General features: G+C 71.6%; 102 protein-coding genes, 1 pseudogene and 1 riboswitch (2 of these 104 only partly in view). Of the genes and pseudogenes, 47 read left to right on the top strand and 56 right to left on the bottom strand.

Annotated elements, in window-relative coordinates:
- Window positions 1-1,077 carry the 5' portion of an MFS transporter gene (locus F9C11_RS26245; RefSeq protein WP_409180015.1) on the bottom strand. The gene continues 261 nt to the left of window position 1, outside the view, so the window shows 1,077 of its 1,338 coding nt (coding positions 1-1,077); it begins with the start codon at window positions 1,075-1,077; its stop codon lies off the left edge, out of view.
- A gap of 138 nt (window positions 1,078-1,215) precedes the next feature.
- Here F9C11_RS26245 and F9C11_RS26240 point away from each other — a divergent pair, with 138 nt between their 5' ends.
- Window positions 1,216-2,241, top strand: a complete 1,026-nt coding sequence (locus F9C11_RS26240; protein WP_409180014.1) for a LacI family DNA-binding transcriptional regulator — start codon at window positions 1,216-1,218, stop codon at window positions 2,239-2,241.
- Window positions 2,242-2,388: 147 nt separating this feature from the next.
- Here the strand turns inward: F9C11_RS26240 and F9C11_RS26235 are convergent, their stop codons facing one another.
- The 3 genes from F9C11_RS26235 to F9C11_RS26225 all read right to left on the bottom strand — a co-directional run bounded on the left by F9C11_RS26235 (window position 2,389) and on the right by F9C11_RS26225 (window position 4,924).
- Complete coding sequence (locus F9C11_RS26235; RefSeq protein WP_409180013.1) at window positions 2,389-2,715, bottom strand: putative quinol monooxygenase; 327 nt, start codon at window positions 2,713-2,715, stop codon at window positions 2,389-2,391.
- A 42-nt stretch (window positions 2,716-2,757) separates the two neighbouring features.
- Entirely contained in the window at window positions 2,758-4,083 is a 1,326-nt protein-coding gene (locus F9C11_RS26230; RefSeq protein ID WP_409180012.1) for an FtsX-like permease family protein, read from the bottom strand.
- A 79-nt stretch (window positions 4,084-4,162) separates the two neighbouring features.
- Complete coding sequence (locus F9C11_RS26225) at window positions 4,163-4,924, bottom strand: ABC transporter ATP-binding protein (protein WP_409180011.1); 762 nt, start codon at window positions 4,922-4,924, stop codon at window positions 4,163-4,165.
- 65 nt (window positions 4,925-4,989) lie between these two features.
- On the opposite strand from F9C11_RS26225, the gene F9C11_RS26220 reads away from it, so the two are divergent.
- The 11 genes from F9C11_RS26220 to F9C11_RS26170 all read left to right on the top strand — a co-directional run bounded on the left by F9C11_RS26220 (window position 4,990) and on the right by F9C11_RS26170 (window position 17,285).
- Entirely contained in the window at window positions 4,990-5,541 is a 552-nt protein-coding gene (locus tag F9C11_RS26220; protein WP_409180010.1) for a TetR/AcrR family transcriptional regulator, read from the top strand.
- A 189-nt stretch (window positions 5,542-5,730) separates the two neighbouring features.
- Window positions 5,731-6,756 (top strand): LacI family DNA-binding transcriptional regulator, encoded by a 1,026-nt coding sequence (locus tag F9C11_RS26215; RefSeq protein WP_409180009.1) that lies wholly within the window; start codon window positions 5,731-5,733, stop codon window positions 6,754-6,756.
- The gene (locus F9C11_RS26210; protein WP_409180008.1) at window positions 6,753-7,706 is read left to right on the top strand and encodes a carbohydrate ABC transporter permease; all 954 of its coding nucleotides are present in this window, start codon (window positions 6,753-6,755) and stop codon (window positions 7,704-7,706) included. The genes F9C11_RS26215 and F9C11_RS26210 overlap by 4 nt, the downstream gene beginning before the upstream one ends.
- A 3-nt stretch (window positions 7,707-7,709) precedes the next feature.
- Window positions 7,710-8,537: a carbohydrate ABC transporter permease gene (locus tag F9C11_RS26205; RefSeq protein ID WP_409180007.1), complete on the top strand. Its 828-nt coding sequence runs from the start codon at window positions 7,710-7,712 to the stop codon at window positions 8,535-8,537.
- A 38-nt stretch (window positions 8,538-8,575) separates the two neighbouring features.
- On the top strand, window positions 8,576-9,859 hold the full coding sequence (locus F9C11_RS26200) for an ABC transporter substrate-binding protein (RefSeq protein WP_409180006.1): 1,284 nt from the start codon (window positions 8,576-8,578) through the stop codon (window positions 9,857-9,859).
- An 87-nt stretch (window positions 9,860-9,946) separates the two neighbouring features.
- Window positions 9,947-11,107: an ADP-ribosylglycohydrolase family protein gene (locus F9C11_RS26195; protein ID WP_409180005.1), complete on the top strand. Its 1,161-nt coding sequence runs from the start codon at window positions 9,947-9,949 to the stop codon at window positions 11,105-11,107.
- Window positions 11,104-12,423, top strand: a complete 1,320-nt coding sequence (locus F9C11_RS26190) for an ADP-ribosylglycohydrolase family protein (protein ID WP_409180004.1) — start codon at window positions 11,104-11,106, stop codon at window positions 12,421-12,423. The genes F9C11_RS26195 and F9C11_RS26190 overlap by 4 nt, the downstream gene beginning before the upstream one ends.
- Window positions 12,420-13,313 (top strand): ribokinase, encoded by an 894-nt coding sequence (locus F9C11_RS26185; RefSeq protein WP_409180003.1) that lies wholly within the window; start codon window positions 12,420-12,422, stop codon window positions 13,311-13,313. The genes F9C11_RS26190 and F9C11_RS26185 overlap by 4 nt, the downstream gene beginning before the upstream one ends.
- Complete coding sequence (locus tag F9C11_RS26180) at window positions 13,310-15,259, top strand: SUMF1/EgtB/PvdO family nonheme iron enzyme (RefSeq protein ID WP_409180002.1); 1,950 nt, start codon at window positions 13,310-13,312, stop codon at window positions 15,257-15,259. The genes F9C11_RS26185 and F9C11_RS26180 overlap by 4 nt, the downstream gene beginning before the upstream one ends.
- Window positions 15,256-16,464 carry a CaiB/BaiF CoA transferase family protein gene (locus F9C11_RS26175; protein ID WP_409180001.1) on the top strand — a complete coding sequence of 403 codons (1,209 nt, stop codon included), beginning with the start codon at window positions 15,256-15,258 and terminating at the stop codon, window positions 16,462-16,464. The genes F9C11_RS26180 and F9C11_RS26175 overlap by 4 nt, the downstream gene beginning before the upstream one ends.
- The gene (locus tag F9C11_RS26170) at window positions 16,461-17,285 is read left to right on the top strand and encodes an HpcH/HpaI aldolase/citrate lyase family protein (RefSeq protein ID WP_409180000.1); all 825 of its coding nucleotides are present in this window, start codon (window positions 16,461-16,463) and stop codon (window positions 17,283-17,285) included. The genes F9C11_RS26175 and F9C11_RS26170 overlap by 4 nt, the downstream gene beginning before the upstream one ends.
- Here F9C11_RS26170 and F9C11_RS26165 read toward each other — a convergent pair.
- Window positions 17,282-19,222 (bottom strand): MFS transporter, encoded by a 1,941-nt coding sequence (locus F9C11_RS26165; RefSeq protein ID WP_409179999.1) that lies wholly within the window; start codon window positions 19,220-19,222, stop codon window positions 17,282-17,284. The two genes, F9C11_RS26170 and F9C11_RS26165, sit on opposite strands and share 4 nt — an antisense overlap.
- Window positions 19,223-19,277: 55 nt before the next feature.
- Here F9C11_RS26165 and F9C11_RS26160 point away from each other — a divergent pair, with 55 nt between their 5' ends.
- Complete coding sequence (locus F9C11_RS26160; protein WP_409179998.1) at window positions 19,278-19,787, top strand: MarR family winged helix-turn-helix transcriptional regulator; 510 nt, start codon at window positions 19,278-19,280, stop codon at window positions 19,785-19,787.
- Between the two features lie 1,050 nt (window positions 19,788-20,837).
- Here F9C11_RS26160 and F9C11_RS26155 read toward each other — a convergent pair.
- The 6 genes from F9C11_RS26155 to F9C11_RS26130 form a co-directional block, all read right to left on the bottom strand.
- A complete protein-coding gene (locus F9C11_RS26155) occupies window positions 20,838-21,365 on the bottom strand; it encodes a pyridoxamine 5'-phosphate oxidase family protein (protein ID WP_409186981.1) in 528 nt (175 codons plus the stop codon).
- Window positions 21,366-21,418: 53 nt separating this feature from the next.
- Window positions 21,419-22,273: an MBL fold metallo-hydrolase gene (locus F9C11_RS26150; protein ID WP_409179997.1), complete on the bottom strand. Its 855-nt coding sequence runs from the start codon at window positions 22,271-22,273 to the stop codon at window positions 21,419-21,421.
- Window positions 22,270-22,677, bottom strand: a complete 408-nt coding sequence (locus F9C11_RS26145; RefSeq protein WP_409179996.1) for a RidA family protein — start codon at window positions 22,675-22,677, stop codon at window positions 22,270-22,272. The genes F9C11_RS26150 and F9C11_RS26145 overlap by 4 nt, the downstream gene beginning before the upstream one ends.
- 71 nt (window positions 22,678-22,748) lie before the next feature.
- Entirely contained in the window at window positions 22,749-23,747 is a 999-nt protein-coding gene (locus F9C11_RS26140) for a zinc-binding dehydrogenase (RefSeq protein WP_409179995.1), read from the bottom strand.
- 105 nt (window positions 23,748-23,852) lie between these two features.
- Window positions 23,853-25,166 (bottom strand): FAD-binding oxidoreductase, encoded by a 1,314-nt coding sequence (locus tag F9C11_RS26135; RefSeq protein WP_409179994.1) that lies wholly within the window; start codon window positions 25,164-25,166, stop codon window positions 23,853-23,855.
- A gap of 72 nt (window positions 25,167-25,238) precedes the next feature.
- Window positions 25,239-26,129, bottom strand: coding sequence for a LysR substrate-binding domain-containing protein (locus tag F9C11_RS26130; protein WP_409186980.1), 891 nt, complete (start codon window positions 26,127-26,129; stop codon window positions 25,239-25,241).
- Between the two features lie 92 nt (window positions 26,130-26,221).
- Between F9C11_RS26130 and F9C11_RS26125 the strand changes: the two genes are divergently transcribed.
- Window positions 26,222-27,220, top strand: a complete 999-nt coding sequence (locus F9C11_RS26125) for a DMT family transporter (protein ID WP_409179993.1) — start codon at window positions 26,222-26,224, stop codon at window positions 27,218-27,220.
- On the opposite strand, the gene F9C11_RS26120 is transcribed toward F9C11_RS26125, so the two are convergent.
- Window positions 27,145-28,269: a hypothetical protein gene (locus F9C11_RS26120; protein ID WP_409179992.1), complete on the bottom strand. Its 1,125-nt coding sequence runs from the start codon at window positions 28,267-28,269 to the stop codon at window positions 27,145-27,147. The genes F9C11_RS26125 and F9C11_RS26120 overlap by 76 nt on opposite strands.
- Window positions 28,260-29,087: an alpha/beta fold hydrolase gene (locus tag F9C11_RS26115; RefSeq protein WP_409179991.1), complete on the bottom strand. Its 828-nt coding sequence runs from the start codon at window positions 29,085-29,087 to the stop codon at window positions 28,260-28,262. The genes F9C11_RS26120 and F9C11_RS26115 overlap by 10 nt, the downstream gene beginning before the upstream one ends.
- A 96-nt stretch (window positions 29,088-29,183) precedes the next feature.
- Between F9C11_RS26115 and F9C11_RS26110 the strand changes: the two genes are divergently transcribed.
- The 3 genes from F9C11_RS26110 to F9C11_RS26100 all read left to right on the top strand — a co-directional run bounded on the left by F9C11_RS26110 (window position 29,184) and on the right by F9C11_RS26100 (window position 32,357).
- Window positions 29,184-29,555 (top strand): winged helix-turn-helix transcriptional regulator, encoded by a 372-nt coding sequence (locus F9C11_RS26110; protein WP_409179990.1) that lies wholly within the window; start codon window positions 29,184-29,186, stop codon window positions 29,553-29,555.
- 121 nt (window positions 29,556-29,676) lie between these two features.
- Window positions 29,677-30,885, top strand: a complete 1,209-nt coding sequence (gene ftsW / locus F9C11_RS26105; RefSeq protein ID WP_409179989.1) for a putative lipid II flippase FtsW — start codon at window positions 29,677-29,679, stop codon at window positions 30,883-30,885.
- A gap of 173 nt (window positions 30,886-31,058) precedes the next feature.
- Window positions 31,059-32,357: a phosphatase PAP2 family protein gene (locus F9C11_RS26100; RefSeq protein ID WP_409179988.1), complete on the top strand. Its 1,299-nt coding sequence runs from the start codon at window positions 31,059-31,061 to the stop codon at window positions 32,355-32,357.
- Here the strand turns inward: F9C11_RS26100 and F9C11_RS26095 are convergent.
- The 3 genes from F9C11_RS26095 to F9C11_RS26085 all read right to left on the bottom strand — a co-directional run bounded on the left by F9C11_RS26095 (window position 32,269) and on the right by F9C11_RS26085 (window position 34,113).
- Window positions 32,269-32,913, bottom strand: coding sequence for a phosphate signaling complex PhoU family protein (locus tag F9C11_RS26095; RefSeq protein WP_409179987.1), 645 nt, complete (start codon window positions 32,911-32,913; stop codon window positions 32,269-32,271). The genes F9C11_RS26100 and F9C11_RS26095 overlap by 89 nt on opposite strands.
- Window positions 32,914-32,924: 11 nt before the next feature.
- Window positions 32,925-33,281, bottom strand: coding sequence for a hypothetical protein (locus tag F9C11_RS26090; protein WP_409179986.1), 357 nt, complete (start codon window positions 33,279-33,281; stop codon window positions 32,925-32,927).
- A gap of 88 nt (window positions 33,282-33,369) precedes the next feature.
- A complete protein-coding gene (locus F9C11_RS26085; RefSeq protein WP_409179985.1) occupies window positions 33,370-34,113 on the bottom strand; it encodes a dienelactone hydrolase family protein in 744 nt (247 codons plus the stop codon).
- A gap of 201 nt (window positions 34,114-34,314) precedes the next feature.
- Between F9C11_RS26085 and F9C11_RS26080 the strand changes: the two genes are divergently transcribed.
- A complete protein-coding gene (locus F9C11_RS26080) occupies window positions 34,315-36,951 on the top strand; it encodes a glycoside hydrolase family 3 protein (RefSeq protein ID WP_409179984.1) in 2,637 nt (878 codons plus the stop codon).
- On the opposite strand, the gene F9C11_RS26075 is transcribed toward F9C11_RS26080, so the two are convergent.
- Window positions 36,941-37,624 carry an FMN-dependent NADH-azoreductase gene (locus tag F9C11_RS26075; protein WP_409179983.1) on the bottom strand — a complete coding sequence of 228 codons (684 nt, stop codon included), beginning with the start codon at window positions 37,622-37,624 and terminating at the stop codon, window positions 36,941-36,943. The genes F9C11_RS26080 and F9C11_RS26075 overlap by 11 nt on opposite strands.
- Before the next feature lie 72 nt (window positions 37,625-37,696).
- Between F9C11_RS26075 and F9C11_RS26070 the strand changes: the two genes are divergently transcribed.
- A complete protein-coding gene (locus tag F9C11_RS26070) occupies window positions 37,697-38,554 on the top strand; it encodes a sigma-70 family RNA polymerase sigma factor (RefSeq protein ID WP_409179982.1) in 858 nt (285 codons plus the stop codon).
- A gap of 157 nt (window positions 38,555-38,711) precedes the next feature.
- On the opposite strand, the gene F9C11_RS26065 is transcribed toward F9C11_RS26070, so the two are convergent.
- Window positions 38,712-39,071, bottom strand: a complete 360-nt coding sequence (locus F9C11_RS26065) for a hypothetical protein (protein WP_409179981.1) — start codon at window positions 39,069-39,071, stop codon at window positions 38,712-38,714.
- Between the two features lie 185 nt (window positions 39,072-39,256).
- Here F9C11_RS26065 and F9C11_RS26060 point away from each other — a divergent pair, with 185 nt between their 5' ends.
- A complete protein-coding gene (locus F9C11_RS26060; protein WP_409179980.1) occupies window positions 39,257-40,642 on the top strand; it encodes a multiprotein-bridging factor 1 family protein in 1,386 nt (461 codons plus the stop codon).
- Between the two features lie 5 nt (window positions 40,643-40,647).
- On the opposite strand, the gene F9C11_RS26055 is transcribed toward F9C11_RS26060, so the two are convergent.
- From F9C11_RS26055 to F9C11_RS26040, 4 genes are all read right to left on the bottom strand, one after another.
- Complete coding sequence (locus tag F9C11_RS26055; protein WP_409179979.1) at window positions 40,648-41,463, bottom strand: alpha/beta hydrolase; 816 nt, start codon at window positions 41,461-41,463, stop codon at window positions 40,648-40,650.
- A 160-nt stretch (window positions 41,464-41,623) separates the two neighbouring features.
- Window positions 41,624-42,190, bottom strand: coding sequence for an NUDIX domain-containing protein (locus F9C11_RS26050; RefSeq protein ID WP_409179978.1), 567 nt, complete (start codon window positions 42,188-42,190; stop codon window positions 41,624-41,626).
- A 21-nt stretch (window positions 42,191-42,211) separates the two neighbouring features.
- Window positions 42,212-42,934, bottom strand: a complete 723-nt coding sequence (locus F9C11_RS26045) for a hypothetical protein (protein WP_409179977.1) — start codon at window positions 42,932-42,934, stop codon at window positions 42,212-42,214.
- 25 nt (window positions 42,935-42,959) lie between these two features.
- The gene (locus F9C11_RS26040; protein WP_409179976.1) at window positions 42,960-43,316 is read right to left on the bottom strand and encodes an ArsR/SmtB family transcription factor; all 357 of its coding nucleotides are present in this window, start codon (window positions 43,314-43,316) and stop codon (window positions 42,960-42,962) included.
- A gap of 251 nt (window positions 43,317-43,567) precedes the next feature.
- Between F9C11_RS26040 and mgtA the strand changes: the two genes are divergently transcribed.
- The 4 genes from mgtA to F9C11_RS26020 all read left to right on the top strand — a co-directional run bounded on the left by mgtA (window position 43,568) and on the right by F9C11_RS26020 (window position 49,948).
- Window positions 43,568-46,135: a magnesium-translocating P-type ATPase gene (mgtA, locus tag F9C11_RS26035; RefSeq protein ID WP_409179975.1), complete on the top strand. Its 2,568-nt coding sequence runs from the start codon at window positions 43,568-43,570 to the stop codon at window positions 46,133-46,135.
- 66 nt (window positions 46,136-46,201) lie between these two features.
- Window positions 46,202-46,921: an MgtC/SapB family protein gene (locus F9C11_RS26030; RefSeq protein WP_409179974.1), complete on the top strand. Its 720-nt coding sequence runs from the start codon at window positions 46,202-46,204 to the stop codon at window positions 46,919-46,921.
- A 3-nt stretch (window positions 46,922-46,924) separates the two neighbouring features.
- Window positions 46,925-48,658, top strand: coding sequence for an ABC transporter permease (locus tag F9C11_RS26025; protein WP_409179973.1), 1,734 nt, complete (start codon window positions 46,925-46,927; stop codon window positions 48,656-48,658).
- Window positions 48,659-48,670: 12 nt separating this feature from the next.
- Window positions 48,671-49,948 carry a nitrate/sulfonate/bicarbonate ABC transporter ATP-binding protein gene (locus F9C11_RS26020; RefSeq protein ID WP_409179972.1) on the top strand — a complete coding sequence of 426 codons (1,278 nt, stop codon included), beginning with the start codon at window positions 48,671-48,673 and terminating at the stop codon, window positions 49,946-49,948.
- A 32-nt stretch (window positions 49,949-49,980) separates the two neighbouring features.
- Here the strand turns inward: F9C11_RS26020 and F9C11_RS26015 are convergent, their stop codons facing one another.
- The 5 genes from F9C11_RS26015 to F9C11_RS25995 form a co-directional block, all read right to left on the bottom strand.
- Window positions 49,981-51,228 carry an MFS transporter gene (locus F9C11_RS26015; RefSeq protein ID WP_409179971.1) on the bottom strand — a complete coding sequence of 416 codons (1,248 nt, stop codon included), beginning with the start codon at window positions 51,226-51,228 and terminating at the stop codon, window positions 49,981-49,983.
- 44 nt (window positions 51,229-51,272) lie between these two features.
- Complete coding sequence (locus tag F9C11_RS26010; RefSeq protein ID WP_409179970.1) at window positions 51,273-52,733, bottom strand: aldehyde dehydrogenase family protein; 1,461 nt, start codon at window positions 52,731-52,733, stop codon at window positions 51,273-51,275.
- Window positions 52,730-54,346, bottom strand: coding sequence for a thiamine pyrophosphate-dependent enzyme (locus F9C11_RS26005; RefSeq protein ID WP_409179969.1), 1,617 nt, complete (start codon window positions 54,344-54,346; stop codon window positions 52,730-52,732). Before F9C11_RS26005 ends, F9C11_RS26010 begins: the two co-directional genes overlap by 4 nt.
- A 96-nt stretch (window positions 54,347-54,442) precedes the next feature.
- A complete protein-coding gene (locus F9C11_RS26000; RefSeq protein ID WP_409179968.1) occupies window positions 54,443-55,144 on the bottom strand; it encodes an IclR family transcriptional regulator in 702 nt (233 codons plus the stop codon).
- A gap of 163 nt (window positions 55,145-55,307) precedes the next feature.
- Window positions 55,308-56,459 (bottom strand): MFS transporter, encoded by a 1,152-nt coding sequence (locus F9C11_RS25995; protein WP_409179967.1) that lies wholly within the window; start codon window positions 56,457-56,459, stop codon window positions 55,308-55,310.
- Window positions 56,460-56,543: 84 nt separating this feature from the next.
- Here F9C11_RS25995 and F9C11_RS25990 point away from each other — a divergent pair, with 84 nt between their 5' ends.
- The gene (locus F9C11_RS25990; protein ID WP_409179966.1) at window positions 56,544-56,879 is read left to right on the top strand and encodes an ArsR/SmtB family transcription factor; all 336 of its coding nucleotides are present in this window, start codon (window positions 56,544-56,546) and stop codon (window positions 56,877-56,879) included.
- 421 nt (window positions 56,880-57,300) lie between these two features.
- On the opposite strand, the gene F9C11_RS25985 is transcribed toward F9C11_RS25990, so the two are convergent.
- Complete coding sequence (locus F9C11_RS25985; protein ID WP_409186979.1) at window positions 57,301-60,006, bottom strand: glycoside hydrolase family 2 protein; 2,706 nt, start codon at window positions 60,004-60,006, stop codon at window positions 57,301-57,303.
- A gap of 373 nt (window positions 60,007-60,379) precedes the next feature.
- Between F9C11_RS25985 and pqqA the strand changes: the two genes are divergently transcribed.
- From pqqA to pqqB, 5 genes are all read left to right on the top strand, one after another.
- Window positions 60,380-60,475 carry a pyrroloquinoline quinone precursor peptide PqqA gene (gene pqqA, locus F9C11_RS25980; protein ID WP_409179965.1) on the top strand — a complete coding sequence of 32 codons (96 nt, stop codon included), beginning with the start codon at window positions 60,380-60,382 and terminating at the stop codon, window positions 60,473-60,475.
- Window positions 60,476-60,575: 100 nt separating this feature from the next.
- On the top strand, window positions 60,576-61,256 hold the full coding sequence (pqqC, locus tag F9C11_RS25975; protein ID WP_409179964.1) for a pyrroloquinoline-quinone synthase PqqC: 681 nt from the start codon (window positions 60,576-60,578) through the stop codon (window positions 61,254-61,256).
- A gap of 4 nt (window positions 61,257-61,260) precedes the next feature.
- Window positions 61,261-61,533 carry a pyrroloquinoline quinone biosynthesis peptide chaperone PqqD gene (pqqD, locus tag F9C11_RS25970; protein ID WP_409179963.1) on the top strand — a complete coding sequence of 91 codons (273 nt, stop codon included), beginning with the start codon at window positions 61,261-61,263 and terminating at the stop codon, window positions 61,531-61,533.
- Window positions 61,524-62,597, top strand: coding sequence for a pyrroloquinoline quinone biosynthesis protein PqqE (gene pqqE / locus F9C11_RS25965; RefSeq protein WP_409179962.1), 1,074 nt, complete (start codon window positions 61,524-61,526; stop codon window positions 62,595-62,597). The genes pqqD and pqqE overlap by 10 nt, the downstream gene beginning before the upstream one ends.
- On the top strand, window positions 62,594-63,460 hold the full coding sequence (gene pqqB / locus F9C11_RS25960) for a pyrroloquinoline quinone biosynthesis protein PqqB (protein ID WP_409179961.1): 867 nt from the start codon (window positions 62,594-62,596) through the stop codon (window positions 63,458-63,460). Before pqqE ends, pqqB begins: the two co-directional genes overlap by 4 nt.
- Before the next feature lie 86 nt (window positions 63,461-63,546).
- Here pqqB and F9C11_RS25955 read toward each other — a convergent pair whose 3' ends face one another.
- Window positions 63,547-64,302, bottom strand: a complete 756-nt coding sequence (locus F9C11_RS25955) for a nucleotidyltransferase domain-containing protein (RefSeq protein ID WP_409179960.1) — start codon at window positions 64,300-64,302, stop codon at window positions 63,547-63,549.
- Window positions 64,303-64,376: 74 nt separating this feature from the next.
- Between F9C11_RS25955 and F9C11_RS25950 the strand changes: the two genes are divergently transcribed.
- Window positions 64,377-65,753 carry a hypothetical protein gene (locus F9C11_RS25950; protein WP_409179959.1) on the top strand — a complete coding sequence of 459 codons (1,377 nt, stop codon included), beginning with the start codon at window positions 64,377-64,379 and terminating at the stop codon, window positions 65,751-65,753.
- 114 nt (window positions 65,754-65,867) lie between these two features.
- Here F9C11_RS25950 and F9C11_RS25945 read toward each other — a convergent pair whose 3' ends face one another.
- Window positions 65,868-66,056 (bottom strand): hypothetical protein, encoded by a 189-nt coding sequence (locus F9C11_RS25945; protein WP_409179958.1) that lies wholly within the window; start codon window positions 66,054-66,056, stop codon window positions 65,868-65,870.
- Between the two features lie 73 nt (window positions 66,057-66,129).
- Between F9C11_RS25945 and F9C11_RS25940 the strand changes: the two genes are divergently transcribed.
- The 3 genes from F9C11_RS25940 (at window position 66,130) to F9C11_RS25930 (ending at window position 70,476) form a co-directional block, all read left to right on the top strand.
- On the top strand, window positions 66,130-67,032 hold the full coding sequence (locus tag F9C11_RS25940; protein WP_409179957.1) for an NAD-dependent protein deacetylase: 903 nt from the start codon (window positions 66,130-66,132) through the stop codon (window positions 67,030-67,032).
- Between the two features lie 133 nt (window positions 67,033-67,165).
- On the top strand, window positions 67,166-68,011 hold the full coding sequence (locus tag F9C11_RS25935) for an LLM class flavin-dependent oxidoreductase (RefSeq protein WP_409179956.1): 846 nt from the start codon (window positions 67,166-67,168) through the stop codon (window positions 68,009-68,011).
- A 101-nt stretch (window positions 68,012-68,112) separates the two neighbouring features.
- Window positions 68,113-70,476, top strand: coding sequence for a glycoside hydrolase family 2 protein (locus tag F9C11_RS25930; protein ID WP_409179955.1), 2,364 nt, complete (start codon window positions 68,113-68,115; stop codon window positions 70,474-70,476).
- A 2-nt stretch (window positions 70,477-70,478) separates the two neighbouring features.
- Here the strand turns inward: F9C11_RS25930 and F9C11_RS25925 are convergent, their stop codons facing one another.
- Window positions 70,479-71,669 (bottom strand): cytochrome P450, encoded by a 1,191-nt coding sequence (locus F9C11_RS25925; RefSeq protein ID WP_409179954.1) that lies wholly within the window; start codon window positions 71,667-71,669, stop codon window positions 70,479-70,481.
- Window positions 71,670-71,687: 18 nt separating this feature from the next.
- Window positions 71,688-72,197 (bottom strand): PadR family transcriptional regulator, encoded by a 510-nt coding sequence (locus F9C11_RS25920; protein ID WP_409179953.1) that lies wholly within the window; start codon window positions 72,195-72,197, stop codon window positions 71,688-71,690.
- A gap of 124 nt (window positions 72,198-72,321) precedes the next feature.
- Here F9C11_RS25920 and F9C11_RS25915 point away from each other — a divergent pair, with 124 nt between their 5' ends.
- Together F9C11_RS25915 and F9C11_RS25910 are read left to right on the top strand one after the other, a co-directional pair.
- Window positions 72,322-73,149 (top strand): LLM class flavin-dependent oxidoreductase, encoded by an 828-nt coding sequence (locus tag F9C11_RS25915; RefSeq protein ID WP_409179952.1) that lies wholly within the window; start codon window positions 72,322-72,324, stop codon window positions 73,147-73,149.
- A 965-nt stretch (window positions 73,150-74,114) separates the two neighbouring features.
- Window positions 74,115-74,531 carry an STAS domain-containing protein gene (locus F9C11_RS25910; RefSeq protein WP_409179951.1) on the top strand — a complete coding sequence of 139 codons (417 nt, stop codon included), beginning with the start codon at window positions 74,115-74,117 and terminating at the stop codon, window positions 74,529-74,531.
- Between the two features lie 172 nt (window positions 74,532-74,703).
- Here F9C11_RS25910 and F9C11_RS25905 read toward each other — a convergent pair whose 3' ends face one another.
- On the bottom strand, window positions 74,704-75,249 hold the full coding sequence (locus F9C11_RS25905) for a bifunctional nuclease family protein (RefSeq protein WP_409179950.1): 546 nt from the start codon (window positions 75,247-75,249) through the stop codon (window positions 74,704-74,706).
- Window positions 75,250-75,466: 217 nt separating this feature from the next.
- On the opposite strand from F9C11_RS25905, the gene F9C11_RS25900 reads away from it, so the two are divergent.
- The 3 genes from F9C11_RS25900 (at window position 75,467) to F9C11_RS25890 (ending at window position 77,216) form a co-directional block, all read left to right on the top strand.
- Entirely contained in the window at window positions 75,467-75,919 is a 453-nt protein-coding gene (locus tag F9C11_RS25900) for an ATP-binding protein (protein ID WP_409179949.1), read from the top strand.
- A complete protein-coding gene (locus F9C11_RS25895) occupies window positions 75,916-76,701 on the top strand; it encodes a SigB/SigF/SigG family RNA polymerase sigma factor (protein ID WP_409179948.1) in 786 nt (261 codons plus the stop codon). Before F9C11_RS25900 ends, F9C11_RS25895 begins: the two co-directional genes overlap by 4 nt.
- Before the next feature lie 101 nt (window positions 76,702-76,802).
- The gene (locus F9C11_RS25890) at window positions 76,803-77,216 is read left to right on the top strand and encodes a VOC family protein (RefSeq protein ID WP_409179947.1); all 414 of its coding nucleotides are present in this window, start codon (window positions 76,803-76,805) and stop codon (window positions 77,214-77,216) included.
- A 407-nt stretch (window positions 77,217-77,623) separates the two neighbouring features.
- On the opposite strand, the gene F9C11_RS25885 is transcribed toward F9C11_RS25890, so the two are convergent.
- The gene (locus F9C11_RS25885) at window positions 77,624-79,174 is read right to left on the bottom strand and encodes a protease pro-enzyme activation domain-containing protein (protein WP_409179946.1); all 1,551 of its coding nucleotides are present in this window, start codon (window positions 79,172-79,174) and stop codon (window positions 77,624-77,626) included.
- 138 nt (window positions 79,175-79,312) lie between these two features.
- On the opposite strand from F9C11_RS25885, the gene F9C11_RS25880 reads away from it, so the two are divergent.
- The gene (locus F9C11_RS25880; RefSeq protein WP_409179945.1) at window positions 79,313-80,503 is read left to right on the top strand and encodes an SGNH/GDSL hydrolase family protein; all 1,191 of its coding nucleotides are present in this window, start codon (window positions 79,313-79,315) and stop codon (window positions 80,501-80,503) included.
- On the opposite strand, the gene F9C11_RS25875 is transcribed toward F9C11_RS25880, so the two are convergent.
- The 3 genes from F9C11_RS25875 to F9C11_RS25865 form a co-directional block, all read right to left on the bottom strand.
- The gene (locus tag F9C11_RS25875) at window positions 80,490-81,788 is read right to left on the bottom strand and encodes an MFS transporter (RefSeq protein WP_409179944.1); all 1,299 of its coding nucleotides are present in this window, start codon (window positions 81,786-81,788) and stop codon (window positions 80,490-80,492) included. The two genes, F9C11_RS25880 and F9C11_RS25875, sit on opposite strands and share 14 nt — an antisense overlap.
- Window positions 81,789-81,982: 194 nt before the next feature.
- On the bottom strand, window positions 81,983-82,852 hold the full coding sequence (locus F9C11_RS25870) for an LLM class flavin-dependent oxidoreductase (RefSeq protein WP_409179943.1): 870 nt from the start codon (window positions 82,850-82,852) through the stop codon (window positions 81,983-81,985).
- Between the two features lie 14 nt (window positions 82,853-82,866).
- The gene (locus F9C11_RS25865) at window positions 82,867-83,763 is read right to left on the bottom strand and encodes an alpha/beta hydrolase family protein (protein ID WP_409179942.1); all 897 of its coding nucleotides are present in this window, start codon (window positions 83,761-83,763) and stop codon (window positions 82,867-82,869) included.
- Between the two features lie 146 nt (window positions 83,764-83,909).
- Between F9C11_RS25865 and F9C11_RS25860 the strand changes: the two genes are divergently transcribed.
- Complete coding sequence (locus F9C11_RS25860) at window positions 83,910-84,485, top strand: TetR/AcrR family transcriptional regulator (protein ID WP_409179941.1); 576 nt, start codon at window positions 83,910-83,912, stop codon at window positions 84,483-84,485.
- 12 nt (window positions 84,486-84,497) lie between these two features.
- Here F9C11_RS25860 and ligD read toward each other — a convergent pair whose 3' ends face one another.
- A complete protein-coding gene (gene ligD / locus F9C11_RS25855) occupies window positions 84,498-85,487 on the bottom strand; it encodes a non-homologous end-joining DNA ligase (RefSeq protein ID WP_409179940.1) in 990 nt (329 codons plus the stop codon).
- 89 nt (window positions 85,488-85,576) lie between these two features.
- On the opposite strand from ligD, the gene F9C11_RS25850 reads away from it, so the two are divergent.
- Window positions 85,577-85,918 carry an MmcQ/YjbR family DNA-binding protein gene (locus F9C11_RS25850; protein WP_409179939.1) on the top strand — a complete coding sequence of 114 codons (342 nt, stop codon included), beginning with the start codon at window positions 85,577-85,579 and terminating at the stop codon, window positions 85,916-85,918.
- A gap of 324 nt (window positions 85,919-86,242) precedes the next feature.
- Here the strand turns inward: F9C11_RS25850 and F9C11_RS25845 are convergent, their stop codons facing one another.
- From F9C11_RS25845 to F9C11_RS25800, 10 genes and pseudogenes are all read right to left on the bottom strand, one after another.
- Entirely contained in the window at window positions 86,243-86,827 is a 585-nt protein-coding gene (locus F9C11_RS25845) for a YbaB/EbfC family nucleoid-associated protein (protein WP_409179938.1), read from the bottom strand.
- A gap of 323 nt (window positions 86,828-87,150) precedes the next feature.
- Window positions 87,151-87,450, bottom strand: a pseudogene (locus F9C11_RS25840) (type VII secretion target); the annotation flags it as partial.
- A 7-nt stretch (window positions 87,451-87,457) separates the two neighbouring features.
- On the bottom strand, window positions 87,458-89,524 hold the full coding sequence (locus F9C11_RS25835) for a WXG100 family type VII secretion target (protein WP_409179937.1): 2,067 nt from the start codon (window positions 89,522-89,524) through the stop codon (window positions 87,458-87,460).
- Between the two features lie 11 nt (window positions 89,525-89,535).
- A complete protein-coding gene (locus F9C11_RS25830) occupies window positions 89,536-89,970 on the bottom strand; it encodes a hypothetical protein (protein ID WP_409179936.1) in 435 nt (144 codons plus the stop codon).
- Window positions 89,971-90,018: 48 nt separating this feature from the next.
- Window positions 90,019-90,870 (bottom strand): ESX secretion-associated protein EspG, encoded by an 852-nt coding sequence (locus F9C11_RS25825; protein ID WP_409179935.1) that lies wholly within the window; start codon window positions 90,868-90,870, stop codon window positions 90,019-90,021.
- A 333-nt stretch (window positions 90,871-91,203) separates the two neighbouring features.
- A complete protein-coding gene (locus F9C11_RS25820; protein WP_409179934.1) occupies window positions 91,204-91,890 on the bottom strand; it encodes a flavin reductase family protein in 687 nt (228 codons plus the stop codon).
- 347 nt (window positions 91,891-92,237) lie between these two features.
- Window positions 92,238-93,053 carry an FAD binding domain-containing protein gene (locus F9C11_RS25815; protein ID WP_409179933.1) on the bottom strand — a complete coding sequence of 272 codons (816 nt, stop codon included), beginning with the start codon at window positions 93,051-93,053 and terminating at the stop codon, window positions 92,238-92,240.
- A complete protein-coding gene (locus F9C11_RS25810) occupies window positions 93,050-93,517 on the bottom strand; it encodes a (2Fe-2S)-binding protein (RefSeq protein ID WP_409179932.1) in 468 nt (155 codons plus the stop codon). Before F9C11_RS25810 ends, F9C11_RS25815 begins: the two co-directional genes overlap by 4 nt.
- Window position 93,518: 1 nt before the next feature.
- Window positions 93,519-95,771, bottom strand: coding sequence for a xanthine dehydrogenase family protein molybdopterin-binding subunit (locus F9C11_RS25805; RefSeq protein ID WP_409179931.1), 2,253 nt, complete (start codon window positions 95,769-95,771; stop codon window positions 93,519-93,521).
- 134 nt (window positions 95,772-95,905) lie between these two features.
- Window positions 95,906-96,670 carry a sulfite exporter TauE/SafE family protein gene (locus tag F9C11_RS25800; protein ID WP_409179930.1) on the bottom strand — a complete coding sequence of 255 codons (765 nt, stop codon included), beginning with the start codon at window positions 96,668-96,670 and terminating at the stop codon, window positions 95,906-95,908.
- A gap of 186 nt (window positions 96,671-96,856) precedes the next feature.
- Between F9C11_RS25800 and F9C11_RS25795 the strand changes: the two genes are divergently transcribed.
- On the top strand, window positions 96,857-99,946 hold the full coding sequence (locus tag F9C11_RS25795; RefSeq protein WP_409179929.1) for a discoidin domain-containing protein: 3,090 nt from the start codon (window positions 96,857-96,859) through the stop codon (window positions 99,944-99,946).
- Window positions 99,947-100,620: 674 nt separating this feature from the next.
- On the opposite strand, the gene ribA is transcribed toward F9C11_RS25795, so the two are convergent.
- The 4 genes from ribA to F9C11_RS25775 form a co-directional block, all read right to left on the bottom strand.
- The gene (gene ribA, locus F9C11_RS25790) at window positions 100,621-101,256 is read right to left on the bottom strand and encodes a GTP cyclohydrolase II (RefSeq protein WP_409179928.1); all 636 of its coding nucleotides are present in this window, start codon (window positions 101,254-101,256) and stop codon (window positions 100,621-100,623) included.
- A 185-nt stretch (window positions 101,257-101,441) separates the two neighbouring features.
- On the bottom strand, window positions 101,442-102,176 hold the full coding sequence (locus F9C11_RS25785; RefSeq protein ID WP_409179927.1) for an FHA domain-containing protein: 735 nt from the start codon (window positions 102,174-102,176) through the stop codon (window positions 101,442-101,444).
- An 88-nt stretch (window positions 102,177-102,264) separates the two neighbouring features.
- Window positions 102,265-103,089, bottom strand: coding sequence for an FHA domain-containing protein (locus F9C11_RS25780; RefSeq protein ID WP_409179926.1), 825 nt, complete (start codon window positions 103,087-103,089; stop codon window positions 102,265-102,267).
- A complete protein-coding gene (locus F9C11_RS25775; protein WP_409179925.1) occupies window positions 103,086-104,873 on the bottom strand; it encodes a serine/threonine-protein kinase in 1,788 nt (595 codons plus the stop codon). The genes F9C11_RS25780 and F9C11_RS25775 overlap by 4 nt, the downstream gene beginning before the upstream one ends.
- A gap of 150 nt (window positions 104,874-105,023) precedes the next feature.
- Here F9C11_RS25775 and F9C11_RS25770 point away from each other — a divergent pair, with 150 nt between their 5' ends.
- The 3 genes from F9C11_RS25770 to F9C11_RS25760 all read left to right on the top strand — a co-directional run bounded on the left by F9C11_RS25770 (window position 105,024) and on the right by F9C11_RS25760 (window position 107,768).
- Window positions 105,024-105,788, top strand: coding sequence for a right-handed parallel beta-helix repeat-containing protein (locus tag F9C11_RS25770; RefSeq protein ID WP_409179924.1), 765 nt, complete (start codon window positions 105,024-105,026; stop codon window positions 105,786-105,788).
- Window positions 105,789-105,947: 159 nt separating this feature from the next.
- The gene (locus tag F9C11_RS25765) at window positions 105,948-106,217 is read left to right on the top strand and encodes a DUF3040 domain-containing protein (RefSeq protein ID WP_409179923.1); all 270 of its coding nucleotides are present in this window, start codon (window positions 105,948-105,950) and stop codon (window positions 106,215-106,217) included.
- A 489-nt stretch (window positions 106,218-106,706) separates the two neighbouring features.
- A complete protein-coding gene (locus F9C11_RS25760) occupies window positions 106,707-107,768 on the top strand; it encodes a DNA polymerase IV (protein ID WP_409179922.1) in 1,062 nt (353 codons plus the stop codon).
- A gap of 56 nt (window positions 107,769-107,824) precedes the next feature.
- Window positions 107,825-107,902, top strand: a riboswitch (S-adenosyl-L-homocysteine riboswitch).
- 46 nt (window positions 107,903-107,948) lie between these two features.
- Here the strand turns inward: F9C11_RS25760 and F9C11_RS25755 are convergent.
- Window positions 107,949-108,707, bottom strand: coding sequence for a class I SAM-dependent methyltransferase (locus F9C11_RS25755; RefSeq protein WP_409179921.1), 759 nt, complete (start codon window positions 108,705-108,707; stop codon window positions 107,949-107,951).
- Between the two features lie 116 nt (window positions 108,708-108,823).
- Between F9C11_RS25755 and ahcY the strand changes: the two genes are divergently transcribed.
- Window positions 108,824-110,284 (top strand): adenosylhomocysteinase, encoded by a 1,461-nt coding sequence (gene ahcY / locus F9C11_RS25750; RefSeq protein WP_409179920.1) that lies wholly within the window; start codon window positions 108,824-108,826, stop codon window positions 110,282-110,284.
- Between the two features lie 174 nt (window positions 110,285-110,458).
- Here the strand turns inward: ahcY and F9C11_RS25745 are convergent, their stop codons facing one another.
- The 3 genes from F9C11_RS25745 to F9C11_RS25735 all read right to left on the bottom strand — a co-directional run.
- Window positions 110,459-110,665, bottom strand: coding sequence for a hypothetical protein (locus tag F9C11_RS25745; RefSeq protein ID WP_409179919.1), 207 nt, complete (start codon window positions 110,663-110,665; stop codon window positions 110,459-110,461).
- Between the two features lie 255 nt (window positions 110,666-110,920).
- On the bottom strand, window positions 110,921-111,793 hold the full coding sequence (locus F9C11_RS25740) for a Ku protein (RefSeq protein WP_409179918.1): 873 nt from the start codon (window positions 111,791-111,793) through the stop codon (window positions 110,921-110,923).
- Window positions 111,794-111,889: 96 nt separating this feature from the next.
- Window positions 111,890-112,321, bottom strand: the end of a protein-coding gene (locus F9C11_RS25735) for a S41 family peptidase (protein WP_409179917.1). 519 nt of this gene lie beyond the right edge of the window; the window shows 432 of its 951 coding nt (coding positions 520-951); its start codon lies off the right edge, out of view — the gene reads right to left on this strand; the stop codon is at window positions 111,890-111,892.

The following is a 112,321-nucleotide window of genomic DNA, read 5'->3' as shown; positions in this document are numbered from 1 at the left end:
GAGGATCAGGTTGCCCGCGTACAGCTGCGTGGAACCGGTGGCGAGGCCGAACAGCACGCCGCCGATCGCCGAGGCCAGCGCGAACAGCAGGAAGATCCGCTTGCGCCCGTGCCGTCGGGTCAGCCACGCGGCGAGCAGGTAGCCGGGCACGGACACGACCTGGGTCACCGCGACGAACCACACCGCGCCGGACACGCTCAGCCCGCGGTTCTGCAGCAGCACCGGCAGCCACGTCTGCAGACCCCAGTAGCCCCAGCTGAACGTGAACGACGTGAGCAGCATCGGCAGGAACCGCCGCCGCACCGGCGAGCGGAACAGGTTGCGCACCGCGCCCGCCTTGCGGTCGGCGTCCTCGACGGAAAACGTGGTGTCCGCCGGGATTTTCGCACCGAGACCGCGCAGCACGGCGGCGGCTTCCGCGTGCCGGCCGCGCCGGGCGAGCCAGTACGGCGATTCCGGCACCCACCGCAGCACGGCGAACGCCCACAGCCCGGCCAGCGCGGCGACCACGGCGACCGCGCGCCAGCTGACCGTGCCGAGCGACTGGCTCACGCCGATGCACAGCAGCGTGCCGATCGGAAACCCGATGCTGAGCGCGACCGCGCCCTGGCCGCGCCGGGCGGTCGGCAGCAGTTCGAGAAAATACGGGAACGTGACCGCGTAGACCCCGCCGAACGCCACGCCGGACAGGAACCGCAGCACGACGAACGGCCAGAATGCCGGCGAAAGCCCGGCCGCCAGCGCGAGCACCGCGTAGATCAGCAGGCTCGCCACCGTCACGCGGCGGCGGCCGAGCCGGTCGATCAGCCCGCCCCACAGCAGCGCGCCGGGCACCATGCCGAACGCGACCGCGGACAGCGCCCAGCCGAGTTTCGTGTTGTCCACGCCGAATTCGTCCGCGATCCCGTTCGACACGTAGACCAGCCCGACCTGTTCCCAGGCCTCGACCACGAACGCGAAGAACAGCACCGATCCGGCGAGCCAATGCCGTCGGGTCAGCCCCATCCCGGTGCAGACGTCGCCGACGGTCGGCGCGGCGGCGGTAGTGGGCGGGGCGGGCTCGTGCGGGGCGGCCATGGCGCCTCCTATCATCATCAAAACGTTTTGATGAGCTTTCGCGGCATCAAACCCGCGCGCCGGTGCGGTGTCAAGCCCTCGCCGGCCGGGCGGTGGGCGATACTGGGCCGTCCGGAGGCAGGGCGGAGGGGAACCAGAGTGGACACCGACGGCGGCAAACGGCCGGTGACGATCCGGGAGGTCGCCGAACGCGCCGGGGTCTCGATCAGCACGGTTTCGCACGCGCTTTCCGGGCGCCGGCCGATTTCGGCGGCGACCAAGGCGCGGGTGCGCGAGGCCGCCGCGGAGCTGGGCTACGACCCGAACCCGAACGCGCGCTCGCTGCGCACCGGCCGGTCCGGGCTGGTCGGGCTCATCCTGCGGCCGCGCTACGCGGTGGCAGGCACGCCGGACCGCGCCGAAACGTTCAACCGGCTCGTCGGGTCGGTCGCGACCGAGATGCTGCGGCGCAAAACCGGGCTGATCCACGTGCCGGACCTGCACGATCCGGCGGTGGCGAGCGTGCCGATGGACGGCTGCATCGTGGCCCACCCCTACGGCGGCGACACCGCGCTGGCCGAACTGCTCGGCCGCGGCCTGCCGGTGGTGACGGTCGAGGAGGATCCGGAGCAGCCGGATTTGCCGTGGGCCGTGCGGCTGGACTACCCGCCGGTGGTCGAAGCCCTGCTGGACCACCTCTACGACCAGGGCGCGCGGGACGTGCTGCTGCTGTCGGGCACCGAGGACAACGCCTGGAACCGGCGGCCGCGCGAAACCTATCTGGCGTGGTGCGAGCGGCGCGCGCTGCCGCCGCGGACCGCCTTGCTCAGCGAGGGCCTGACCCCGGGGGACGTGCCCGAACTGGTGCAGCCCTTGCTGTCCGGCGCGGACCGGCCGGACGCGATCGTGGTCGCGACGAGCGATTTCGCCCCGCTCATCGCCGACGCCGCCGCCGCGCTGGGCCTGCGGATCCCGGACGATCTGCTGCTGGCCGCGCTGACCGACAGCGAACACGCCCGCACGAGCACGCCGCCGATCACCGCGATGGACCTGACCCACGAAGCCTTGGCCGAACGCGCCGTGGAGCTGATGCTGGCCCGGCTGTCCGGCGCGGAAACGCCCGCGGGGCCGGTGTTCCTGACTCCGGAACTGCGGCTGCGGGAATCAACCCGGCGCCGGGGATGACGCCGGGTTTCCAGACGGAGGTGCCGCCCACGCAAAACACCCGGCTGGGACACTCCAGCCGAGCGCCTCGCTGAACTTCTCCCCCGCCCCGGATCACCACCCGCGGGGCAACCGCCCCGCGAATCCACCCCGAGCCGGGGTTCGCCGCTAGTCGACCGGGGTGACCTCGGCCATTTCCGACCAGGCCGCGCCGTCGAGGTTCTGGTAGTTGATCTCGGGCTTCTTCGCCACGACCGTCGACATGAACGGGAAGAACTCCTGCGCGTGCCGGGTGGCGACGTGCGCGTCCCCGGCGGCGCTGTCCGCGAAGACCTCGACCAGGACGAATTCGTTCTCGTTCTTGCCGTTCTGGTAGTAGTCGAACGAGACGTTGCCCGGTTCGCCGCGCACCTGCTCGGTGTAGCGCTCGATGCCTTCCAGCCATTCGGCGCGTTTCTCGGGGCGGATCTGTGCTTTGAGGACGATCAAGATCATGGGCCCGAGTATCGCAGGAACCCGCCGGGGGGCGCAGATCCGCTACGCGGCCACCGCGGCGGAACGGATCGCCCGCGCGCCGGCCACCGCCGTCACCAGCAGCACCACTCCTCCCCCGAACACGGCGCTCCCCGCGAACGGCCAGACGCTGAACGCCGCCGCTGGGCCGCCGGTTTTGACGATCGAGAACGGCAGCACGCACAGCACCGAACCCGCCACCGCGACCGCGATCGCCAGCAGTGCCGCGGCGGCGGTTTCGCGCAGGAGCATCCCGCGGACCTGCCGGACGGTCGAGCCGATCAGCGACAGCGTCGCGAATTCCGTGCGGCGGTCGCCGATCGCGGCCACCAGGTTGTTGGTCAGCGCGATCGCCATGAACAGCGAGATCAGGACGACCACCAGGTAGTTGATCGACGCCAGCACGTCGGCGGTGCTGCCGGGGACGCTGTGCCGGTTTTCGATGCCCTGCATGGCCAGCGTGCCCGCGGAAACGCCGACCAGCAGCGTCAGGAAGGTGACGATCGGGCGCGCTCGTTCCGGAGCGGCGCGCAGGTTCACGCCCGCCAGATGCGCCTCGGCGTTCTTCGCCCCGCGTGAAAGACGGCTGGTGATCCGGTTGGCCGCGGCGAGCAGTTCCGGGGCCAGAATCGCGAAGCCGATCGAGCACAGCACCACGGCGGGACCGGTCAGCCCGGTCGTCGCGATGGTGTCGGCGGGCAGCGCGAGCACCGAACTCGCCGAACCGAAACCCGCGGCCAGCAAGACGATCGCGGCGATCCGCCGCGGCCGCGCCGACCGGACCCGGCGCGGGCCGGACTCTTCTTCCACCGGGCTGCGCCGGGCCGGCCCGCGGCTGCCGATCCACGCCGCGAGCACTGCGGCCAGCAGCACCACCGCGACGCCGAGCAGCGGCAGCACGATGCCGGGCGCGAAGGAGGTGCTCGGCGCGGTGAGCCCGGTGGACCGCACGCCGGTCAGCAGCAGGAGCCCGAGCAGGTAGCCGAGCCCGAGGCCGGGCAACGCGGCCACGAGGGCGATCGCGAGGGTTTCCGTCGAAACGAGCACGCGGATTTGCCGGGGCGCCGCGCCGATCAACCGCAAGCCGCCGATCTCGCCGGACCGCGCGGCGAGCGTGACGCTGATCGTCGACACCATCGCGAACACGACGATCGCCACTACCCAGCCGCCCAGGATGAGCGGGAACTGGGTGAGGAATCCCCGGTCGGCCGGGGCCGTGCTCTCGGCGAGCCCGGTGCCGAGCAGGGCCGTCATCGCGACCACGAGCGCCATCCCGACGAGCGCGACGAGACCGGTGGCCACTGCGGCGGCGCGGTGGTGGCCGAAGAGCCGCAAGGCGAGTCTCAGCATGTCAATCCCCCTTTGGATGCGTTGCCAGCAAACAGAATCTCGCCAGCCACGATGGTTGCCGCTGGATTTCCGCGCCGGGTCACCGAGCACCCACCGCGTTCGCCGCCCGCTCGGCGGACTCGACCAGCACCGCCATCCGGTTCGCCACCGCCGCCGCGGTCGGCCGCGCAAGCTGGTCGACCACCAGGCCGTCGGCCAGGAACAGCACCGCGTCGGCATAGGACGCGGCCACCGGGTCGTGCGTCACCATCACGGTCGTCTGCCCGCGGTCGGCCAGCTGCCGCAGCAGGCCCAGCACTTCCCGCGCGCTGCGGATGTCCAGCGCGCCAGTCGGTTCGTCGGCGAACACCACCTCCGGACCGGTCACCAGCGCCCGGGCCACGGCCACGCGCTGCTGCTGCCCGCCGGAAAGCTGGCCCGGCCGGTGTCCCCCGCGCTGCGCCAGGCCGACCTGCGCGAGCAACGCCGCGGTGCGCTGCGGGTCCGGTCCGCGACCGTCCAATCGCAACGGAAGCTCGATGTTCTCCTCCGCGGTCAGCGCGGGCAGCAGATTGAACTGCTGGAACACGAAGCCGATCCGTTGCCGCCGCAGTTCGGCCAGCCGCGGTTCCTCCAAAGTGGACAGATCGGTGCCGTCCAGTTCGACGGTGCCTTCCGTCGGCGCGCGCAGGCCGGCCGCGCAGTGCAGCAAGGTCGTTTTCCCGGAGCCCGACGGGCCCATGATCGCGGCGAAGGCGCCGCGCGGGACGTCCAGGTCTACGCCCCGCAGTGCGTCGACCGGGCCGCCTTCCCCTTCGAAGCGGCAGCGCAGCCGCCGGATGCGGATCGCGGGTGCGGTCATCTCGAGTCCTCCCAGAGTGATGAACGGTCGTTTAAAACGAACGTTTACCTGATACGGTAGCACGCGTGGGACACCGCGAGAACCTGATCACTGCCGCCCGGGAATGCCTCCTCAAAGCCGGTTACGCGCGCACTACGGTGCGCGACCTCGTCGCCGCCTCCGGGGCCAACCAGGCGTCGATCAACTACCACTTCGGTTCGAAGGAACAGCTGCTCACGCAGGCGCTGTCCGGCTTGAACGCCGAATGGGGCGAGATGCTGTTCGCCGTCCTCTCCGATCCGGCCGACGAGAACGCCGGGCCGGAGCGGCGCTGGGCGCGGATCATCGAGTCCATTCAGGAGCACCGCGAGCTGTGGTTCGTGAACTTCGAGAGCGTCAGCTACCTCCAGCACGACGAGAAGGTGCGGAAGATCAACGCCGAAGGCCAGCGGCTGGCTCGCGTCGCGCTGGCGCGCGCCTTCGGCGATCTCGGACCGGACGCCGAGCCGAAGGACGTCCACGCGGTCGGCGCGCACTACTACTCGCTGCTGGTCGGGACTGCCCTGCAGTGGCTGACCGATCCGGACCACGCTCCCTCGGCGGCCGACGTCGTACGCGCCGACTGCCGATCCCGCTGAACCGCCGCTAAAACCCGCGCACGTCACGCTGACGTCACAGATCCCCGCGGCCCGCAGCAGCTCCGTTGACACGTCCGCCATCCGGGTGACATGATCCGGGCACCGCTTGGAAACGTTTCCAAACCATCCAGAACGTAGCTTGGAAACGTTTCCAACAGCGGTTTCCGCGATGTCCGACGGGGAGGGACGATGACGTCAACCCGAGCCACGCTGATCCAGGTGGCCGAGCGCGCCGGCGTGTCGCTGGCTTCGACCTCGCGCGCGCTGCACGGGACCGGCGCGAGCAAGGCGATGGTCGAGCGCGTGCGCGCCGCCGCTGCCGAGCTCGGGTACAGCGCGGACGCGATCGGGCGGTCGTTGCGGCTGAAGAAGACGTCGCAGATCGCGTTCGCGGTGGCGGACATCGGCAACCCGGTCTACGTCGAGATCATGCGCGGCATCCACGAAGTCCTCGCCCCGCACGGGTACCGGGTCGTGGTGATGTCCACCGGGGACACCGCGGCGTCGACCGCCGAGCTGATGCGGAGCCTGCACGGCGGGTTCGTCGACGGCATGATCGTGATCCCGCTGCGCACCGACGACGAGCTGATCGAGCAGATCGGCCGCGCCCCGGTTCCGGTCGTGGTGATCGGCCGGGCGATGAGCGACCGCGGGATCAGCTCGGTCTCCACCGATTCCGCGGCCGGGATCGGCGCGGCGGTGCAGCACGTGGTTTCGCTGGGCCGCCGCCGGATCGGATTCCTCAACGGGCCGCTCGACACCACGCCGGGCTCCTCGCGGCAGCGCGGTTTCGACGAGGCAGTGTCCGCGAAGGGCTTCGCCGCGGAGACGGCCGTCGAGGTCGCGGCCGATTTCACCGTCGCGGCGGGGATCGAAGCCGCCCGGAAGCTGCTGGACCGTCCGCAGCGGCCGGACGCGATCGTGGCGGCGAACGACCTGCTTGCCATCGGCGCCATCCGCGCCGCCCGCGAACGGGGGCTGGGCATTCCGCGCGACGTCGCCGTCACCGGGATGGACGACACCGAACTCGGGCAGGTTTTCCTGCCCCGGCTGACCAGCGTGTCCCTCGGCTCGGCCGAGCGCGGGCGCGCCGCCGCCCGCCTGATGCTCGGGCTCGCCGAGGACGCGGACGCCCCGGCGCGGCAGATCTCGGTCGGGACCGAGCTGTTCGTCCGGGAGTCCACTGTGGACCAGAACGTGGAGGACGCGGAATGACCACCGCGATCGAGCCGCGGCGAGCGGCCCCCGCTCCCCCGCCGCGCCCGAAGAAGACCACCCAGGCGCGCACCCGGCGACGCGAGGCGATCGCGCTGGTGATGCCTTCGCTGATCCCGATCCTGGTGCTGTCGGTGGCCCCGCTGGTGATCGGCATCGTGCTGGCCTTCACCGACACCCGGCTGGTGCGGCATCCGGACTTCGGCTTCGCCGGGATCGACAATTTCGTCCGGCTCGGCGGCAACTCGCTGTTCTGGGACTCGCTGCGGATCGGTCTGATTTGGACGGTCGGCGTGACGGTCCTGCAGCTGGCCGCGGCGATGGGTCTCGCACTGCTGCTGAACTCCGGGCTCAAACTGCAGGGCCTCACCAGGGTGCTCGCGCTCATTCCGTGGGCAATGCCGCCGGTAGTCGTCGCGATTATGTGGCAGATGATATATTCGGCCAACGGGGGTCCGCTCAACGCGTTCCTCGGCAGCATCGGCCTGCCGGACGGAATCAACTGGCTCGGCGATTTCACCACCGCATTGCCCGCGGTGATCGTGGTCGGAGTCTGGGTCGGCATGCCGCAGACCACCGTGACGCTTCTGGCTGGCCTGCAACAGATCCCGGCCGAACTGCACGAGGCGGCCGCCGTGGACGGAGCCGGGGCGTGGCGGCGCTTCACCGCGGTGACCTGGCCGAGCATGCGCCCGATCGTCAGTTCCATCACTTCTCTAAATTTTATCTGGAATTTCAATTCGTTTTCGCTCGTTTACGTGCTCACCGCGGGCGGCCCGGGCGGCAAAACGATGGTTCCCGTGCTGTTCGTCTACCTCGAAGCGTTCAAGAACCGCGAAATCGGCTACGCCGCCGCGATGGGGCTGGTCCTCGTCCTCGTCGTCGTCGCGCTCCTCGCGATCTACCTGCGGTCGCAGTTCCGCGGCGACCGCCCGGAAAGGGGGCGGTGATCGATGCGCTGGTCCGTGCGCCCCGCGCAGTACCTGGCTCTCGTGCTGTACCTGTTGTTCCTCGGCTTTCCTTTGCTGTGGCTGATTTCCGCGTCGGTGAAGTCGTCGGCGGAGCTGAACTCGCTGTCGGTCAACCTGATCCCGAGCGAATGGCATTGGGACAACTACGGCGAAGCGCTCTCCCGGCAGGGCCTGCTGCATTCGGCGTTCAACAGCCTGCTGGTCGCGCTGGCCAGCACCGTGCTGGCGATCCTGATCTCGGTGCCCGCGGCCTACGTGCTGGCCCGGCTCAAGGGCAAGCTGCGGATCGCGGGCGTCACCTGGATCCTGGTCAGCCAGGTGTTCCCGGTGGTGCTGGTGATCCTGCCGCTGTTCCTCGTGCTGCGGACGCTCGGCCTCGCCGACAGCCTCGTCGGGCTGACGCTCGTGCACACCACCTACATCCTCCCGTTCGCGCTGTGGATGCTGCAGGGCTACGTCGCGGCGATCCCGGTGGAGCTGGAGGAGGCCGGGGCGATGGACGGCGCGAACCGGTTCACCGTGCTGCGCACCATCGTGTTCCCGCTGCTGGCCCCGGGCGTGGTCGCGACCGCGATGTTCAGCTTCGTGTCGTCGTGGAACGAGTTCTTCTTCGCGCTGGTGCTGCTGCAGACGCCGGAGAACTACACGCTGCCGATCACGCTCACCATGTTCATCGGCGGCGAGGGCAAGGTCGCCCTCGGCCCGCTGGCCGCGGGCGCGGTGCTCGCGGCGATCCCGAGCATCGCCTTCTTCAGCCTCCTGCGGAAGAGACTCACCGGCGGCCTCATGGCCGGGGCGGTGAAGGGATGAGCCCCACCCCATCGGAAACCCCTTCGAAAGGTCGGTCGATGAAGACACGACGCGCGGCAGCCGCCGCCAGCCTCGCCCTCGCCAGCCTGCTCGCCGCCGCGTGCGGCAGCGGCGCGGACAGCGGCGGCGGGGACGGCGGCCCGGTCACCCTCACCTTCCAGTCCCTGTCCGACCAGCCCGCCGCGATCGCCGCCACGAACAAGATCGTCGGGGCGTGGAACCAGGCCCATCCCGACACCCAGGTGAAGGTCGTCCAGGCCGGCTGGGACAGCGCCTACGACAAGCTGATCACCCAGTTCAACGCGGGCACCGCGCCGGACATCGTGCACTACGAGGCCGCCGGGATCGGCCCGTTCGCGACCGACGGCTACCTCGCCGACCTCTCCCCCTATCTGTCCGAGCAGAAGCGCGCGGACATCCCGAAGGGCGTGCTCGACTCGGTGACCGTCGACGGCAAGGTCGTCGCCTACCCGACCGAGCTGCAGTCCTATGTGGTCTTCGCGAACAAGAAGCTGCTGGAGCAGTCCGGCGCGCAGCTCCCGACCGGCGAGACGATGACCTGGGACCAGCTGCGCCAGCTGGCCAAGACCGCCACGAAGGACGGCAAGTACGGCCTCGGCTGGGGCCTGTCGAGCCCGACCGCGACGTTCGTGGCGATGGCCCCTGGCTTCGGCGGCAAGTACTTCGAGGGCACCGGCGACCAGGCGCAGCTCACCGTCGGCCAGGGCGAAATGGCGCTGCCGCAGCTGGTGCACGACATGAACGCGACCGACCACTCGATCCTGCCGGTGACGCTGACGCAGTCCGGCGGCAAGGCGCTCGCGCCGTTCTACGCCGGCCAGGTCGCGATGACCGTGCAGGGCTCGTACCAGGCGGCGAACATCGAGAAGGACGCGCCGAAGGACCTCGACTGGATCGCGCTGCCGCCGATCGCCGGCCCGGCCGGACCGGCGCAGGCGGCGAACCCGCAGACGCTGTCGGTCAACAAGGACTCCAAGCACGTCGAGCAGGCCGCGAAGTTCCTGGAGTACTTCACCAGCACGGAGAACCTCGCCGCGCTCAACGAGGCGGACACGCTCATCCCGGCGAGCAACTCCGCTCGGGAAGCGCTGGGCAAGAAGCTCGGCGCCAAGAAGGGCTGGAGCACCATCCTCGCCTCGGGCAAGTACCTGACCTCGGCGCCGTATCTGTTCGCCGGCAAGTACGCGCAGTGGAAGGACACTGTCGCGACGCCCGCCTACCAGCGTTTCCTGGCGAACCAGATCGACGCGAACACGCTGGCGCAGCAGCTGAAGGACGGCTGGAAGAGCGTCGGCAAGTGACGACCGCGCCGGGGTCCTCCGCGACCCCGGCGCACCACAGGCGCGGGCAGGAACCGCCCGCGCCGGGCAACGAAGGGACGCAAGCCGGTGACCTGGCTGGAGGACCGCGCGGTGGCAGTGATCACCGGCGCGGCAGTGGGGGACGCGCTCGGCGGCGCGACCGAAGGGTGGACGCCCGAGCAGATCGAGGAGCGCCACGGCGGCCGGGTGGCCGGGATCGTTCCGCCGTGGTACCCGAACTGGCGGGACGCGCGCCCGATCGCGCCGTACCACAAGGGCGACGGGCACATCACCGACGACACCTTGATGACCCGCGCGCTCGTGGAGGTCTACGCGAAACGGCGCGCGCATCTCGACGCGTACGCGATGGCCGAGGACCTGGTGCCGCTGATGATCGGCGAACCGCGCTGGGTTCCGGAGCTGGAGTCGACGGCGCTGTTGCTGCAGCGGGTGTTCCTCGCCGAGAAGTGGATTGTCGCGAAGCTGCACTACGGGCACGCGGACCCGCGCGAGGCGGGCGTCGGCAACATCGTGAACTGCGGTGCGGCGATGTACATCGCGCCGGTCGGGGTGGTGAACCCGGGCGATCCGCAGGCCGCGTACGCGGAGGCGATCGACCTGACCGCGCCGCATCAGTCGAGCTACGGCCGGGAAGCCGCCGGGGTGCTGGCCGCTATGGTCGCCGCTTCGGTCGCGCCGGGCGCCTCGATCGGCGACGTCGTGCAGGCCGCGCTCGCGGTGTCGCACGACGGGACTTTGGCTGCGCTGCAGGCGGTGGTCGAAGCCTTCCAGGGGTGGAACGCCGCGCCCAAGACCGACGACGAAGAGCGGGCGCTCGCCCGGAAGATCCGCGAGGTGGTCGCGCCGTTCGATTCGGTCGGGCCGGAGTACCGGCAGATGTCGATGGACGCGCGGCGGCCGTCGCGGACCAAGGCGATCGAGGAGCTGCCTGCCGCGCTGGGCTTCGTGCTGGGCCACCAGGGCGATTACCGCGGCGCGGTGCTGGCCTCGGTGAACTACGGCCGGGACGCGGATTCGATCGCGTCGATGGCGGGTGCGCTCTGCGCCGGGCTCGGCGGCGCGGCCTCGGTCCCGGACGAGTGGATCGACCCGATCGGCGAGGCCAGCAGGATGGATCTGCGCGAGACCGGGCGGCTGCTCGCCTCGGCCGCGGCGGACATCGTCAAGGCCGACCGGGCGCGGGCCCAGGCACGGCTCGCCGCCCTCGACGCGCTGGCCGCGGCATGAGGCTGACCTGGGCTCAACCCGAAGACCTGCTCGCGCACGAGTTCGTCCAGTCCACTGTGGAGGGCAAGGACGTGGCCTCGGTGCGGGAGCGCTGGATCGCCGCAGGCGGCGACCCCGTGCCCGCGGCGAGCGGGGCAGGACCGCGGCCGGCGCCCCCAGCGTTGCGGGCGCTGGCCCGGACGCTGCTGGACGAGCTGGCCGCGCTTCCGGCGGCTCCGGCGCCGGGGGAACCGGACGGCTGGGACGAGATCGTCGCGCTGCTTCCGGCCGCGCCGGTCCTCCCCGAGGTTGCGGCTGATCGCACGCTCGGCGCGTGGACCGGCCGGGCGGCCGGGTGCCTGCTCGGAAAGCCGGTGGAGAAGATCCCGCGCGAGGGCATCGAGGAGATCCTGCGCGCGACCGGACGCTGGCCGCTGGACCGGTGGTTCACCGCGGTCGGGCTGCCGGACGACGTCGCCGCGCGCTGGCCGTGGAACCGCCGGTCGGCGCCGACTTCCCTGGAGGAGAACATCTCCGGGATGCCGGAGGACGACGACCTCAACTACCCGATCCTCGCTCTGACGCTGCTGGAACGGCACGGCCGCGAGTTCGCCACCGACGACGTCGCGCAGCTCTGGCTCGAGCAACTGCCGGCCGGGCGGGTGTTCACCGCCGAGCGCGCCGCGTACCGGAACCTGCTGGACGCGCGCCCGGTGCCGGAGACCGCGACGCACCTCAATCCGTTCCGCGAGTGGATCGGCGCGCTGATCCGGACCGACGTCTTCGGCTGGGTCTCCCCCGGCGACGTCCGCGAAGCCGCGCGACTCGCTTGGGTCGACGCGCGGCTCAGCCACACCCGCAACGGCATTTACGGCGCGATGTGGGCGGCTGCGCTGGCGTCGGCGGCGATGGTGTGCGACTCCGTCCACAGTGTCCTGGACGCGGCGGAAACCGTTCTGCCCCCTAGCAGTCGGCTTGCCTCGGCGGTCCGGTTCGGCCGAGAGGCCGCTGCTTACGAGGACGGGCTGGACCGGTTGCACGCTCGATACGGCGAGCTGCATTGGGTGCACGTGCTCAACAACGCGGCGGTGATCGCGTACGCGCTGGCCCGCGGCGACGGCGACTTCGGGCGGAGCATCTCGCTCGCGGTCACGGCTGGCTGGGACACGGACTCCGCGGCGGCGACGGTCGGCGGCGTGGTCGGTGCGCTGGCGGGCGTGGACGGGATCGGCGAGCAATGGACGAAGCCGCTCGACAACCGGATCGCGACGTCGTTGCCCGGAGGCGAGCAGCGGATCACCGACCTTGCCGCGCGAACGGCCGGGGTGGCGCGGTGACCGGGCGAGTTGTCGTGGTCGGGTCGGCGAACGTCGATCTGGTGGTCGACGTGCCGCGGCAGCCGGGCGGCGGCGAAACCGTGCTGGGCGGCGATCTTCGGCGCAGCCCGGGCGGCAAGGGGGCCAACCAGGCTGTCGCGGCGGCACTCGCGGGCGGGGCGGAGACGACGTTTCTCGGCGCTTTCGGTGCCGACGACGGCGCGGAATTTCTATTGGCATCGTTGAATAAGGCCGGAGTGCGCACCGATCTGGTGTCGCGAGTGGACAGTGCGACCGGGACCGCGTTCATCATGGTGTCGCCGGACGGCGAGAACTCCATTGTGGTCGCTCCCGGGGCCAACTCGCGGCTCTCCCTCGGGGAGGCGCAGCTGGAGCGGATCGCCGCGGCGGACGTCGTGCTCGCGCAGCTGGAGATTCCGCTCGAGGCCGTGGCCGCTGCGGCTGCGGCCCGGCGGTCTGGTGCGCGGATGGTGCTCAACGCCGCGCCGTCCCGGCCGCTGCCGGAGCTCGATCTGGACGTGCTGATCGTCAACGAGCACGAAGCCGCCGACCTGGCCGGGGTCTCCGCGGCACCGGAGGAATTGGCTCGGATTCTGCGGCAGCGCGCGCCCTCGGTGGTGATCACGCTCGGGGCGGCCGGGTGCGTCGTCGCTGAGCGGGAAATCGTGCAGCTGCCCGGTTTTCCGGTGTCCCCGGTGGACACCACGGGCGCTGGAGACACGTTCTGCGGCGTGCTCGCGGCAGCGCTCGCCGAGGGTCGTCCGCTCCGCGAAGCCGCCGAACGCGCCGGGGCCGCCGCTGCGCTCGCGGTCACCCGGCCCGGCGCGCAGTCCGCCGTGCCGACCGTCGCAGAGGTGATCGAGTTCGCTGCCGGAGGAAAAGCCCGATGACGTACGTGTTCGACCCGCTCGTCCCGCGCCCGATCGACCGGCCGACCGAGGTCCCGCTCGGCGCGCCGCTCTCCCCTGAACAGCTCGCGGCACTGGACGAGGCCAAGATTTTCGTCGGCCCGGCGGACCCCGCTGACCGCGAGGAATGGCGGGCGCGGCTGCGGCAATGGCGTGCCGACGCGCACCGGCGGCACAGGTACCACGGCCGCGCCTACGACCGGCCGGAAGCCGCGTGGGCCGCCGGATGCCACACGGTCGCGCAGGTCTGGCTGTGGGACGAGTTGCTGTATTCGTTCGAGGAGCGCCGGTTCACGCCGGAGCGCTTCCTCGCCGACGCGCACCAGCGGTTCGGCGGCCTCGACGCGGTCGTGCTGTGGCACGCGTACCCGGTGATCGGCCTCGACGACCGCAACCAGTGGGATTTCTACCGCGACGTGCCCGGTCTCCGCGAGCTGGTCGATACGTTCCATTCGGCGGGCGTGCGGGTGTTCGTGGACTACAACCCGTGGGACGTCGGGACCCGCCGGGGCAAGGACGACGCCGCCGAATTGTCGGCCGTGCTGGCCGATTTCGGCGCGGACGGCGTCTTCCTGGACACGCTGAAGAAGGCCGATCCGGCGCTGGTCGAACAGCTCGAACGCGCGCGGCCCGGGGTCGTGCTGGAGGGCGAGTCGAAGCTGCCGGTCGAGCGGATCGAGGACCATTCGGCGTCGTGGGCGCAGTTCTTCGCCGATTCGCCGGTGCCGGGCGTGCTGCGTTCGCACTGGTACGAGCGGCGGCACATGCAGCACCACGTGCGGCGGTGGCACCGCGACCACACCGAGGAACTGCAGTCGGCGTGGCTGAACGGCGTCGGCGTGATGGTGTGGGAAGTCGTGTTCGGCGTGTGGGTCGGCTGGTCGCGGCGGGACGCGGCGACGGTGCGGCGGATGGTGACGGTGCAACGTGCGGCGGGCGACCTGCTGCGCGAAGGCGAGTGGACGCCGTTGGCCCCGCTGACGCCGGAAGCCGAGGCGGCCGGGGTCTACGCGTCGCGCTGGGAACTCGGCGACTGGACACTGTGGACAGTCGTCAACCGCGGCGACTCGGATTATCTCGGGCCGGTCGTCGAGGGGCCGGTGCTCGATCTGTTCACCGACGGACGGGTGCCCGCGCGCGGGATTTCGGCGTTGCTCCGGGTCGCCGACGGGGCGGAGGAGCCGTCGTGGCTGTCGCGGGTGGCGACCCTGCCGCACGATCCGGACGCGCGGTTCCCGCATCGGCTCGCCGTGCGGGTGGAACCGCAGCCGTCGAGCGGCATGCCGGACGCTGATGCGATCGTGGTGCCCGCCGGGCCGTATGTGCTGACGGTGCGGTACCGCGGCCGCGAGACCGGGATGTACCAGGGCGCGCCGTATGTGGACGAGTGGAAGCCGCTGCCGCCTCGGCTGCACGACGCCCGGACGCTGCAGCGGGACGGTTCGCTGGCGTCGCCGGTCGCGGTCGCCGCCACCGAGGTGACCAACGGCGAGTTCGCGGAATTCCTTGCCGCTACTGGATACCAGCCGGTCGTGCCGCATCGGTTCCTCGCGCACTGGGTCGACGGCCGGCCGCTTGCCGAGGACGAGCCGGTGACCTTTGTGGACCTCGACGACGCCCGGGCGTACTGCGCGTGGCGGGGCGGCCGGCTGCCGACCGAGGACGAATGGCAGCTCGCCGGGGAAACCGGCGGCCTGCGGCGCGGCGCGCCCGCGGTGTGGAACTGGACCGAAAGCGAACATTCCGACGGGAGGACCCGGTTCGTGATGCTCAAGGGCGGCAGCGATTACCGCGCCGAGGGTTCCGAGTGGTACGTCGAAGGCGGCCGACACGCGCCGGACTACAGCGTGAAGCTGCTGCTGCCGGGGCTGGGCTTGGCGCGCGGCGCGACTGTCGGATTCCGCTGTGCGTGGGACGTGCCGCGATGACCGTGTCGAGGGATGCTTCGGCCGGGGCGCTGGCCGGGTTGCGGGTGGTGGACGCGTCGACGTTGTTCGCCGGGCCGATGGCCGCGATGCACCTCGGCGACATGGGCGCCGAGGTCGTCAAGGTCGAGCACCCGGCGCGGCCGGACCCGGCGCGCACGCACGGGGTGGCCAAAGGCGACGTCAACCTGTGGTGGAAGACGCTGGGGCGCAACAAGCGCACCGTCACGGCGAACCTGAGCAGCGACGGCGGGCGCGAGGTGTTCCTGGCCCTCGCCGAGACCGCGGACGTGGTGATCGAGAACTTCCGGCCGGGCACGCTCGAACGCTGGGGCCTCGGGTACGAGGAGCTGTCCGCGCGCAACCCGGGGCTGGTGCTCGCGCGGGTGACCGGATTCGGCCAGTTCGGGCCGTACTCCCCGCGCCCCGGCTTCGGCACGCTCGCCGAGGCGATGAGCGGATTCGCCGCGGCCACCGGCGAACCGGACGGACCGCCGACGCTGCCGCCGTTCGGGCTCGCCGACGGAGTCGCGTCGCTGGCCACCGCGTACGCGATCATGGTCGCGCTCGCCGGGCGAGCCGCCCGCGGCCGCGGCCAGGTCGTGGACGTCGCGATCATCGAGCCGATTCTCGCCATGCTCGGCCCGCAGATCACGCGCTGGGACCAGCTCGGCACGGTCCAGCCGCGCACCGGCAACCGCTCCACGAACAACGCGCCGCGCAACACCTACCGCACGAGCGACGGGCAGTGGGTGGCGGTGTCGACGTCGGCGCAGTCCATCGCGGAACGCGTGGTGCGCCTGGTGGGCCGCCCGGAACTGGCCGACGAACCGTGGTTCGCCACCGGCGCGGACCGGGCGGCGCACGCGGACGAACTGGACGAGGCCGTCGGCGGCTGGATCGCGCGGCACACGCGCGACGAGGTCGTGGCCGCGTTCGAGGAAGCGCAGGCCGCGGTCGCGCCGATCTACGACGCGGCCGACATCGTGGCCGACCCGCAGTTCCGCGCGCTGGGCACGATCCACGAGATCGAGGACCCGGAACTGGGCACGACGTTGATGCAAGGGCCGCTGTTCCGGTTGTCGGACAACGACGGCGTCATCGGCTTCACCGGCCGTCCGCACGGCGCGGACACCGACGAGGTGCTCGGCTCGCTCGGCTTCAGCGCGTCGCGGATCGCCGAACTGCGTGCGGAGGGAGCGGTATGACGCCCGCACTGACCCTGCTCTACGTCCCGGCCGACCGACCCGACCGCGTCGCCAAAGCGCTCGCCTCGGACGCCGACGTCGTGCTGGTCGACCTCGAAGACGCCGTCGCGCCCGCGCAGAAGGACATCGCACGCGACAACGCGGTCCGGCTCTTGGCCGACGTCCCCGCTTCGCGACCGGTGCAAGTGCGGATCAACCACCCGGACACGCCGTGGCACGCGGCGGACGTGGCCGCGGTCGCCGGGCTGCCGGTGTGGGTGGGCGCGCGGCTGCCGAAGGTCGAGAGCCCGGTGGACGTCCGGGCGCACGCCGATGCCTTGCCGGAGCGGGAATTGCACCCGCTGATCGAGTCGGCGCTCGGGGTGGAACGGGCGCTGGAGATCGCGCTCGCCTCCCCGCGGACCGCGTCGCTCGGGCTGGGCGAGGCGGATCTGCGGTCCGACCTGCGGCTGGCCGACGAAGCCGGGCTCACCTGGGCCCGCAGCCGGATCGTGAACGCCGCCCGCGCCGCGCGGCTGCCCCCGCCCGCGATGTCGGTGTACGCGAACGTCCGCGACCTCGACGGGCTGGCGGAAAGCTGCCGGGCCGGGCGGGCGCTCGGATTCCGCGGCCGGACGGCGATCCATCCGGCGCAGCTGCCGACGATCCGCGCGGCTTTCCTGCCGACGGCCGAGGAAGTCGCCAGGGCCCGGGAGGTGCTGTCCAGAATGGACGGTGCCACCCAGGCCGGGGTCGGCGCGATCGCCCTCGCCGACGGGACGTTCCTCGACGTCGCGATGCGGGACCAGGCCTTGGCGGTGCTGGCGCTCGTCTCCGACTAGGACTTGTCCGCGGAAACCAGCCGCAGCAACGGGTCGAAGCGGGCCGGGCCCTCGGCGGTCAGCTGCACCGGCTCCGCGACCGGCTGGTATCCGGTCACGACGACGGTGTACTCGCCGGGGAACAGGTCGTCCACGGTGTAGTGGCCCGCCTCGTCCGTGACGGTCACCCGCTGGACCTGGCCCTCGGCGTCCAGCACCGCGACCTGAGCGCCGGGGAACGGGCCCCGGACCGCGTGCACGGTGCCGGTGAGCCGGACCGAGCGCGCCAGTTCGACGTCCTCGCGCACCGGTTCGGCTCCTACCTGGACATGGCGGGCCACCGGTTCCCGGCCGGGCGCCTGGACCAGCAGCAGATACGAGCCCGCCGGGGCGTCGAGGGCGAACGCGTGGTCCGCGCCGGCGGTGGTGCGGCGTACTTCGTGAGTCTCCAGGGAGGTCAACGACACTGCGGCCGTTTCGTCGGCCGCGAGACCGCTGACCGCGCCGGAAACCGCAGCGGGTCGCGTGGTGCGGCGGCTGGCGCGCGTCCGGGACAGCAGGATGTCGGCGATCCCGAACAGCAACGCGAGCACGACCAGCGCGGTCGAGCCGATCAGCCCGAGCGCGGTCGCGGAGTGGTAATCCCCGTGCGAACGCCCGAGTTCGCCGAAGAACAGCGACCCGCCGAGCGCGGTGCCGACCGCCGAACCGATCCGCTGGCCGGTCTGCAGCACTCCGGCCGCGGTGCCGCCTTCCGCGGGCGGGACCTCCTCCAGGGCGAGCGTCGAGTTCGGCGAGATCACCAGCCCGCTGCCGAAGCCGCCCACGAACAACGGCCCGGCCAGCACGAACGCGGTGTTCGCGCCGGAGTAGTCGCGGACGAGCCACGCGGTCGCGGCGAGCCCGACCGCCACGAGCAACGTCCCGAGCACGACCATCGGCCTGCCGAACCGGTGCACGAGCCGCCCGCCGATGGCCGGCGAGATCGCCGAGCCGATCGCGAACGCGAGCATCGCCGCGCCGGCCTGCAGCGCGGTGTAGCCGAGGCCCTGCTGGAAGAACAGCGTCAGGACCAGGAAAATCCCGGTGAACCCGGCGAAATAGACCATGCCGAGCGCGGAACCCATCGAGTAGCTGCGGACGGTCAGCAGCTTCAGGTTCACCAGCGGATGCTTGCCGCGGCTGCCGAGCCAGCGCTCCCACAGCACGAACAGCACGAGCAACCCGGCCGCGACGCCCATCAGCCACCAGCGCGGCGCGGCGGCCTGTTCCTCTTCCTCGATCAGCGGCAGCATCACCAGCACGACCGCCACGCCGAGCAACAAGCTGCCGACCAGGTCCGGCGTCCGCTTCCGGCCGCTGCGCGCGTCCTTCGGCAGCAGACGCAGCCCGAACAGGATCGCGACGATGCCGATCGGCAGGTTGACGTAGAACACCCACCGCCAGCCCTCGTCGACGCCGATGCCCTGGATCAGCAGCCCGCCCAGCACCGGCCCGATCGCGGTGGACAGCCCGACCGTCGCCCCGAACGCGCCGAACGCCTTGCCCCGCTCGCGGCCGGAGAACAGCTGCTGCATCAGGCCGATGATCTGCGGATTCAGCAACCCGCCCGCGACGCCCTGCCCCAGCCGCGCGACGACGAGCCACGTCGCGTTCGGCGCGGCACCGCACAGCACGCTGGTCGCGACGAACAACGCCAGCCCGAGCAGGAACATCCGGCGGCGCCCGTAGTCGTCGCCGAGCCGTCCCGAGGGCACCAGCGCGAGCCCGAAGGTGAGCGCGTACCCGGAGACGACCCACGAGACGTCCGCGGGCGTCGCGCCGATCCCGTGCTCCATCGAAGGCAGCGCGACGTTGACGATGCTGACGTCGAGCAGCGTCATGAACCCCGCGATCAGGCACACCCACAAGGCGCGCCAGCGCTGCGGATCGGGCTCGGGGGAAGGAGAAGCGTGCACGGACCGTCCTGATTCGAGACCGGTAAGATAATTACTGGTGTTAGAATACTCGCCCATGCCAGCGGAGCGGGACCACGTCGACGGAGTGATGGCGCAGATCACCGGCGTGCGCGCGGAAGACCGGGTCAGCAAGGCGCTGAGCTTCCGCCTGCTGCGCGCGGCCCGCCTGCTGGAAACGGAACTGCGCCGCGAATTCGACGCCTTCGGGGTCGGCCTGTGGGAAGTGGAACTGCTGGGCGCGCTCAAGCGAGCCGGTCCCCCGTATCGTCTTTCGGCCGGGCAGCTGCTGGCCAGCATGCGCCTGACGTCCGGCGGAGTGACCAAACGCGTCGCCGGACTGGAACGCAAAGGCTGGGTGAGACGCGACATCGACCCGGCCGACCGGCGGCAGATCCTGGTGAGCCTGACGGAGGAAGGACTGGCGCGGGCGCAGGAGGTGTTCGGCATGAAGACCCAGACGGAGGCCCGGCTGCTGGGCGTCCTGTCGCACGCGGAACAGGACCGGATGAACGACGATCTGCGGGCGCTGCTGCTGGAGTGGGAGGGACCGGAGGAACGGGCTTGAACCTCCCGGCGGTTCGCGCGGCGGGACGCACCCCGCTCGTTTCCGTCTCCGCGGCCGAGCCCGCCTGACCGAGGGGATTGATCGCGCGACGCGGCTCCGCATGCCGCCGCCGAACCCGCCTCACGCGCTAGGCCCACGGTTCGATCGCCCGGCAACGCATGCCGCGCCCGAAGGTCGCGATCCTTTGATCCCGCAGCCGAACCTGCCAACCTCGGGCCGGACCGAGTGTTTGACCGCTCACGCCCCCGCCCGCAGCCGCGCGCGGGACTGACAGGTTCGATCGTCCGGCAACTCGCGTGCAGCCGAACACCCGCTAACTCCCGGCCCCGCAGCCGAACCGCCGAGCGCGCGGCCCGGCCGACGGAATCCCTGCAGAGCATGGCCGCAGCCCCACCCGCCGACCACGCGCCGGACCGACAGGTTCAATCGCCCGGCAGCTCATGCACAGGCGAACACACCCTTGCGCACCCCCGCCGCGCAGCCCAACCGCCGACCGCGCGGCCCGGCCGACGGGCTTCATCACCCTGCAGCGCAAGCCACCGCCGAACCTGACGGACCGACCGGTCCGAGCATCCGGCAACTCGTGCACAGCCGAACGCACACTCCCGCCCCGCAGCCGAGCCCGACGACCACACGGCCCAGCCGACGGAGTTCCTTCAGCGCATGGGCGCAGCCCCACCCGCCAACCGCGCGCCGGACCGACAGATTCGATCGCCCGGCAACTCGTGCGCAGCCGACCACACCCTGCTCACCCCCGCCCAGGCCGTGCCCGCCAACCGCACGGCCCGGCCGACGGAATCCCTGCAGCGCATGCCGCCCCCTCCCGGCGTCCGCTCCCCTGCGGACGAGCCCGCCGACCGTGCCGGGACCGGCGGCGCGGCTGGCGGTTTCGCTCAGGCCAGCGAAATCCCCAACCGACACCGCCCTGCCGAGGCCGTTCCCGCGCCAGGCCGGGCAATCACAGGACCGCCCCGGATGTCCGGCCGCGATAACAAGCAATTCCGCATTGCGTAGTTCCGCAGCCGCCGAGGCAAAGGCAGGCCACCGCGCTCAGTCGCCAGCGAACTCCCAGCACGTCGCCCCGTGTGGTTCCTCCGAAGCGACTCCCACCGCGCGGCGCAAGGCAAGCCGGTACAGGTGCCACGGCGGCGGGCCCGCGCTGGGGGCGCTGAACGGCGCCGTCAAGGCGTCCCCGGTCGCGGTCGCCGGCCAGCCGCCGGTGCGGTAGACCTCGGCGAGGCGGGCCACCGTGTCGGTGTCGGTGACCCGGTGGGCGTCGCCTTCCAGTACCAGGTCCAGGCCGCGCAGGCGGACCGAAATGCTGCACGCCGGGTTCGCCGCCAGGTTGCGGGAGCGGCGCGTGCCCGGGCCGCCGACGAAATACAGTGCGTCGTCCACCCAGACCGCGCCGACGCCCGCCGAGTGGGGGCGGCCGTCCGGGCGGACGGTCGCGACGAAGAACGTCAAGTCGGCGGTCGGGGTGTCGGTCGCCAGGACGTCGCGGGCGCGGGTCCAGGGCAGCGGGGCGTGGCCGTAGCGGTCGAGGTTGCGGGTCGAGGTCGGTTCGCAGTCAGTCATGCCCATGCGTCGAACGGGGTCCGGCCGGATCGACACCGCCGGAGAACACAAGGTCAGGCGCCTCCCCACGGGATGGGGCGGTAGCGGAAACCGGCGCCGTCCCGGTCGATGCGTCCGGGGCCGAAGTGGGCGGGCAGGACCAGGGCGTCCCGTTCGACGGCCAGTTCGCACAGCCTTCGCCGGGACTCCGCCGCGACGGCGGGGTCCGCGTCGCCGCCTTGGGCCAGTGCCAGGTTCGAGAACTGGAACGGATGGTGCAGCACATCCCCGCTCGCCAGCGCGTGCCGGCCGCCGCCGCTGAGTTCGGCGATCAGGTGGGCGCTGGTGTGGCCGGGGAACGAGCGCAGGGTGACGCCGTCCGTGACCTCGTACGGGAGGTCGATCAACTCGACCAGTCCGGCCTCGACCACCGGGAGCACGCTGTCTTCGAACGTCCGGGCCAGGTCGGCCGCCACACCGTCTTCGGGGGCCGACGCGTGCACCTCTTGAAGCCAGGCGTACTCGTCGGCCGGGATCAGGTACCGGGCGCGCGGGAAGGTCGGATCCCACGCACCGTCGACCAGCCGGGTGAAGCCGCCGCAGTGGTCCGGGTGCAGGTGGGTCGCCACGACGACGTCGACGTCCTCCGGCACGACTCCGACCGCGGCCAGGCGGTCCAGGTACGGCGTGTCGAACTGGTGGTGCGCCAGCAGAACCGGGCGTTCCTTGGCGTTGCCGTTCCCGGCGTCCAGCAGCACGGTCTGGTCCGGCGTGCGCACCAGGTACGTGGTGATCGACAGGTCGAGATCGCCGCGGTGGTCCCCCAGTTCCTCCGGGGTGACCGCCGGGAACAGCTCGGCCGGGGCGAAAGGCCAGTGGTCCAGTTCGGTGACCGGATCGATCCGGAGCGGCCCGAGCGTGACGGTCATCGCGGCACCGCCGCCATCGCCTCGATTTCCACGGCCAGCTCCGGCTTCGCGAGCGCCGACACGACGATCAGCGACTGCGTCGGCCAGTCGCTCTCCGGGAACCACCGGCTGAACACTTCGCCGGTCGCCGCGCGGAAACCGGGCAGGTGCTCGGCCCCGGCGACCATGCTGAACACCTTCACCAGATGCTCCGGCCCGGCACCCGCCGCGGCGAGCACGCGTTCGATGTTCGCCAGCGCCTCGCGCGCCTGCGCTTCCGCGTCCGGCCCGGCCAGCGTGCCGTCCGGGCGCGCGCCGATCTGCCCGGCCACGACGACCAGATCGTGGCCGGCGGGAATCTGCGCGACGTGGCTGTAGCGGCCTATCGGGGCCGCGACCGTCCCGGGATTCCAGCGCTTGCTCATCAGATCTTCCCCTCCCTCGGTTCCTGCCCACAGTCCACCACGGGGCACCGACAAAAACTCGCCGCCCCGCCTCAGCCGAGCGAAACCACCAGCTTGCCGAGCTGGTCCCCGGACGCGAGGTCGGCCAGCGCGCGCGGCCCGTCGGCCAGGTCGTAGACGCGGTGCACCACCGGCCGCACGCGGTGTTCGGCGACCAGCTCGACCATCTGCGAAAACTCCCGCGCGCTGCCCATCGACGTGCCCAGCAGGCTGATCTGCCGGAAGAAAAGCTCGCGCAGCGAAAGCTCGACGTCCGGGCCGGTGGTCGCGCCGAGAGTCACCAACCGGCCCCCGGAGCGCAGCACGGACAGGCCCGCATCGAACGTCGCCGAGCCGATGCTGTCCACGACCAGGTCCACCGGTTCGCCGAGTTCGGCCGCCCAGTCGCCGCTGCTGCCGATCGCGCGGTCCGCGCCCAGTTCCGTTGCCCTGGCGAGCTTTTCGGGGCTGCGCGAGGTCACGCTGACCGTCGCGCCCGCGGCTTTCGCCATCGCGAGAGCGAACGTCGCGACGCCGCTGCCGATGCCCGGGAGCAGAACGTGTTCCCCGGGTTTCAGCCCGCCGCGAGTGAACAGCGCGCGGTAGGCGGTGAGCGCGGCCAGCGGCAGCGCGGCGGCCTCGGTCCAGCTCAGATGCCCGGGTTTCGGCACGACGTTGCCTGCCGGGACGACGACGTATTCGGCGAGCGTGCCGTTCGTCGGCACCCCGAGAATGGCGGGGATTTCCGGCACCTCGTCCGGCTCGGCCCAGCCGAGGGACGGGTTGACGACCACCTCGGCGCCGACCTCGACGCCGGCGCCCGCTCCCGCCTGCGCGACCACCCCGGCCCCGTCCGAGCCCAGGACGGCCGAGGGGTCCGCCGGACCGCGACTGTCCACGATGAACAAATCCCGGTGGTTCAGCCCGGCCGCCTTCAGCCGGACCAGCACTTCCCCCGGGCCGGGCCGCGGCGCCGGAACCTCCGCGACCCGCACCCCGCCGGCTCCCGCCGCGCCGCCGTGGACCACCGCCCGCATCGCTTTTGTTGTCACGTCCGCGAACCTAACAGGCGCGTCCGGACGGGGCCGCCCCGGCGCGAATCCCGTCACAGCGGGGAATTTTCCGCCCCGGACGCGGCGCGTGCGCCCGGGCGGAGGTCACCCCAGCGGGATGGCGCGGAAAACCCCGTCCGGGTCGTAGCGGTGTTTGATGTCCCGCAACCGGCCGGTGTTGCGGCCGAACGGGTCCGCTGAAGGCACATCCGGCCCCAGCAGGTTCGCGTACGCGCCGGGCAACGCGTAGGGGGCCAACGCCGCCGAGGTGGCATCCGCCCAGGCCCGGTCGTCGATGCCCTCCCCCATCCCGAGCACCTCCACCAGCAAATGGTCCTCCCGCAGCGGAAACGCCGTCTCCGCCGCCGAAATCCGGGCCGCGGCCCCGTGGAAGTGGTGGATCGACAGCCCGGACAGCGGCGACGTCCGCGCTTCCGCCTGCGCCATCAGCACCGACACGATCTCCGGAGTGAACGCCGGAACCGACCGCGTGCGAATGGTGACCGAGCGGCCGGCGGGGAACATCGCGTCCCGGCGCGCGATCTCCGCCGCGTAAGACGAGACCGTCTCGATCTGCGCGGCGAGCGGCGTCCCGAGCCGGGCAAGGAAACCGTCGGGATCGGCGGGGCCGCACCACGTCGGCCAGACCAGCATGGACAGCGAACCGTCGGCGCCGGCGACGACGCCGGTCTGCACGGTGAGTTCGTCCGGCGCGTCCGCCTGGATTTCCGCTGCCGCGGCGAAAACCCGGGCCGCGTCGGACGCCGGGTACCAAACCGGGCCGGTCGTGATCGGCGCCGCCGCGTGCAGCCGGACTCCGAGCGACGTCACCACGCCGAAGTTTCCGCCGCCGCCCCGCAACGCCCACCACAGATCCGGCAGCCGCGAAGCGTTGGCGAGCACGACTTCGCCGTCCGCGAGCACGATCTCGGCACCGAGCAGATTGTCCGCGGCGAGCCCGTGCTTGCCCAGAAAAGGACCGTATCCGCCGCCGAGCGACAGCCCGGCGAATCCGACCGTGCCGATCGTGCCGACCGCCGCCGTCAGACCGTGCACCTCGGCCGCGGCGAGCACGTCGTTGGCCTGGGCGCCGCCGCCGACCACCGCGGCCCGCCGTCCGGGATCGACCGCGACCCGGTTCAGCGGCCGCAGATCGAGCGTGATTCCGCCGTCCACGACAGCGCGGCCGGCCCAGTCGTGCCCGCCGCTCCGCACGGACAACGGCAGCCCCAATTCGCGCGCGGCGCGCACCGAGGCTTGGACATCGGCCGTGCTCCGGCATTCCACCACCACCGCCGGCCGCGCGACGACGGCCGCGTTCCACAGCGCCGCCGCCGATTCGTACTGAGGGCCGGACGCATGCACCTGCTCGGCAGGCACTCGGGTTCGCAAGGCACGGGCGGCATCCTCGGCAGTCATCGGCGGCTCCCCTGCTCGTCGAGTCCGACTCTAGGGCCGAACCGGCCGGAAAGGGCAGCCGCGCAAGAAGATTCAGCGGTTCACATATGCCGCCGACGCCTCGCCGAGCGCCTCCAGCGCCGCTCGGACCCCGCCGTGCGTCTCTTCGCCGGACCGGCACGCGGCGATGATCGTGCGGTTCAGCACCGGCCGCGTCGCGAGCATCCGGACGCCGTCCGGCACCGGTCCGCGGGCCAGCCGCGGGACGAGCGCGGCGCCGACATTGCCCGCGACGAGCGCCAGCTGCGTCACGTAACTTCCGATGGTGCAACTGATCCGCGGCTCCAGGTCCTGCGAACGGAGCACGTGCACGAGCCATTCGTAGCAGCCGGACCGGCCCGTCCAGCCGATCCACGACACGTCGTCCACTTCGGAGAGATCGACCGTGCGCCGGTGCGCGAGCCGGTGCCCGGCGGGCAGCGCGAGGTCGGCGACGTCGGAGAAGAGCGTGACCTGCGTGATTCCCGGCGGCACCACGGTCGGCCGGTCCGCCCAGCTTTCGAACACCGCCACGTCGAGGTCGCCGGCCAGCACCTTCGGCAGCGTCTGTTCGGCTTCGCCCTCGCCCAGCGTCACGTCCAGCCTCGGGTGCTGTTCGGTCAGCATCGCGAGCGCGGGCGGCAGCAGCGCGTGCACACACGTCGCGATCGACCCGATCCGCAACGGCCCGAAGACGTCCTCGCGCAGCCGTTCGAGATCCGTGCGCGCTTCGGCCAGCTGGGCCAGCACGCGTTCGGCGTGCCCGGCCAGCACCTGCCCGGCGCGCGTGAGCCGCACGGTCCGGCCGCGCGGCTCCAACAGCGCCTGGCCCGCTTCCCGTTCCAGCTTCGCCAGCTGCTGCGACACCCCGGACGGCGTGACGTGCAGCGCCGCCGCCGCGCGGGCGACCGAGCCGTGCTGCGCGACCGCGTGCAGGGCACGCATCCGATCCACACTGAACACGGTAGAAATGCTACTGGATTTTCGCCACGAACATTCACTTGTCCTTGATAGTTAGCGCCCCCACGATAGAAGGCATGCCCACCGAATCCGCCCCGTTGCCGGCCGCCGGTCCGATCGCCGCGCTCACCGGCCGCGCCGACCCCCGGCTGCTGGCCGCGGCCGGCTGCCTCTGCATCGCGCTGACCTCGGTGCTCATCAAGGTTTCCGGGGCCAGCGGGGCGACCAGCGCGTTCTGGCGCTGCGCCCTCGCGCTGCCGCTGCTGGCGCTGCTGGCCTTCAGCGAGGCGCGCCGGACCCGCGTGCGCGCGAAGATCCTGCTGCCGCTGCTGGCCGGGCTCGGCCTCGGTCTCGACTTCGTCCTGTGGGGCGAGGCGATCCCGCGGGTCGGCGCGGGCGTCGCGACCATGCTGCTTTCGGTGCAGGTGGTGATCGTGCCGCTGCTCGCGTTCGTCTTCCTCAAGGAGCGGCCGGACCCGCGGTTCAAGTTCGTCGCGCCGACGCTGATCGGCGGCATCGTGCTCGCCGGCGGCGTGTTCGGCTCGGCCACGACCGGCTCGAACCCGGTGCTGGGCCTGGTTTTCGCGCTCGCCGCCGGAGCCGGCTACTCGGGGTACCTGCTGCTGCTCCGGCTCAGCAGCAGCCCCGCGACGCAGGTTCGCTCGCTGTCGCTGGCCACCGTGTCGGCGGGCTTCGTGTCGGTCGTGCTCGGCCTGCCGTTCGGCCGTCTCGACCTGACGCCGAGCCTGCCCTCGCTCGGCTGGTTCGCCGCGCTGGCCGTCGTCGGACAGGTCGTCGGCTGGCTGCTGATCGCCGGTGCGCTGCCGCGGCTGGCCGCCTCGACCGGCGCGACGATGATGCTGCTGCAACCGGTCGGCGCGGTCGCCTTCGGATTCCTGCTGCTGAGCGAACGGCCGGGCGTGCTGCAGCTCGTCGGCTGCGTGATCGTGCTCGGCGCGGTGTGCTTCGCCGGTCGCGGCGCGGCGAAGAAGCCCGCGGTTCAGCCGTCGGCCAAGCTCAGCCCGACCGCGTCGAGCAGCCCCCGCGCCATGTCCCTGAACTCGTCGCGACGGTGATCGACCAGGCCGTCCCCGCCGAGCAGCGCCGCGGCCAGCTCGTCGACCGGCCAGCAGACCAGCTTGCCGTGCCGTCCGAGCAGAAGCCCGACCTCCCGGATCCGGTACAGGTCGGCGACGTCGAGCCAGGCGTACAGCAGGATCTGCCACAGCCAGCGCCCGGCGCGGTCCGGATCGCCGACGGTCAGCACGGTTTTCACGTCCAGCAGCGTGCCGTCGGCGAACCCGTGCTCGGGGTCGAGCTTTCCGAGCAGAAGGTCGCCGTCCGCCCAGCCGGGCACGATGGTCGGCCCGGCGATCCCGAGCGGGCAGCCCTCCGGCGGTGCGCCGCCGAGCCGGCGCAATTCCCACAGCGCACCGTTGTCGTGCAAGCGTTTCGCGAGTTCCGCCAGCTCGGTCACCTGCGCGTCGGCGGGCAGCGCGCGCAGGTCCGCGATCGTGCCGCCGCCGTCGACGACCCGGGCGAGCCGGGGGTCGATGCGCCCGGAACGGTAGATGTCCTCGCACGCCGACAGCACCCAGTCCGTCCGTGCCAGCCCGGCCTCCGCGCCGGGTCCGCCGAGCACGCCGGGCGGCGCGTGCTGCGCCTGGTAACGACGCGCGCGTTCCAGCAGTTCGCCCCACAGCTCCTCGGCGCCCGGGAGCGCCCCGGCATCCGGCAAGCCGTCGCCTAGGTCGAGCCAGGTCGCGGCCGCCGGGCGGATGCCGAGCGCCCGCGCCCGGTACTCCGGCGGAAGCTCGTCGTGCGTCGGGTACCGGGCGGCTTGCGCGTGCGCCCACGGGCCGCTGCCCCACTGCGCGCGCACGATGCCGAGCAGCGCGTAGTACGGCGGCGCGGGCTGCACGAGATCCGCGATCCGCTGGCCGAACGCGCCGCCGATCTCGGCCCAGTGCTGGCGCGGCGGGCGCGCGAGCGCCGGACGGACCGGCCGCACGCCGTTCGTCGCCTCCTCGACCCGGCGCGCGGCCGCGGCCGTGCCGGTGAAGACCCGGGCGCACCAGCGCGCGAGCTTCCCTCTCGGGTCGGCCAGCTCGGAGGTCAACGACACCCGGCCAGTATCTCCCGGGACAGGAACGGCAGCAGCAGATCGAGGAATTCGCGCGGACGGTCCAGCGGGACCAGATGCCCGCAGTCCGGCAGCAGGTGGCCGGTCAGGTCGTCGGCGAGCGGGCGCAACTGCCGTTCCAGCGCGTCCCCGACCGGATTCGCGCCGATGGCCATCGTGGGGACGATCAGCCGCTTCGCCGCCGCTTCGGTCAGCTGGCGGGCGCTCTCCGGCAGCGCCCGGTAGTACTCGAAGGCGCAGCGGAGCGCGTCGGCGCCGGTGTACGCCTCGGCGAACGCCGCCTGGATTTCGGGCGGCACGCCGCGGCCGAGCGTGCCCTGCTCGAGGAACCAGCCGACGTACTCGGCCTCATGTCCACAGAGGACAGTTTCGGCCAGGCCGGGCGCCGCGTGGAAACCGAACCACCACGGCGGCCCGGCCGGGAAACCCCAGGGCAGCGACTCCATCAGCACCAGGCGGCGCACCCGCTCCGGCTGCCGCAACGCCAGCAGCAACGCACTCGGCACCGCCAGGTCGATCGCCACCACGTCGGCGTCCGGCTCGCCCAGCGCGTCGAGCAGGCCCGCGAGGTCGGCGGCGATCGTCCCGGCGTCGAACCCGCTCTCCGGACGGCTGCTCGCACCGAGCCCGCGGAGGTCCGGCGCGATCACCCGGCGCTGCTCGGAGAGCGCGGGGAGCACCTTGCCCCACAGCTGCCAGGTGTGCGGAAACCCGTGCAGCAACACCAGCGCGGGCCCCTTCCCGGCGACGGCGACGTTCAGCCGGACCCCGTTCGCTTCGACCCGCCGCACCGCGTCCATCGGACCTCCTGTGGTTACCATTGGTTACCAGCACACGGTAGGTAACTGCAGCAGTGCCGCCAAGACGGCACTTTCCCGACAGGTGGTGAGCCCGAGGTGACCCCCTCCGCCCGCGGCGATCTGTTCGACCCGGCCTGCCCGACGCGGCGGCTGCTCGACCGGATCGGGACGAAGTGGACGTCGATGACGGTCAAGATCCTCGCCGAGGCCGCGCCGGACGAGGTGCGCTTCGCCGACCTCCGCCGCCGCATCCCCGGGGTGTCGCAGAAAATGCTCTCGGTGACCCTGCAGAGCCTCGTCCGCGACGGCCTCGTCACGCGGCGGGTCGAGGACACGGTGCCGCCGCGGGTGCATTACCGGCTCACCGCGCTGGGCACGTCGCTGGAATCGGCGCTCGCGGTCTTGCGCACGTGGGCCGAAGATCACATGCCCGAGGTCGACCGGGCCAATCAGGAATTCAAGCGGTAATTTCCCGCACGCGGAATCGCCAGCGCATCCGCCGCGGCGCCGCCCTTGCCACTGAGAAAATTCCGCACGCGGGCGAGTCGGTCAGCCACCGCGAAGCGAAAACAGCACACACTCACGAGCCGTGGAGCAGCCAACCGAACCGGACCGCACCCCCGCACGGCACGCGATCGGGCAGTTTTTCGCGCATCCGCTCGCGTCGTTCCGGATCATTGCCGCGATCTGGGCGCTGCTGACGCTGCTCGGCGCGGTGATGGCGCTGTCGTCCTCGGCCGCCGCGGCCGACCCGGCCGCCGGAACCGGCGTGTACCAAGCGTTTTTCCGGCATCTGATGTTCGTCGCCCTCGGCACCGCCGCTTTCGTGCTCGGCCTGCGCGTCCCGTTTTCCCGGCTGCGCAAGGCCGCCACCCCGGCGCTCGCCGCCGCTGCCGTGCTGCTCCTTCTGGTGCTGACCCCGCTGGGCTCCGACCACGGCGGCGCGCAACGCTGGCTTTCCGCCGGGCCGATCACCTTGCAGCCAGTGGAAATCGCGAAGGTCGCGCTGGTGTTCTGGGGCGCGCATCTGCTGGTGTCGAAACAGAAAGTACTGCACCATTGGCGGCATCTGCTGGTGCCGCTGATCCCGGTGACGCTCGCGTTGTGCGCCCTGCTGCTGGCCCAGCCGAATCTCAGCGGCACGGTCACTCTCGCATTGATCACCTTGGGTTTGCTGTGGTTCGCCGGCGCGCCGAAACGCTTGTTCGCCGCCATTCTCGCGGGCGGTATCGCCGGAATCGTCGCACTCGCCCTTTTCGCCAGTTATCGTCTCGCGCGCATCCTTTCTTTTCTTTCCCCGAATCCCGACGCGAGCGGCAGCGGTTACCAGGCACAACAGGCGCAGTACGCGCTCGCCGACGGCGGCTGGTTCGGCGTCGGGCTCGGCCAGGGCGCGGCGAAGTGGAGCTATCTGCCGGACGTCCAGAACGACTTCGTCTTCGCGCTGGTCGGCGAGGAACTCGGGTTCGCCGGCTGTCTCGTGGTGCTGGGGCTGTTCGGCTGTCTCGCGGTGCTCGGCCTGCGCACCGCGGCGCGGGTCGCCGATCCGTGGGTGCGGCTGGTCGCCGGGACGACCACCTTGCTGCTGGTCGCGCAGGCGCTGATCAACATCGGCTACGTCGCGGGCGCGCTGCCGGTGACCGGCGTGACGCTGCCGCTCGTGTCCGCGGGCGGGACGTCGCTCGTGGTCACCATGCTGCAGTTCGGCATTCTCGCCCAGGCCGCGCGCGAGGAACCGGCCGCGCGGGCCTTCCTCGACGGACTGCGCGACAAGGGCTCCGGTACAGTCCGAGCATGATCAACAACGTCGGGCCGGCACGCCCGGCGCCGCGCAGGCTCCTGATCCGCCCCGGAGAGTCCCCGCGGACTCACGGGGCGTCGCGGACCCTCCTCCCCCGCTCGGTACGCTCGTGACCTTCGGGTGAACGCGAGATGGCCGCCAGGCGAACCGGCGGACCGGAGAGGGGTTGTATGGCGACCACGGCCGGAGCTTCCAGCAGCGAGACGTACGACGCGATCACCCATTTCGGCCTGGCGATGCCCGGCTGGGTGCAATCCCTCGTGCTGGCGTACACGCACTACGGCCTGGTCCTCGTGGCCCCGTTCTTCGCCTGGCTCTGGTGGCGGGCGCGCGCGACCGGCTCGCCCGAGCGGATGGCGGCGGCGCTGCTCGTCCCGGCGGCGACGGTGGTCGCCTACGTGCTCAGCGAAATCATCAAGGCCTTCGTGCACGAACAGCGGCCGTGCCGAGGGCTGCCGCCGGAGGCGATCGTCGGCGCCTGCCCGCCGCCGGGCGACTGGTCGTTCCCCAGCAACCACTCGACCATCGCGGCCGCGGTCGCGCTCGGCGGGGCTTTCGCCTGGCGCAAGGGCGCGCCGTGGCTCGCGGCCTTCGCGGCGACGATGGGCTTCTCGCGGGTCTTCGTCGGGGCGCACTATCCGCACGACGTGCTGATCGGGCTCGCGCTCGGGGCCGGGATGGCGTTGCTCCTGCAGCGGTACGCGCTGGGTCCGGCCGCCGGGCTCGTGCGGCGGTTCTCCGGGAAGGTGCCGTTCGGGTTGCTGGGCACGGTGGCAGACGCGCCGGTTTCCCCCGAACCTCCCGCGGCCGGTCCGGACGGCACGACGATCCGGACCGCCGGTTCTCTGCCGCCGCGGCCGGTCGATCGTGCCGCGGACGCCCCGCCGGCCCCGCCCGTGCGCCGGGCCCGTCCCGAGGGCCAGCCCGCGCGCCGCGGCACTCCACCGGAACCGCGCGCCGCCGGCGACCGGCCCGTCCGGCCGGCTCCGGATGCGCCGCGACCCCGGGCCGCGAGCACCGCGCCCAGGCGGCAGAATTCGCAACCGATCCGCACCGCCGCACCGCAGACCCGGACAGCGGAAGCCGGGCGGCAGAACTCCCAACCGATCCGCACCACCGCGCCTCGGCCCGACGCGCCCGCGCCCCGGCGGCAGAACTCGCAGCCGATTACCGCCGCTCCGCAGCCCCGCGCCGCCGACGCCCCGCCGCCGAGTCCGGGCCGTCCGCCCGCCCAGCCGCCGGCTCGAAGCACCGCGCAGCCGCCGGCCCGTCCGGCGCGCACTCAACAGCCGCGTCCGGCCGGTCCTCCGCACGGCCGCGCCGCGGGTTCGCCGCCGCCGCGGCCGGCGAACCAGGCCCAGGCCGGTCCGCCGCCGGAGGTCAGCCCGGGAGATCGCCCGTCGCGGCGAACTCCAGGCGCTTCGCGACCGACACCGCCTGGTCGGCGAAACGCTCATAGAAACGCGTGAGCAGGCTGAGCGCGACGGCGATCCGCTGGTCCTGCGTCCAGTCCGGCGCGGTCACCGTCGCCATCACGCGGGCGTGCAGTTCGTCCACGCGCTCGTCGGCGCGGCTCAGTTCGGCGTAACCGCCGCGGGCGTCGCCGTGCACGAGCCCGGCGAGCCGGGCCGCCATCGCGGAGGTGACCTCGCCGAGTTCGGCGAACACCGGCTCCAGGTCCGCGGGCACGGTCGGCTCCGGGTGCCCGCGCCGCGCGGTGCCCGCGATGTGCGCGGCGAGGTCGCCCATCCGCTCGAGCTTCTCCGCGCAGTACACCGCGGCCAGCACGGCACGCAGGTCGCCGGCCACCGGGGCTTGCAGGGCGAGCAGCGAATACGCCTCGTCCTCGCAGGTCGCGCGCTGGTCGTCGAGGTCGGCGTCGCCGCTGAGCACCTGCTCGGCCAGCGGCAGGTCCGCGGTCAGCAGCGCCCGGGTGGCCCGGCGCATCGCCTCGGCCGCCGCCTCGGCCATCGCCGCCAGACGCCCGTCGAGCTGTTTCAGGTCGTCCTGGAAGCCTTCGCGCATGCCGGGCGACTTTACCGGCGGCCGGCCGGCAGGCCCGCGCCGGCCAGCGGCCAGGCCTGTTCGGGCTCGGCCAGCTCGTAGCTGTGGCTGCCCTCGTGCCCGCCGGGCACCCGGCAGAAAACGCCCTCGTCGGACTCCGCGCCGCACAGCGCGCGCGTCTCCAGCACGCGGCGGCCGGGCCACCAGCGCAGCCACATCAGCGGCTCCTCGCCGCGTCCGCCGACCGGGGTCGCGTGCTCGTGGCCGTGCCCGGCCTCCAGCTCGCAGAACAGCTCGGGCTCCGTCCCGCGGACCGCGACGCTCCGCAGGACCGAGCGCTCGCGCCCGGTCAGCTCCACCGGTTCGCGGCACAGCGCACCTTCGGCCATGCGGCCAGCGTAAACGGCCGCCGCCGATTCCGCGCGCAGGGCCCGGCCGCGAGCGCGTCCCGCGTGCCGGACCCCGCTGCTTCGCAGGTCAGCGCACCCGCTCCAAAAGCGCGAACAGGTTCTCCCAGTGCCGCTTCTCGCCCTCGGCGTGGTACGCCGCCGTGTCCGACATCGTGAACCCGTGCGACGCGCCCTCGTAGACCTCCGACCGGTAGGTCACGCCCGCCTCGTCGAGGGCGTGTTCCAGCGTCTTGATCTGCTCGGCGGTGATCGACGGGTCCTGGTCGGCGTGGCCGAAGTACACCTCCCCGGTGATCGAGCCGACCCGCAGGTGCGGGCTGTCCGGCTGGTCGGTGGCGAGCCGTCCGCCGTGGAACGACGCGATCGCCTTGACCCGGTCCGGGAACGCCTCGATCACGCGCAGCGCGTTCGTGCCGCCCATGCAGTAGCCGGTGATCACGACCGGGCCCGGCGCGACGCCGTCCTGCGCGGCGAACCAGTCGAGGTATTTCTCCGCGTCCCGGGCGATCGCCTCGGTGTCCAGCGCCTCGATCAGCGGCATCAGCTTGCCGAACACCTCCCCGCGCCGCTCCGGGTCTTCCAGCGCGGCGAAGTCCACCAGCGGCGTCCGTCCGCCGCGGTAGAGCAGGTTCGGGGCCAGCACGGCGTAGCCCGCCTCGGCGATGCGGTCGGCCATCTCCTCGATCCGCGGCCGGAGCCCGAACGCGTCCGGGAAGAGCAGCACCCCGGGGTGCGGCCCGCCGTCCGGCACGGCCAGGTACGCGTCGGCGGTCCCGTCGGCGGCCGGAACGTCCGGCTTTTCCTTGCGCATCCGCTTTGTCCTCCAGTGATTCCATTCCGTCCGGGATCAATCTATCCCCGCCGGCCGGCGCGCCGCCGCGCCCGGCGGATGTCCCGTTTCCTGTCCGGTCACTGGACTGAACCACTGCGGTCGGCGGATTGACGGAGTCCGGTTTGCCCGGTCAGGATCACCGGGCCCGCTCCGGGCCGCCCTCCGCAGAACGGACTGTCGATGGCCAGACCTCCCCGCTCCCCGCACGCCCGGAACCGGGTCGCCCTCGCCGTGCTCGTCCTCATTGGCGGGCTCGTCCCCGCCCACGCCGCCCACGCCGCTCCCCCGCGCCAGCCGGACGTCGGCGCTCCCGCGCCCGACCGGAACGGCTGTGCCCGCATCGAAAATTCGCTGCCGCACCTGCCGGACTGGCCGAAGGTGCGCAGCGCGATGCCGAAGAACCCGGTCGACGAACGGCGGATCGAACAGATCGTCTCCGGCCTGTCGCTGGAGGAAAAAGTCGGGCAGATGACCCAGCCCGAGATCGCCGCCATCACGCCGGCCGAGGTGACCCAGTACTCCATCGGGTCGGTGCTGAACGGCGGCGGCTCGTGGCCGGGCGGCGACAAGCACGCCAGCCAGCAGGACTGGCTCAAGCTCGCGGATTCCTATTGGGACGCGGCGAAGGCCACGAGGGCAAAGATCCCGGTAATTTGGGGCATAGACGCCGTGCACGGCAACAACAACGTGTACGGCTCCACGGTTTTCCCGCAGAACATCGCGCTCGGCGCGGCGCACGATCCGTGCCTGGTGCGCGACGTCGAGAATTCCACCGCGAGGCAGATCCGGGCGACCGGGCAGGACTGGGCGTTCGCGCCGACTCTCGCCGTCGTCCAGGACGACCGCTGGGGCCGCACTTACGAAGGCTTCTCCGAAGACCCGCGCATCACCCGCGCCTACGGCTACGAGGCGATGAACGGCCTGCAGGCGGGCGCGCGGCTGCGGATCGGACCGAACGGCGTGATCGGCACCGCCAAGCACTTCATCGGCGACGGCGGCACGACCAACGGCCAGGACCAGGGCGTCACCGCCTCGTCCGAAGCGGACCTGATCAACCTGCACGGCCAGGGTTATTACGGCGCTCTCTCCGCGGGCGCGCAGACCGTGATGGCGTCCTTCAACAGCTGGACCAACCCCGACCTGGGCATCAACGAGGGCAAGGTCCACGGCAGCGACAAGCTCCTCAACCAGATCCTCAAGGGCAAGATGGGCTTCGACGGCCTCGTCGTGTCGGACTGGAACGGCATCGGCCAGGTGGCCGGCTGCACCAACTCCAGCTGTCCGCGCGCGATCAACGCGGGCATCGACGTCGTGATGGTCCCGAACGACTGGAAAGCCTTCATCGCCAACACGGTCGCGCAGGTGCGCGGCGGCGAGATCCCGATGTCCCGCATCGACGACGCGGTCACGCGGATCCTGCGGGTCAAGATGCGCGCCGGGCTTTTCGAGGAGCGCAAACCGTCGCAGCGCTGGTACGCCGGTTCGCCGGACGCGTTGACGGACAAGGCGCTCGCTCGTGAAGCGGTGCGCAAATCGCAGACGCTGCTGAAGAACAACGGCAACGTGCTTCCCTTGGCGCGCAACGCGAAGGTGCTCGTGGTCGGGAAGAGCGCGGACAGCATCCAGAACCAGACCGGCGGCTGGACGCTGACCTGGCAGGGCACCGGCAACACCAACGCGGACTTCCCCAACGCGACCTCGATTCTGGCCGGGCTCAAGGAGAATCTCGCCAACGTCACCTTCGATCCCACCGGCACCGCCGACCCGAAGGGCTACGACGCGGTCATCGCGGTCCTCGGCGAGACTCCGTACGCGGAAGGCGTCGGCGATCTGCAGCGCAAGAGCCTCGAAGCGGCGAAGCTGTATCCGGAAGACCTTGCGGTGCTGGACAAAGTCAGCGGCAAGGGCACGCCGGTGGTGACCGTGTACGTCAGCGGCCGTCCGCTGTACGTCAACAAGGAGCTGAACCGTTCCGACGCGTTCGTCGCCGCGTGGCTGCCCGGCACCGAAGGCGGCGGGGTCGCGGACATGCTGGTGCGCGGCAAGGACCATGGCGGGTATCGCGGCAAGCTCTCCTACTCGTGGCCGAAGAGCGCCTGCCAGACGCCGCTCAACCCGTGGAGTCCCGGCTACGATCCGCTGTTCAAGCTCGGCTACGGCCTCGCCTCGAACCAGCGGACCACGGTCGGCAAGCTCGACGAGACCGAAGGCCCGGCACGCTGCGGTTCGACGGGAGGCGGCGGCACCGCGACCGAGGACCTGCCGATCTACGACCGCACGGATGTCGCGCCGTACAAGAGTTTCATCGGCTCGGCCTCGAACTGGGGCGGCACGGAGATCGGTCCCGACGGCACCGCCGCGCACCCGGAGATCGCCGTGACGCCGGCCGACGTCAACGTCCAGGGCGACGGCCTGAAAGCGACGTGGACCGGCACCGGCGCGGCGCAGCTGTACTCGCAGCATCCCGGCGGCACCGACGACCTGCGGGGATATCCGAACGCCGACGGCGCGCTCGAGTTCGACGTGATCGTGCATTCGCCGCCGGCGAACCGGACGGTCGTGAGCCTGCACTGCGTTTATCCGTGCTCGTCCGAGGTGAACGCGACGAAGCTGTTCGGCGATCTTCCGGCCGGGCAGAAGTCGACGGTGAAGATCCCGTTGTCCTGCTTCGCGGGCGGGCTGGACTTCGAGAGTATCGACACGCCGTTCCTCGTCTACACCGACGGCCCGTTCTCCGCGTCGTTCGCGAACGTGCGGTGGTCGCCCGGCGGGGCGAAGGATCCGGACGCGCGCAAGTGCTCCGACCTCACCGGATAGCCCGCGCCAGCTCGAGCACCCGGGACCTGGCCGTCGCGCGCGACGCGGCGGCCAGGTCCTCGAGCCCGTCCAGCGCCGGAACGTCGCCGACCCGGGTGAACTCCTGGGACACGAACGTCACCCGGTCGGCGCCTTTGTCGCTGAGATAGGCGCGCAGATACGACTCCTGGAACTCGAACTTCTCGCGCGGCGCACCCGGGCCGTATCCGCCGCCGCGCGCGTTGACGACCACGAAGTCCTTGTCCGCCAGCAGTTTCCGGCCAGTCACCGGGTCGACGAACGCGCCCGGGAAGCTGATCCGGTCGATCCACGCCTTGAACGTCGCGGGCACGCCGAAGTTGTACATCGGCACCCCGAGCAGCACGGCGCGAGCTTCGCGCACCTCGGTGATCAGCGGCAGCGTCAGGTCCCATTCGCGCTGCTCGTCGGCGTCCTCGACCAGCGCCGCGATGTCGTCCAGCGACAGCACTCCCTTGCGCTCGACCCGGCGGCCGAGCCGCGCGTACGCCTCGCGCAGCGGCGGCACCGGCTCGGCGGACACGTCGCGGTACCGCACAGTTCCGCCGCCGCCGCGCCATTCGTCGGCGAACAGCCTGCCCAGCTGCCTGCTCACCGAAGCCTCTCGGTCGGCGCTCGAATCGACGTGCAGCAGGGGCGCTAGCATGACGGTCATCCGGTTCCTCTCCTCGTCCTTGGTCCTCGGGCCGGCACTCCCATGACGGATCGAGACGGGAAAAGGTGACCGATGGACGACGCACTGGCGCGGCGCTTCGAAAACGAGCGCCCGCGGCTGCACGCGCTGGCCTACCGGATGCTGGGCTCCGCGGCCGAGGCCGAGGACGTCGTGCAGGAGTCGTGGCTACGGCTGGCCTCGGCGGACAGCGTCGACAACCTGGGCGGCTGGCTCACGACGGTGGTTTCCCGGCTGTGCCTGGACGCGCTGCGCGCCCGCCGCGAGACACCGGTCTCGGCCGTGCCCGATGCCGCCGGCGACTCGGCGCCCGAGGACGAGGTCCTGCTGGCCGGGGAGGTCGGGCGCGCGCTGCTGGTGGTCTTGGACCGGCTGGCCCCGCCCGAACGAGTGGCGTTCGTGCTGCACGATCTGTTCGCGGTGCCGTTCGCCGCGGTCGGCCCGATCCTCGACCGCACCCCCGCGACCGCGAAGAAACTCGCCAGCCGCGCGCGGTCGCGGGTGCGCGGAGAACCGGCGGTTCCGGCTGCGGAACTGGCCGAACACCGGGAGGTGGTGACGGCGTTCCTGTCGGCCGCCCGGGGCGGGGACATGGCGACGCTGCTGACGGTGCTGGCCCCGGATGTGGTGCGGCGTACGGATCCGGCGCTGCTGCCGCCCGGCGCCGCTGCGGTGCTGCGGGGGGCGGCCGAGGTCGCTGAGGGGACGAAGCTCTTCGCGGCGAACGCTCGCTTGGCCGAACTCGCGCTGATCGACGGGGACGTCGGCTTGGTGCTCGCCCCCGCCGGGCGGTTGGCGGGGGTGCTCCGGATCCAGGTCCGCCGGGGGCTGCTCCAGGCGTATGAGGTGGTGGTGAGTTCCGAGCGGTTGGCGGGGATGGAGATTGCATTGCTTTCCCGCGGTGATGTATAGGTCGTTATACGGCTTGGTCGGCTTCCGCCGTGGCGGCCCGCTTCCCGGAGGAACGACCTGCCGCCGTTGCTGAGGCCTGCCCCAGCCCAGGGGAGGTGGCGTGCCGCGCCAGGCTGGGGCAGGCATAACGGTGCGGTGAGCGATGGGCGGGACGCTCCTAACCGCACCGAGCCTTATCGGGTTTCTCCCCTTTTCGCGGGTTTTCGTCCTCCGGGAACCCGGTGTCCTCGACTTTCGGGAGGACCTCGGTGTCCTCCTCGGCGCGTTCGGCGGCGGCTTCCTCGGCCGTCCGGCGGAATTCGGCCAGCCGGGCCTGTTCGAGTTCCGCCTGGACTTCGTAGTCCAGCCGGGCCTGCAGGTCGCGGACCGTCGGTCGGCCGCGCGGGGGTGGGATCGGCCGGCGGGCCCGGCAGAGCCACATCGAGACCAGTACCAGCAGCAGGAGCACGCAGCACACGACGACCACGATCGGGCGGCCGGTGCGGGTCGCTTCGCCGAGCGTCTCTGCTGCCTTCATGCGACGCACCTCTCGGGCTGCGGAAGTGTCTTCGCCGTGCCCCACCACGATGGGGCCGCCCGGTGGCCTGGACCAGCCAGCAAACCGGGAGAAAAGCGGGCGGCAACCGAGGGAATCGCCTTGCCCCGCGCCTGGTGACCTGCGGTAATCTGACGACCCCGGTTCGTGGCGAAGGGGTGTCGCCCATGGGCGAACGGCGAGAAGGACTTGTCCGGGCACGCAAAGCGGCGAACCTGACGCAAGAAAAGCTCGCCGCGCTGCTCCCCGCCGACGAAAAAAGCATCCGCGCCTGGGAATCCGGCCGTTCCGAGCCCCGTCCGCACCGGCGCGACCGGCTCGCCCGGCTGCTGCGGATCAGCCCCGCCCGGCTGGAGGAACTGCTCCGGGAGGGCACCGCGGCCGACCTGAAGAGACCGCCGGGCGCGACGGGCGTCCTGCTGCCCGTCGTCGTGGACGGGCGGACGGTGGCGCTGCCGCTCGACCGGGCCACCGTCGCGGGCAGCGTCCTCGCCCGGCTCGTGCCCGCGCCCGGCGACGCGGCCCCGCCAGCGGTTCCGACCACAGAATGGGACGCCATGAGCCCGCTCAGTCGCCGCTCACTGCTCAAAAACGGCCTGCCGGTCGCGGCTTTGCCCGCGCTGGGAATAGGCAGCGCCGAGCACGTCGCGCGAGCGCTGGAAAATCCTCGCAGATACATGGACAAAACCGTCACGCACTATTTCCGGCGGCAGCTCGACCAGTACAAATACGAGGACGGCGAACGCGGTCCGGCGAAAACTCTCCCGATGACGCTCGGCGTGCTGGACATCATCGACCGCATCGCCCGCGACGCGACCGCCGAGGATCAGCACGACCTTCTGCAAATCGGTTCGGAGGGCGCGGAGTTCGCCGGATGGCTCTACCGGGACCGGCGGCAGATGGACGATTCGCTCTACTGGCACGACCGCGCGATGGAATGGGCGCAGGCGGCCGGCGACAGCACCATGCAGGGCTACATTCTGCTCAAAAAAGCCCAGGTCGCCTACGACGAACGCGATCCGCGGCGGATGCTCATCCTCACCCGGGCGGTGCGCAAGGGCCCCTGGTCGCTCCCCCGGCGGCTGCAGGCCGAGGCCGCCCAGCAGGAGGCCCGCGCGGAGGCGATGCTCGGCGCGTCGGCCGACCAGGTGAACCGGAAACTCGACGTCGCCTGGAAACTGCTGGACGACGCCGGTCCGGTCGAATCACCGCTCGGCGCGCACTTCAACGCGACTCTGCTGAATATGCAGACCGCCATCTGCTACACCGAAGCGGGCGAACCGCGCCGGTCGGTCGAGCTGTTCGAGAAGACGTTGAAGGAAACCAAATTCTCCCGCCGCGATTACGGCTTCTTCCTGTCGCTGATGGCGAACTCGCTCGCGCTTTCCGGCGAACCGGACCAAGCCGCCAAAACCGGTCTCGCCTCCGCTCGCCGGGCGACGGAGACGAACTCCCGGCGCACCAAGGAAGAACTCCGCCGGGTCGTCGGAGTGCTCAAACCCTGGCACAACCGGCCGCAGGTGCGGGAATTGCGCGAGGCGTTGTCCAGCTGAGCCGGTTATCCCAGCCATTCCCGGACTTCGCGGATCACCTGCCGCTGCCAGGCCTGCGTCTGCGGATCGGCGTATTGCGGATCGTCGTGCACCGCGAAGCCGTGCTGCGCGCCCTCGAGCTGGACCAGCCGGTGCTCGCAGGTCAGCTCCCGGTCCGCCGCCCGCGACGACTCGACCGGGACGAACGTGTCCTCGGTGCCGTGCACGAGGAGCGTCGGCGCGGTGATCCGGGGCAGGTTTTCGCGGGCCTCGAACCAGAACGCCTCGTTGAGCAACGCCCGGCCGAGCCGGAAACCCGCCCCGTGCCCGAGATAGTTCCGCTGCTTGAGCTGGGCGGCGCCATGGTCGTCGAGGTAGCCGTCGGGCGACCATTCGGGCTTCTCGCCGATGAACCGCGTGCGATAGTCGATGAGCGGGTTGAACAGAACGAGGCGCTCGACGTCGTCCGGCCGCTTGGCCGCGTAGTACGCCGCGGCGCCGCCGGAGAAACTGGCCGCCGCGAGCGACGTGCGCACGCCGGGGACGGCGCTGGACAAATCCTCGATGCTGCCGCGAATGACGTTGAGCAGCGCGAAAAGCGACAGATCCTCCTGGCGGCCTTCGCTCTCGCCGTGACCGGGGAGATCGACTCTGAGGGACGCCACTTCCGCCTCGGCCAGGCCTTCCGCGAGGCGAGTGAAGAACCCGCCTTCCTCGCGGGTGACGGTCGCCCCTTGAACGAGCAGCACCGCTCGCCGAGCCTCGCCGTCCGGCTCGGTCAGAGTGCCGGCCAGATCGAGGCCGTCCGGTGTGCGAACTGTCCGATAGCTGTCGCGCGACATGGACACTCCCGGAGTTGTCGTCAACTCCCAGTGTGTCAGGTTAGCGCGATCGGGAAGCTAAATCGCCCGACGGTGTAATCGAGCCGACAGCCGACGACACCGGATGGAATGAACTGTCGAGCGTGGCGCGGGATCCAGCCGGACCCTTGACCGAGGCGGTCTAGCGGGCATCCGGCGGGAACGCGAGGACGTGCAGCAAGCCCACCAGCGAGGCCGCACCGAGGATGTCGCCCCTCGCGATCCGCTCCCGCACCGACGACAACGGCACCCACGCCACCCTCTCCGCCTCGTTGAGGTCGACATCGCCGCCGATGTACTGCGCGCCCCGGGAAAGGAACAGCAGGTTCTCATTGTCCGCGACGCCGACGTTCGGCTGAAGCGAAGCCAACGGCTCGCTGGTGCGAGGCCGCCATCCGGTCTCCTCTTCGACCTCGCGTGCCGCGGTGATCGCCGGATCCTCGTCCGGATCGACGTATCCCCCGGGCAGTTCCCACACCCACCGGTCGAAGATCCAGCGGTGCCGCCACATCATCAGCACCGAGGTTCCAGGATCGTCGAGGACCACCATCATCGCGGCCTTCGGCATGCGCAGGACGTACTGCTCGAAGGTCACCCCGTCAGGCAGTTCGACCGAAGCGACGCTGAGGCGCAAGCGTCGCGTGTCGTCGACCACGCGCTCGCCATGGATCGTCCACTTCGTGGTCTCGGAGGGCCGATCCGGATCCATGAATTGCCCCCTGCCCGCCGCCTACTTCTTCAGCCTCCGGCTCCCGCCGTGCCAATCCTGCTCCCGCCCCGTCTCCCCCGCCGCCACCCCGAACGACGGCAGCTGCGGCATCTCCCGCAAACTCCGCTTCAGCTCCGCGAACCCCGGGAACGCCGCCAATCCCACCACGTGGTCCCACAGCCGCACCGCCTCCTCGTCGGACGGCAATCGGCTGATCACCGGGCCGAAGAACGCCACTCCCTCCGGCGGGCGGAAGTGCAGGATCGGCGTCCCGACGTCCTTTCCGGTCAGCGCAAGGGCTTCGTCCGTCTCCTGCTGGATCTCCGCGTCCCACTGAGCGTCCTCGACCGCGTCCGCGAGAGACTCCGGGAGGCCGGCTCGCGAAAGGGCCGTCGCGGCCGCCGAACGGGTGCCGTGGGCGGCGCGGGCCTCGGCGGTGTCCTCGACCAGACCGCTCTCGAAGTTCTGTTCCCCCAACGCCTCGTAAAGCGGCCCGACCGCCTCGCGACCGTGCGAAGCGCGCACCGCGGCCGCCACGCGGAGCAGTCGCAGGCCGGCCGTGTGCGAGGCGTCGTACTCCGGCGGGAAGTGCGTCGCGTAGTCCACGTGCGCGTTCAGCAGCCGCAGCGAGATGAACCGCCAGTCCACCTCGTACGAGCGCTGCCGGGCGACCTGGCGGACCCACTTGCTGGTCATCCACGCGAACGGGCACACCGGGTCGAAGTAGAAGTTCAGCTCGGCCATGGGCCCACTCTACGTCCGGGGAAGATCAAGCGCCTTTGCTCCGCCGGACCCCTCCGGACAGCTCACGGTGATGCTCCACCGCCAGCTGCACGATGTGCCGCACGTGCGGATCGTCGAGCACGTACACCTGCCGTTTCCCCTCGCGGCGCGCCCGGACGAGCCCGGCGAGTTTCAGTTTCCCCAGGTGGTGGCTCGCGGTCGGCACGGTCTGGCCGGTCTCCTCGGCGAGCGTGCCGACGTCGCGTTCCCCGTGCGACAGCAGCCAGAGCAGGTGCAGCCGCACGGTCGCCGACAGCAGGCCGAACGTGGCGGCGGCGTCCTGCAGCAGGTCGGCGGGAAGGGGTTCGGGCGGGGGCGGGGACAAGGCGGACACGGCGGACATCCTCTCGGACGGGCCTCCAGGGTGACTTAGCACCCATCACTTGCACAAGTGTTTGACTGTTTTCGCGAGGTGCGCTCTACTGGTCCCCGGCCGGCGGCGCGACGCCGGCCGGCGAGTCTTGCGGAGGAGGTGAGCCGGGTGACCGGCGAAGGAAGTAGTCGGCACGACCGTGCGGGAACCCGGGCCGCCAGGTAGGTCCGGGAGCCCCCGCGCGGTCCGCTGCCGCCCAGCAGACCTCGAGGGGACGACCGATGACCCGCTTTCCCGCCCTGCGCGCCCACGGCGACGCGCCGGTGCTGACCCTTTTCCGGAATCTCGACAGCTCGCCCAAAGGCCTCACGGAGCACGAGGCGGCCGAACGGTTGCGCCGCTTCGGCGACAACCGCGTCGACGGCACGGACCGGGCTCCGGTCCGCGTCTGGGCCGCCGCGCGCAGCCCGTTCGTCGCGTTGCTGACCGCACTCGGCGTGGTCTTCGCCGGGGTCGGCGACATTCGCGGCGCGGTGACCGTCGGCGTGATGGTCGTGCTCAGCATCGGCCTTCGCTACTGGCAGCACACTCGGTCCGAGCGGGCGATCAGCGCGGTCCGCGACCAGATCACCACCACGGTCACCGTGCGCCGGCGCGCTGCGGCGGAGTTTCCCGGCAGCGAGCGCGAAGTGCCCACGACCGACCTCGTGCCCGGCGACGTCGTGCTGCTCGGACCGGGCGACGTGATCCCGGCTGACGTGCGCATCGTCGCGGCCAAGGACTTCGTGGTCGACCAGTCGGCCCTGTCCGGCGAGGCGCTGCCGGTCGCGAAGCGCGCGCCCCAGCCCGGCAAGCACGAGGAGCACGAACTCGTCGAGACGCCCGCGCTCGCGTTCGCTGGCACGTCGGTGGTCGGCGGAACGGCTACCGCGGTCGTCGCCGCGACCGGCGGCGAGACCTACTTCGGCGCGCTGGCCAAGCAATCCGCCGAGCCGCGCGCGGAATCCAGCTTCGACGCCGGAGTCCGCCGCGTCGGCTGGACGCTCGTGCGGTTCATGCTGGTGATGGTGCCGATCGTGCTCGTCGTCAACGGCACGGTCACCGGCGACTGGGCGCAGGCGGGGATGTTCGCGGTCGCCGTCGCGGTCGGCCTCACGCCGGAGATGCTGCCGGTCATCGTCACCACGAACCTCGCCCGGGGCGCGGCCGCGCTCTCCCGGCGGCAGGTGATCGTCAAGCGGCTCAACGCCATCCAGGACCTCGCCGCGATGGACGTGCTGTGCGTCGACAAGACCGGCACGCTCACCGAGGACCGGATCGCCTACGCGCACAGCGTCGACTACTCCGGCAGCCCGGACGGCGAAGCGGCCGAGTACGCGGGCCTCGCGGTGCGTTTCCAGACCGACCGCCACGACCGGCTGGACGAGGCGATCGAGACCCTGTTCGGCAGCGAGGACGACCTGGTCGCCGACGCGCTGTTCACCGGCGTCGCCGAGATCGGCTTCGACCACGCGCGCCGCCGGGCGAGCGTCGTCGTCCGGCGCGGCGGCGAACACCTGCTGATCAGCAAGGGCGACCCGGAAGAGATCCTGCCGCGCTGCAGCCACGCCCGCCGCGACGGCGTCGTCACCGAATTCGACGACGCGGCGCGGATCGGCGCGGAGGAATTGGTGCGCGCGTACGCCGAACACGGCATGCGAGTGCTCGCCGTGGCGGCTCGGGAAGTCGAGAACAAGCTCGGCGGATTTGACGAAACTGACGAGAACGAGATGATCCTCGTCGGTTTCGTGGGGTTCGTCGACCCGGTCCGCGACGGGGTCGTGCACGCGGTGGAAACCCTTGGCGAGCAAGGCGTCGCGCTGAAGGTGCTGACTGGAGACAACCGGCACGTCGCCGCCCGCGTCGCGGATTCGGCGGGCATCCCGGTCGGTGAAGTCGTGCTCGGCCACCAGGTCGAAGCGGCCGACGACGCTGAATTGCGCGAGATCGTCAAGGACACCACCGTCTTCGCGAAGCTCACGCCGGCGCACAAAGCCCGCGTGGTCACGGCACTGCGCGAGAACGGCCGTGCGGTCGGCTTTGTCGGCGACGGCGTCAACGACGTCACTGCCCTCCGCACCGCCGATGTCGGGATCGCGCCGGACACCGCGACCGACGCGGCGAAGGACGCGGCGGATCTGGTGCTGCTCGAACGCGACCTCGGCGTCCTCGCCCGCGGCGTGGCCGAAGGACGGCGGACGCTCGGCAACACGCTGAAGTACGTCAACATCACCGCGGCGTCGAACTTCGGCAACGTGCTGTCAGTGCTCGCGGCCAGCGCTTTCCTGCCGTTCCTGCCCATCCTGCCGATCCAGCTCGTGGTGTCGAACCTGCTCTACGACCTGGCTCAGCTCGGGCTGGCCTGGGACCGGGTGGACGATGAGTACCTGAGCCGGCCGCGCCGGTGGGACGCGCGCGGGCTGACCGGTTTCATGCTCGTCTTCGGCCCCTTGTCGTCGCTGTTCGACCTCGCGACGTTCGCGGTGCTGTGGCACGGCTTCGGCGCGGGCGCGGATCCGTTGCTGTTCCAGACCGGCTGGTTCGTCGAGAGTCTGCTGTCGCAGCTGCTGGTCGTGCTCGTCCTGCGCGGACGCGCCACTCCCCTGCGCGCCAGCCGCCCGGTCGTGCTGGCCGCCACAGCCGCCGCGTCCATCGGCCTGCTGGTGCCGCTGTCACCGCTCGCCGGACCGCTGCGAATGCAGGCGCTGCCCGCCAGCTACCTGCTGTGGCTGGTGCTCGTGCTCGCCGGGTACGCGCTGGCCGCGCAGGCAGCGAAACGCGGCTACGCCCGCCACCGCACGTGGTGGTAACCGTCCGTTATTGAGCCTTTTTCCGACTATTCCTGAACTTTTCGCACCAAAACAGTGGGAGCGCAGATGACGACTGCGGAGATGTTGCTGCGCCTGGGCACCGGAGTGGGCCTCGGCACGGTGATCGGATTTGAACGCCAATACCGCGCCCGGATGGCAGGCCTGCGGACGAACGCCCTGGTCGCGGCCGGGGCGACGTTGTTCGTGCTGCTGTCCGCGCACGGGTTCAGCGGAGCGAGCGCCGACCCCACCCGGGTCGCCGCGCAAATCGTTTCCGGAATCGGTTTTCTCGGCGCGGGCGTGATTCTGCGCGAAGGATTGACGGTGCGCGGACTCAACACCGCGGCGACGCTGTGGTGTTCCGCCGCAGTCGGCGCGCTGGCCGGAGCCGGGCTGTACCCGGCGGCGGTCGCGGGCACTGCCGTGGTGATGGCGGTGAACATCGCGCTGCGTCCGCTCGGCCGGGTGGTCGACCGCCGTCCGGCGACCGGCCGCGAAACCCCGACGTCGTACACGTTTCTGGCGGTGACCAAGGACGATTCCGAAGCGCACGTGCGCGCGTTGCTCGTGCAGGCGCTGGCCCGCACCGATTTCTCCCTGCAATCGGTCACCAGCACCAATACCGGCACCGACGGCCAGGTGCAGGTGCGCGCCGAACTGTGCGCCGATCAGCGCGACGACAAGCAGATGGAGTCGGCGGTCAGCCGGCTGTCCATGGAGCCCTCGGTGACCAGCGTGCGCTGGCAAACCGAACTGTCCGACCCCGAGCGAGACAGCGAGAACTAGACCATGCTGCGTACCTTCCCCACCCGCGGTGCTCTCGTCCGGCCCCGCCGCACGATCGCCGACGTGGCGGTGTTCCTCGGTGCCGCCGCGGCGCTGTGGCTGGTCGTGCGGCTCGCGCACGGTGCCGCATCGGCGTGGACTCCGGCGACCGCACCGTCCACAGTGTCCACTGATCCGGCCGAACTTCCCTACTACGCCGGACGTTCGCTGCTGCGGATGTTCGTCGCGCTCGTGTTGTCGGTCGGATTCACCTTCGGATACGCGACCGCGGCGGCCCGGCTGCGGCGCACCGAAAAAATCCTGCTGCCCGCTCTCGACATCCTGCAGTCGGTGCCGGTGCTCGGCTTCCTGTCGGTGACGATCACCGGATTCATCGCGCTGTTCCCCGGCTCGCAGCTCGGCCTGGAATGCGCGTCGATCTTCGCGATCTTCACCTCGCAGGCGTGGAACATGACATTCGCGTTCCACCACTCGCTGGTGTCGCAGCCGCGCGACCTCGACGAGGCGGCCCGGCTGCTGCGGCTGTCGCGCTGGCAACGGTTCTGGCGCGTCGACGTGCCGAGCGGCATGATCCCGCTGGTCTGGAACGGCATGATGAGCTTCGGCGGCGGCTGGTTCTTCCTCACCGCCTCCGAAGCGCTCAGCGTGAACAACCAGAAGTTCGCGCTGCCCGGCATCGGCGCGTACGTCGCGACGGCATCCGAAGAGGGCGACCTCGGCAAGGTGCTGCTGGCCGTCGGCGTGATGGTCGTCCTGGTCGTGGGCGTGAACGTGCTGTTCTGGCGACCGCTCACGGCGTGGTCCGAGCGGTTCCGCGTCGAGAATTCCGAGGCCGCGGAAGCGCCCCGCAGCCTGGTGCTCGACCTGCTCCGCCGCTCGCGGATCCCGGCGCTGCTCGGCCGGGTGCTCGGCAAACTGGTCTTCCCGCTCGACCGCGCGCTGGCGATCTTCGGGCTGGCCGAGTACCCGCTGCGGTTCTCCCCCGCCCGCCGCCGCGCCGCGGACATCGTGTTCAGCATCGTGGTCTTCGGGCTGATCCTCTACGGCGCGGTGCGCGCGGTGCTGTTCATCGGCGAGACCACCGGGTACGGCGAGATCGGCCACGTGCTGCTGCTCGGCCTGATCACGTTCGCCCGCGTGGTCGCGCTGGTGGTCGTCGGCACGCTGGTGTGGGTGCCGGTTGGGGTGTGGATCGGGATGAACCCGCGCGTGTCGCGGCTCGCCCAGCCGGTCGTGCAGGTGCTCGCGTCGTTCCCGGCGAACTTCCTGTTCCCGCTGATCACCGCGGCGCTGGTGGCGACCGGGATTTCCCTGGACTGGGGCGGAATCCTGCTGATGAGCCTCGGCGCGCAATGGTACATCCTCTTCAACGTCATCGCGGGCACCTCGGCGATTCCGCACGACCTGCGCGAGGCGTCGGCGAACCTGCGGCTGCCGCGCGCGCTGTGGTGGCGGCGGCTCGTGCTGCCCGCGATCTTCCCGAGCTACGTCACCGGCGGGATCACCGCCGCGGGCGGCGCGTGGAACGCCTCCATCGTCGCGGAAATCGTGTCCTACCACGGGGTCACGCTCACCGCGACCGGTCTCGGCGCGTACATCGCCGACGCGACCGGCTCCGGCGATTCCGGCCGGATCCTGCTCGGCGTCGCGGTGATGAGCCTGTACGTCGTCGGCCTCAACCGGCTCTTCTGGCGGCGGCTGTACCGGCTGGCCGAACGCCGGTTCTCCCTGTCCTGAAAGGCGATTCTCATGTCCGAAGTCCTCGTGTCCGTCGAGCACGTCAGCAAGAGCTTCCCCGGTTCGGCGGGCGACGAACTGCGCGTCCTCGACGACATCACCCTCGACCTGCGCGCCGGCGAGATCGTCGCGCTGCTCGGCCGGTCCGGCAGCGGGAAATCGACGCTGCTGCGCACGATCGCCGGGCTGATCGGGCCCACCCGCGGCACCGTGCGCTACCGCGGCGCCGAACTCGACGGCGCCAATCCGGGCGCCGCGATGGTGTTCCAGACCTTCGCGCTGATGCCGTGGCTGACCGTGCAGGACAACGTCGAACTCGGCCTCGCCGCACGCGGCGTCCCGCCGAGAGCCCGCCGCGAGCGCGCGCTGCGGGCGATCGACCTGATCGGGCTCGACGGGTTCGAATCCGCTTACCCGAAGGAACTTTCCGGCGGGATGCGGCAACGCGTCGGCTTCGCCCGCGCGCTCGTGCTCGAACCGGACGTGCTCCTGATGGACGAACCGTTCTCCGCGCTCGACGTGCTGACCGCGGAAAACCTGCGCACCGAGCTGATGAGCCTGTGGCAGCGCGACGATTTCCCCACCAAAGCGGTCTGCGTCGTCACGCACAACATCGAGGAGGCCGTGCTGCTCGCGGACCGGGTTCTGGTCCTCGGCGCCAACCCGGGGAGCCTGCGCGCGGAAGTGGAGATCGACCTCTCCCGCCCGCGCGACCGCAAATCCCCCGCGTTCGGCGCGCTGGTCGAACGGCTCTACGACCTGCTGACCGGACGCGACCCGGCAGCGGTCGAACCCGCGCAGGCCACGCCGACCGCCCGGCCGCTGCCGCCCGCGTCGGTCGGCGGCCTCGCCGGCCTCGTAGAGCTGGTGCACGCCCGCGGCGGACACGCCGACCTGCCGGACCTCGCCGCCGAACTGAGCTTCGAGGTCGACGACCTGCTGCCGCTCGTCGACGCCGCCGCCCTGCTCGACCTCCTCTTCGTGGCGGGCGGCGACCTGCACCTGACCCCGGCCGGCACCGCCTTCACCACCGCGGACATCCAGACCAGCAAGAAGATCTTCGCCGGTCAGGTCCGCGACCGGGCGCCGCTGGTGCGCACGATCGTCAACGCGCTCACCGCCAGTTCGGACGGCACGCTGCGCGCGGAGTTCTTCCTCGACCTGCTCCGCCGCGGCTTCTCCGCCGCCGACGCCCGGCAGCAACTGGACACGGCGATCGACTGGGGCCGGTACGCGGAACTGTTCGACTACGACACCGACAGCGACCGCCTCACCGTCGCCTCCTCGTGAGCGGCGATCGCGGTTCTAACCGTGATCGCCACTCACGACGCCTCCACCCGCGGCGCCGGGCTGTCCACCGGAGCGTCCGGTGCCGGATCCCGTTTCACCACCGCGATCGCGAGCGCCCCGATCACCGCCACCGCCGCGAAAAGGTAGAAGCCCCACGGATATGCCAGCCCCGCCGACAGCAGCAGCCCGGTCACCAGCGGCCCGGACATCGCGCCGAACCGGCCGATCCCGCTCGCCGCGCCGAGTCCGGTGCCGCGCGCTTCGGCGGGGTACACGCGGGCGATGTACACGTAGACCAGCACCTGCGAACTGAAGGTGAAGATCCCCGCCAGCAGCACGCCGGCGTACACGCTCGCCCCGGGCAGCTTGATGCTCAGCAATGCCAGGAACACCGCGGCCGCGGCGAACCAGAGGATCGTCGAACGCCGGTAGCCGATCTTGTCCGCGACCCGGCCGCCGACCAGCAGGCCGATGACCGCGCCGACGTTCAGCACCAGCAGCAGAGCGAGCGCCGCGCCGAGTTCGTAGCCCGCCGCGCGCATGATCTGCGGCAGCCAGGTATTCAGGCCGTACACCAGCAGCAGCCCCATGAACGACGTCACCCAGAACGCGATCGTCGCGCGGCCGTAGCCGTGCCGGAACAGGACGCCGAGCGGGTTGCGGTTCCGCCGGGCCTCCTTCGCCCGCTCCAGCGCCTTCGACTCGGGCAGGAACTTCATCATCAGCGGCACCAGGACCAACGCCGGCGCGGCCCCGATGACGAACATCCACTGCCAGCCGAACCGTTGCAGCACCAGGATTCCCAGCAGCGCGGTGAGCACCGCGCCGACGTGGTAGCCGGTCATCAGCACGGTGGTCGCGCTGCCGCCGCGGCCGATCCGCGCGTACTCGGTGATCAGCGCCAGCGCGGTCGGCAGCACGCCGCCGAGCCCGAGCCCGGCCAGGAAGCGCAGCACGCCGAACAGCCACGGCCCGGTCGCGAACGCGCAGAGCAGGGTGCAGACCGAGAAGCTGATCACGGTCAGCAGCATCATCCCGCGGCGGCCGAACAGGTCGCTGAGCGGGCCGATCGCGAACGCGCCGACCGCCACGCCGAGCAGCCCGACCGCGGAGATCAGCGACGCCGTGTTGGGGTCGAGCCCCCACGCTTTGTCCTTGAGCAGCGCGGGCAGCACGACGCCCAGCACCACCAGGTCGAACCCTTCGAGCGCCACCGCCGTCCAGCACAGCGGGGCCACCCAGCGGGCGTGCCGCGCCCGGGGATCTGTCGAGACCGTCATGTCATCACCTGCGTCGTCGGAGGGGACCTGGTCGAGTAGTGCGGTCAGAACGGGTACTGCGGAAGGTCGCCGCGCACGGTGACCCACTGGGTTTCGGTGAACGCCTCCAGGTTGGCCTGCGCGCCGCCGTGCCGGGAGCCGGTCCCCGAATCCCCCACCCCGCCGAACGGCGCGAGGGCTTCGTCGTTGACCGTCTGGTCGTTGACGTGCACCAGACCGGACGGGATCCGCTCGGCCAGCGCCAGCCCCCGCGCGGCGTCCCGGGTCAGGATGCCCAGCGACAGCCCGTATTCGGTACCGCCGGCCAGGCGCACTGCTTCGTCCACTGTGGAGAACGGCACGACCGGCGCGACCGGGCCGAACACCTCCTGGGCGTACGCGGGCGCGGCGAGCGGGACGTCGGTGAGGACGGTCGGGCGGTAGAACAGGTCCTCGTAGGTGCCGCCGGCCGCGATCTTCGCGCCCGCCTCGGCGCTGCCGGTGACCACCGAGTGCACGCGGTCGCGCTGTCCCGCGTCGATCAGCGGACCGAGCGCGACGTCGCCGTTCGCCGGGTCGCCGACGGTCAGCTTGGCCGCGTGCTCGGCGAGCGCGGCCGCGTAGTCGTCGGCGATCTCGGCGGCGACCAGGTGGCGTCCGGTCGCCATGCAGATCTGCCCGGAGTGGTTGAACGAACCGAACGCGCCGACCGACGCGGCCTGCTCGACGTCCGCGTCCGCGAGCACGACCAGCGCCGAGTTGCCGCCGAGTTCGAGGTGCACGCGCTTGAGCCGCTCCCCCGCCGCCGCGGCGATCCGGCGGCCCGCGCTGGTCGAGCCGGTGAACGCGATGACGCGCACCAGCGGATCCTCGACCAGTGCCGCGCCGACGTCCGCGCCGCCGGGCAGGAGGTGGAACAGCCCTTCCGGCAGCCCGGCCTCCTCGAAGATCCGGGCCAGCACGACGCCGCCGCACACCGCCGTGCGCGGGTCGGGCTTCGCGAGAACAGCGTTGCCGAGCGCCAACGCGGGCGCGATCGCGCGGATGGAGAGGATGACCGGCGCGTTGAACGGCGAGATCACGCCGACCACTCCAGCCGGAATCCGGCGCGCCATCGACAGCCGGGGTTGACTGGAACGCAACAGTTCCCCGTACGGATGGGCGGCGAGCGCGGCGGCTTCGTGGCATTCCTCAGCCGCGACCGCGCGGGTCTGGAACTGCGCGAACGCCCGGGTGGCACCGGATTCCCGGACGAGCCATTCGTCGATCTCGTCGCCGTGGTCCTCGAAAAGCCGCGCCGCCCGGCGCAATACCCGCGCCCGCGCGTCGTACGGCTGAGCGGCCCACTCCCGCTGCGCTTCCCGCGCCGCCGCGGCAGCCTTGGCGACATCCTCTGGAGCCGCGGCGCCGACCTTGGCCAGCGTGTTCCCGGTCGCGGGCTCGACGGCGTCGTACTCGCCGCCCGCACCGGGGATCCATCCGCCGGAGAAGATCCGGCCCTGCCATCCCGTTCCGAGCAACGTCATGCCGTCACCGCCACTTCCAGCACCAGCGGCTCCGTGCGCGCGGCCAGCGTCGGCAGCACCTCGTCCAACTCCGACTCCAGTTCTTCGTAGGTTTCGACGCGCCGCGCCGGGCAGCCGAGCGATTTCGCCAGCCCGCTCACGCTGACCTCGCCGAACCCGGGCCACGGCGCTTTTCCGCCCCCGGCCGTGCGTTCGCCGTGCCGCACGGCGAGTTTGTCCATGATCGCGTAGCCGCCGTTGGACAGCACGAGCACGAGAAGACCGGCCCCGTAGTGCGCGGCGCTCCACAGCGCCTGGATCGAGTACAGCGACGAGCCGTCCCCGATCACCGCCACCACCGGCCGCTTCAGGCCGCCCATCCGCAGCCCGATCGCCGCCGGGATGCCGAAGCCCAGCCCGCCCATCGCCGCGCTGAGGAACCCGAGCGGCTCGCGCGCCGGGACGAGCGCGTGCAGCAGCGGGCGGCTCGACGGGGATTCCTCGACCAGCACCGTGTCCTTGGGCAGCCGACGGGCGAGCAGGCCGAACACGTGCTCCGGTCCCAGCGGCGCACCTTCCGAGGGCGCGCCAGGCAGTTCGACGGTCCGGCCGATCTTCTCCGCACCGGCTTCCCGCGCCGGGATCCGCTCAGCCAGCGGACCGCACACCGCCGACGGCCGCGCCAGCACGGCGAGGTCGACCGGGCTGCGGTGGGCTTCGTTCGGATCGTCGGTGACCACCGCGAGACGCGTGCCCGCTTCGGTGAGCTGTCCCGGTTCCCGGGGATACTGGCGGAAAACCGGCGCGCCGACCGAAAGCACCGCGTCGTGCCCGGACAACGCTTTCCGCAGTCCTTCCCGGCCCGGCGGCAGATGCCCGGCGAACTGCGGGTGGTCCTGCGGGAATCCGGCGCGGGCACCGAACGCCTCCTGCCACACCGGGCACGCGAGCTTCTCCGCCAGCGCGGTCAGCCCGCGCCACGATTCCGCGTCGTCGGCCCCGGCTCCGGCCACGAGCACCGGATTGCTTGCGGTACCGAGGAATTCCGCGAGTTCGGCCAGCACCGCGGGCTCGGCGGCGTTCGCGCGGACCAGCTTCGCCGGGGCGGGCAGCGGCTCGTCTGCACCCGCCGGTTCGGACCAGTCGTCCATCGGCACGATCACCAGCGCCGGGCCGCGGTGCTCGCGCGCCTCGTGCCAGGCGCGGGCCAGCGCGCCCGGAACGTCTTGCGGGCGCGGCGGTTCCGCGATCCACACCGGCGTGGGCCGGGCCAGGTCGTCGAGCCGGTGGCCGGTGAGGAACGGCTCCAGCGCGAGGTGCCGGCGGTCCTGCTGCCCGACCAGCACGACCAGCGGCGCGCGGTTGACCCGGGCGGTGGCGAGCGCGCCGACGGCGTTCCCGAGCCCCGCGGTGGTGTGCAGGATCGCGACCGCGGGGCGGTCGTTCGCGAGCGCCCAGCCGGTCGCCATGCCGACCACCGAACCCTCGTGCAGCGCCAGCACGAACTCGAGGTCGTCGGGCAGGTCGGTGAGCAGCGCGATCTCGGTCGACCCGGGGTTGGCGAACACCGTCGTGGCGCCGAACCGGCGCAGCACGTCGAACGCGGCGTCGCGAACGGTCGGGGCAGGGCTCACGGACTTCTCCTCGGGCAGTGCGGCAACGGGCGGTCCGGAGTCTCCCGGCCCGGTCCCGGCCCGCCCAGCCCCTCTTCCACTCAGCGGAAAAGTTCCTCAGCCTTGCAACGCGCGCGTGACCCCCAGCGCGGCCATCCGGACCACCGGAACCAGCGGCGACAGATTCGGCGTGCAGCTCGGCACCACCACGGAAATCGCCGCGACGACCTGATCGCCCGGCCCGCGCACCGGGGCGGCGACCGACGACGCGCCCTCGGTCATCTCGTTGCGGGAGATGCAGAACCCCTGCAGCCGGACCTCCGCCAGCACCTGCCGCAGCCGCGCCGGGTCGGTGATCGTCCCGCTGGCGCGCCGCTCGAGCCCGCCGGCGAGGATCTTCTCGAGGCATTCCGGCGGCGCGTGCGCGAGCAGCACCTTGCCCGGCCCCGCCGCGTGCAGCGGAAGCCGCAGCCCGACCCGCGAGGTGACCACGACGTCCGGATGCGCCTCGAGCTTTTCCAGATACAGCGCGCGGTCCCCGTCGAGCACGACCAGGTGCACCACCTCGTGCGTCACCTGCAGCAGGTCCTGCAGGAACGGCAGCGCGACGTCGCGAAGCTCGCGCCCGCCCGGCGCCTGCGCCCCGAGCTGCCACAGCCGGAGCCCGATCCGGTACCGGCCCCGGCCGGTGCGCTCGAGCGCGCCCCAGCCGGTCAGTTCGGCCAGCAGCCGGTGCACGGTGGCAGGCGCGAGCCCGGTCGCCCGGGTGATCTCGCCGTGAGTCTGCTCGGGTCGGCCGGTCAGGAAGGAATCGAGCACCGCGAACGCGCGGCTCAGGACCGTGCGCCCGGGTTCGGCGGCGTTGCCGGCGATCGCGTGCCTCCGGGGCTGCGGTGGAACGGGACGGGGACTGGCCGCCCATCATCCGCCAGTCCCGCGGACACGGCAACCCGCCGTCCCCCCGTCTGTCCACACTGGACGCTCACCGGACCGCGGGCTTCGCCGCCCGCCGCTCGGGCGCGGTGCCCGCCGCGACCCCGAGCACCGCCGCCGCCAGGACCGCCGCCGCGGGCCCGAGCCACCCCGCTCCCGCGTTCGCCAGCACCACCCCGCCGAGCCCCGCGCCGATCGCGGTCCCGACGTAGTTCATCGACCCGTTGAGGCTCAACGCGACCGCCGCGACGTCCCCGCCCGCCACGAACACCCGGTTCTGCTGCGGGATGAACAGCATCGACCCGAGCACGCCGAGCACGAACAGCACCACGAGCGTCGGCGCGAACCACCGCTGAACGACCGACAACGAGCCCGCGGCGACCACCACGACCGCCAAGCTGACCACGATCACCCGCAACGACGCGAACCGGTCGGCCACCCGCCCCACGAGCCGGTTCCCCAGAAAGAACCCCGCCCCGTTGACCAGCAACGCCACCAGAATCGCGCCCGCGCTGCCCGGCGCGCTCACCCCCACCACCGCCGAGGCGTACGCCATCAGCAAGAACGACGGCGCCAGCACCAGCGCGCTCACCGCGAGCAACGTGACGATCCGCGGATTGACCAGCACCCGCAGCCGCTCGCGCATCGTCGTCGCCGGCAACGTGATCGACGGAACGAACGCCCCCGCCAGCACCGCCGCGACCGCCGCCAGCACCACGATCGTCCACAACGTGCCGCGCCACCCCCACACTTGCCCGATCAGCAGCCCGAACGGCACCCCGAGGACCGCCGCGAGACTGGATCCCGCGCCGATCACCGCGAACGCCCTGGCCCGCCGCTCCGGCGCCGCGAGCACCCCCGCGACCGCGAACGCGTTGGCCTGAAACGCAGCCGCCCCGAGCGCCGCGACGACCCGCCCCGCCACCACGACGCCGAACGTCGGCCCCGCCGCCTGCAACACCATCCCGACGAGAAACGCCCCCATCCCCGCCCCGATGACGACCCTGCGGTCCGCCCTTCCGGCGAGCGTCGCGATCACCGGAGACCCCACCGCATACGCGACCGCGAAGACCGTCGTGAGCTGCCCCGCGGCCGCGACGCTCACCGCCAGGTCCCGCGAAATGTCCGAAAGCAGCCCAGGCAGCACGAACCCGTCCACCCCGAGCACGAACGTGCCCGCGGCCAGGATCACCAACCGCACACTATTCGATGATTGTCGAATCGTCACATCGCGAAGCATAAACTACACTTCGACGACGGTCAAAACATCGAAGGAGCCCCACCCGTGCCGCGCACGCTGCCCGAGCCGTCCGTCGAGTCGTTCGACCTGACGGTGATCCTCAGCGCCCTGGCCGACCCAGGCAGGCGCACCCTGCTGAAGGCGATGTATCAAGCGGGGGACCCGATCGACTGCGCGACGCTGGTGGAAAAAGCGAACCTGGGCCTGAGCAACCCGACGATCTCGCACCACTACCGAGTCCTCCGCGAAGCAGGCTTGACCCGCACCGTGGCCGAAGGCCGCCACCGCATAGTCCACGTCCGCCGCGACGAGATGGAATCAAGATTCCCCGGCCTGCTGGACGCCATCCTCACCGCCCCCGAACGCACCCTGGACGGCTGACCCCGCACTCCGAGTGTCCACAGTGGACACCGGTCGCACCCTCACCAGGCTTCCGCGAGGGGAACCCTCAAACCCTCAGAGTCCCTCAGGATTCCTCTCACGGCCGCCCGACGTCCGTGAAGGCACCTTCACGGACACCCCTCCCGCGACAGCCGCACCGGGATGCACCCCACCCGAAAACCGCCGCCGATGCACCCAACGATCAAGGCACCCAGCCCCACCGCAACCGCTGCACCCAAACAGCGAGGCACCCAGCCCCTCCCCCGCCCCCGATACAAAGCCGCCCTGCGGTTCGGGGGTGCTTGTCAAGGCATCTTTCCCGCCTTGACAAGCACCCCCGAACCGTCAGCACAATGAGAAATCGGGGTGCCCCACGCAACCACCCGCCTGCAATGTCGCCGCCAGGCGACGAGCAGCCACCTCACCCCCCAAACGCAGCCACCGCAGGAGAAACATCCAATGCCTCCCGATTGAACGTCACCTCCACCCCCCGCCCCCGCAACCGGGACGCCCGCTGATCAACCTTCCACCCGTCCACCCGAACCCCCACCTCCGGATGCCGCAACACCTGCTCCGCCCCCAACCGCACCCGAACGCTAACCTCTTCCCCACCCACCAAATTCAGATAATTATCACTGAACGCAGCCGGAAGAACCCGCTCCCCAGTCCGCACGTCATACACCTGCAAATGCACCATCAACGCCACGGCCTCGCCACTATTCCGCACGTCAACAGCCACCTCGACCCCATCCCGCGAACGCCCGGCAATCACCGAAACAGCAGCCGCATCCATCCCGTCCAGCCCGGCAAACCCCACCGCCCGAGCAGGATTCTCGACCCAGTAAAAACTCCGGACCACCCCCCGAGCACCCCTGAACAACAACCGAACAAACACAACCTCAGACGACACCCCCTCCATCAGCGAAGCAACATTCCCGACCACCGCCCGATCAGAACCCTTCACCCCGGCAACCGGCAACGAACGACGCGAGAATTCCACGCCGTCCAACCCGTAAAGCGAAACATCCACCGCACCCCGCACCACCGCCCGCGAATGATTCGCCACCACCACATCGAAACTCCGCGCATCCAGCACCACGTTGACCCGCCGGCAAGCGTGCTGAACCGCATAAAACGCCGAATGCGCCTCCAGATCATGGCTGTACATCTGCCAGACGAAACTAGGCTGCGCAGGATTGGTCATCCACATGATGACCCCGGTCCGCGGATAAGGCCCAGCACTTCCCATATGCGCCACCGGAGCCTCATAAATAGCCCGAATGCACTCGTAATTCATCATCTGCGACTTGCGCGCGAAGTCGGGAAGATTCCGCACCTCCCCGTACCGCTCGGCAGTAAGCCGCAGATACCCGGCCCCGCCCCCGTTCCCCCCGTTCCCGTTCACATCCCGGTCGGCCCAGAAATCGTCCGGCCGCTCCCACGACCCCTCCGGCAGCATCTTCCGGATGAACTCCAGAGTCGGAATCGAATAAGACCCCACCTCATTGCGAAACGGCGGCCACTGCGTCCCGTCATTGAGCGAAAAATGCCGGGCAGGCGGAACCCAATGGTACGGCCCGCCGGACCGGTACCCGTCGATCGGATTCTCCCCGGTGTCCCCGGCGGAACTGGTCAAGACCACCCGCTGCGGATCCAGCTCGGCGACCAGCGCGTCGAGCCCGTCGATCAGCGGCTGCGGCGGCGGCCCCTCGTTGCCGCCGCACCAGAGCAGCACCGACGGATGATTGCGGAACCGCACGATGCAGTCGCGGATATTGGCCAGGTCCCGGGCGACGTTCTCCGCGGGCGGCCCCTCGGTCGAACAGAAGAAGTCCTGCCACACCAAGATCCCGTACTCGTCGCAAGCGGCGAAGAAGTCCTCGGTGCTGCTCTGGCCGTTCCAGTTCCGGATCAGATTGAGGTTGGCGTCGCGATGCAACCGGACCTGCTCCCGCAACCGCTCCCGCGGAATCCGTTTCAGCGCCTCGTCCATCCCCCAGTTGCCGCCCATCACCAGGATCGGCTGATTGTTGACCGTGATCGCCAGGCACTGGCTCACCGCCCCGGACGGCGACCGCATCGGCGTCGTGTACTCGATCCGGCGAACCCCGAAGTTCAGAGCCCGTTCGTCGTAGATCTGACCACCGGACTCGACGCTGACCGCCAGCCGGTAGAGATACGGATCGCCGTATCCGTTGGGCCACCACAGCTTCGGCTGCTCCAATCGCAGGCATGCCAGGTCCTTCGACGTCAGCACCACCGTCGACGCCCCCGCCGGAACGCGGACCGTCCGCCGGAACTCGCGCCCGTCCAGCGATCCCTTCACCACCACGGGCTTCTCGACCGCACTGTCCAGCGCGAGCTCGATCGCGACCTCCGCCGTGCGCAAGTCCGGCGACAGCGTCGAGGTGACGTGCACGTCGGCCATCCGGACCAGCCCAGTGGTATGCCAGCTGACCGGCTGCCAGATCCCCAGGTCCCGGTCCGGGATGGTCGGCAGCCAATCCCAGCCGGCGGCGCAGAAGAACGTCGGCCCGTTCTTCAGCGTGATCCCGGTCGGCCCGCCGTTGCGCCCGCCCCGCGTCACCCCGCTGGCGTAACTGGGCAACGCGGGCGGGTCGGCGTAGTCGAGCTTCCCGACCAGCACCGCCAGCCAAGCGACGCCGTCCGCCTTGGCGGCGATGTCCGTGACGTCGAAAACGGCACGCTTGAACGCGCCTTCGACGGTGCCGACCCTGGTCCCGTTGAGCCAGATCGTCCCGAGATAGTTGATCCCGTCGAACTGCAGCCAGAACCGCTGCCCCGGAAGCAGTCTCGGCACCCGGAACGCGACCCGGTACCAGTAGCCGGTGTCCTTGAGCGTGTCCGGGACGGTGTCGGTCACGATGTGGCCGTACAGCGGATCGGGATACTCGCCGTTGGCGATCATGCTGGTCAGCGGCGTCCCCGGAACGACGGCGGGCTTCAGCCCGGCGACTTCCGCCGCGCTCGCCAGCACGCTCCCGTCCGCCGAGCCGTCGGCCGCGGCAAAGGTCCAGCCGCTGCCGATCTCCCCGCCGCCGACCGGCCGCGGCCGAGCGTCCTCCGCGGCCCCGGCGGGGCCGGCCGTCCCGAACGCGCCGAGCACACCACCGCCCGCGACTGCGATCCCGCCGGACAGAAACCGCCTGCGATTTACCTGGGTCACGTCGCTCCCAGAGCCTCTGACATCGTTGTCAACCGCACTTGAACCCTATTATTCGGCCGCCCGCGGTCCCGATGTCAACCGACCGCAGGAGGTTTCCGCGCCGCCGCCCGGTTTCTGTCGGGCGGACAACCGGCCGCCCGGCGGCGCAGAGTGAGCAACCCGCTGCGCCATCGGAAGGAATCTTTACAAAGGAAGCGGGAAATCCCTGCCCGCCCCTGGCGACCGGCCGCCTTGCGCTTTTAGGGTGACGGCGTTCGCGGCGGGGACGCGTGCCCCGCTCACCGGTGCACCACCGAAGGAAAGCGAGTTTCCCATGCCCGAACCCGCCGAAATGTGGACCGCGCCCGACTTCGTCGAATACGAAACGCCGATGGAGGTCACCGCCTACGCGGCCCGCCGGGAGGAGTGATCCGCCGGACGGGGCCGGTCCGCCGCGGTCCCGTCCCTTCCCGGAAAACCTTACCGCTCAGCGAGAATACCGGAGTACGCGAATGTCCACAGTGCACCCGATGAGTCCGGCGGAGTTCACCGGAGCCCTGCGCGGCCTCGCGCCCCGGTACTGGGGCGGCCATCCGTTCCACCGGCGGATGCACGCCGGCGAGCTGACCGAGCACGAGCTGAAACTCTGGGCCGCGAACCGCTGGTACTACCAGCGCATGCTGCCGCAAAAAGACGCGGCCATCGTCAGCAATTGCCCGCTCCCGGAAATCCGCCGGCTCTGGCTGGACCGCATCGTCTACCACGACGGTGCCGTCGAGGGCGAAGGCGGAGCCGAACGCTGGCTGCGGCTGTGCGCCGCGGTCGGCCTGGACCGTGCCGAAGTCCTCGACGAACGACACGTCGCCCCGGGCGTCCGGTTCGCTGTCGACGCCTACGTCACCTTCGCCCGCACCAAACTGTGGGTCGAAGCCGTCGCCTCCGGGCTGACCGAGATGTTCGCCGGGCACCTGATGCAGCAGCGCGTAGCCGACGTCCTCGCGAACTATTCGTGGATCTCCCGCGCCGACCTGGCGTATTTCACCAACCGGATCGACAAGGTCTCCGGCGAGGGCAAGGACACTTTGGACATTGTCGTGCAGCACTGCGTCACCCGCGAACAGCAAGAGAAGGCGGTGGCGGCGCTGTCGTTCAAGTGCGACGTCCTGTGGTCGATGCTCGATGCCATCGAACGCGCCGCGGCCAAGGAGTGAGCCGATGGACGCCATCACCGCCGCGTCCGTGCCGAAGCTGCGCGTCGGCGTGCGCTTGACGTTCGATCACGTCCGCGGCATACCTGTGCTGTTGTTCCCGGAAGGCGTGCTGGTGCCGAATTCCACCGCCACCGCGGTCCTGGAGCTGTGCGACGGGACCACCCCCGTCTCCGGCATCGTCACGAGGTTGAGCAGCCGGTACCAAGGCGTCCGGGAGAGCGACGTCCTCGCCGTGCTGGCACGGTTCGGCCAACGGCGGGTGATCGAATGGACGTGACCGCGCCGCTCGGCCTGCTCGCGGAACTGACCCACCGGTGCCCGCTGCACTGCTCGTACTGCTCGAACCCGGTGGAACTCGTCAGCCGGGCCGCGGAAATGTCCACCGCGGAATGGACCGGCGCACTGTCCCAGGCCCGGGAGCTAGGCGTGCTCCAGGTCCACCTCTCCGGCGGAGAACCGCTGGCGCGCGCGGATCTTCCGCACCTGGTCGCGCACGCGAGCGGCCTCGGCTGCTACGTCAACCTCGTCACCTCCGGACTGGGCCTGAGCGAGCCTCGGCTGGCCGATCTCGCCGAACGAGGCCTGGCCCACGTCCAGCTCTCCGTCCAGGCCGCCACTCCGGACCGCGCGAACCTGCTCGCCGGAGCGAATGCCTTCGACCGGAAACGGGCCGCCGCCGAGCTCGTCAAAGCCGCGGGCCTGCCGCTCACCGTCAACGTGGTGCTGCACCGGCAGAACCACGACCAGCTGGCCGACCTCATCGCCCTGGCCGAGTCGATGGGCGCGGACCGTCTCGAGCTGGCCAACACCCAGTACTACGGCTGGGCCCTGCGCAACCGCGCCGCGCTGATGCCCACCCGCGCGCAACTGGCCGCCGCCGAACCCGTCGTCCGCGCCGCCGTCGAACGGCTCCGCGGCACGATGGAGATCATCTACGTCGTCGCCGACTACTACGAACCGTTCCCCAAGCCCTGCATGCACGGCTGGGGCGCGCGGCAACTCACCATCGCCCCCGACGGCACCGTCCTGCCCTGCCCCGCCGCCAGCGCGATCACGACGCTCACGCTCGACAACGTCCGCGACACCGCCCTCGCCGACATCTGGTACCGCTCGGCGTCCTTCGCCGCCTACCGGGGCGAGGAGTGGATGCGCGATCCGTGCCGCACCTGCGACCGCCGCGCCACCGACTTCGGCGGCTGCCGCTGCCAGGCGTTCCAGCTCACCGGCGACGCGGCCAACCCCGACCCCGTCTGCTCCCGTTCCCCGCATCGCGGCACCGTCGACCTGATCCTCGCCGCACCGTCCACTTCGGACTTGATCCCGCGCGGCCCGGCCCGATGAAAGTCATCCTCCTGGGCACCGCGGCCGGCGGCGGCTTCCCGCAGTGGAATTGCGCCTGCGCCGCCTGTACGTCGGGCTCGCCCCCGCGTACGCAGGACAGCGTCGCCTTCAGCGCGGACGGCCGGGGCTGGCACCTCCTGAACGCCTCGCCCGACATCCGCGCGCAAATCCTGGCGACCCCAGCCCTGCGCGCCGGACCGGGCCCGCGCGAGACACCGCTGCGCACAGTCCTGCTCACCGACGCGGAACTGGACCACACCCTGGGCCTGCTCATGCTCCGCGAGGCAGCCGACCTGACCGTGCACGCCCCCGCCGCCGCGCTGCACGCACTGACCGACCACTTCCCGGCCCGCCCCGTCATCGACGAGTACCACGGCTGGAACTGGCTCCCCACCACCGAAACCACCCTCGACGGCCTTCACGTCACCTCGTTCCCCGTCAGCGACAAACAACCGAAATACGCCCGCTCCTCCCCTCGCCCCGGCCCGTGGGTCGTCGCCTACCGCATCCACGACCCGTCGACCGGCGGCACCCTCGTCTACGCCCCCTGCCTGCACACCTGGCCGCCCGGCTTCGACACGTTCACCGAAGGCGCGAGCCTGGTCCTGCTCGACGGCACCTTCTACCGCGGCACCGAATTCACGACCACGACGACCGCCGACCCGGCCGCCCAGCAGGCGATGGGCCACGTCCCGATCACCGAAACGCTGCCGAGGCTCGCACCCCGCCCAGGCACGACGAGGTGGGCTTACACGCATCTGAACAACACGAACCCCGTGGTAGACCCGACTGGTCCAGAGCATGCCGCGGTGGTGGGTGCTGGAGCGGAGATGCCGCCGGATGGAACCGAGTTCATCCTCTGACCGAGGCGCCGGTCTCCGCACTGACCAGCCGTGGGGATCTCGCCAGCGCCGAACCCGGAAACCCGTCGCACCGCACCAGCTTCCGGCTATTCGGCTCCAGCCTGCCCGAGCAGAGCACAAGCAGTCGCGAACGCCCCCGCCAGATCGTGCCCCATCCCCGCCACCACGTCGTCCAGTCCGCGCAGCCCCGCCCGTTCCAGCAGGGTTTTCTCGTTCGTCACCCACTCCCCTCGCGCGGCCAGCACCGCGTGCCCGGTCTGCATCGCCGCCACCCCGACCGACGCCGCGGTCTCCGCGACGCGGCCGTGCTTCGCATACGCCGACTTCGCGTACTCCAACGTCCGCTCCGCCGAAGCACGCCAGAACCGGGGAGCGTTCTCCCGCAGCAGTTCCGGGTACTCCGGCCGCGGCAGTTCGCCGCGCAGCACCCGGTTCAGCGCCAGCTCCGCCACCACCAGGTAGCTCGGGATCCCGGCCAGGTGGAACGCCAGCGCCTCCCAGTGGAACCGGCCCTTCTCCGCCTCGGCGAGTTCGTGCTCGACCACGTCCAGGTCCCGGTAGTGCACGTCGACCGGACGTCCGTCGACGGTCAGCCACGCGCCTCCATTGAAGACGCCGCCGCCCCATTCGCCGAGTTCCGACACCGAGCCCGGGAGACCGAGCGCGCGCAGGTCGGCCGGGTCGAACGCGCCGCGGTAGTACACCGCGTAGTCCCAGTCGCTGTCCGGCCGGTGGGTTCCGCGCGCCCGCGAGCCGCCCAGCGCCACCGCTTCGACTCCGGGCAAACCGGACAGCAAGCCGGCCACGTGCTCAGCGAACGTTTCCTCGTCGTTTTCCCGCATCAGGAGAACATGCCATGAAACTCTGCCAAGATCGCCGGTATTTCGCCGATTGCCCGTCCGGCCTGGGGGTCTGAATGCACCGATTCCGCACGATCGCGCTCGCCGCTGCCGCCGTCACCGCGCTCGGCGCCGCGCCCGCGAACGCCGCGCAACCCTTCACCGACACCGTCTTCGCCGCTACGCACAACAGCTACTCCGGCAACGTCGACGGCGCGAAGGGGTCCATCTCCTACCAGCTCGACCACGGTGTCCGGTTCATCGAATTCGACATCCACGACAACGGCTACGCCACCCGGCACGACTACGGCATCGGCCACAGCTCGCCCGGCGACCTCGTCGACCACGCGGGCAACCCGGCGTCCGACAGCCTCCGCGACTGGCTCGCCGCGGTGAACGCCTGGTCCGTCGCACACCCGGACGCGGCGCCGATCGTCGTCATGCTCGACCTGAAAGACGACCTGACCGACAACGACTCGTTCGCCGCCGGGAACCTGGCCGCGGTCAACGCCGAGCTGAGTGCCGCGTTCGGGCCGCGGCTGCTCTCCCCCGCCGCCTACCGCGCCGGCGCGACCACGGATTCCTTGCGCGGCAAGGTGCTCCCGCTGCTGTCGGGCGACGGCGGCACGCGCGCCGCGTATCGCCGGGACGTCGGGTATCACCCGGCGGTCGCGGTCAACAGCCGCGGCCAGGTCGTGGAGGTGCACGACTCCGGCGGCGGCGCGCTCTGGTACTGGACCGGGCAGCTCGGCGCGGACGGACGCGTCGCCTGGCAGCGCCACGGCCGTTACGACAGCGGCCAGACCCCGGCGGTCGCGCTCGACGACTCCGGCCGGATCGTCGAGGTGCACCAGTCGCCCAGCGCCGCCACGCTCTGGTACCACACCGGACAGCTCGGCGCGGACGGCGAGATCAGCTGGTCGGCCAGCCATCAGTACGACAACGGGGTGCTGCCGACGGTCGCGTTCACCAGCTCCGGGATCCGCGAAATCCACCGCAGCCCGACGAGCGGGCAGAACTGGCAGTGGCGAGGCACTCTCGACTCGTCCGGAGGGACGGTGACCTGGATCGGCAACGCGAAAACGTCCGATCCGCGTTACGACAAGGCGAACGCCGGGCGAATCTCTGTCGCCACCGGCGCCGACGGGTCCACGCCGGCGCAGACCCTGCGCTACTCCACCGCTCTCGTCACCGGCGGCCGCGTGCAGTACCAGCAGGTCGCATTTGACGAATACCAGCAAGGGGATCCGGCCGAACTTCAAGACGCGCTGTTCTACGGGGCCCCGGCGAAGGAATCGGCGTTCCTGGTCGCCGCGCGCAAGAGCGGGCACGCGGTCCGCGGCTGGGACTTCGACGACGCGGGCCTGGCCACCGATCCGCTCGTCAACTACCCGGCCACCAACCATCCGTACGACGACTGGTACCGGCGGCTCACCGGGAACGCCGCGCGCTGACAAGAGAAAGGCCCGCGCTCCGCCACCCCGACGGGCAGAGCGCGGGCCTCGCCCACCGGCTGGAGGGTCGGTGTTCCTCCCAAGAACACCGGCCCCTCCGGTCGATGAGCGGCCTCAGGCGGCTCGCTGCTTCAGCCGAGCCGCCCCGACGGCTGCGACCGGCATCGACGCTTCCCGCAGCGCCGCCCGTTCGACCGGCCGCCGGACCGCCCCGCTCGGAGTCCGCACGCAATATCGCTCCACGGATTCCATCAGCACGGCGGCGACCATCACGACCACGGGCGTAGCCAACGCGAACCACATGGTGGCTTTGGTACCCAGCCGCGCGGAAAACCAATCGCCCGTGCCCCGGGCGGGGGGCCGTTAGACTGGCGGCGTGCGCACGCGACCGACGCTGACCTGGGCCGGACCCGGCGAACCGCTTCCGCGCACGGGCACGGTCGCGGACGTGGCGAAGATCGTCGCCGGGCGGCGGGTGCTCGTGCTCAGCGGCGCGGGGCTGTCCACCGAATCCGGCATCCCCGACTACCGCGGCGAAACCGGCAGTCTGCGCAAACACACGCCGATGACCTACGGCGAATTCGTCGCCAGCGAGGCGGGCCGCCAGCGGTACTGGGCGCGCAGCCACCTCGGCTGGCGCACCATCGCGCGGGCCGCGCCGAACGACGGGCACCGCGCCGTTTCCGCGCTGCGCGCCGGCGGCTGGCTCTCCGGGGTCATCACGCAGAACGTCGACGGCCTGCACCGCGCGGCGGGCACCCCGGGCGTGGTGGAACTGCACGGCAACCTCGACCGCGTCGTCTGTCTCGGCTGCCGCCGCACCACCCCGCGCGAGGACCTCGACGCCCGGCTGCGCGCGGCCAATCCGGATTTCGGCGCCGTGGCGACGCGGATCAATCCGGACGGCGACGTCGAACTGGCCGAGGACGTCGTCCGCACCTTCCGTACCGTCCCGTGCGCGAGCTGCTCGGGCGTGCTGAAACCGGACGTGGTGTTCTTCGGCGAGAACGTGCCGCGCGCCCGGGTGGAGCGCTGCTACCGGATGGTCGACGAGGCCTCCGCGCTGCTGGTGCTGGGATCTTCGCTCACCGTCATGTCCGGCTTGCGCTTCGTCCGGCGCGCCGCCAAATCCGGCAAACCCGTCGTGATCGTCAACCGCGGCCAGACCCGCGGCGACGAGCACGCGACCGTCCGCGCGGACCTGCCGCTCGGCCCCGCGCTCACCGAGCTGCTGGCCGTGCTGGAAAACGCGTTGCCCCGCCCGAGCGCCGCCGGATAGGCTGCGGGCACTCCGACGGATCGGTCCCCGGAAGCACGCCGCAGAGCGGACCGGCCAGCCTGCACGCACTCCCAGGCCCAGGAGCGGGCGGCAACCCTGTAATTGTCGACCCAGTTTTACCGGAGGTTCTCCGATGTCCCTCGGCATTGGCCTGCCCATCAGCGACCCCGCCGCCCTGCTCGAGTGGGCGCGGCGCGCGGACGCCGGCCCGTTCCGCACGCTCGGGCTGCTCGACCGCCTCGTCTACGACAATCCCGAACCGCTCACCGCGCTCGCCGTGCTGGCCGGCGCGACCACCCGCGTCCGGCTGCAGACCGAGGTCCTGCTCGCGCCGCTGCGCGAGACCGCGCTGCTCGCCAAGCAGGCCGCCACGCTCGACCGGATGAGCGGCGGCCGGTTCGTGCTCGGCCTCGGCGTCGGCGGCCGCGAGGACGACCACCACGCCGCCGGCACCCCGCTGCGCGACCGCGGCCGCCGCTTCGACCGGCAGCTCGCCGACCTGTGCCGGCTGTGGTCCGGCGAACCGCACAGTCCCGAAGCCGGTCCGATCGGCCCCGCTCCGGCCCGCGAAGGCGGCCCGGAGCTGCTGATCGGCGCGTTCAAACCCAAGGCGCTGGCCCGCGTCGCGCGCTGGGGCGACGGGCTGCTCGCCGCCGCTCCCCCGTCGTGGGCCGGCGGGCTGTTCGACACGGTGCGCCGCGACTGGCAGGAGCACGGACGCGAGGGCGAGCCTCGGCTGGTCGCGCAGGTGAACGTCGCGCTCGGCCCGGATTCCGTCGCCGACGAGGCGAAAAAGGCGATGGGCGAGTACTACGCGTTCACCGGAACGGCCGAGCAGATGGTGAGCGGGATGCTCACCGAGGCCGGCGAGATCCGGGCCGCGATCCGCGCCTACCGCGACCTCGGCGCGGACGAGGTGATGCTCTACTGCTGGGGCAGCGACCCCGGCCAGGTCGACCGGCTCGCCGACCTCTGCTGACCCTTTCCGAACAGCACCGGAAGTAAGCTCGCGCCCATGGAGGCGTCGACGTTTCCCGGCGATTTTTCCGCGCCCTGCCCGGGAACCGCCCGTCGGCGGGGATGACCAACCGGCGGGCGTTCCTGCTCGGGGCCGGCGCGGTGCTCGCCGGATCGGGCGCGCTCGCGGCCGCGCTTTCCCGTCCCGCGCCCCCGGCGGCGCGGGACGGGTTCGGCGCGGACTGGCTGTTCGGGCCGTACGCGGCGGGCAGCACCGAGCCGGACTTCGATGACAGCGGGATGGCGCCGGTTTCGGTGCCGCACTGCGTCGTTCCGCTGTCCTGGCAGGATTGGGACCCGGCGGACTGGCAGCACCTCTGGGTGTACCGCCAGCATTTCCCCGCGCCCGCGCAGCTGCGGCGGAACCGGGCGTTCCTGCAGTTCGACGGGGTGCTCAGCGCCGCGACGGTGTACCTCAACGGCCGGCTCGTCTCCGCGCGCAGCGGCGGCTACCTGCCGCTGCGCTGCGAGGTCACCGGTCTGCTGGCCGAGAAGGAGAACGTGCTCGCGGTGGTCGTCGACGGCCGCTGGCAGCAGAACACTCCGCCGGACCTGCCTGAATTCCCGAACCCGGCCGCCATCGACTTCTACCAGCCCGCCGGGATGTACCGGGAAGTCCGGCTGACCGGCGTGCCGCAGACCTTTCTGTCCGATGTGTACGCACAGCAGCTCGCCGTACTGACGCCGGACCGCGAGGTGCTGCTGCATTGCACGGTGGACTCGGCCAAAGCGGTCCGCGGCCCCGTCCGGCTCACCGCCGTGCTCAGCCAGGACGGTGCCGAGATCGCGTCCTCCTCCACCGACCTCACCGGGCTGCCGAAGGGCGACACCCAGGTCACGGTGTCGCTGCGGGGCCTCGAAGCGGTGCGGCTGTGGGATCTCGACGACCCCGCGTTGTGCGACATTCTCGTCACGCTCGCGGTCGACGGCCGGAAAGTGCACACCTACCCGGTGCGCACCGGACTGCGCGCCGCTCAGTTCACTGTGGACGGTTTCCGGCTGAACGGACGGCCGCGCAAGCTGTTCGGGCTCAACCGGCACCAGTGGTACCCGTTCGTCGGCGGCGCGATGCCGGACCGAGTGCAGCGCCGGGACGCTCAGCTGCTGAAAGAAGACCTGAACTGCACGATGGTGCGCTGCTCGCATTACCCGCAGGCGACGGCGTTCCTCGACGCCTGCGACGAACTCGGCGTCCTGGTGTGGGAGGAACTGCCGGGCTGGGACCACGTCGGCGACACCGCGTGGCAGGAGCTGGCGGTGCGGGACGTGCACGACATGATCGTGCGCGACCGCAACCATCCGTCGATCATCGTCTGGGGCACCCGGGTGAACGAGACGCTCGGCCAATACGCGCTGTACGGAAGGACGGATCAGCTCGCCGCCGAACTCGACCCGATGCGGCCGTGCACGGGCGCCGTCGCCGGCGAGCGCGGTTACGTTTCGCCGCTGTACCCGGTGAAAGCGGGCGGCGGGGTGTTCTCGTTCAACGACTACAGCCGCCCGCGCCCGCCGGGTTCGCCGCCGCCGCTGCGCCCGCCGCGCCGCGGGGTCCCGTACCTGGTCAGCGAAGCGATCGGCACGCTCGTCGGCCCGGCGTACTTCCGGCGGACGGATTCCGTTGCGGTGCAACGGGAACAGAGCATGCTGCACGCCTGGGTGCACGACCGCGCCGCGTCCGATCCGCGCTACAGCGGCCTGCTCGGCTGGTGCGGTTTCGACTATCCCTCGGGCTGGTATCACCATTACCGCGGCGTGAAATACCCGGGCGTGATGGATTTCTTCCGCAACCCCAAACTGGGCGCGGCGTTCTACCGGGCACAACGCGATCCGTCCCGCGGCCCCGTGATCGAACCGGCTTTCTACTGGGATTTCGGCCCCGGTTCACCGCCGGGCGGGCCGGGCCGCGACGCGATCGTCTGGTCGAACTGCGAGGTGCTGGTGGTGACTGTCGCGGGCAAGCGCCCGGTCACCGTGCGCCCTGATCGCGCGCGGTTCCCGCATCTGGCGTATCCGCCGTTCGCGCTGGATCTGCGGGTGAACGGCCGGGCGCGCCCGGAGCTGGCCATCGAAGGCCGGATCGGCGGGCAAACGGTGCTGCGACGGCGGTTCAGCGCGGACCCGGCGTACGACACGATCGCGGTAACCGCCGACGACCACCAGATCGCCGCCGACGGCGCGGACACCACGCGGGTCGCGCTGCGCTTGCTCGACCGTTACGGCGCGCCGCGGCCGCACGCCCGCGGAGTGCTGGCTGTTTCGGTGACGGGACCCGGCGTGCTGATCGGCGACCCCTACCTGGACTTCGCCGCACTCGGCGGCGCGGCCGCGGTGTGGATCCGGTCGATGCGCGGCGCCCCCGGCACCATCACCGTGAGCGCCACGCATCCCTTCGTCAACACCGGAACCGCCACCATCGAATCAGCCTGACCTCACCACACGACCGGAACCTGCGAAACCCCGCCCGTCAGCCGATTCGCCCGCACCTCCAGCTCGTCGACCGGAACGGCCAGCCGGAGATCCGGGAAGCGGCGGAACAACGTCGTGAACACCACGCGCAGTTCCGTCCGCGCCAGGCTCGCGCCGATGCAGAAGTACCCGCCGTAGCCGAAAGCGATGTGGGAGTTGGGTTTGCGGTCCGGGTCGAACTCGTGCGCGTCGGCGAACACCGACGGGTCGCGGTTGGCCGAGGCGGTGGAGATCATCACCGCGTCGCCGCGCGGGATGCGGACGCCGCCGATCTCCACGTCCTCGTGCGCGTACCGGAGCAGGCCGAGCCCGCCCGGCGCGGACATCCGCAGGATTTCCTCCACGGTGGCGTGCACGCGGCCTTCGGGGTCGGCGGCGAGCGCGTCGCGGCGGGAGAGGTCGGTGAGCAGGAACAGCACGCCGAGGTCGATCCGGTTCGACGTGGTCTCGTGGCCGGCGAACAGCAGCCCGGCGGCGAGCCTGCCGAGGTCGTCGTCGGTGAACGCCGGGTCCTCGGCCTGCGCGGCGACCAGGTCCGACACCACGTCCTGGCCCGGGTTCGCGCGTTTCGCGTCGGCGAGGCCGGACATGTATGCGGTGAACTCGGTCATCGCGACCTCGGCGTCGCCGCCGCTGTCGAGCACGCCGATGCGGTCGGAAAGGGCGCGGAACTTCTCCCGGTCCTCGTACGGGACGCCGAGCAGTTCGCAGATCACCAGCACCGGCAAGGGAAACGACAGGTGCTCGTGCAGGTTCGCCGGCGAGCCCGCGGCTTCCATCCCGTCGAGGCACCGGTCGGCGAGTTCCTGGATCCGGCCGCCGAGCCGGCGCATCCGGTTCGCCGAGAACGCCGGGACCAGCAGGCGGCGCAGCCGGGCGTGTTCGGCCTGCTCGGTCTCGAAATCGCCCTGCGGCCCGTTCAGCACCGCGGCGTCGGAGACCGTCGAGGCGTCCTCGGGATGCGGGTGGGAACGGCCGAACCGGGGGTCGGCGAACACTTCCCGCGCCTGTTCGTACGCGGTGACGAGCCAGGCCGGGTCGCCCGCCGGGGTCGTCACCGGGACGATCGGGCCTTCGCGGCGCAGCACTTCGTACAGCGGCGCGATGTCCAGGACGTTCGGCCTCGCGAACGGCAGCTGGGTTGGGGTCGGCATGCGGGGTCCTTCCTCGGGTCAGCCCGCCCGCGTGCGCAACGACGCGAGCCAGTCCTGTTCGTTCTCGGCGCGGCGCTGGACCTCGGCCAGCACGAGCCGGCTCCACGGGTCGGTCTGCCCCGCGCCGAGCTTGGCCAGCCGGTCCCGCTGCGCCGCGACGGCGGCCTGGCGGGCGTCCAGCACGCGCAGCCGTTCCTCCGGCGCGAGCCTGCCGAACCCGGCGAGCCGCGCCAGGAACTCGGCCGGGTCCCCGGCCAGCTCCGGCGGCAGGTCGGCGAGCAGATCGTGCAGCAGCTCCCGCCCCACGTCGGTGATCGTGTAGACGTGCCGCGGCGGCCGCCCTTCCTGCGGTTCGGCGGTCCGGGTCACCGCGCCCGCCTCGGCGAACCGGCGCAGCGCCGGGTACAGCGAATTGTTCGACAGCGCGCGGCCGCTGGATTCCTCGACCTGCTTGCGCAGTTCGTAACCGTGCCACGGGCGCTCGGCGAGCTTCGCGAGCAGGAGCACGTCGATCCACACATAGGTCACCGTAACCTAGGGTCCGGTGACCCGGCAACGGCCGAACGGCCTAGCCCGGCAGAAGATCTCCGCCCGGTTTTTGTCGGTGCCTCCCGATACGGTCGGGTTCGACCGATCCGGAGGGGGATCTTCGATGACCGACCGCGTCCGCCATGGCCTGTACCTGCCGCCTTTCGGCCCGTTCGGCGACCCGGCCGTGCTGGTCGAGCTGGCGGTCCGGGCCGAAGCCGCCGGCTGGGACGGCGTGTTCCTGTGGGACCACGTAGTGCCCGCGATGCCGCCGATCGCCGACCCCTGGACCGCTCTCGCCGCGATCGCCCAGGCGACCGGCAAGGTGCTGCTGGGCCCGATGGTCACCCCGCCGAGCCGCCGCCGTCCGTGGGTGCTCGCGCGCCAGGCCGCCACCGTCGCGCGCCTGTCCCGAGGCCGGTTGATCCTGGGAACCGGCCTCGGCTCCGACGAAACGGGCGACTTCAGCCGGTTCGGAGATCCGTCCTCGCCCGCCGAGTTGTCGTCGCGGACCGACGAGGCGCTGGAGATCGTCCGCGCGATGTGGGCCGGGACGCAGGTGCGGCACGAAGGGCGGCACTACGAGGCGAACCTGGAAGCCGCCGCCCCGGAGCCGTACCCGATTCCGGTGTGGACGGCCAGCACCACCGGCCACGAACGGGTCCTGCGCCGCGCCGCGGGAAGCGACGGGATCTTCCCGAACCCGGGCCCGCGGCCGCCGTCGCCGGAGGCGTTGGCGAGCCTGGTGGCTCGAGTCCGGCCGCCGGACCGCCGGTACGACGTCGCGGTCTCCGGCAACGCGAGCCCCGCGTGGGACGACCCGGCCACGGTGGACCTCGCGGCACTCGCGGAGGCGGGGATGACGTGGTGGATGGAATCGCTGATCCACTTCGACCCGCTGGAGCTGTCGCTGGCTGTCGTGGACGCCGGACCGCCCCGGATCGGGGGGTGATCGCGCTGTTCGCGGGGCTTCGCGCGGCGGGGACTCCGACCGCTCCCTGGCAGCACCTGTTGCCGTCCGGGGCGTCGGTGCGGCAGTCTGCCGCCGCCCCGCTGCGATCCGCCTCCCACCACGCCTAGGCCGCGCCGGTCGACGCCGCTGAGGACACCGCACGCCTAGAACGCGGCCCGGCGTGCCCGGAGGGTTCGCACCCCCGAACCGAGGCAACCACGCAACCGGCTGCCGCACCGAAAACCTGCCTTCAGCAAGGCAGACCGCCACCACCGCCGATCCACGCCAACGCCGCCCGCCCGCCGTCGCGCCCAAGCCCCCGCCCCGCCAGCCCAAACCGCCACCACCGCCGATCCACGCCAACACCACACACCCGCCGTCGCGCGCAAGCCTCCGCCCTGCGAGCCAGACCGCCACCGAACGATCAACCACTATCGACCACGGGCATCCACCGACCGCTCCCCCGCCTGCCCCGGCCGAACCGATCAGCGCGGCGACCCTCGCCGTCCCGACGCTCGCCAGTGCGGGCTGCACGGCCGCGCTCCCGCGAAGGTCCGCGAGGGGTCAGATTCCGTCGGTCGTCGCCAGGCAGCTCCCTAAGCAGTGGCAAGAAATTCCTCACCCACGCCCAAGAAAAACCTCACCCAGCCACCGCAGCACCCCAACCTCCGCCGCCCGTCAGCAAAGAACTCCCCGCCCCAGCCGGATTCCCTTCCCCACCACCGTTTTCCGCGCACTCCGCCGCGCCCTCCCCCCGGGTTGCCTGATCATTCAACAACCCTCGGCCCCGTCCGGAAATCCGGTCCTCCCCCATCGGCGGCTTCCCAGCGCGGCGGAGGAGAGCTACGGTGGAGGGCGGTTGAGCCTCCAGCCACCGTGATCCGTCCCGCGCGCCGGGATGCCCGGTGCCCGGCCGGTCCGGCATTCCGCCGCAGCCCTGTGCGCGGCCCACAGAGAGTCCCGTGATGATCGCCGCGCACATTGCCCGCCAGACCGCACTGCCGTCGCCGGACCCGGCGGGGATGCTCCGCCTGCGCGTCCGCCATCCCGCCCCGGGGACCGCCCTCGTCGAGGTCGCCGGGGAAATCGACCTGGCCACCGCGCCGCGGCTGGCGGAGGTCGTCGAGGCGCGGCTGCGCAGCACCGTCGGACTGGTCATCGTCGACCTGCGCCGCACGACCTTCCTCGGCGTCGCGGGCCTGCGCGTCCTGATCCGGCTGAAACTGCTGGCCGCCGGAGCGGACAAGGATTTCTACGTCGACCCGGGCGCCGCGCCCACGGTCCGGCGGCTGTTCTCGCTGTTCCCCCTGGACTGCGTCCGCGCCGGAGCCGCCGAGGGGCTCACCGAGATCCCGCTGCCCCGGCCCGCCGAGAAGGCCTGACCGTCCACTCAGGACACACCGGGCGAACGGACCGGGCGGCGGTTCGCCGACGCGGGTCTCCTCCCGGTCGGCAAGACCACGACGGCGGAGTCCGGCGCGTGCCGTTCGCCGAAAGCGAGGCATCTCGCGCGACCCGCGGGGATCACCGCCGGAACAGGGCGAAGCAGCACGCTCAGGCGTCCGGGTCGCGGAAGTCCTCCGGGCTCACGTCGTCCAGCAGGTCCCGGAAGCGGCGGATCTCGTCCTCGGCCGCCTCGGCCGGTTCTTCCAGGTCGGCGGCCGCGTCGAGCGCCGCGCCGAGGGCGGTTTCGTCGCCCGCCGCCACCGTCACGTCCACCGCCGCCTCGTCGAGCACCGCCTCCGCGACTTCCAGCGGAGCGTGGGTCCGCAGGCCGATCGCGAGCGCGTCGCTCGGGCGCGCCGAGACCCGCACGCCGCCGGACAGGACGAGGTCCGCGTGGAAGATGCTGTCCAGCAACTGGGTGATCTCGACCCGTTCCACGCGCTGGCCCAGCGCCGCCAGCACCTCGATGATCAGCTCCACCGTCCCGGGCCGCGCCGAGACGACGTGCTCCTGCGCGGCGGCCAGCTCCTGCGCTTCCGGCGCGCCGATGGTGATGGCGAGCCACCGGCGCGAGCCGGATTCCTCGCGCAGCAGCACGACCGGCGCCGACTCCTGCGCCACCACGGCCAGCCCCTGCACTCGCACCTGCACCATGGGGTCACCCCGCTTCCCGAAAGGTTCTCCCTGCTGACTACCCAACCCCCGGCGGTTTGTCACGCGAAATCGCCGCCCGCGTGCCGCCGGATTCCGGGCCGGCGGCCCCGAGCGGGCCCGGCGAACCGGGACCGCCCCGGCCGAAACGTGCCGCGGCGCACACTCCGGGATCGCGGCGGCACGTGTCGATCGGGCCCCGTCTGGGTATGCGGGAGCCATGAACGACGAGGGACCCGGCAGCCGCGCCAGCGGCGGCATGCCAGCCGTGGACCGTTTGCTCGACGAGGTGATCGAGCTGCGGCTTCCGGCGGAGACCTACCAGATCCCGCTTGTCCGCATGCTCGCGCAGGCAGTCGCCGCGCGGGCCGACTACGGGCTGGACGCGATCGCCGACGCCAAGATGGCCGTCGACGAGGCGTGCGCCCAGGTGGTTTCGACCGCCGCCCCCGGGGCGGCGATGACCTGCCAGTTCACCGTTTCCCCCGAGGGGATCCGGTTCACCGTCAAGACCCGGACCCGCCATCCCGAGCCGCCGAGCGAGCGCAGTTTCGGCTGGCACGTCCTGACCACGCTGGCGGCGAACGTGTCGGCGCGCAGCGTGCCCGACCCCGCCGAAGACGGCTACGCGCTGACTCTCGACCTCGACTTGCACCGGGAGGGGAGCGGGTGAACCAGCAGCCCGTCACCCGCCACCGCGACGAATACGCGCACACCGCGCCGCTGTTCGAGGAGCTGGCCGCGCTGCCCGCCGACGACGAGCGGCGGCCGCGGCTGCGGGAACGGCTCGTCACCGAATTCCTGCCGGTCGCCGAGCACATCGCCACGCGGTTCACCGGCCGCGGCGAACCCCGCGAGGACCTCGTCCAGGTCGCCCGGATCGGGCTGATCAACGCGATCGACCGGTTCACCCCCGACCGCGGCCCGGACTTCCTGTCCTTCGCCGTGCCGACGATCATGGGCGAGATCCGCCGGTACTTCCGCGACACCGGCTGGTCGGTCCGCGTGCCGCGGCGGCTCAAGGAACTGCACCTCGCGCTCAGCCGCGGCTCGGCGACCCTGTCGCAGACGCTCGGCCGCGCGCCGACGCCCACCGAACTCGCCGAGCACCTCGGCCTCGAGCTTTCCGAGGTGCACGAGGGGCTGGTCGCGGGCCACGCGTACCAGACGCTGTCGGTGGACAAGCCGGTGCACGACGACGCCGAACCGCTGCTGCTCGCCGACACGCTCGGCAGCGACGACCCGGAACTCGAGCACATCGAGAACCACGAGGCCCTGCAGCCGCTGCTGCGCGAATTGCCCAAGCGGGAGCGCGCGATCCTGGTGATGCGGTTCTTCGGCGGTCTCACCCAGACCCAGATCGCCGAGCAGGTCGGGATCTCCCAGATGCACGTGTCCCGGCTGCTGTCGCAGACGCTGGAGCAGCTGCGCGACAAGCTCACCGGCGACCCGTAAGGATGCCCGCGACGGGGGTCGCCCGACCGGGCGCGGGCCCGTTTGCCGCACCCCCTCAGAGCTGCGACGATGCGAGTCCGTCCAGCACTGAGGAGGGCCCGATGGCTTCGAAGCTCAACCCGTATCTCAGCTTCGCGGGCAACGCGCGCGAGGCGATGGAGTACTACCACGAACTGTTCGGCGGGAACCTCGCGCTGAACACCTACGGGGAGGCCGGCGCACCCGCGGAAGCCGGCAACGCGGACAACGTCATGCACGCGACGCTGGAGGGCGACCACGGGTTCACGCTCATGGCCTCCGACGTGCCGCCCGGCGTGGAGCACAAGCCGGGCACGAACATCTCGGTCAGCCTCAGCGGCGACGACGGCGACCTGCTGCGCCGCTGCTGGGAAAAGCTGTCCGACGGCGGAACCGTGACGGTCCCGCTGGCAAAGCAGATGTGGGGCGACGAATTCGGCGCCTGCACCGACCGGTTCGGCATCTCCTGGATGGTGAACATCGGCCAGGCAGGCTGAACCGGCCGTCAGCGGTCCGCCTCCGCCGCGAAGGTCCCGACCGGAGCCGGCTGGCCCAGGCCGCCCGGCTCCATCGGGACCGACTGCCGCAGCGAGACGCTCGCACCCCCGCCGTTGTCGACTGAACCCGCCGGCCTCGGCGGGTGCCGCACCGGCGTAACGGACCGCCTACCCGGTCCTCGGCGTGCCGCCGGTGCCGGACTCGTCGTATCGGCGGCATGCCCGATGAAGGCCCGAGCGACCGCGCGGAGATCCGTGCCGAGCTGCGGGCACACTCCGCGAAGACCAGGTCGACCTCCGAGAGGAGATGCGGCAGGGCTTCGCCTCGGCGAACGCCTCGCTCGGCTGGATCATCGAACTCCTCGACCGCGACAGCCAGTAGCGGCCGACGCTTCCCGACTGTCCACTCAGGACGCTTCACCGCCCAGAACTTTCCGCAGCGCCGCCCCGTCCGGAACCCCCAGCCCGGTGCACGCGTCCCATCCCGCCGCCGCCGAGTACGCGCCGTTGCTACCTTCGGTGATGTCGCGGAATCCCGGCTGCGCCTTGCCCGCGCCGGCCCCCGCGTACAGCTTGCTGTGCACCAGCCCGAATCCGCGTCCGGCCGGCTGCGCCAGCCTCGCCAGCAACGCCGCCCACAGCGGCGAGACCGCGCTCGTTCCGCCGACGACGATCTGCTGTCCGTCGACCAGCACCTGGTACCCCGTCGCCGGGTCCGCGTTCCCCGCCACGTCCGGGACGCCGCGTCCAGGCTTTCCGTCCCCGGCCCGGGCGGGCACTCCGGCGGACTGCTGGTAGTCCGGCACCGGGAAAGCGTCGCTCACGCCGCCGCCGGTCGAGCCGCCGCCGGAGGTGTTCCAGACGGTCTCGGAGTTCACTGTGGACGGTGGGGTGCCGTCGAGCCTGGTGCCGCCGCAGGCCAGTGCGTGCGGGCTCGACGCGGGGAAATCGACGTGCTGGGCGCCGTCGGTCTGCCCGTCGGCGCTGCCGTTGTCGCCGGACGCGCAGCACACCGTCACGCCGAGCGCCGCGGCGTCGGCGAACGCCTGGTCCATCGCGCTGCGGGCCTGCGGCGTCCACTGGTCCTCCGACTGGCCCCAGCTGATGCTGACCGCGACCGGCGTCGGCGTCGCGTGCACCGCGGTGCTCACCGCGTCCAGGAAACCCTGGTCGGTGTTCGGCGCGAAGTACACGACTTGCGCGGCTCCGGGCGCGAGCGCGCCGATCACCTCGATGTCGAGCAGCACTTCCCCGTCGGCCGAATTCGGGTCGCCGGTCGGCGCGTTCTTGCCGCCGTCCACTCCGACGGCGGTCACTTTCGGTTCGGCGAGCTTCAAGCCGGCGAAGTAGTTCTTGAGGTCCTCCGGCTTGTACCCGCCGCCGAGTTCGATCACCGCGACGGTCTGCCCGCTGCCGTCGGTGTCGGCCGGGAACCCGTACAGCTGCCCGACCTGGTTGGGCGGATAACCCTGGCCGGCCGCTTCCTCGTGCATCCGGAACAGGGCCCGCGCCTGCGGCCGTTCGTCGAGGCCGAGCACGGCGACCACGACGTCGCCGAGCGAGGCGGGCACTTCCAGTTCCCCGCTGCGCGCGGCGAATTCGCCGGTCTCGCCGTGGCGGACCCGGTTCAGTTCGGTCTTGAACGCGGCCGTCATCGCCCGCGCCGGGCCCCGGACCGAGACGCGGCGCGATCCCGCGTGCACGTCGGTGACGGTGAGCCCGGCGTCGGTGAGCACGGTGCGCACCAGGTCGAGGTCGTCGGCGGCGGCCCCGTAGCGATCGGCGAACTCCTCCGGGGCGAGCGGCTCGCCCAAGGCGGCCACATCCAGTTCGGCGCGCCGGCGCAGCACGACGGTCGCGGTGACGGTGGCGTCCGCGTCGAGCGGGCCGAGCACCTCGGCCTCGGCGAGCGCGGGACGCAGGCTTCCGGATAGCGATACCCACTGTGATTCTGTCATCACTCTATGGTGAACCCCTTCCGGCGGGTCCACCACCGTCGCATCCCCCGTCCGGCGGCAGAATCTGTCCGGTTTTCTGTCGACCCGATGACCGGGACCGCGGATGCCGTGCCGCTTCGACGCGCGCACAGTGTCTCCATGAAACGGATCCTGACTCTGGGCACGGCCGCCGTGCTCACGCTGGGCGCGGTCACCGCGTCCGGCAGCGCCGAGGGCGACCTGGCCGCGCACGGCTGGGTCGGCACGTGGGAGGCGGCGCCCGCGGCCGCGGTGGCGAACACGCCGCAGGGGTATCCGAACTACTCGATCCGCAACGTCGTGCACACCAGCGCGGGCGGAAACCAGGCCAGGGTAAGGCTTTCCAACACCTTCGGCACCGCGCCGCTCGCCTTCGGCCACGTGACGCTCGCCGTCGCCGCCGACGGACCGCGCGCGGCAAGCGGCACGATGCGCACGCTGACCTTCGGCGGACAGTCCACTGTGGTCGTTCCGCCCGGCGCCGAGGTGCTGAGCGACCCGGCGTGGCTGCGGGTTCCGGCCGACGCCGACCTCCTGGTGACCACCTACGTGCCGACGCCGTCCGGCCCGGTCACCTACCATCCGCTCGCCCAGCAGACGTCGTTCTTCACTCGCGCCGGGGACTTCGCGGGCGAGGAATCCGGCGCGTCGTTCACCGAGCAAACCGCGGTGTGGCACTACGTCAGCGAAGTCGACGTACGCGGCCCCGCGCGCGGCACCGTCGTGACGCTCGGCGATTCGATCACCGACGGCGCGCGCTCCACGCCGGGCGCGAACCGCCGCTGGCCGGACCGGCTCAGCGACCGGCTGCACGGACGGCTCGGCGTGCTCAACGCCGGGATCAGCGGCAACCGGCTGCTGCTCGACGGCGTCACCTCCGGCCGCAACGCGCTCGCCCGGCTCGCCGACGACGTGCTGACCAGCGGCGACGTCCGCACCCTGATCGTGCTCGAAGGCATCAACGACATCCAGCAGAACCCGCACCAGACCGACCCGGCGATGCTCGTCTCCGCGCTGCGGCAGATCGTCGCGCAGGCCAAGGCGCGGGGCATCCGCGTCATCGGCGGCACGCTGACGCCGTTCAAGGGCTGGAAGGTCTACGACCCGACGCTGGAGAAGACCCGCCAGGCGGTGAACGCGTTCATCCGGACCAGCGGGGTCTACGACGGCGTCGTCGACTTCGACGCCGCCCTCCGCGATCCGGCCGATCCGCTCGCGATGCTTCCCGCCTACGACTCCGGCGACCACCTGCACCCGAACGACGCCGGATACCAGCGGATGGCCGACGCGGTGCCGCTCACTCTGCTATGACCGGCACCAGCGGCTTGCGCGGGAACGTCAGCACGGCAAGGAGACTGAGCACGCCGACGCCCACCATGTAGAGCGACACCGACAACGACGTCCCGGTCGAACTCTGCAGCGACGCCGCGATCAGCGGGGCGAACCCGCCGCCCAGCACCGCGCCCACGGCGTAGGCGAACGACGAACCGCTGTAGCGGAACCGGGATTCGAACAGCTCCGAGAACAGCGCCGACTGCGGGCCGTACGTCGCGCCGAGACCGATGTTGAGCACCACCACCGCGACGATCAGCAGCCACGGCTGAGCGGTGTCCACGAGCAGGAAGAACGGGATCGACCAGACGACCAGCAGCACGGAACCCGCCAGGTAGACCGGTTTCCGCCCGACCGAGTCCGACCAGATCGCCGCCGCGACGATGCTCGCCAGCCACACCACGCTGCCGACGATCACCACGACCAGCATCGTCGTGCTGGACAGCTTCAGCACCGCGGTGCCGTACGACAGCAGGTAGGCGAAGAAGATGTAGCCCAGCGCCGTGTTCGCGATGAAGCTGACCGCCGCCGCGAGCACCTGCTTCGGCCGCGCGCGCAGCACCTCCACGATCGGCAGCTTGCTGCGCGCGCCGGTGCTGCGCAGCTTCGCGAAGACCGGGCTTTCCTCCACGCGCAGCCGGATCACCAGGCCGACCCCCACCAGCACGAGGCTGACCAGGAACGGGATCCGCCAGCCCCACGACCGGAAATCCTCCGCCGGCAGCGAGCTGTTCACCAGGAAGAACACCAGCTGCGCCAGGATCAGCCCGGCCGGGACGCCGATCTGCGAGAAGGAGCCGTACCGGCCGCGTTTGCCCTCCGGCGCGTGCTCGACCGCCATCAGCGCCGCGCCGCCCCATTCGCCGCCGGCCGAAATCCCTTGCAGCACGCGGAGAACGACGAGCAGCACCGGGGCGATCACCCCGGCCTGGTGGTAGGTCGGCAACGCGCCGACGCCCGCGGTCGCGAGGCCCATCAGCACCAGCGAGGCGACCAGCATGGCCTTGCGCCCCACGCGGTCGCCGAAGTGGCCCCAGACGATCCCGCCCAGCGGCCGCGCGACGAACCCGACCCCGAGCGTCGCGAACGCGGCGAGCGTGCCGGACGCCGGGGACAGCGACGGGAAGAAGAGCTTGTTGAATACCAACGCGGTTGCGGTGCTGTAGGCGAAATAATCATACCATTCGATGGTCGTGCCGATCGCGCTGGCGAGCGCCACCCGCCGCACGCGCCCCGCCGGGTTCGCTTCCTGCTCAAGCACCACTGCCGAGCCCCCTTCTCGTTCAGGCGCGTCATCTTGGCACGGCGGATCCCCTCCGGTCGACCACCGGAAGGCGGGGGCTTCGCACCTGAAGCGGCTCGCGCCCGGCGATTTCCGCGGGGACGTCGCCTGGCCGGACGCGGAGCTGCTGAAGAACGTCGCGAAGATCGGCGAACGCCGCCCGCCGAAGAAAGCGCCTACCCGGCCTTGGCGATCAGCTCGTCCGCGACCCACTGCGCGGCCCCGGCCGGATACGGCGCGGGCAGCCCGAGCACGACGTGCGCGAATCCGGCTTCGAGCGCCTCGCCGATCGCGGTCCGGGTGAGAGCGGGCCGGTCGTAGGACACCGGCAGGTAAATCGAACGCGTGATCTCCGCCGGGTCGCGGCCGATTTCCGCGCAGTACCCGTCCAGCATCGCGCTGCGCTCGACGACGTCCGCGATGTCCCCGCCCGGGATGTTCCAGACGTCGGCGTGCTCGGCGACCACGCGCAGCGTCGCGCGGGCCCGGCCGCCGAGGACGAACGGCGGATGCGGACGCTGCACCGGCTTCGGATTGCCGAACGCGCCGGTGAGCTGGACGTGCTCGCCCGCGAAATCGAACGGCTGGTCCTCGGTCCACACCTTCCGGATCACCGTGCACGCTTCGGCGAACCGGCCCACCGCGTCCGTGGTCTCCAGGAAAGGCAGGCCGTGCGCTTCGTACTCCCGGCGAGCCAGCGGGTGACTCGGCCGGGAGCCGACGCCGAGCCCGAAGTCGAGCCGTCCGCCGGACACGATATCGACGGTCGCGGCGATCTTCGCCAGCATCGCCGGCGGCCGGAACCGGTTGCTGGTGACCAAAAGCCCGAGCCGGAGCCGGTCGGTTTGCGCGGCGAGGGCGGAAAGCAGCGTCCAGCCCTCGAAAATCGGCCCGTCCTGCTCTCCCGCGATCGGCAGGAGATGGTCGAACAGCCAGGCGTGCTCGATGGCCGGGATCGCGTCCGCCTCGTGCCAGACCTGACGCAGCGAGGCGTAACTGGTGTGCATCGGCGCGGTCATGATGCCGAACCGAGGTTTCGTGGTCATCGCGGGAAGTCCTTTCACTCGTGCGATTCGACGCGGCCAAGCGGGCTGTCGAAGCTCCCCGTCCAGCTGTCGTCGCCGGGAATGAGCGCGCTGCGGAGATACGCCGTGGTCAGCCGCTGCTGCAAGGCGACCCGTTCGGGGCTTTCGTCGGTGGTTTCCGTGACCCCGTAGCCGGTGATGCCGCCGAGCGAGTGCTCCGCGCCGAAGAGCGTGAGCAGGCTCTTCTCCCCCGGGCTGCGCCGGTACGCGTCGGTGAACCAGTCCGGGCCGCGCACCGACAGCATCGAATCGTCCCGGTCCCCCGCGACGAACAGCGCAGGCGCCTTCAATCCGGAGAAATCCGGGCTCATGAACGGGAAATGCTCGGCAGCGAACGGCGACAGGTCCGCGCCGCCGGTACCGGCGAGGGCGAACAGAACACCGACGGAGACCCGCGGATCGGACAGGTCCTCGCCCACGCTGCCGTCCGCCTCGACGACGCGCGCGCCCAGCAGCATGCTCGCCGACTGCGCGCCCCAGGAATGGCCGGCGACGGCGATCCGGCTGTGGTCAACCCGGCCGCTCAGCCCGGGCAGCGCCGCTTCGACGGTGTCGAGTTGGTCGAGAACGTACCGGAGGTCTTCGACCCGCAACCGCCAGATGTTCGGCGTGCGCGGGTCTTCCGCGGGCAGCGCGCGGGTGCGCGAATCGAGGTGAGTCGGTTGCACGACAACGAATCCGTGCGCGGCCCAGTAGTCGGCAAGCGGGGCGTAGCCGTCGAGGGACGAGCTGAATCCGTGCGAGAACACGAGCACCGGCAGGTCCGCTCCGGCGGCTGGGGCGGACACGCGGACCAGCAGGTCCTCGCCGCGGCCCGGCGCGTCGAGCCGCACCGGCTTCACCGAGACGATCGCAGGGAGTACTGCGGACATGGGAAATACCTTCTTTCGCCGTCCGGGCGCGCGGAGGTGGTGGCCGGCGGCCCGGTCTGGCATCATGAGCAAACGGAACGTTGCTCCGGTAACTATACGGAACGTTGTTCCGCTTGTCTACCGGCGGCACGCGGAGGGAGTGGCACGTGGCTGAGAACGCGGGGGCCCGCACGAAGCGGGCGGACGCCCGGCGCAACGAGAAAACCCTGCTCGACGCGGCGGCGGCGGTCTTCGTCGCGTCCGGGGTGGACGCGCCGGTGCGCGACATCGCGGCCAGGGCGGGCGTCGGCGTGGGCACGATATACCGGCACTTCCCCACCCGGGCGGACCTGATCATCGCGGTGTACCGGCACCAGGTGGAAGCGTGCGCCGACGCGGGCCCGAAACTGCTGGCGGACAACGACTCCCCGCACGCCGCGCTCGCGCAGTGGATCGACCTGTTCGTCGACTTCCTCGTCACGAAGCACGGCCTGGCCGGGATCATGCAGTCCGACCACAGCGGCTTCGAGGCACTGCACGCGTACTTCCTCGAGCGGCTGGTCCCGGTGTGCTCGCAGCTGCTCGACGCCGCGGCCGAGGCCGGGGAAATCCACACCGACCTGGAGGCCATCCACCTGATGCGCGGCGTCGGGAACCTGTGCATCGGCGCGGAAGCCGACGACAGCTACGACGCGCGCCGGCTGGCCCGGCTGCTGATCACCGGCCTGCGGACGGCGGACTGAACCGGGGAGCCGCTACCGTTCCGGGACCTCGACCTCGTCCGGACGCCGTTCCGGGCGCAACCCCCGCCAAGCCGTATGCCGCAGCCGCCCGTCCCCCGGGGTGAGGCGGCGGTACACCACCTCGCCGACCACCTCCGGGTTCAGCCAGTGCGCGCCGCGCGCCCGGTCCCGCGGCACCTGGTCGGCGAACGGGCTTGTCTTGCGCTCCAACGGAACCAGCTGCGCCTGCAGGTCCTTGAGCATCGCGTCGGTGAAGCCGGTGCCGACGTCGCCCAGGTACCGCAACTCCCCCGACTCCGGGTCGTGCGCGCCGAGCAGCAGCGCGCCGATCGTGCCCTCGCGGCGGCCCTGGCCCGCGCGCCAGCCGCCGAGGACCACCTCGGTCGTCTGCACCAGCGGGTGCTTGAGCCACTCCGGGCTGCGCCGTCCCGGGTGGTACCGCGACCGGCGGGCCTTCACCATCAAGCCTTCGAGCATCATCTTCCGCGCGACGTCCAGCAGCCCGGCCGGGGTCATGCCGTCGTCGGCGAGGTCGCGGTGCAGGTACCAGGGCGTGATCGCGACCAGCTGCCGGTCCGGCGGCTCGATCTCGGCGAGCAGCCCGCGGCGTTCCTCGTACGGCGCGTCGAGCAGGCTTTTCCCGTCCAGGCTCAGCAGGTCGAAGGCGAAGTACGCGACCGCTTTCCACGTGCGGTTCTGCAGGAGACCGAAGTCGGGACGGCCGTGCTCGTCGAGGGCGACGATCTCGCCGTCGAGCACCGCCGGACGGCCGCCCAGCGCGTCGCCGAGCGCGCCGGCCAGCTGCGGGAACCTGGCGGTGAAGTCGTTGTCGTTGCGGCTGGTCAGCAGGGTGCTCCCGTCCGGCGCGACGCGCATCGTCGCCCGGTAGCCGTCCCATTTGAACTCGTAGGCGTACGCCGGGTCGTCGCGCAGCCTGCCGCCGTCGGACGACGCCAGCATCGGCTCGATCGCGGGCGGCATGCCGCGGACCACTTCGGACATTCGGGCACCTCCGCGCACCACCGTAAGCCGAACCCGCCGGATCCGCCGCCGTAAGATGGCCGCGTCCACGATCGAGGGGGCCAGGACCGGTGCCGAGCAAGGATTTCGAACGGATCATCCGCAAGCTGCGCGAGGTCGAACGCGGCAGCGGCCGCGACTACACGTCCTTCAGCGTGCGCGGCAAGCGCTTCGGCTACCACTGGCCGCGCACTGACACGGTCGGGCTGAAGCAGACCATCGCGGAACAGCAGGCGCTCGTCGCGGAACGGCCGGACGTTTTCGAAGAGCAGTTCACGTCCGGCGGCTTCGGCTGGGTCGTGGTGCGGCTGAGCGGCGTCGAGGCCGACGAACTGGCCGAACTCGTGTACGAGGCGTGGCGGCTTTCGGCCCCGGAGGACCTGGCGGCCGAGGTTCCGCTGCCGCAGCTCTGAGGATCCGGCATCCCGCCCGGCCGCGCGTGCGCCGCGACCAAGGAGCTGCACGCCTCGTGCAGCCCTGCCTACGCCGTCCCGGCGGAGTGGGGCCAGGCTTTGGCCCGCGGAGCGATACCGGCGCTGCACCATTTCGCCGACCGCGACCAGGTTCCGTGAGCAGGAGTCCACATCGGACCGATCCTCACGCCCGGGCCCGAGTCCACATCCGACTGTCCACAAACGACAGTGCGGCGAGCGGACAACAAGCCCTTGTTGGCGTTCCTGCATTTGCCGCTCGGGCGGGCCGGGCCCGGCCGGGAAAGCCGGGGCGCACCACAAAAGTCACCAGGGATTGTTGTCCTGCTCGTCCGGATCGATCCCGCCCGGACGACGACCCTGCGGCGGAGAAGCGGGCCCGCCGGACGCGGGCGGCGTCGCGGGCGGACGCGGCGCACCCCCCGCGGGAGGCGGCGACGCGGGCGGCTCCGGTTCCGCTTCCGCGCTGTCCTGCTGGTCGGCCGGGTCCGGATCGGGGTCCGGGAAGCGGGTGCGGAGCGAATCGAGCAGGACGGCGCGGGTGTCCGGGTCCTCGTCGCCGAGGCTGCGGCCCATCACCTCGGCCACGCGGTCGGTGATGCCCGACTGCGCCTTCCGCATGGTCTCCAGCACCATCCGGGCGAGCTCCTCCGGCGGGATGGTGCGCGTGCGGGAGCTGAACACCAGGTCCGACACGACGCCGTCGGCCCCGACAGTGACCTTGACCGTCCCGTCCGGGCTCGTCGCGGTCAGCCGCAGCCGCTCGGTTTCCTGCTGGGCCGCCGCGTAGCGCTCCGCCTTGCGGGCGAACCCGGCCGCCCATTCGTCCATTCGCCGGATTGCGTCGTCGGGGTCCCTGATCAGGTCGCCCAGCCCACCCGCGCTGGTCATGCTTTTCGTTCTCCTCGAATCCCGTCGCCCGCGCCGCTGCGGGCGGGTCCTGTCCTCGCCGCGACCGGCACCGTCATTCCCTCGACGGTACCCGCCCGCCGCTGGGCCGCCGCGAGGGCGGCTCCTCGCTACGTCGCGTCCGGCGAAACAGCCCGTTCCTTGGCCTGCAACGGCTGCGCGCTGTCGTACCGGGCCTCCGCGGGCGCCGCGTCCCGGGCGAACGGCAGGTTCTGCCCGGCCGGGGCCTGCACCCCGCCGACCCGGAACCGCTCCTTCAGCTCCGCGTTCCGCTCCTCGCTGAGCGGCCCTTCGGTCGCCGCCTTCTTGAACGGCTTCGACTGTCCCTCGTCGCCCTCCTGATAGGACTTCGCGGCGGTCCGCACGTTGTCCGCGGTCGCCTGGACGCCCTCGACCGCCCCGCTGATCGCTTCCTTCGCCTTCTCGCCGGTCGGGTTGATGATCGGCGGGAGGAAGGCGCACAGCAGCCCGTACGCGTCGTCGGACATCGCGTAGTCCGCCGCCTGCGCGGCGGTGTTCAGCCGGTCCACCAGGCCGTCCAGGTGGCTCGCGTGCGCCACCAGGTCGTCGGGTTCTACGCGGAACCCCTGCGCGCCGCCGCTCATCGCCGCCTCACTTCCAGTCCTTGTTCTTCCAGTCGCCGATCACCGGCGGTGCGACGACCTCGTCCGGCGCGAAGAACGACGGATCGTCCGCCTCGACGAAGCTCGCGACCTTGTGTTCCTTGTCCTCCGGGCCCTTGCCGCCCTTGCCGCCGCCCATCGCGCCCATGCCGGGAGCGCCCGCGGCGCCCTTCGCACCGGCTCCGCCCGCGCCCGAGCCGCGCCCGGCCACGCCTTCCTCGGCCGGGCCGGAGCCGCCCGCGCCGCTGAACGCGCCTCCGCCGCCGGAGCCCGGGCCGCCCTTGCCGCCGCCGAGACCGCCCGCGCCGCCGCCGCCGAGCCTGCTGCTGATGCTCTCGCCGTTGACGCCGCCGAGCTTGCCGATGCCGCCGAGCTTCTCCCCGCTCGGGCCGGTGCCGCCGCCCGGGAACAGCGGTTTGCCGTCCGGGCCGATCTTGCCGGGGGCGAACGGCTTCGGCTCGAACGGCTTGAGCCCGCCGGGACCCTCGGGGATCGAAGGTTTGAACGGCTGCGGCTTGTACGGCGTCGGCTTGTACGGGTCGCCGTCCTTGCCGGTCGGGATGGGCGGGATCGACGGCGGGGTGAAGTTCGGACCGCCGCCGCCGGGGTTGCCGCCGCCGGGGATCGGCGGGAGGTTCGGGGGCGTGAAGTTCGTGCCGCCCGGGTTGCCGCCGCCCGGGATGGGCGGGAGGTTCGGCGGGGCGAAGCCCTGCGCCTTCGTCGAACCCGGGTCGTTCGAGCCCGGGATCGACGGGAACGAGCCGCCGGGACCGCCGCCGCCCGGACCTCCGCCGCCAGGGCCGCCGCCCGGACCGCCTTCCGGGATCTTCAGCGACGCCGGGTCGAACTTGCGGTCGGGGTGCTGCCCGCCGGGGCCGCCGGTGCCGCCGCCCGGTCCGCCGCCGCTCCCGCCGGACCCGCCCAGCGGCTTGCCGTCCGGCCCGATCAGCTGGCCGTCCGGGCCGACCGTGGTCCCGGGCGGGCCGACCGGCCGGCCGTCGGGACCCAGCGGGCGCCCGTCCGGCCCGATCAGCTGGCCGTTCGGGCCGACCGTGGTCCCGGGCGGGCCGATCGGCTGGCCGTCGGGGCCGATCGGGCGGCCGTCCGGGCCGACCCGCAGCCCGCCCGGAGCGCCCGCGCCGCCGCCGCCCAGCGGCGTGCCCTTGACCGCCGCCTCGTACTGGGCCGTGGGCAGCTTCGGCGGCTCGGCGAACCGCGGCGTCGCCACCGCGCCGCCGATCGTCTGGTCGTACCGCGTCATGATCTGCGCGGCCTGCTCCCGGGCGGCCTGCTGGTCGTTGTAGGTCTTCATGGCCGAGGAGTAGGCCACGACGTACGCGGCCGGATCCTTGATCGTCATCAGGACCCGGTTCGCGTCCTGCGCCGAGAACTCCACCGGCGGGTTGGCCTGCATCGCCTTCTGCGTCTCGTTGAGCGCCTGCGAGTGGATCTCCTGCTGGCGCCCGGTGAGCGTCGCGCCCTGCGCGGTGGCGCCGAGCCATTTGCCGACGTTGGCCAGGTGCACGCGCGCCGCGTCGCCGCCGGCGCCCTTCCAGTCCGAGGTGCTCGCGTTGATCGCGTCGCCGAGGTTCTTCTGGTGCGTCGCCAGCTCGTTGCCGATGCGCACCCACTCCTCCGACGACTCGGCCACCGCGGCCGGGTCCGCCTCCGAGGTGATCGCCTCGACCATCTGCGGATGCGTCGCGTTCTTCCAGTCGGTGTGCGGGGCCGCTCCCGGGTCGCGCATCTCCAGGTCCTTGCCCAGCTGCTTCCTCGACTCGTCGAGGTTGCGCTCGTACATCTTCTGGATCAGCTGGTCGCGCAGCTTGCCCTGGACGTTCGGGAACAGCCAGCCGTTGAACATGGCGTCGATCTTCGCCGTCGCGTCCTCGCGCAGCTGGTCGCCCGAGGCCACGTCGTCCGGGCGCACCGGCCCGATGTAGTACTTCGACGACGGGTCCAGCGTCGGGTTGTAGAGGTCCTTGTTGCGCGGGTCGTAGTCCGTCGAGCTGGGATCGGAGACGGACTCGGCGGTCGGCGGTTTCTTCTCGGCCACTGGTCTCCCCTTCAGCCCTGGTCCTGGGCGGTGCGGTGGATGCGCTCGAAGGTCTCGGCCGAGCTGTGCTCCCGCTCCTTGTAGTTCTTCTTCGCGAGCTTGATCGCCTCGACGTAGGTCGGGAACTCGTCGCGCGCCGCCTGCAGCTGGGTGAGCAGGCCCTTCGCGTCGCGCGCGGTCTCGGCCATGTGCCTGCTGACGAACTGCCCGGCCGGGCTCTTCGACATCGCCGGGGCCACGCCGACCTTCTCCAGCGCGTTCCAGCGCGCCTGCAGGGCGTCGACCACGCCTTCGAGCGCGGCGATCATCTTGTCGCCGGTGCTGTCGTCCACCGCGAACGACCCGCGCTCGGCCAGCGTCTTCAGCTGGCGCGCGGGCAGCAGGGCTCTCGTGGCCGTCACCGGGGCCATCCGGTCCTGCGTCGCCGTCGCTGCGTCGTCGGTCATCGGGAACTCGTTCTCCTCGTGAACTGTCGCCGCCAAAAGGGAAATTGCTCAGTAAACCTCGGAAACCGCCTGCTGCACGGCCCGGACGAGGTCGCGGTGCCCGGCGGGCAGGTATTCCGCGGTCAGGTCCCCGGCCTCGCTGACGGAGGACGTGATCAGGTAGCGGCCGTCGGCGGTGTCGAGCCAGCCGACCGGGGTTCCGGCGCGCCGCTCGCCGTGGCGGCCCCAGCCGCTCGCGACGATGTGCCCGCCGCCGAGCCGCGGCTGCGCCAGCACGCGTTCGAGCACCTCGACCCCGCCGGGGGCGGCGCGGGAGACGCGCGGGTCCGGGCGGCGCGGCTGCACGCGCCCGCTGACCTCGATCATCCCGAACGCGTCGGTCTCTTCCTCGTCCTCGGCCGCCTCGGCGCGCCGGCGCGCGGTCATCGCGGACACCTCGCGCTCGGCGGCCTGGCGGATCGTGTGCGCGCCGGTGCTGGCCGGGCGAGCGCGGGGCAGCACCCCGGCGATCACCTCGACGAGTTCCTCGTCGTCGAACAGCGAGAACAGCAGTTCGTCGGTCTTCGCGTCCTGGGTGATCCCGAGCGCCTGCCTGCCGTCGCTGAGCGCGACCACGGCGATGTCCGCGCCGAGTCCGTCGATCCCGCTGACCGCGACCGACACCCGCGGCTTCGCGAGCAGTGCGAAAGCCGTGCGCACGTACGGGCTCAGCTCGTCCCCGGCCGAGAGCCGGCGCTCCTCGATCGCGTCGTTCACGACCTTGGCGACGCGCACGTACCGGTCCGGTTCCGCGGGCACGGCTCCGATCCGCAGCGGGAACTGGCGGATGTTCCCGCCGGTCGCCTCCCCGATCACCAAAGCTTCGACGACGTCGAGAACGAACTCGAACCTGTCCGCCATCCCGAGGGCTTCCTTCCCACAGCCGGGCCGGGCACGGCCGCCGCGGCGCCGTCTCGGACGCCGAATTGCGTTGCCGTGCCGGGGATTCGCAATGGGGAAAGACTATCAGTCCGGCAGGGCCCGGTGATCACCGCGGGGACCGCTGCCCCAATGTACCGAGGGCCGTGTCCGAAGAGACATGACCTGCGGTTTCGCCGCGCGCGCCGCTTGACGCCCGGCCCCGGGGCGGCGGAAATTCCCCGGTGCGAGAAACCCGGGCCCGGTTTTACCGAGTTGTTCTCCTGTCCTTCGCCGTGCTTTCGCCGGTTCGTTGCTCCACAGTGGACTGCGCGCTCAGGAGACGGCGCGCGCCCGTTCGATGTCCGGTGAGCGGTACATCCGCTCCGGGATGCGCGCGAGCGTCGATTCGTGCACCTGCGGCCCGAGCCCGTACAGCTTCTGGAAGCTCATGATCAGCGGCCGCCAGGCGTCCGGGTCGATGTGGTCGTCGGTGCCCGGCACCCGGATGTCGTCGTGCACGAACACCCGCTGCACGCGCACTTCCAGCCCGACGATGCCGCCGCGCTGCGCCTCGTCGTCCTCGGCGAACGGGTGCACCGATTCCAGCACCGCCTCCATCGCGACCGGGCACTCCGCGACCCGCGGCGGCGCGACCGTCTCGGACGGCACCGGCGTGAGCCCGGCCCGGCCGAACTTGTCCGCGACGTGGAAGTAGCCGCGTTTCTCCTTGCCCGGCGGAACCGGATCGGACCCGGTGGTCAGCGCCAGCCGGTCGACCGCGGCGGCCATCGCCGAGGACGGCAGGTTCAGCACGCATTCGCGCGTGCGCAGGAGGTTCTGCGCGGTCTTCGAGCGCGCGCCGAGGCCGAGCATGGCGCGCCAGCCGAGCCAGAAGGCCGACGACATCGGGGCCAGGTTCGCCGAACCGTCCTCATTGGACGTGGAGAGCAGCACCACCGGGGTGCCGAAGTAGAGAATGCCGGGCTCGATCGCCGTGTGCGCGGGAAAAGTCGTGTTCACACCGCCCAGTCTGGCCACCGGAACGGGGGCGTCGCTGGCGGAAATCGGCCATCGCTTTCAAAGCCGTTCGGGGAACCCTGGGGGACGCAGATTCCCTCAGAGGGTGTTGCGGAACCTGGGTGTTCTGGCTGTGCCCAGTCGAGAAGAGTGGTGTCTGTGGAGTTGACGTATCCGCAGCCGGGAAACGCCCGCCGGATCCCGGTCAGGATCCGGCGGGCTCCGGGCCGGGTCCTGCGCCGACGCGGACGCACCCGCTAGACGCACACCCGGCCCGATGATCACCACAGCACGCCGGCCACCACAGCCGACACCGAGGCGATCCCCGGGTTCCCCTCGCCGACGGCCGGTCAGGCGATGCCCGCGGCGGCCAGCGCGCGGCCGGTGAGCACGCGGGCCAGGTGCTGCCGGTACTCGGCCGTGGCGTGCGGTTCGTCCGGCGGCGAAGTGCCCTCCGCGGCCAGTTTCGCCGCTTCCGCCGCGGTGGCGCCGTCGGCCAGCGCGCGTTCGGTGGCCGACGCCCGCAGCGGAGTCCCGCCCATGTTGACCAGGCCGACCGAACGCCCGGCGACCGCGACGCCGACGATCGCCCAGTCGATGGCCCGGCGGGTGAACTTCTCGAATCCCCAGCCCAGCCCGGCCTGGCTGGGCAGCCGGATCTCGGTGAGCAGTTCGTCCGGCTCGAGCGGCGTGGTGAACGGGCCGAGGAAGAACTCCGCGGCCGGGATCCGCCGCTCCCCCGACGGGCCGCGCGCGACGAGCGTGCCGTCCGCCGCGAGCACCGCCGCGGGAAGGTCGGCCGCGGAGTCCGCGTGCACCAGCGAACCGCCGATCGTGCCGCGATGGCGGACCTGCGGGTCGCCGACCGAACCGGCCACGTGCGCGATCAGCGGCGCGTGCTCGGCGAGCACCGGGTCGTGCTGGAGGTCGTGGTAGCGGGACAGCGCCCCGATCACCACCTCGTCGCCCTCGGTCCGGACGAACTTCAGCTCCCGCAGCGGAGCGATGTCCACCACGACCTCCGGCGCGGCGAACCGGAGTTTCATCAGCGGCAGCAGGGAATGCCCGCCCGCGAGCAGTTTCGCGTCCTCGCCGTGCTCGGCGAGCAACGCGAGTGCTTCGTCCACAGTGGACGCGCGCCGGTAGGCGAAGCCGGCCGGGATCACTGCGCCACCTCCTGTCCGGACGCGTCGATGACCGCGCTGACGATGTTGTGGTAGCCGGTGCAGCGGCAGAGGTTGCCCTCCAGCGCCGCGCGGGCCTCGTCGCGGGTCGGCTTCGGGTTTTCCTTCAGCAGCGACACCGTCGCCATCATCATGCCGGGCGTGCAGAACCCGCACTGCAGGCCGTGCTGCTCGCGGAACGCGCGCTGCACCGGGTGCAGGCCCTCGTCCCCGGCCAGACCCTCCACAGTGGTCACTTCGTGCCCGTCCGCCTGCGCGGCCAGCACCGTGCAGGATTTCACCGATTCGCCGTCGAGCAGCACCGTGCACGCCCCGCAGGACGTGGTGTCGCAGCCGATGTTCGTGCCGGTGAGGCCCGCGGTGTCCCGCAGGTAGTGCACGAGCAGGGTGCGGTCGGGCACCTCGTGCGCCACCGTCTTCCCGTTCACCTCGATCGAGACCCGCACGTCAGTTCGCCTTCCTAGCGTCGTTCAGGGCCGTCCACACCCGCAGCGGGGTGGCCGGCATGTCCAGGTGCCGCACGCCGAGGTGGGCGAGCGCGTCGACCACCGCGTTGTGCACCGCGGGCGTCGACCCGATGGTCGCCGCCTCGCCGATCCCCTTGACCCCCAGCAGGTTCCGGGTCGTCGGCGTCTCCATGTCCACCAGTTCGAAATCGGGCAGCTCGGGCGCGGTGACGAACGAGTAGTCGGCCAGCGTCGCGGTGGTCGGGTTGCCGTCCGCGTCGTAGCTCATCACCTCGAGCAGCGCCTGCGCGATGCCCTGGCCGAGCCCGCCGTGCCGCTGGCCGCGGAAGGTCAGCGGGTTCACGATCGGGCCCGCGTCGTCGAGCGCGACCAGCCGGCGCACCTCGACCTTGCCGGTTTCCGTGTCCACCTCGACCACCGCGAGGTGCGCGCCGAACGGGAACGTCGGAGCTCCGTCGCCGAACCAGACGTCGGCGGTGAACCCGTCCGCCTCGGCGGCGACCCGGGCCCAGTCGAGCGTCGTGCTGGACGGCGCGCCCCGGACCTGCCAGACGCCGCGTGCGGTGTCCAGCTCCAGGTCGTCCGGCGCGGCTTCGAGCAGGTCCGCCGCGACCTGCCGGGCCTGCGCCACGACCTCCTCGGCCGCCTGCCGGATCGCCGAACCGCCGAGCTGCAGCGACCGCGAGCCGAAGGTGCCGATCGCGCGCGGGACCTCGTCGGTGTCGCCGTGCCGCACGGCGATCTTGTCCATCGGCACGCCCAGCTGGTCCGACAGCAGCATCGCCAGCGACGTCCCGAGCCCCTGCCCGTGCGGGGAACTGCCGGTCCACGCGGTGACCGACCCGTCCGGGTGCACATCGACCCGGCCGCTCTCGCCCGCCGCGTCGCCGCCGGTGATCTCCACGTAGGACGCGATGCCGAGCCCCAGCGCGACCGGGTCCCCGGCGTCGCGGCGCTTCCGCTGTTCTTCGCGCAGCCGCGCGTATCCCGCCGCGTCGAGCACCTTGTCGAGCGCCGCGGCGTACTCGCCGGTGTCGTAGGAGCCGCCGGTCGGGGTCTGGTAAGGGAATTCCTCGGGACGGATGAAGTTGACCCGCCGGACGTCGGCCGGGTCCATCCCGATTTCCGCGGCGAACAGGTCGATCGCGCGCTCGACCGCGGCCGTCGCTTCCGGACGGCCCGCGCCGCGGTAAGCCGCGATCGGCGTGGTCGTGGTGACCACGCCGCGGCTGCGGGTCTGGACCACCGGGAACCGGTAGACGCCCGGGGCCATCATCTCGGTGAGCGTCGGCAGGAACAGCGCCCGCGGGTACGCGCCGGTGTCCTGAAGGACGTCGAGCCGGTACGCCAGCACGGTTCCGTCGCGCTTGCCGCCGATGGTCACGGTGTTGCGCTGCGCGCGGCCGTGCGTCATCGAGGTGAGGTTCTCGCTGCGCGACTCGGTCCACCGCACCGCGCGACCGGCCCGTTTCGAGGCCCAGGCGAGCAGGACCGCCTCCGGGTCCGCGCCGATCTTCGCGCCGAACCCGCCGCCGACGTCCGGGGCGATCACCCGCACCAGCTCCTCGCCGATGCCGAGCCCGCCGGCCACGACGGAGCGGCCGATCTGCGCGTTCTGCGTGGAAAGCCACAGCGTGACCCGCCCGTCCTCGCCCCACGCGACGGACGCGCCGCGCGGCTCGACCGGAGCCGGGGCCACGCGCTGGTTGAGGATTTCCTCGGTGACGACGACCTCGCAGCCCTCGAACACGGAGTCGTCGAACTCCTCCGGGCCGTGGGCGTGGACCACGTTGGTGCCGTGGTCGGGGAACACCAGCGTCTCGTCGGCGAGCGCGGTGTCGAAGTCCGCGACCGCGTCGAGCGGGTCGTAGTCCACGTCGACCAGCTCGGCCGCGTCGGCGAGCTGGTACCGCTCCTCGGCGAGCACCAGCGCGACCGGCTCGCCGACGTACCGCACGACGTCGCGGGCCAGGAACGGCTCGGCCACGGGCCCGGCCTTGCCCGGCTCGAGATCGAGATCGGCCGCGGTGTACACCCCGACCACGCCCGGCGCGGTGCGTGCTTCCTCCACGTCGATGCCGACGATCCGCGCGTGCGCGATCGGGCTGCGCACGAAAACCGCGTGCACGGCGCCGGCCAGCGCTTCTTCCTTGAGGTCGTCGACGTACGTTCCGCCCGCGGTGATCAGCTTCTCGTCTTCGACGCGCACCACCCGGGTGCCGACAATGCTCATCTGTCCTCCTGCTCGGGTACCCCGCCGACTATGCCCGCATCGGGCGCCCCGCGTCAGCCCGAATCGGTGTGCCACGCCGAAACTGCCGCGCCGAGAAGATCCCGGAGGCGCGGCGGGAGAGGAACCGGCCCGCTTCAGCCCGAGTAAGCCTGCCACCCCAAAACCGCCGCCAGTGCCAGCCCGCCCAGGCCGATCGCGATGCGCAGCGGCGTCGCCGGCAGGAAGCGCACCAGCACCGAACCCAGCCACGAGCCCGCCACCGAGCCGAGGCAGACCGCGATCGCCGCGGGCCAATAGACCTTTCCGGTGAAGGCGAACACCAGCGCGGCGATCAGGTTCGCGGTGCCGGTCGCGATGTTCTTCGCCGCGTTCGTGCGGGCCAGCGACTGGCTCCACGCCGTCGTCAGCAGCGCGAGCATCAGCACCCCGGCGGCCGCCCCGAAGTACCCGCCGTAGACCCCCACCAGGAAGGCCGCGATCCCGGTGAGAGGGCCGATCCCGCGGTGTTCCCGGTGAGCGGCCATCCGCCGCAGCCGCGGGCCGGTCATCAGCACGACCGACGCGCCGCCGATCAGCCACGGCACCACGACGGTGAACGCGTCCGCCGAACTGACCAGCAGCACCAGCCCGCCGCACGCCCCGCCCGCCGTGGTGATCAGGCACAACGGCAGCAGGCGGCGGCCTTGGCCCTTCAGTTCCGGGCGCGCGCCGGCCGCCGACCCGGCCGTCGTTCCCAGCATCGCGACGGTGTTGGTGACGTTCGCGGTCACCGGCGGCAGCCCGGCGGCGAGCAGCGCCGGATACGACACCAGCGAGGCGAGGCCCGCGGTCGCGCCGGTCAGCCCGGCCCCGACCCCGGCCAGGACGAGCAGCAGGAATCCGCCGGGGCCAGTGATCACGTTGTCATCTCAACACGCCGCTCCCGGCCTCCCCGAGCCGGGCCGACCGCTCACAGGCAGAACGTATAGGTCGTTATACGACATTGTCCGGAACCGGACGGGATCGGCCCGGAGGGTTGCCCGGTCGCGCGGCGGCCGCCGAGAATCCGCGCTGACAAGGTTGTCAGCGATCCGGGAGGACGCGGGATGGACGGGTTCACCCGGCGGCAGGCGCTCGGTCTCGCGGGCGCCGGGGCCGCGCTCGTCCTGACCTCCGGAACAGCCCGCGCCGCGTCCCGGTCCGCTCCGGACCCCGTCGCCGCGACCTACCTGCGAGTCCTCCTCCGGCACACCCGCTGGGCCGAGCAGCAGTTCGACAAGGCCGCCGGGAGCTATCCCGCCCGCGATTTCGCCTTCGCCGTCGTCCTCGGCAACGCCGTCCTGCTGACCCGCGACGGCTACGACGCCGCCGTCGCCGGAGTCGACCGCGAAACCCTCCGCGCGCACACTCTCGCCACCATCAAGCACTTCGCCGCCTCCAACCGGCTCGCCGGCGGCGCCGAATGGGGCCGGAAACTGGTCTTCGACACCACTTTCCAGTCCTATTTCCAGCTCGCCGCGCGTCTCTTGTGGACAGAGCTGGACGCCGCGACGCAACGGAACGTCGAGCACATCGCCACCGAACAGGCCGCCTACACCACCAGCCTCGGCACCGGCGACGACCCGGCTTCCGGCGACTGGACGCCGAACGGCCTGCGCGGCGGCTACGCCGGCGACACGAAGCTCGAGGAGATGGGCGTCTACGCGCAGTCGCTCGCCCCCGCGCTCGCCTGGGCCGCGAACGACCCGCGTGCCCCGGAATGGCGAGCGGCTTTCGGTTCGTGGAGCCGCAACGAAGGCGGCCTGCCCGCGGCGGACCTGGCGAATCCCCGGCTCGTCGACGGAAAACCCATCAGCGGCAACACCGCGGCCAACCTCTACGACACGTTCCTCGTCGAGAACCACGGTTCGTTCGGGCCGCACTACCAGGAAGAACTCTGGCGCACGTCCGGCCGCAACGCGATGCATTTCCTCGCCGCCGGCGTCCCGCTGCCCGAGGTGCTCACCGCGCAGCCGAACGGCGAACTGCTGTGGCGCACCATGCTCCTGATGACCAGCGACGCGGGCGAACCGCTGATGCCGATGGTCGCCGACCGCGAGCACCTCTACGGCCGGGACGTCCTCCCGCTCGCCTTCCGCGCCCAAGTGCTCGGCGACCGCCACGCCGCCTGCGCGGAGGCCGAGCTCGCCGCGCGGCTCGAGCCGTACCAGGCGTACCCGCCGGTCGACCGGATCACGAAGTTCTCCGGCGAACCGAAGTACGAACCGGAAGCCCGCGCCGAACTGGCCATCAGCTATCTGCTGCACGAATGGCGCGCCGAGCACGGAGGCCCGGTCAGCGCGGCGCGCAAGGAAGAATTCGACGCCCACGCCGCTCGCGCCGCCGACTTCGGGACCGGGCCGGGCCTGCTGGCGCACCGCTCCCCCGCCGCGTGGGCCGCGACCGTCAGCAAGCCCGGGTTCGTGAAATTCGCTTGGCAGCCCCACCACGACGACTGGCTGTTCGTCCTCGGCGGAGCCAACCCGATGCTGCTGCCCGCCGCGAACCTCGCCGTGCGCGAACGGCACGCCACGACGTACCACCAGGTCCGCGACGGCTTCGAGGGCACCGTCGGCGTCCTGCGGTTCGACACCGGATACGCCGCGCTCGCCACCCTTCCGACTGGCGCCGCGGTTTACGCCAGCAGCGGCGTCGCGCCGGACGAAGGGGTCCTCAACGTCTACAACCTGGCTATGCCAGGCGTTCCCGGCCTCGACGGCGACCGCACCTACACCGCCGCCGAAGGATCGGTGACGCTTCCGGCGCAATCCGGCCCGGCCGGCGCCCGCACTGACGACTTGCGCTTTTCTCCGGTGACCGCGCGGTATGTGCGAATGCTTGGCGTACAGCCGGATCCGCAGTACGGCTACTCGCTCTGGTCCTTCGAAGTCCACGACGGCGACGGCCCCGACCTCGCCCTGGCGGGATCCGCGTCCGCGTCGTCGGCCACGCCGGGCAAGGAGGCGAAGTACGCCACGGACGGCAATCCCGCCACGCGCTGGGCAGTGTCCACATCGGACCGAACGCGCGCGGACAGCTGGCTGGCCGTCGACCTCGGCACCTCCCGGAAGTTCGACCGGGTCCGCCTGAGCTGGGAAGCCGCCGCCGGGCGGAAGTACCGGATCGAAACCTCCCCGGACGGCGGCACCTGGACGTCCGTCGCGACCTACCCGGCGCCCGCGCTGCGCAGCACCGGCGGCTGGCTGGACGTCGACGGCCGAGCCGGAATCGTGGTCACCAGCCCGAATCCGCTCACCGTCGCGAACGACCACGTCACTCTCTCCGCCGGACCGCCCGCGCCGCTGCTGGCCGAGCTGTACCCCGGCCGCGTGGATCTCCCGGAACTGGCTGGGCGTGCTCGCGCCGCCGCTGCCGGGATCCACGTGAGCGGCACAGACGATTTCCTAGTGCTGGCAAATCTTTCCGACCGCGCGGCGACCGGAACCGCTTCGCTGCCCCAGGATCGCACCGCCCTGCTGCTGTACCGCGGCACGCAGGAGGTCACCGCGTCCGGCAGCTCGTTCAGCTACGCACTGGCCGCCGCCGAAGGCCGGATCGAACCGCCCCGCTTCACCGTGCGCGGCAGGTCCGGAAGCGCGGTGCCGCCCGGTCTGACCGCCGTAGTGCACGACGCCAGCCGGGTCGACCTGACCGCACCGCCCGGAATCCTCCCGGCAGTGCTGACCGTGACCCCGACCGGCGGCCGTCCGCGCACCGTCACGCTGCCTCCGCGCCGCACCGTGCCCGTGGTCTTCGCCGAAATCCGGCCGTATCCGCTGAACGACCGCGCGCTCGGAGCCGTGACCTTCCCAGCCGAACCCCTGCCGCCCGGGATGACCAGCCCGGACGCCGCCGTCGACGACAACCCGGCGACAGCGTGGCAGCCCGGCCCCAGCGGCCGGATGGTGATCGACCTCGGCGCACCGCGGCAGATCGCGACCGCCGAACTCGCGTGGACGGCGGGACGGGTGCCCGCCACAGCCGTCGAGACCAGCACCGACGGCGTCGCCTACGCCGAAGTCGGCCGCCCCGACCGGAAGCGCACCACCGCCATCGCCCTCCCCAAACCAGTCCGCTACCTAGCCCTCCGCACACTGGACTGGCAGCCGGGCGACGCCGCCCTCGTTCGGTTCTCCGCCCTCACGCCGCCGAACTAGCCGACCAGTCTTCGAACGGCAACGCACCGCCCCCGGCACCCTCCCCAATCCAACCCTCGACTGCCAGCCCGACGACACCCGCCTCGCCCGCTTCCCCGCTCTCACACCGCCGAACTAGCCGCCCAGTCCTCGAACGACAACGCACCGCCCCCCGGCACCCTCCCCAACCCAACCCTCGACTGGCAGCCCGACGGCAGCAGCCTCGCACGGTTCTCCACCCTCACACCGCCGAACTAGCCGACCAGCCGACCAGCCGGAAACACACCGCCACCGTCGCCCTCCCCACGCCAGCCCGCACCAACGACGCGCCCTCGGCGGACGGCAGGCTCCTCGAAGGTCATCCCCGCCACCAGGACTTCGGCGAGCGTGGGCGCGTCGCCGCTACCAGGCCCTCCGCACCCTCGACGAGCGACCCGGCGACGACAGCCTCACCCGGCTCTCCGCCCCTGCGGCGCCCAATTAACCGACCAGCCGCCCCAACCGGAAACGCACCGCCGCCATCGCCCTCCCCAAACCAGCCCGCTGCCTAGGCCTCCGCACCCCGCACTGGCGGCCCGGCCACCCCAGCCTCGCCCGGTTCCCCACCATCGCCCTCCCCAAACCAGCCCGCTGCCTAGCCCTCCACACCCCGCACCGGCAGCCCGGCCACCCCAAGCCGCGCCCGGTTCCCCGCCTCACACCGCCGAACTGGCCGGCCAGTCCTCGAACGGCAACGCCAGCGTGTGCCCGGTCTGCTCGGCTTTCGCGCGCAGGTACCGGACGTTGTTCTCGGTCGCGAAAACCCCGGTGCGGACCTGTTCGCGCACGTCGACGCCGTGCCGCGCCAGCTGGGCCGCCTTGTCCGGGTTGTTCGTCAGCAGATCCAGCTGCCGGACGCCGAGCACCTCGAGCATTTGCGCGGCCGCGGCGTAGTCGCGGGCGTCCTCGGGCAGGCCGAGCGCGGAATTCGCCGCGTAGGTGTCCAGGCCGGAATCCTGCAGCGCGTACGCGTCCAGCTTGTTGTACAGCCCGATTCCGCGGCCCTCTTGGCGCAGGTAGAGCAGATACCCGCCGGCCTCGGAAATCCGCGCGACCGCCTCGGCCAGCTGCGGGCCGCAATCGCAGCGCGCCGAGCCGAACACGTCGCCGGTGAGGCATTCCGAATGCAGCCGCACCAACGGCGCCGGACCGGGTTTCCCCAGCACGAAGGCGAGATGTTCGAGCCCGTCGGACAGCCCGGCGAACGTGACCGCCTCGGCGTCGACCGCGGGACTGTCGCCGAACCGCAGCGGGATCCGCACGCGCGTGCGCACCTGTGGCACTGTCGTCATCGGGCAACTCCTTTCCCCCTCGGGCCATTCCGACCCTACCCAGAACCACCGACAAAACGGCGTTCCCGGACTGCGGCCAAGGTCACGCGGGCGCGCGGGCATGGCCGGCCGCCCGGAATTGTTCGGTCCCGCCGACGCGAACGCGTCGGAAGACCAACGGCTCCTCGGCCAGGGCCGGCGACCGCCTAACTCCCCCAGGTCGCCGCCGCCCCGACCGGCGGCAACGCGGGCGACAGCAACGCCAGATCCGGCGGCGCCAGCACCGCCGCCGAGACGAGCGCCGCCACCAGATCGTCGTCCGGGGACCCCGGCCGGAACCGGAACCGCACCGAGTCCAGCACCGAAGCCACGACTTCCGCGGTCCACCCGCCGCCGGGATCCAGCGCGGACAACCGCCGGGCAGCCAGCGGAACCGGCACCGTGCGCGGCCTCTCCTCCCGCCGCAGGAACCCCCGCGCCACCATCGCGAGCACGAGCCGTTCGTCCGGCCGCAGCCGTCCGGCCGGGACCGGCGGCGGCGTCCCGTCGGCGATCCGGATCTCCAGCACGTGCTCGCGGTCCCCCGAACCGCGCGCGTACACCGGGAGATAGCCGGGCGGCAGCGGGGCCGGCGCGGTTCCGGCGAACAGCAGCCGGGACCGCGGCAGCCGCAGCGGCACCTTGCCGGTGGCGCGCACCCACCAGCGGCCCGCGTGCCGCTCCAGCACGCCGTGGCGGCGGCTGACCCGGCGGTCGTCCTCGCCGAGCGGCACCGTCACCTCGGCGGTGTTCCGCCCGAACGTGACCGGCCCCGGCGCCGCCGGCGGCACCAGGACTCCCCCCGCGCGCCCCAGCACCGCCAGCGTGCCCGGCGGCGACGCGAGCCCGAGCGCGAGGCTCGGGTGTCCCGCGGGCAGCGTCCGCATCTCCTCCCCTGCCACGGACACCCCCCGCGGAGCGGCTGCCGGAACCCCGGCCGGGACACCCCTGCCGGGGGCGCGGGGGGCGGATCCGCCCGCGCACCGCGAGTCAAGCAGGCGGCGCCGGGACCCCTCCCGGTTCGTCCTCGGGTTCGAGCAGCGCCAGGTCCGGCGGGACCAGGGACGTCGACAGCAGGAGTTCCTTGATCAGGTTGTCGTTGAGCGCGTTCCCGACCGGTTCGCCGACCTCTTCGCGGGTCAGCCCGGCCACCCCGGCGCGGGCCAGCCGGGCCCGCACGGCGCCGACGAGGTGTTCCACGCGCTTGCTGCTCCACCGCGCATCCGGTTTCAGCTCGGACAGCTGCTCCGCCACCTGCCGCCACGCGAGCGGCTGCGGATACTGGTCCTGCAGCAGGTACCGCTGCGCGAGCGAGACGAGCACGAGCCGTTCGTCCGGCGTCAGCCGCCACGTCCGCGGCGGTTCGGTCACGTCCTGCGGCCGGGAATCCGGGCGGCGGCCGTCCGCGCCCGCGACGTACACCTCCAGCAGGTGCTCGCGCCCGGCCGAACCGCGCACGAACGCCGCGGTGTAGCCCTCGGCCAGCGGCACCGGCTCCTCGTCCGGGAACAGCAGCCGGGCACCGGGCAGCCGGATCGGCAGTTTCCCGGTGTTGCGGATCCACCAGGAATCCCGGCGGCGCACCAGGAATCCCTGCTGCCGGCTGACCTTCCGGTCGTCCTCGCCGACGCACACGTGCACGTCGTCGCGGTTGCGCCCGAACAGCACCTGCCTGCCGTCGCGCGGCGGCATCCGCACGCCGCCGGTCACGGCGAGCGCGAAGACCGTGCCCGGCGGGGACGGCGGGACGCCGTGCGCGAGGCTGCCGTGGTCCGGGCCCAGCTCTTCCGGCGGGCCGCCGGCGATCGCGGTCATGTCTTCGGCAGCTTCCCGGCCAGCGAACCGGCCAAAGTGGACACTGGCGCGCAGAGCCGGTCCGAGGGCGGTTTCCCGTGCACCACGACCCGCAGCCGCTCCACCCTCGGATCTCCGTGCGCGTCGGTGTAGGACCGGTAGACCAGGACCGCCTGGCAGGTGTTCTCGGCGAATTCCTCGGTCTTGAGATACGCGTCGTGCCCGCCGACCTGCACGAGCTGGCCGGTGTCGCTGCCCGGCGGCTGGTCCCGGTCGAACATCACGGTCACCGACCGGTCGCTGGCCGGGCTCTTCCAGTCGCACCACCAGCCGCTGAACCCGCGCTTGATCTGGACCGGCGCGGCGACCCCGGCCACCGACGAGACCGAGAGCGAGTCCAGCAGCGAACACGCGTCCACGTACGCCAGCGAACCCGGCGGAAACGGCTGCGCGCGCGGCGGAACCCCGGCCGCCGCCATCGCTTTCGTCGCCGACGCGACCGCCGTGTCGGCGGCCCGGCACAGGTCGAGGTCGTAACCGTCGACCTGCTTGGCCGTCACCTTCACCATGAACCGGTCCTGCAGCAGGATCGTCCGCTCGCACTGCTCCTTGTCCGAGGTGCCGAACACCGGGAACGGCCCGGATTTCCCTTGTGTGCCCTCGACCGGCGCAGCGGGCGGATCGTTCAGCTCCACCAGGACGTCCGCCCGGCGGTCGCCGCGGTGCAGGAGCACGTCGCAGCGGTTGAAATTCCCGTAGTCCGGAACCACTTCCGGGTCGCCGAACGGTTTCAGCGGCGCCGGGTCGACCAAGCGGCACGGGTCCGCCGCCCTGGGGTCCGGGCCGAGCCCGAGCTTCGCCTGCGCGACCGGAGCGACCGGGGTCTCGCCGGTTTTGCCCGGGCGCGCCACGAAATACGCGGCCACCACGATCGCGACCGCCGCGACCGCCGCCCCGGCGAGCAGCAGCCCGCGCCGGGTGCGCCGCCGCTTCGGCACGTCGACCGGCAGCGTGTCGATCCCCTCGGCCAGCAGTTCCCCCGCCGACACCGCGGTCGGCCGTTCGGCGGGTTCGCGGCGCATCAGCAGTTCCAGCGTCGGAGCGAGACCGTCCGCGTGCCGCGCACGGGGGACGGTGCCCTCCGCGACCCGGCGGATCGTGGCGTACTCGTTGCCGCCCGCGAACGGCGGCGCGCCCTCGACGGCCGCGAAAAGCGTTGCCCCCAGGGAAAAAACATCCGACGCGGCGGTGGGCGGATGCCCTTGCGCGACCTCCGGGGCGAGATAGTCCGGCGTGCCGCCGATGAGCGGCGAATCGGTCACCGTCTCGTCCGTGCGGACCGAGCGGGAAATGCCGAAATCGGTGAGCTTCGCGCGGCCGTTCCCGGCGATCAGGACATTGCCCGGTTTCACGTCGCGGTGCACGATGCCGTGCTCGTGCACCGCGCCGAGGGCCGCGGCGATCTGCACCCCGATCTCGGCGACCCTGCGCGCGGGCAGTCTTCCTTCCGCGGCGAGGATTTCGGCGAGGCTGCGCGAGGGGACGTACTCCATCACCAGCCACAGCTCGTCCCCGTCGGCGGCGACGTCGAAGAAGGTGACCACGTTCGGGTGCAGCACCCCGGCCGCCAGCCGGGCTTCGCGGCGCAGCGTCCGCCCGCTCACCACGTCGGAAAGCCGGGCCTGCTTGAGCGCGACCTCGCGGCCGAGCCGTTCGTCGCGCGCCCGCCAGACGACGCCCATGCCTCCGCTGCCGACGCGCTCCAGCAGCCGGTACCGGTCCGCGATCAGCTGGTCCGCGTGCACCGACGCTCCCCTCGGCGTGCCCTGACCCTGTGAGGTAACTCGCAGTAACGATACTGCATCGCCTCCGTTCGCAGAAGGCGGCCCCGGGGACCCCTCCCGCCGTCCGGCCCTATCTTCGCCGCGTCCCCCGCCGAGAGAAAGAAGGAACCGATGCGCCTTTTCGTCCTGGCCGCCGCCGCGGTCCTCGCCGTCGCCCTCGCCCCGTCCGCGCACGCCGGTTCCCGGCTGCGCATCACCGCCGGCGGCACTCCGGATCATCCGCGCGTGTACTCCGGCGCCGGGAGATCCGTTTCCGGCATCGACGTCGACGCCGACTGGGTCGTCGTCGACGGATTCTCACTCGACAGACCTTCCGCGCCCGGCGTGGAAATCCGCGGCAATCACGTGACCCTGAAGAACACCAGAATCACCGCGCCGCGAGGCGGGGACGGCGACGGCATCCGCTTCTTCGGCGATTACCTCGCCATCGAGCACAACACGATCAGCCAGACCTCGAACCGCGGCGGCGCGCACGCCGACTGCATGCAGACTTTCTCCAGCGACAGCCCGCCCAGCATGCACGTCCGGATCGAAAACAACCGCTGCGAGAAAATCGACAACATGTGCCTGATGGCGGAAGGCCCGAACGACGGCGAGGGCGACGGAAAAGGCCACACCGCCGATTTCCTGATCAAGGACAATTTCTGCGAAACGCTCGTGGCCTCGCAGGCGCTGATGTTCGAGGACGTCCAGCAGGCCACCATCACCGGCAACACGTTCGCGGCCGGCCCGGACCACGCGATCGGACTGGCGATCCACTCCACCGGCGCCCGCGTCGAAGGCAACCGCGTGGACCCGTCGATCCCGTGCGAGGTCGGCATCGACGAGTCTTCCCGGGAGGGGTACGTCGGCCCGGAGCCCGCTTGCGCTCCGTGACCTTTGTGGACGGTGCGACCGGAAGCGCACCGTGACCGGAATCGGGGAATCGCGCGCGGGATTCCGGCAGTCGGGTGAATCGAAAGTGACGCGGTTCACGACGCGACGGCGCGGGTACTTCCTCCTTCGACGGCAGGCGGGCCGCCGAAGGAGACCTCCATGCTCAGTCACCACGAACGCGTCGAGCTGGACAAGATCGAGCGCTGGTTCGAAACCAGCGACCCGGAACTGGCCGCCGCCCTGCGCCGCGGCAAGCCGGCCCGCTCGGCCGCGCTGCTCACCGCCTTCGCGATCCTGCTGGACGTCGCCGCGTGCGGCCTCCTCGCGGCCGGAATCGCCGGGGCGAGCCCGGCGCTGACGATCTGCGCCGTGCTCGCCGCGGCGGGCGGGACGGCCGCGCACCTCGCCCGCCGCCGGGACCGCTGGTGACCCGCCTCGCCCGGACATCCGGTTAGGACCGGCACACCTGCGGGTGCCGGATGCGCAACCCGTCCACCCCGCGCGCCGCCGCAACCACCGGTGACCCGCCTCGCCCGCGACGCTCCCGGCTAGAACCGGCACCCCCGCAGGTTCCGGATGCGCCACCGCGACCGCCGGTGACCCGCCCGGTGCACAGTCCCGGTTAGAACCAGCACTCCCGCGAGTGCCGGATGCGCCACCGCGACCGCCGGGGACCCGCCCGGTGCGCAGCCCCGGTTAGAACCGGCATTCCCGCAGGTTCCGGATTGCCCCACCCCGCGCACCACCGCAACCACCGGCAGCCCGCCTGGCGCGCAGCACCCTGTCAGAGCCCCGTGCCCCGCCGGTTCCCACGCGGCAGCCGTCTCGCGCACCGCAACCTGGTCTCGAGTCCCGACCGCGCCCACCGCCGCAACCGCCGGCGACCCACCCCTCCCACCGCATCCCCGCCGATTCCGGATGCGCCGCCCGCCCAGCACCCCGCACACTGGTCTCGTGTCCGGATGGGTGCTGCACGTCGATCTCGACCAGTTCATCGCCGCCGTCGAGGTCGGGCGGCGGCCGGAGCTGCGCGGGCGGCCGGTGATCGTCGGCGGGAACGGCGATCCGGCCGAACGCGCCGTCGTGGCGACCGCGTCCTACGAGGCGCGCGAGTTCGGCGTCGATTCCGGCATGCCGCTGCGGCTGGCCGTCAAACGCTGCCCGGACGCCGTCCTCCTGCCCGTCGACGCCCCGGCGTACCAGGAAGTCTCCGACCGCGTGATGGCCCGGCTGCGCGAATTCCCGGTGGTCGTCGAGGTGCTCGGCTGGGACGAGGCCTTCCTGGGCGCGACCGCCGCCGACCCCGAGGCCCTCGCCGCGGAAATCCGGCGCGGCATCGAGGAGGAAACCGGGCTTTCGTCGTCGGTCGGAATCGGCGACAACAAACTCCGCGCCAAACTCGCCACCGGTTTCGCGAAACCGGCCGGAATTTACCGGCTCACCCAGGACAACTGGTGGGACGTCATGGCCGAGCGGCCCACCGACGCGTTGTGGGGAATCGGGAGGAAAACCGCGAAAAAACTCGCCGAAGCCGGGTACTCCACCATTCTCGACCTCGCTGCTGCCGACCCCGACGCGCTCGCCGCGAGGTTCGGGCCGAAGCTGGGCCCGTGGTACCGGCTGCTGGCCGGCGGCATCGGCGACGCCGAGGTGAGCGCGACCCCGTACGTCCCGCGTTCCCGAAGCAGGGAAACAACATTCCAGCAAGACCTCACCGATCCCGGCGCCATCGCCAAGGAGACCGCGGCCCTCGCCGAACGCGTCGCGCGGGACGTCGCCGACGAGGGACGGCCCGCCGCGCGCGTCGCGGTCAAGGTGCGGTTCGCGCCGTTCCTCACCCACACGCACAGCGTGACGCTGCCCGCACCGTCCTCGGATCCGGCGGTGCTCGCCGCGGCGGCGCAAGACCTGTTGGCCCGCTTCGATTTCGGCAAACCGGTGCGGCTGCTCGGCGTCCGCGCCGAATTCCCGCGCGCTTGACAGGTCCCGGCCGGCCTTGCCAAGGTGGAGCCGACGCGCCCGCCGGGGCGCGGCTCCGGGCCGAGAGGCGCTGCGACGGGGTTTCCCCGCCACGCTCGGCCCGCGGGACTTCGAGCGAAGGGCGCCTCCTGGTTCAGGAGGTGCCGCGTGTCAGTGACAATTCCGCCGATTCCGGCCGGCTCAGCGCCGTCGCGCGAGATGGACCGTGTGGTCGGCGTCCAGCTCGACCGTCTCGGGCAGAACCTGCCGAATCCGCCGGAAAACCTGTTCTCGCACCGGAATCGGCAGGATCAGGTACGCCGAGATCGTGGACAGCAGACCGACGAACTCGTCCGCGCTCAGCGTCAGCCGCTGCGGGACGACGAACTGCCGGACGTCGGCGAACAGCCCGGACTTCTCGAGTTCGGCACCCGGCCACTGCATTTCCTTCTCCGGCGGCGTGCCGTCCGGCGACCGGACCTCCGCGCTCTCCACCTCCGGCGCCTGGGCCTCCTCGAACGCTTGCCGCACAACGGGATCCGCCAGCCGGGCGGGTCCGCCGAACGACGCGAACACCCCGCCCGGCGCGAGCAGGGAGGCGATCCGCGGCCACCGCCCGGCCGGGTCCGTCCAATGCAGCGCCGCGGCCGAGTACACCAGCCCGTACTGCCGGTCCGGCCGCAGGTCCTCCAGCGCGCCCTCGCGGGTCTCCACCTCGGCGGGCAGCTGCTCGCGCAGTTCGGCGAGCATCGCCGGATCCGGATCGGTCGCGGTGACCGCGATCCCCCGCCCCGCGAACAACCGGGTCGCTTTCCCTGTCCCGGCACCGATTTCGAGTGCCGTCCGCACCGGCGCGCCCGCGTAGTCCAGCACCCGCTCGGCTAGTTCCGCGGGATATCCGGGACGGTACCGCTCGTACGCCCGCGCCACTGCTCCGAAACTCAACGCGCGCTCTGCCATGCCCGGCATTGTGGCCGGTTCCGCACCGCGCGCGCCTCCCCTTTCAGGTGCTCTTCCGCGGCACCTGTGCGCAGTTCTGCCCGAAAAACCCCGAAAAACCCGGAAAGGACCGGAAAATGTCGCCCACCCTGCGTACCGTCGACACCCTGGAGTTCGCGGTCGCCGACCTGTCGCTCGCCGCGGCCGGACGCATCCAGCTCGACCTCGCCGAGCACGAAATGCCCGGGCTGATGGCGCTGCGCCGCGAGTTCGCGGATTCCCAGCCGCTCAAGGGCGCGCGCATCGCGGGCTCGCTGCACATGACCGTGCAGACCGCGGTGCTGATCGAAACGCTCGTCGCGCTCGGCGCGCAGGTGCGCTGGGTGTCCTGCAACATCTTCTCCACCCAGGACGAGGCGGCCGCGGCGGTCGTCGTCGGCCCGCGCGGAACGCCGGAGCACCCCGAGGGCACCGCGGTATTCGCGTGGAAAGGCGAAACCCTCGACGAATACTGGTGGTGCACCGACCAGCTGTTCCGGTTCCCCGGCGGCGAACCGCCGAACATGATCCTCGACGACGGCGGCGACGCGACCCTGCTCGTCCACAAGGGAGCCGAGTTCGAGAAGGCCGGCGCGGCGCCCGCCGCGCACGAGGACGACCCGGAGGACTACCGGATCCTGCTGCGCACCCTGGAGGCCAGCCTGGCCGAGGACCCGCGGCGGTTCACCCGGATCGCCGCCGCGATCCGCGGGGTCACCGAGGAGACCACGGCCGGCGTGAACCGGCTCTACCAGCTCGCGGCCGCCGGCGAACTGCTGTTCCCGGCGATGAACGTCAACGACTCGGTCACCAAGTCGAAATTCGACAACAAGTACGGGATCCGCCATTCGCTCCCGGACGGCCTCAACCGCGGCACCGACGTGATGATCGGCGGCAAGTACGCCGTCGTGTGCGGATACGGCGACGTGGGCAAGGGCGCGGTCGAGGCGCTGCGCGGGCAGGGCGCGCGGGTCGTGGTGACCGAGATCGACCCGATCTGCGCGCTGCAGGCCGCGATGGACGGGCTCGACGTGGTGGAACTCGACGACGTCGTGGAGCGCGCCGACATTTTCCTCACCACCACCGGCAACTTCGGCATCATTTCCGCCGAGCAGATGGGGCGGATGAAGCACCAGGCGATCGTCGCGAACGTCGGCCACTTCGACAACGAGATCGACATGGCCGGGCTGGCGAAGGTCCCGGGCATCGTCAAGACCGAGGTCAAACCGCAGGTGCACACGTGGCGGTTCCCGGACGGGCACGCGATCATCGTGCTGTCCGAGGGCAGGCTGATGAACCTCGGCAACGCGACCGGGCACCCGTCGTTCGTGATGTCCGCGTCGTTCTCGAACCAGGTGCTCGCGCAGATCGAACTGTTCGGCAAGCCGGGCGAGTACGCCAACGACGTGTACCGGCTGCCGAAGCACCTGGACGAGAAGGTCGCGCGGCTGCACCTGGACGCGCTCGGCGTCCGGCTCACCAAGCTCAGCAAGGAACAGGCGGAGTACCTCGGCGTGGACGTGGACGGGCCGTACAAACTGGACCACTACCGCTACTGATCGGACGCGCCGCCCGCGCGCACAGAAGGGGTCCTCCGGCTCCGAGGGGGAGGGAGAGCCGAAGGACCCCCGGTAGTGTTAGCACATCGCCAAGCAGCTTGTACACGGCTGCCTACCCGATCGGGTAAAGCCGCCCCGGCCGCGCGAGGTGGCGGCGCCGGCCGCCGCCGAAGGTCAGGAAGCCTGCCGCAGCAGGGTTTTCTCCGCTCCGGTGCAGGCGCACGCGGCGTCGAGGGTGTGACAGTCGATGATCAGGCCGTGCCGGACCCGGTCGAGGTCGGCACACGACGGGTCGGTGCACTCGGCGAACCCGCGGTCCGGGTGGACCACCAGGGTGCCGTGACAGTGGTCGATGCCGCTCGTGCAGAACGCGCACTCCATGCTCAGCCGCCTTCCGCTCAGGTATTCGAGTCCCCGGCCCCGGATGCTTCCGGGGCCGGACTCCTCCTTGGTACCACTGGAAATCTCGCCCCCGCAGAATACCCGGCGGCGTGTCGGCCCCACGGTCCGGTGAAGTGCGCCGCATTCGCTCACCCGGCGTGACGATCGGCATTTTCCGGACGGCGGCGGTGAAATTTCACTGTTCCGTGCCGCGGAACATCCCGCGCCGGCGCCCGGCGCCGGCGAAAGCCCCGCTCAGGCGCTTTTCGGCCGCCGCGCCCTCGCGGCCGGTTTCTTCGCCGCCGTTTTGCCTTCTCCGGCGGCTTTTTTCGGCTCCTTGGCAGACCCGCGGGTCTTCTTCGCCGCCGACACGCTCGCCTCCAGCGCCGCCATCAGGTCGACGACCTCGGCCTTCTCCCCCTGTTTCGGCGCGCCGACGGTCTGGCCGCCGCCCGCCTTGGCCTCGATCATCGCCTCGAGCGCTTCCCGGTAGGAGTCCGAGTATTTCTCCGGTTCGAACACCGGCTCGGACAGCGAGTCGATCAGCGATCCGGCCATCGTCACCTCCTGCGCGCGGACCTGCGGCGGATCCTCGTGCAGGAACGGGAAATCCGGGACCCGGACCTCGTCGGCCCACAGCATCGTGGTCATCACGAGCACGTCGTCCACGACGCGCAGCAGCGCCAGGCTCTCCCGCTGGCGCACCGCGACCTTCGCGATCGCCACGTGGCTCGCCTTCTGCAGCGCGTCGCGCAGCACCACGTACGGCTTCACCGCGTTCTTCTGCGGCTCCAGGTAGTAGGTGCGGTCGAACCGGATCGGGTCGATCGACTCCAGCGGCACGAATTCGAGCACGTCGATCGAATGCTGGGTGGGCAGCGGCAGCTCGGCGAGGTCGGCGTCGGTGATCACGACCATCTCGCCGTCGGGCAGCTCGTATCCCTTGGCGATGTCGGAGTAGGGCACTTCTTCGCCGTCGATCGAGCAGAACCGCTTGTACTGGATCCGCCCGCCGTCGGCGGCGTGCACCTGGCGCAGCGACACGTTCTTGTTCTCGGTCGCCGCGTACAGCTGGATCGGGATGCTGACCAGCCCGAAGGACACCGAGCCCTTCCACATCGACCGCATGCCGCGCACCTCCGCCAGTTCCCCAGTACGTATTCACGCTCGGTGACCACGGTAACCGCGATCGTCCGAATCCGACAGTCCGCGCACGTAGGAGCCTTACGCGCAGCCACTTCGCGCGCGCAGCCATTGCCCGGCGGCGGCCTCCGGATCCGGCGCCGGGAAGTCGGGCGCGATCGGCCGGGCCCCGTAGGCGCGGCCGGTGCGGTCGACGTCGACCGCACTCGTGACCAGCAGTTTCGCGCCGTCGGCCAGATCAAACGCGACGTTGCCGGTGGCGAATCCCGCGGTCGGCCCGCCGAACGTCGCGACCCGGCCGAGCCCGCGGAAGGCGATCAGCGCGGCTTCGCCCGAACTGGCGGTGCCGCGCGAGGTCAGCACCGCCACCGGCGGCACCGGGCGGCTCAGCCGGACCGGATTGGCTTCGTCGGTACCGGGACTCTCGCCTGACCAGGCCCGGCCGTCGCGGACCGACCACACCCGCGGAGCGCGCCCCGGCTCGGCGAGCGAACCCGCGATCCCGTCCCCCAG

Origin of the sequence: Amycolatopsis sp. VS8301801F10 (assembly GCF_046195355.1) — a bacterium.
Classification (GTDB): Bacteria; Actinomycetota; Actinomycetes; order Mycobacteriales; family Pseudonocardiaceae; genus Amycolatopsis.
Note: the sequence above shows the minus strand (reverse complement) of the source record. Positions and strands in the feature narration are given on the sequence as shown.

What these genes read in the sequence shown, in the direction of transcription:
- F9C11_RS26235 (WP_409180013.1), bottom strand. Translation starts at nt 2,715, where the DNA reads ATGATCTTGATCGTCCTCAAAGCACAGATCCGCCCCGAGAAACGCGCC.
- F9C11_RS26230 (WP_409180012.1), bottom strand. Translation starts at nt 4,083, where the DNA reads ATGCTGAGACTCGCCTTGCGGCTCTTCGGCCACCACCGCGCCGCCGCA.
- F9C11_RS26225 (WP_409180011.1), bottom strand. Translation starts at nt 4,924, where the DNA reads ATGACCGCACCCGCGATCCGCATCCGGCGGCTGCGCTGCCGCTTCGAA.
- F9C11_RS26215 (WP_409180009.1), top strand. Translation starts at nt 5,731, where the DNA reads ATGACGTCAACCCGAGCCACGCTGATCCAGGTGGCCGAGCGCGCCGGC.
- F9C11_RS26210 (WP_409180008.1), top strand. Translation starts at nt 6,753, where the DNA reads ATGACCACCGCGATCGAGCCGCGGCGAGCGGCCCCCGCTCCCCCGCCG.
- F9C11_RS26205 (WP_409180007.1), top strand. Translation starts at nt 7,710, where the DNA reads ATGCGCTGGTCCGTGCGCCCCGCGCAGTACCTGGCTCTCGTGCTGTAC.
- F9C11_RS26200 (WP_409180006.1), top strand. Translation starts at nt 8,576, where the DNA reads ATGAAGACACGACGCGCGGCAGCCGCCGCCAGCCTCGCCCTCGCCAGC.
- F9C11_RS26190 (WP_409180004.1), top strand. Translation starts at nt 11,104, where the DNA reads ATGAGGCTGACCTGGGCTCAACCCGAAGACCTGCTCGCGCACGAGTTC.
- F9C11_RS26180 (WP_409180002.1), top strand. Translation starts at nt 13,310, where the DNA reads ATGACGTACGTGTTCGACCCGCTCGTCCCGCGCCCGATCGACCGGCCG.
- F9C11_RS26175 (WP_409180001.1), top strand. Translation starts at nt 15,256, where the DNA reads ATGACCGTGTCGAGGGATGCTTCGGCCGGGGCGCTGGCCGGGTTGCGG.
- F9C11_RS26170 (WP_409180000.1), top strand. Translation starts at nt 16,461, where the DNA reads ATGACGCCCGCACTGACCCTGCTCTACGTCCCGGCCGACCGACCCGAC.
- F9C11_RS26160 (WP_409179998.1), top strand. Translation starts at nt 19,278, where the DNA reads ATGCCAGCGGAGCGGGACCACGTCGACGGAGTGATGGCGCAGATCACC.
- F9C11_RS26155 (WP_409186981.1), bottom strand. Translation starts at nt 21,365, where the DNA reads ATGACTGACTGCGAACCGACCTCGACCCGCAACCTCGACCGCTACGGC.
- F9C11_RS26150 (WP_409179997.1), bottom strand. Translation starts at nt 22,273, where the DNA reads ATGACCGTCACGCTCGGGCCGCTCCGGATCGATCCGGTCACCGAACTG.
- F9C11_RS26145 (WP_409179996.1), bottom strand. Translation starts at nt 22,677, where the DNA reads ATGAGCAAGCGCTGGAATCCCGGGACGGTCGCGGCCCCGATAGGCCGC.
- F9C11_RS26135 (WP_409179994.1), bottom strand. Translation starts at nt 25,166, where the DNA reads ATGACTGCCGAGGATGCCGCCCGTGCCTTGCGAACCCGAGTGCCTGCC.
- F9C11_RS26130 (WP_409186980.1), bottom strand. Translation starts at nt 26,129, where the DNA reads ATGCGTGCCCTGCACGCGGTCGCGCAGCACGGCTCGGTCGCCCGCGCG.
- F9C11_RS26125 (WP_409179993.1), top strand. Translation starts at nt 26,222, where the DNA reads ATGCCCACCGAATCCGCCCCGTTGCCGGCCGCCGGTCCGATCGCCGCG.
- F9C11_RS26115 (WP_409179991.1), bottom strand. Translation starts at nt 29,087, where the DNA reads ATGGACGCGGTGCGGCGGGTCGAAGCGAACGGGGTCCGGCTGAACGTC.
- F9C11_RS26100 (WP_409179988.1), top strand. Translation starts at nt 31,059, where the DNA reads ATGGCGACCACGGCCGGAGCTTCCAGCAGCGAGACGTACGACGCGATC.
- F9C11_RS26095 (WP_409179987.1), bottom strand. Translation starts at nt 32,913, where the DNA reads ATGCGCGAAGGCTTCCAGGACGACCTGAAACAGCTCGACGGGCGTCTG.
- F9C11_RS26090 (WP_409179986.1), bottom strand. Translation starts at nt 33,281, where the DNA reads ATGGCCGAAGGTGCGCTGTGCCGCGAACCGGTGGAGCTGACCGGGCGC.
- F9C11_RS26085 (WP_409179985.1), bottom strand. Translation starts at nt 34,113, where the DNA reads ATGCGCAAGGAAAAGCCGGACGTTCCGGCCGCCGACGGGACCGCCGAC.
- F9C11_RS26080 (WP_409179984.1), top strand. Translation starts at nt 34,315, where the DNA reads ATGGCCAGACCTCCCCGCTCCCCGCACGCCCGGAACCGGGTCGCCCTC.
- F9C11_RS26075 (WP_409179983.1), bottom strand. Translation starts at nt 37,624, where the DNA reads ATGACCGTCATGCTAGCGCCCCTGCTGCACGTCGATTCGAGCGCCGAC.
- F9C11_RS26070 (WP_409179982.1), top strand. Translation starts at nt 37,697, where the DNA reads ATGGACGACGCACTGGCGCGGCGCTTCGAAAACGAGCGCCCGCGGCTG.
- F9C11_RS26065 (WP_409179981.1), bottom strand. Translation starts at nt 39,071, where the DNA reads ATGAAGGCAGCAGAGACGCTCGGCGAAGCGACCCGCACCGGCCGCCCG.
- F9C11_RS26060 (WP_409179980.1), top strand. Translation starts at nt 39,257, where the DNA reads ATGGGCGAACGGCGAGAAGGACTTGTCCGGGCACGCAAAGCGGCGAAC.
- F9C11_RS26055 (WP_409179979.1), bottom strand. Translation starts at nt 41,463, where the DNA reads ATGTCGCGCGACAGCTATCGGACAGTTCGCACACCGGACGGCCTCGAT.
- F9C11_RS26050 (WP_409179978.1), bottom strand. Translation starts at nt 42,190, where the DNA reads ATGGATCCGGATCGGCCCTCCGAGACCACGAAGTGGACGATCCATGGC.
- F9C11_RS26045 (WP_409179977.1), bottom strand. Translation starts at nt 42,934, where the DNA reads ATGGCCGAGCTGAACTTCTACTTCGACCCGGTGTGCCCGTTCGCGTGG.
- F9C11_RS26040 (WP_409179976.1), bottom strand. Translation starts at nt 43,316, where the DNA reads ATGTCCGCCGTGTCCGCCTTGTCCCCGCCCCCGCCCGAACCCCTTCCC.
- mgtA (WP_409179975.1), top strand. Translation starts at nt 43,568, where the DNA reads ATGACCCGCTTTCCCGCCCTGCGCGCCCACGGCGACGCGCCGGTGCTG.
- F9C11_RS26030 (WP_409179974.1), top strand. Translation starts at nt 46,202, where the DNA reads ATGACGACTGCGGAGATGTTGCTGCGCCTGGGCACCGGAGTGGGCCTC.
- F9C11_RS26025 (WP_409179973.1), top strand. Translation starts at nt 46,925, where the DNA reads ATGCTGCGTACCTTCCCCACCCGCGGTGCTCTCGTCCGGCCCCGCCGC.
- F9C11_RS26020 (WP_409179972.1), top strand. Translation starts at nt 48,671, where the DNA reads ATGTCCGAAGTCCTCGTGTCCGTCGAGCACGTCAGCAAGAGCTTCCCC.
- F9C11_RS26015 (WP_409179971.1), bottom strand. Translation starts at nt 51,228, where the DNA reads ATGACGGTCTCGACAGATCCCCGGGCGCGGCACGCCCGCTGGGTGGCC.
- F9C11_RS26010 (WP_409179970.1), bottom strand. Translation starts at nt 52,733, where the DNA reads ATGACGTTGCTCGGAACGGGATGGCAGGGCCGGATCTTCTCCGGCGGA.
- pqqA (WP_409179965.1), top strand. Translation starts at nt 60,380, where the DNA reads ATGCCCGAACCCGCCGAAATGTGGACCGCGCCCGACTTCGTCGAATAC.
- pqqC (WP_409179964.1), top strand. Translation starts at nt 60,576, where the DNA reads ATGAGTCCGGCGGAGTTCACCGGAGCCCTGCGCGGCCTCGCGCCCCGG.
- pqqD (WP_409179963.1), top strand. Translation starts at nt 61,261, where the DNA reads ATGGACGCCATCACCGCCGCGTCCGTGCCGAAGCTGCGCGTCGGCGTG.
- pqqE (WP_409179962.1), top strand. Translation starts at nt 61,524, where the DNA reads ATGGACGTGACCGCGCCGCTCGGCCTGCTCGCGGAACTGACCCACCGG.
- pqqB (WP_409179961.1), top strand. Translation starts at nt 62,594, where the DNA reads ATGAAAGTCATCCTCCTGGGCACCGCGGCCGGCGGCGGCTTCCCGCAG.
- F9C11_RS25955 (WP_409179960.1), bottom strand. Translation starts at nt 64,302, where the DNA reads ATGCGGGAAAACGACGAGGAAACGTTCGCTGAGCACGTGGCCGGCTTG.
- F9C11_RS25950 (WP_409179959.1), top strand. Translation starts at nt 64,377, where the DNA reads ATGCACCGATTCCGCACGATCGCGCTCGCCGCTGCCGCCGTCACCGCG.
- F9C11_RS25945 (WP_409179958.1), bottom strand. Translation starts at nt 66,056, where the DNA reads ATGTGGTTCGCGTTGGCTACGCCCGTGGTCGTGATGGTCGCCGCCGTG.
- F9C11_RS25935 (WP_409179956.1), top strand. Translation starts at nt 67,166, where the DNA reads ATGTCCCTCGGCATTGGCCTGCCCATCAGCGACCCCGCCGCCCTGCTC.
- F9C11_RS25930 (WP_409179955.1), top strand. Translation starts at nt 68,113, where the DNA reads ATGACCAACCGGCGGGCGTTCCTGCTCGGGGCCGGCGCGGTGCTCGCC.
- F9C11_RS25925 (WP_409179954.1), bottom strand. Translation starts at nt 71,669, where the DNA reads ATGCCGACCCCAACCCAGCTGCCGTTCGCGAGGCCGAACGTCCTGGAC.
- F9C11_RS25915 (WP_409179952.1), top strand. Translation starts at nt 72,322, where the DNA reads ATGACCGACCGCGTCCGCCATGGCCTGTACCTGCCGCCTTTCGGCCCG.
- F9C11_RS25910 (WP_409179951.1), top strand. Translation starts at nt 74,115, where the DNA reads ATGATCGCCGCGCACATTGCCCGCCAGACCGCACTGCCGTCGCCGGAC.
- F9C11_RS25905 (WP_409179950.1), bottom strand. Translation starts at nt 75,249, where the DNA reads ATGGTGCAGGTGCGAGTGCAGGGGCTGGCCGTGGTGGCGCAGGAGTCG.
- F9C11_RS25900 (WP_409179949.1), top strand. Translation starts at nt 75,467, where the DNA reads ATGAACGACGAGGGACCCGGCAGCCGCGCCAGCGGCGGCATGCCAGCC.
- F9C11_RS25890 (WP_409179947.1), top strand. Translation starts at nt 76,803, where the DNA reads ATGGCTTCGAAGCTCAACCCGTATCTCAGCTTCGCGGGCAACGCGCGC.
- F9C11_RS25885 (WP_409179946.1), bottom strand. Translation starts at nt 79,174, where the DNA reads ATGACAGAATCACAGTGGGTATCGCTATCCGGAAGCCTGCGTCCCGCG.
- F9C11_RS25880 (WP_409179945.1), top strand. Translation starts at nt 79,313, where the DNA reads ATGAAACGGATCCTGACTCTGGGCACGGCCGCCGTGCTCACGCTGGGC.
- F9C11_RS25870 (WP_409179943.1), bottom strand. Translation starts at nt 82,852, where the DNA reads ATGACCACGAAACCTCGGTTCGGCATCATGACCGCGCCGATGCACACC.
- F9C11_RS25865 (WP_409179942.1), bottom strand. Translation starts at nt 83,763, where the DNA reads ATGTCCGCAGTACTCCCTGCGATCGTCTCGGTGAAGCCGGTGCGGCTC.
- ligD (WP_409179940.1), bottom strand. Translation starts at nt 85,487, where the DNA reads ATGTCCGAAGTGGTCCGCGGCATGCCGCCCGCGATCGAGCCGATGCTG.
- F9C11_RS25845 (WP_409179938.1), bottom strand. Translation starts at nt 86,827, where the DNA reads ATGACCAGCGCGGGTGGGCTGGGCGACCTGATCAGGGACCCCGACGAC.
- F9C11_RS25830 (WP_409179936.1), bottom strand. Translation starts at nt 89,970, where the DNA reads ATGACCGACGACGCAGCGACGGCGACGCAGGACCGGATGGCCCCGGTG.
- F9C11_RS25825 (WP_409179935.1), bottom strand. Translation starts at nt 90,870, where the DNA reads ATGGCGGACAGGTTCGAGTTCGTTCTCGACGTCGTCGAAGCTTTGGTG.
- F9C11_RS25805 (WP_409179931.1), bottom strand. Translation starts at nt 95,771, where the DNA reads ATGAGCATTGTCGGCACCCGGGTGGTGCGCGTCGAAGACGAGAAGCTG.
- F9C11_RS25795 (WP_409179929.1), top strand. Translation starts at nt 96,857, where the DNA reads ATGGACGGGTTCACCCGGCGGCAGGCGCTCGGTCTCGCGGGCGCCGGG.
- ribA (WP_409179928.1), bottom strand. Translation starts at nt 101,256, where the DNA reads ATGACGACAGTGCCACAGGTGCGCACGCGCGTGCGGATCCCGCTGCGG.
- F9C11_RS25780 (WP_409179926.1), bottom strand. Translation starts at nt 103,089, where the DNA reads ATGACCGCGATCGCCGGCGGCCCGCCGGAAGAGCTGGGCCCGGACCAC.
- F9C11_RS25770 (WP_409179924.1), top strand. Translation starts at nt 105,024, where the DNA reads ATGCGCCTTTTCGTCCTGGCCGCCGCCGCGGTCCTCGCCGTCGCCCTC.
- F9C11_RS25765 (WP_409179923.1), top strand. Translation starts at nt 105,948, where the DNA reads ATGCTCAGTCACCACGAACGCGTCGAGCTGGACAAGATCGAGCGCTGG.
- F9C11_RS25760 (WP_409179922.1), top strand. Translation starts at nt 106,707, where the DNA reads ATGCGCCGCCCGCCCAGCACCCCGCACACTGGTCTCGTGTCCGGATGG.
- F9C11_RS25755 (WP_409179921.1), bottom strand. Translation starts at nt 108,707, where the DNA reads ATGGCAGAGCGCGCGTTGAGTTTCGGAGCAGTGGCGCGGGCGTACGAG.
- ahcY (WP_409179920.1), top strand. Translation starts at nt 108,824, where the DNA reads ATGTCGCCCACCCTGCGTACCGTCGACACCCTGGAGTTCGCGGTCGCC.
- F9C11_RS25745 (WP_409179919.1), bottom strand. Translation starts at nt 110,665, where the DNA reads ATGGAGTGCGCGTTCTGCACGAGCGGCATCGACCACTGTCACGGCACC.
- F9C11_RS25740 (WP_409179918.1), bottom strand. Translation starts at nt 111,793, where the DNA reads ATGCGGTCGATGTGGAAGGGCTCGGTGTCCTTCGGGCTGGTCAGCATC.